This window comes from Azospirillum sp. TSO22-1, from assembly GCF_003116015.1.
GTDB lineage: Bacteria > Pseudomonadota > Alphaproteobacteria > Azospirillales > Azospirillaceae > Azospirillum.
Map to the genome: position 1 here is coordinate 1 of NZ_LGQZ01000028.1, position 102,458 is coordinate 102,458.

General features: G+C 70.3%; 98 protein-coding genes, 2 tRNA genes, 1 other RNA gene and 1 riboswitch. Of the genes, 46 read left to right on the forward strand and 55 right to left on the reverse strand.

Annotated elements, in window-relative coordinates:
• Nucleotides 1–452 (forward strand): phosphate acyltransferase (locus TSO221_RS08545; protein WP_247877962.1); only part of this gene is annotated, 452 nt, incomplete at its 5' end.
• A 14-nt stretch (nt 453–466) separates the two neighbouring features.
• Nucleotides 467–1,660, forward strand: coding sequence for an acetate/propionate family kinase (locus TSO221_RS08550; protein WP_109118066.1), 1,194 nt, complete (start codon nt 467–469; stop codon nt 1,658–1,660).
• 62 nt (nt 1,661–1,722) lie between these two features.
• Here the strand turns inward: TSO221_RS08550 and TSO221_RS08555 are convergent, their stop codons facing one another.
• Nucleotides 1,723–2,079 (reverse strand): hypothetical protein, encoded by a 357-nt coding sequence (locus TSO221_RS08555; protein WP_109118067.1) that lies wholly within the window; start codon nt 2,077–2,079, stop codon nt 1,723–1,725.
• Between the two features lie 408 nt (nt 2,080–2,487).
• On the opposite strand from TSO221_RS08555, the gene TSO221_RS08560 reads away from it, so the two are divergent.
• On the forward strand, nt 2,488–2,925 hold the full coding sequence (locus tag TSO221_RS08560) for a CBS domain-containing protein (protein ID WP_109118068.1): 438 nt from the start codon (nt 2,488–2,490) through the stop codon (nt 2,923–2,925).
• 80 nt (nt 2,926–3,005) lie between these two features.
• Here the strand turns inward: TSO221_RS08560 and TSO221_RS08565 are convergent, their stop codons facing one another.
• The 3 genes from TSO221_RS08565 to TSO221_RS08575 all read right to left on the reverse strand — a co-directional run bounded on the left by TSO221_RS08565 (nt 3,006) and on the right by TSO221_RS08575 (nt 5,090).
• Nucleotides 3,006–3,446 carry a YccF domain-containing protein gene (locus tag TSO221_RS08565; protein ID WP_109118069.1) on the reverse strand — a complete coding sequence of 147 codons (441 nt, stop codon included), beginning with the start codon at nt 3,444–3,446 and terminating at the stop codon, nt 3,006–3,008.
• Nucleotides 3,447–3,507: 61 nt separating this feature from the next.
• Nucleotides 3,508–4,152, reverse strand: coding sequence for a response regulator transcription factor (locus TSO221_RS08570; RefSeq protein ID WP_109118070.1), 645 nt, complete (start codon nt 4,150–4,152; stop codon nt 3,508–3,510).
• A gap of 251 nt (nt 4,153–4,403) precedes the next feature.
• Nucleotides 4,404–5,090 carry a response regulator transcription factor gene (locus tag TSO221_RS08575; protein WP_109118071.1) on the reverse strand — a complete coding sequence of 229 codons (687 nt, stop codon included), beginning with the start codon at nt 5,088–5,090 and terminating at the stop codon, nt 4,404–4,406.
• 475 nt (nt 5,091–5,565) lie between these two features.
• Here TSO221_RS08575 and TSO221_RS08580 point away from each other — a divergent pair, with 475 nt between their 5' ends.
• Entirely contained in the window at nt 5,566–7,872 is a 2,307-nt protein-coding gene (locus TSO221_RS08580) for a UvrD-helicase domain-containing protein (protein WP_109118072.1), read from the forward strand.
• Between the two features lie 72 nt (nt 7,873–7,944).
• Complete coding sequence (locus TSO221_RS08585) at nt 7,945–9,156, forward strand: hypothetical protein (protein ID WP_109118073.1); 1,212 nt, start codon at nt 7,945–7,947, stop codon at nt 9,154–9,156.
• Nucleotides 9,157–9,393: 237 nt separating this feature from the next.
• Here the strand turns inward: TSO221_RS08585 and TSO221_RS08590 are convergent, their stop codons facing one another.
• From TSO221_RS08590 to ligA, 3 genes are all read right to left on the reverse strand, one after another.
• Nucleotides 9,394–9,951 (reverse strand): iron transporter, encoded by a 558-nt coding sequence (locus TSO221_RS08590; protein ID WP_109118074.1) that lies wholly within the window; start codon nt 9,949–9,951, stop codon nt 9,394–9,396.
• 40 nt (nt 9,952–9,991) lie between these two features.
• Nucleotides 9,992–11,443, reverse strand: coding sequence for a 4Fe-4S binding protein (locus tag TSO221_RS08595; RefSeq protein WP_109118075.1), 1,452 nt, complete (start codon nt 11,441–11,443; stop codon nt 9,992–9,994).
• Between the two features lie 120 nt (nt 11,444–11,563).
• A complete protein-coding gene (gene ligA / locus TSO221_RS08600) occupies nt 11,564–13,948 on the reverse strand; it encodes an NAD-dependent DNA ligase LigA (protein WP_109118076.1) in 2,385 nt (794 codons plus the stop codon).
• Nucleotides 13,949–14,054: 106 nt separating this feature from the next.
• On the opposite strand from ligA, the gene TSO221_RS08605 reads away from it, so the two are divergent.
• The gene (locus tag TSO221_RS08605) at nt 14,055–14,561 is read left to right on the forward strand and encodes a hypothetical protein (RefSeq protein ID WP_109118155.1); all 507 of its coding nucleotides are present in this window, start codon (nt 14,055–14,057) and stop codon (nt 14,559–14,561) included.
• 292 nt (nt 14,562–14,853) lie between these two features.
• On the opposite strand, the gene TSO221_RS08610 is transcribed toward TSO221_RS08605, so the two are convergent.
• From TSO221_RS08610 to TSO221_RS08720, 23 genes are all read right to left on the reverse strand, one after another.
• On the reverse strand, nt 14,854–15,486 hold the full coding sequence (locus TSO221_RS08610; protein ID WP_109118077.1) for a LysE family translocator: 633 nt from the start codon (nt 15,484–15,486) through the stop codon (nt 14,854–14,856).
• A gap of 157 nt (nt 15,487–15,643) precedes the next feature.
• On the reverse strand, nt 15,644–17,353 hold the full coding sequence (gene recN, locus TSO221_RS08615) for a DNA repair protein RecN (protein WP_247877963.1): 1,710 nt from the start codon (nt 17,351–17,353) through the stop codon (nt 15,644–15,646).
• Nucleotides 17,320–18,135, reverse strand: coding sequence for an outer membrane protein assembly factor BamD (locus TSO221_RS08620; RefSeq protein ID WP_109118079.1), 816 nt, complete (start codon nt 18,133–18,135; stop codon nt 17,320–17,322). Before TSO221_RS08620 ends, recN begins: the two co-directional genes overlap by 34 nt.
• Nucleotides 18,136–18,542: 407 nt before the next feature.
• On the reverse strand, nt 18,543–19,457 hold the full coding sequence (gene lpxC, locus TSO221_RS08625; protein WP_109118080.1) for a UDP-3-O-acyl-N-acetylglucosamine deacetylase: 915 nt from the start codon (nt 19,455–19,457) through the stop codon (nt 18,543–18,545).
• A gap of 336 nt (nt 19,458–19,793) precedes the next feature.
• On the reverse strand, nt 19,794–21,548 hold the full coding sequence (gene ftsZ, locus TSO221_RS08630) for a cell division protein FtsZ (protein ID WP_109118081.1): 1,755 nt from the start codon (nt 21,546–21,548) through the stop codon (nt 19,794–19,796).
• Nucleotides 21,549–21,640: 92 nt separating this feature from the next.
• Nucleotides 21,641–22,909 carry a cell division protein FtsA gene (gene ftsA, locus TSO221_RS08635; protein ID WP_109118156.1) on the reverse strand — a complete coding sequence of 423 codons (1,269 nt, stop codon included), beginning with the start codon at nt 22,907–22,909 and terminating at the stop codon, nt 21,641–21,643.
• Nucleotides 22,910–22,937: 28 nt separating this feature from the next.
• Nucleotides 22,938–23,861 (reverse strand): cell division protein FtsQ/DivIB, encoded by a 924-nt coding sequence (locus tag TSO221_RS08640; protein WP_109118082.1) that lies wholly within the window; start codon nt 23,859–23,861, stop codon nt 22,938–22,940.
• Nucleotides 23,846–24,793 carry a D-alanine--D-alanine ligase gene (locus tag TSO221_RS08645; protein ID WP_109118083.1) on the reverse strand — a complete coding sequence of 316 codons (948 nt, stop codon included), beginning with the start codon at nt 24,791–24,793 and terminating at the stop codon, nt 23,846–23,848. The genes TSO221_RS08640 and TSO221_RS08645 overlap by 16 nt, the downstream gene beginning before the upstream one ends.
• A gap of 160 nt (nt 24,794–24,953) precedes the next feature.
• Nucleotides 24,954–25,892, reverse strand: a complete 939-nt coding sequence (gene murB, locus TSO221_RS08650; protein ID WP_109118084.1) for a UDP-N-acetylmuramate dehydrogenase — start codon at nt 25,890–25,892, stop codon at nt 24,954–24,956.
• The gene (gene murC / locus TSO221_RS08655; RefSeq protein WP_109118085.1) at nt 25,889–27,313 is read right to left on the reverse strand and encodes a UDP-N-acetylmuramate--L-alanine ligase; all 1,425 of its coding nucleotides are present in this window, start codon (nt 27,311–27,313) and stop codon (nt 25,889–25,891) included. Before murC ends, murB begins: the two co-directional genes overlap by 4 nt.
• A 21-nt stretch (nt 27,314–27,334) precedes the next feature.
• Nucleotides 27,335–27,589: a hypothetical protein gene (locus TSO221_RS08660; RefSeq protein ID WP_109118086.1), complete on the reverse strand. Its 255-nt coding sequence runs from the start codon at nt 27,587–27,589 to the stop codon at nt 27,335–27,337.
• Entirely contained in the window at nt 27,586–28,728 is a 1,143-nt protein-coding gene (gene murG, locus TSO221_RS08665; RefSeq protein ID WP_109118087.1) for an undecaprenyldiphospho-muramoylpentapeptide beta-N-acetylglucosaminyltransferase, read from the reverse strand. Before murG ends, TSO221_RS08660 begins: the two co-directional genes overlap by 4 nt.
• Nucleotides 28,729–28,733: 5 nt before the next feature.
• Entirely contained in the window at nt 28,734–29,855 is a 1,122-nt protein-coding gene (locus TSO221_RS08670) for a putative peptidoglycan glycosyltransferase FtsW (protein WP_109118088.1), read from the reverse strand.
• Nucleotides 29,852–31,237, reverse strand: a complete 1,386-nt coding sequence (gene murD / locus TSO221_RS08675; protein WP_109118089.1) for a UDP-N-acetylmuramoyl-L-alanine--D-glutamate ligase — start codon at nt 31,235–31,237, stop codon at nt 29,852–29,854. Before murD ends, TSO221_RS08670 begins: the two co-directional genes overlap by 4 nt.
• A gap of 8 nt (nt 31,238–31,245) precedes the next feature.
• Nucleotides 31,246–32,331: a phospho-N-acetylmuramoyl-pentapeptide-transferase gene (mraY, locus tag TSO221_RS08680; protein WP_109118090.1), complete on the reverse strand. Its 1,086-nt coding sequence runs from the start codon at nt 32,329–32,331 to the stop codon at nt 31,246–31,248.
• Nucleotides 32,332–32,338: 7 nt separating this feature from the next.
• A complete protein-coding gene (locus tag TSO221_RS08685) occupies nt 32,339–33,799 on the reverse strand; it encodes a UDP-N-acetylmuramoylalanyl-D-glutamyl-2,6-diaminopimelate--D-alanyl-D-alanine ligase (RefSeq protein WP_109118091.1) in 1,461 nt (486 codons plus the stop codon).
• Nucleotides 33,796–35,259: a UDP-N-acetylmuramoyl-L-alanyl-D-glutamate--2,6-diaminopimelate ligase gene (locus TSO221_RS08690; protein WP_109118092.1), complete on the reverse strand. Its 1,464-nt coding sequence runs from the start codon at nt 35,257–35,259 to the stop codon at nt 33,796–33,798. Before TSO221_RS08690 ends, TSO221_RS08685 begins: the two co-directional genes overlap by 4 nt.
• On the reverse strand, nt 35,231–36,997 hold the full coding sequence (locus TSO221_RS08695; protein WP_109118093.1) for a penicillin-binding protein 2: 1,767 nt from the start codon (nt 36,995–36,997) through the stop codon (nt 35,231–35,233). Before TSO221_RS08695 ends, TSO221_RS08690 begins: the two co-directional genes overlap by 29 nt.
• Nucleotides 36,994–37,665 (reverse strand): hypothetical protein, encoded by a 672-nt coding sequence (locus TSO221_RS08700; protein WP_109118094.1) that lies wholly within the window; start codon nt 37,663–37,665, stop codon nt 36,994–36,996. The genes TSO221_RS08695 and TSO221_RS08700 overlap by 4 nt, the downstream gene beginning before the upstream one ends.
• Nucleotides 37,662–38,639: a 16S rRNA (cytosine(1402)-N(4))-methyltransferase RsmH gene (gene rsmH / locus TSO221_RS08705; RefSeq protein WP_109118095.1), complete on the reverse strand. Its 978-nt coding sequence runs from the start codon at nt 38,637–38,639 to the stop codon at nt 37,662–37,664. The genes TSO221_RS08700 and rsmH overlap by 4 nt, the downstream gene beginning before the upstream one ends.
• Nucleotides 38,636–39,133, reverse strand: coding sequence for an MraZ family transcriptional regulator (locus tag TSO221_RS08710; protein WP_109118096.1), 498 nt, complete (start codon nt 39,131–39,133; stop codon nt 38,636–38,638). The genes rsmH and TSO221_RS08710 overlap by 4 nt, the downstream gene beginning before the upstream one ends.
• A gap of 470 nt (nt 39,134–39,603) precedes the next feature.
• Nucleotides 39,604–40,019: RNase P RNA component class A (rnpB, locus tag TSO221_RS08715), an RNA gene on the reverse strand.
• Nucleotides 40,020–40,279: 260 nt separating this feature from the next.
• Nucleotides 40,280–40,477 (reverse strand): hypothetical protein, encoded by a 198-nt coding sequence (locus TSO221_RS08720; RefSeq protein ID WP_109118097.1) that lies wholly within the window; start codon nt 40,475–40,477, stop codon nt 40,280–40,282.
• A 133-nt stretch (nt 40,478–40,610) separates the two neighbouring features.
• Between TSO221_RS08720 and TSO221_RS08725 the strand changes: the two genes are divergently transcribed.
• Nucleotides 40,611–40,853: a transcriptional regulator gene (locus TSO221_RS08725; RefSeq protein ID WP_247877964.1), complete on the forward strand. Its 243-nt coding sequence runs from the start codon at nt 40,611–40,613 to the stop codon at nt 40,851–40,853.
• 161 nt (nt 40,854–41,014) lie between these two features.
• On the opposite strand, the gene TSO221_RS08730 is transcribed toward TSO221_RS08725, so the two are convergent.
• The 6 genes from TSO221_RS08730 to TSO221_RS08755 all read right to left on the reverse strand — a co-directional run bounded on the left by TSO221_RS08730 (nt 41,015) and on the right by TSO221_RS08755 (nt 48,329).
• Nucleotides 41,015–41,698, reverse strand: coding sequence for an N-acetylmuramoyl-L-alanine amidase (locus TSO221_RS08730; protein WP_247877965.1), 684 nt, complete (start codon nt 41,696–41,698; stop codon nt 41,015–41,017).
• 11 nt (nt 41,699–41,709) lie between these two features.
• The gene (locus TSO221_RS08735; protein WP_109118099.1) at nt 41,710–42,591 is read right to left on the reverse strand and encodes an EamA family transporter; all 882 of its coding nucleotides are present in this window, start codon (nt 42,589–42,591) and stop codon (nt 41,710–41,712) included.
• 142 nt (nt 42,592–42,733) lie between these two features.
• On the reverse strand, nt 42,734–44,563 hold the full coding sequence (locus tag TSO221_RS08740; protein WP_109118100.1) for an ATP-binding cassette domain-containing protein: 1,830 nt from the start codon (nt 44,561–44,563) through the stop codon (nt 42,734–42,736).
• Nucleotides 44,564–44,695: 132 nt separating this feature from the next.
• The gene (locus TSO221_RS08745) at nt 44,696–46,081 is read right to left on the reverse strand and encodes a S8/S53 family peptidase (protein WP_109118101.1); all 1,386 of its coding nucleotides are present in this window, start codon (nt 46,079–46,081) and stop codon (nt 44,696–44,698) included.
• Nucleotides 46,082–46,226: 145 nt separating this feature from the next.
• A complete protein-coding gene (locus TSO221_RS08750) occupies nt 46,227–47,471 on the reverse strand; it encodes a hypothetical protein (RefSeq protein ID WP_109118102.1) in 1,245 nt (414 codons plus the stop codon).
• 102 nt (nt 47,472–47,573) lie between these two features.
• Nucleotides 47,574–48,329, reverse strand: a complete 756-nt coding sequence (locus tag TSO221_RS08755) for a TerB family tellurite resistance protein (protein ID WP_109118103.1) — start codon at nt 48,327–48,329, stop codon at nt 47,574–47,576.
• 229 nt (nt 48,330–48,558) lie between these two features.
• Between TSO221_RS08755 and TSO221_RS08760 the strand changes: the two genes are divergently transcribed.
• Nucleotides 48,559–49,119, forward strand: coding sequence for a GNAT family N-acetyltransferase (locus tag TSO221_RS08760; protein ID WP_109118104.1), 561 nt, complete (start codon nt 48,559–48,561; stop codon nt 49,117–49,119).
• A 128-nt stretch (nt 49,120–49,247) separates the two neighbouring features.
• Nucleotides 49,248–49,679, forward strand: a complete 432-nt coding sequence (locus tag TSO221_RS08765) for a MarR family transcriptional regulator (protein WP_109118105.1) — start codon at nt 49,248–49,250, stop codon at nt 49,677–49,679.
• A gap of 6 nt (nt 49,680–49,685) precedes the next feature.
• Here the strand turns inward: TSO221_RS08765 and TSO221_RS08770 are convergent, their stop codons facing one another.
• The gene (locus TSO221_RS08770; RefSeq protein WP_109118106.1) at nt 49,686–50,063 is read right to left on the reverse strand and encodes a response regulator; all 378 of its coding nucleotides are present in this window, start codon (nt 50,061–50,063) and stop codon (nt 49,686–49,688) included.
• A gap of 218 nt (nt 50,064–50,281) precedes the next feature.
• Between TSO221_RS08770 and TSO221_RS08775 the strand changes: the two genes are divergently transcribed.
• Nucleotides 50,282–53,905 carry a hydantoinase B/oxoprolinase family protein gene (locus TSO221_RS08775; RefSeq protein ID WP_109118107.1) on the forward strand — a complete coding sequence of 1,208 codons (3,624 nt, stop codon included), beginning with the start codon at nt 50,282–50,284 and terminating at the stop codon, nt 53,903–53,905.
• 11 nt (nt 53,906–53,916) lie between these two features.
• Here TSO221_RS08775 and TSO221_RS08780 read toward each other — a convergent pair whose 3' ends face one another.
• A complete protein-coding gene (locus tag TSO221_RS08780) occupies nt 53,917–54,324 on the reverse strand; it encodes a DUF2000 family protein (protein WP_109118108.1) in 408 nt (135 codons plus the stop codon).
• 37 nt (nt 54,325–54,361) lie between these two features.
• Nucleotides 54,362–55,240 (reverse strand): AraC family transcriptional regulator, encoded by an 879-nt coding sequence (locus TSO221_RS08785; protein WP_109118158.1) that lies wholly within the window; start codon nt 55,238–55,240, stop codon nt 54,362–54,364.
• Between the two features lie 286 nt (nt 55,241–55,526).
• Between TSO221_RS08785 and TSO221_RS08790 the strand changes: the two genes are divergently transcribed.
• Nucleotides 55,527–56,924: an FAD-linked oxidase C-terminal domain-containing protein gene (locus tag TSO221_RS08790; RefSeq protein ID WP_109118109.1), complete on the forward strand. Its 1,398-nt coding sequence runs from the start codon at nt 55,527–55,529 to the stop codon at nt 56,922–56,924.
• 131 nt (nt 56,925–57,055) lie between these two features.
• Here TSO221_RS08790 and TSO221_RS08795 read toward each other — a convergent pair whose 3' ends face one another.
• A complete protein-coding gene (locus TSO221_RS08795; protein WP_109118110.1) occupies nt 57,056–57,922 on the reverse strand; it encodes an NAD(P)-dependent oxidoreductase in 867 nt (288 codons plus the stop codon).
• 198 nt (nt 57,923–58,120) lie between these two features.
• Here TSO221_RS08795 and TSO221_RS08800 point away from each other — a divergent pair, with 198 nt between their 5' ends.
• Nucleotides 58,121–58,345 carry a hypothetical protein gene (locus TSO221_RS08800; protein ID WP_109118111.1) on the forward strand — a complete coding sequence of 75 codons (225 nt, stop codon included), beginning with the start codon at nt 58,121–58,123 and terminating at the stop codon, nt 58,343–58,345.
• A gap of 147 nt (nt 58,346–58,492) precedes the next feature.
• Here TSO221_RS08800 and TSO221_RS08805 read toward each other — a convergent pair whose 3' ends face one another.
• Nucleotides 58,493–58,813, reverse strand: a complete 321-nt coding sequence (locus TSO221_RS08805) for a hypothetical protein (protein WP_109118112.1) — start codon at nt 58,811–58,813, stop codon at nt 58,493–58,495.
• Between the two features lie 219 nt (nt 58,814–59,032).
• Here TSO221_RS08805 and TSO221_RS08810 point away from each other — a divergent pair, with 219 nt between their 5' ends.
• Nucleotides 59,033–59,275 carry a hypothetical protein gene (locus TSO221_RS08810; protein WP_109118113.1) on the forward strand — a complete coding sequence of 81 codons (243 nt, stop codon included), beginning with the start codon at nt 59,033–59,035 and terminating at the stop codon, nt 59,273–59,275.
• 49 nt (nt 59,276–59,324) lie between these two features.
• Here TSO221_RS08810 and TSO221_RS08815 read toward each other — a convergent pair whose 3' ends face one another.
• From TSO221_RS08815 to TSO221_RS08835, 5 genes are all read right to left on the reverse strand, one after another.
• The gene (locus TSO221_RS08815) at nt 59,325–59,687 is read right to left on the reverse strand and encodes a cereblon family protein (RefSeq protein ID WP_109118114.1); all 363 of its coding nucleotides are present in this window, start codon (nt 59,685–59,687) and stop codon (nt 59,325–59,327) included.
• Nucleotides 59,688–59,703: 16 nt separating this feature from the next.
• The gene (locus TSO221_RS08820; protein WP_109118115.1) at nt 59,704–60,711 is read right to left on the reverse strand and encodes an SDR family oxidoreductase; all 1,008 of its coding nucleotides are present in this window, start codon (nt 60,709–60,711) and stop codon (nt 59,704–59,706) included.
• Nucleotides 60,712–60,779: 68 nt separating this feature from the next.
• Nucleotides 60,780–62,618, reverse strand: coding sequence for a glycoside hydrolase family 15 protein (locus tag TSO221_RS08825; protein ID WP_109118116.1), 1,839 nt, complete (start codon nt 62,616–62,618; stop codon nt 60,780–60,782).
• Between the two features lie 81 nt (nt 62,619–62,699).
• Nucleotides 62,700–62,776, reverse strand: a tRNA-Pro gene (locus tag TSO221_RS08830).
• A 61-nt stretch (nt 62,777–62,837) separates the two neighbouring features.
• On the reverse strand, nt 62,838–63,854 hold the full coding sequence (locus tag TSO221_RS08835) for a polyprenyl synthetase family protein (RefSeq protein WP_109118117.1): 1,017 nt from the start codon (nt 63,852–63,854) through the stop codon (nt 62,838–62,840).
• A gap of 170 nt (nt 63,855–64,024) precedes the next feature.
• Between TSO221_RS08835 and TSO221_RS08840 the strand changes: the two genes are divergently transcribed.
• Genes TSO221_RS08840 through TSO221_RS08850 form a run of 3 tightly spaced genes read left to right on the forward strand, consistent with a single transcriptional unit; the run spans nt 64,025 to nt 66,086 of the window.
• A complete protein-coding gene (locus tag TSO221_RS08840) occupies nt 64,025–64,771 on the forward strand; it encodes a methyltransferase (RefSeq protein WP_109118118.1) in 747 nt (248 codons plus the stop codon).
• A gap of 32 nt (nt 64,772–64,803) precedes the next feature.
• Entirely contained in the window at nt 64,804–65,661 is an 858-nt protein-coding gene (locus TSO221_RS08845) for a S49 family peptidase (RefSeq protein WP_109118119.1), read from the forward strand.
• A gap of 11 nt (nt 65,662–65,672) precedes the next feature.
• Nucleotides 65,673–66,086: a cyclic nucleotide-binding domain-containing protein gene (locus TSO221_RS08850; RefSeq protein WP_109118120.1), complete on the forward strand. Its 414-nt coding sequence runs from the start codon at nt 65,673–65,675 to the stop codon at nt 66,084–66,086.
• Nucleotides 66,087–66,304: 218 nt separating this feature from the next.
• Here TSO221_RS08850 and glyS read toward each other — a convergent pair whose 3' ends face one another.
• The 3 genes from glyS to TSO221_RS08865 all read right to left on the reverse strand — a co-directional run bounded on the left by glyS (nt 66,305) and on the right by TSO221_RS08865 (nt 69,623).
• On the reverse strand, nt 66,305–68,392 hold the full coding sequence (glyS, locus tag TSO221_RS08855; RefSeq protein ID WP_109118121.1) for a glycine--tRNA ligase subunit beta: 2,088 nt from the start codon (nt 68,390–68,392) through the stop codon (nt 66,305–66,307).
• Complete coding sequence (locus TSO221_RS08860; protein ID WP_109118122.1) at nt 68,393–69,259, reverse strand: glycine--tRNA ligase subunit alpha; 867 nt, start codon at nt 69,257–69,259, stop codon at nt 68,393–68,395.
• 85 nt (nt 69,260–69,344) lie between these two features.
• Nucleotides 69,345–69,623, reverse strand: coding sequence for a hypothetical protein (locus TSO221_RS08865; RefSeq protein WP_109118123.1), 279 nt, complete (start codon nt 69,621–69,623; stop codon nt 69,345–69,347).
• Between the two features lie 216 nt (nt 69,624–69,839).
• On the opposite strand from TSO221_RS08865, the gene ppdK reads away from it, so the two are divergent.
• Nucleotides 69,840–72,530, forward strand: coding sequence for a pyruvate, phosphate dikinase (gene ppdK, locus TSO221_RS08870; protein ID WP_109118124.1), 2,691 nt, complete (start codon nt 69,840–69,842; stop codon nt 72,528–72,530).
• A 121-nt stretch (nt 72,531–72,651) separates the two neighbouring features.
• A complete protein-coding gene (locus TSO221_RS08875) occupies nt 72,652–73,080 on the forward strand; it encodes a bacteriohemerythrin (RefSeq protein ID WP_109118125.1) in 429 nt (142 codons plus the stop codon).
• Between the two features lie 4 nt (nt 73,081–73,084).
• Here TSO221_RS08875 and TSO221_RS08880 read toward each other — a convergent pair whose 3' ends face one another.
• The gene (locus tag TSO221_RS08880) at nt 73,085–73,726 is read right to left on the reverse strand and encodes a chemotaxis protein (protein ID WP_109118126.1); all 642 of its coding nucleotides are present in this window, start codon (nt 73,724–73,726) and stop codon (nt 73,085–73,087) included.
• Nucleotides 73,727–73,839: 113 nt separating this feature from the next.
• Here TSO221_RS08880 and TSO221_RS08885 point away from each other — a divergent pair, with 113 nt between their 5' ends.
• The gene (locus tag TSO221_RS08885; RefSeq protein WP_109118127.1) at nt 73,840–74,904 is read left to right on the forward strand and encodes a PLP-dependent cysteine synthase family protein; all 1,065 of its coding nucleotides are present in this window, start codon (nt 73,840–73,842) and stop codon (nt 74,902–74,904) included.
• Nucleotides 74,905–74,910: 6 nt separating this feature from the next.
• Here the strand turns inward: TSO221_RS08885 and TSO221_RS36810 are convergent, their stop codons facing one another.
• Complete coding sequence (locus tag TSO221_RS36810; protein ID WP_109118128.1) at nt 74,911–75,375, reverse strand: cold shock domain-containing protein; 465 nt, start codon at nt 75,373–75,375, stop codon at nt 74,911–74,913.
• 190 nt (nt 75,376–75,565) lie between these two features.
• On the opposite strand from TSO221_RS36810, the gene TSO221_RS08895 reads away from it, so the two are divergent.
• From TSO221_RS08895 to TSO221_RS08910, 4 genes are all read left to right on the forward strand, one after another.
• On the forward strand, nt 75,566–77,284 hold the full coding sequence (locus TSO221_RS08895; protein WP_109118129.1) for a long-chain fatty acid--CoA ligase: 1,719 nt from the start codon (nt 75,566–75,568) through the stop codon (nt 77,282–77,284).
• Nucleotides 77,277–77,525, forward strand: coding sequence for a 2TM domain-containing protein (locus TSO221_RS08900; protein ID WP_109118130.1), 249 nt, complete (start codon nt 77,277–77,279; stop codon nt 77,523–77,525). The genes TSO221_RS08895 and TSO221_RS08900 overlap by 8 nt, the downstream gene beginning before the upstream one ends.
• Nucleotides 77,522–77,806 carry an acylphosphatase gene (locus tag TSO221_RS08905; RefSeq protein WP_109118131.1) on the forward strand — a complete coding sequence of 95 codons (285 nt, stop codon included), beginning with the start codon at nt 77,522–77,524 and terminating at the stop codon, nt 77,804–77,806. Before TSO221_RS08900 ends, TSO221_RS08905 begins: the two co-directional genes overlap by 4 nt.
• Before the next feature lie 76 nt (nt 77,807–77,882).
• Nucleotides 77,883–78,350, forward strand: coding sequence for a hypothetical protein (locus TSO221_RS08910; protein WP_247877966.1), 468 nt, complete (start codon nt 77,883–77,885; stop codon nt 78,348–78,350).
• 132 nt (nt 78,351–78,482) lie between these two features.
• Here the strand turns inward: TSO221_RS08910 and lipB are convergent, their stop codons facing one another.
• The gene (lipB, locus tag TSO221_RS08915) at nt 78,483–79,151 is read right to left on the reverse strand and encodes a lipoyl(octanoyl) transferase LipB (RefSeq protein WP_109118132.1); all 669 of its coding nucleotides are present in this window, start codon (nt 79,149–79,151) and stop codon (nt 78,483–78,485) included.
• A 113-nt stretch (nt 79,152–79,264) separates the two neighbouring features.
• Between lipB and TSO221_RS08920 the strand changes: the two genes are divergently transcribed.
• A tRNA-Leu gene (locus TSO221_RS08920) sits at nt 79,265–79,351 on the forward strand.
• 80 nt (nt 79,352–79,431) lie between these two features.
• Here TSO221_RS08920 and TSO221_RS08925 read toward each other — a convergent pair.
• Nucleotides 79,432–79,734, reverse strand: coding sequence for an STAS domain-containing protein (locus TSO221_RS08925; protein WP_109118133.1), 303 nt, complete (start codon nt 79,732–79,734; stop codon nt 79,432–79,434).
• Between the two features lie 216 nt (nt 79,735–79,950).
• On the opposite strand from TSO221_RS08925, the gene mgtE reads away from it, so the two are divergent.
• From mgtE to TSO221_RS35305, 9 genes are all read left to right on the forward strand, one after another.
• A complete protein-coding gene (gene mgtE, locus TSO221_RS08930) occupies nt 79,951–81,390 on the forward strand; it encodes a magnesium transporter (RefSeq protein WP_247877967.1) in 1,440 nt (479 codons plus the stop codon).
• Nucleotides 81,391–81,428: 38 nt separating this feature from the next.
• Nucleotides 81,429–81,525, forward strand: a riboswitch (TPP riboswitch).
• A complete protein-coding gene (thiO, locus tag TSO221_RS08935; protein WP_199229416.1) occupies nt 81,517–82,680 on the forward strand; it encodes a glycine oxidase ThiO in 1,164 nt (387 codons plus the stop codon). (Overlaps the previous riboswitch by 9 nt.)
• The gene (gene thiS / locus TSO221_RS08940) at nt 82,677–82,883 is read left to right on the forward strand and encodes a sulfur carrier protein ThiS (protein WP_109118134.1); all 207 of its coding nucleotides are present in this window, start codon (nt 82,677–82,679) and stop codon (nt 82,881–82,883) included. Before thiO ends, thiS begins: the two co-directional genes overlap by 4 nt.
• A gap of 167 nt (nt 82,884–83,050) precedes the next feature.
• A complete protein-coding gene (locus TSO221_RS08950; RefSeq protein WP_109118162.1) occupies nt 83,051–83,827 on the forward strand; it encodes a thiazole synthase in 777 nt (258 codons plus the stop codon).
• Between the two features lie 49 nt (nt 83,828–83,876).
• The gene (locus TSO221_RS08955; protein WP_109118136.1) at nt 83,877–84,338 is read left to right on the forward strand and encodes a PaaI family thioesterase; all 462 of its coding nucleotides are present in this window, start codon (nt 83,877–83,879) and stop codon (nt 84,336–84,338) included.
• An 18-nt stretch (nt 84,339–84,356) separates the two neighbouring features.
• On the forward strand, nt 84,357–84,815 hold the full coding sequence (locus TSO221_RS08960) for a hypothetical protein (RefSeq protein WP_109118137.1): 459 nt from the start codon (nt 84,357–84,359) through the stop codon (nt 84,813–84,815).
• A 200-nt stretch (nt 84,816–85,015) separates the two neighbouring features.
• Nucleotides 85,016–86,188: an isovaleryl-CoA dehydrogenase gene (locus tag TSO221_RS08965; protein ID WP_109118138.1), complete on the forward strand. Its 1,173-nt coding sequence runs from the start codon at nt 85,016–85,018 to the stop codon at nt 86,186–86,188.
• Between the two features lie 18 nt (nt 86,189–86,206).
• A complete protein-coding gene (locus tag TSO221_RS08970) occupies nt 86,207–86,890 on the forward strand; it encodes an NnrU family protein (RefSeq protein ID WP_109118139.1) in 684 nt (227 codons plus the stop codon).
• Between the two features lie 108 nt (nt 86,891–86,998).
• Nucleotides 86,999–87,163, forward strand: a complete 165-nt coding sequence (locus tag TSO221_RS35305; protein ID WP_158284031.1) for a hypothetical protein — start codon at nt 86,999–87,001, stop codon at nt 87,161–87,163.
• 3 nt (nt 87,164–87,166) lie between these two features.
• Here the strand turns inward: TSO221_RS35305 and TSO221_RS08975 are convergent, their stop codons facing one another.
• A complete protein-coding gene (locus TSO221_RS08975) occupies nt 87,167–89,167 on the reverse strand; it encodes a DUF4139 domain-containing protein (protein ID WP_109118140.1) in 2,001 nt (666 codons plus the stop codon).
• 146 nt (nt 89,168–89,313) lie between these two features.
• On the opposite strand from TSO221_RS08975, the gene TSO221_RS08980 reads away from it, so the two are divergent.
• From TSO221_RS08980 to TSO221_RS08990, 3 genes are read left to right on the forward strand one after another with little or no spacing between them, the layout of a single operon-like run.
• Entirely contained in the window at nt 89,314–90,501 is a 1,188-nt protein-coding gene (locus tag TSO221_RS08980) for an acetyl-CoA C-acetyltransferase (RefSeq protein ID WP_109118141.1), read from the forward strand.
• A gap of 54 nt (nt 90,502–90,555) precedes the next feature.
• Nucleotides 90,556–90,939, forward strand: a complete 384-nt coding sequence (locus TSO221_RS08985) for a RidA family protein (protein WP_109118142.1) — start codon at nt 90,556–90,558, stop codon at nt 90,937–90,939.
• Nucleotides 90,940–90,960: 21 nt separating this feature from the next.
• Entirely contained in the window at nt 90,961–92,097 is a 1,137-nt protein-coding gene (locus tag TSO221_RS08990) for an acyl-CoA dehydrogenase family protein (protein WP_109118143.1), read from the forward strand.
• Between the two features lie 255 nt (nt 92,098–92,352).
• Here the strand turns inward: TSO221_RS08990 and TSO221_RS08995 are convergent, their stop codons facing one another.
• The gene (locus TSO221_RS08995; RefSeq protein WP_109118144.1) at nt 92,353–92,538 is read right to left on the reverse strand and encodes a hypothetical protein; all 186 of its coding nucleotides are present in this window, start codon (nt 92,536–92,538) and stop codon (nt 92,353–92,355) included.
• Nucleotides 92,539–92,770: 232 nt separating this feature from the next.
• Here TSO221_RS08995 and TSO221_RS09000 point away from each other — a divergent pair, with 232 nt between their 5' ends.
• The 10 genes from TSO221_RS09000 (at nt 92,771) to TSO221_RS09045 (ending at nt 102,357) form a co-directional block, all read left to right on the forward strand.
• The gene (locus TSO221_RS09000; RefSeq protein ID WP_109118145.1) at nt 92,771–93,484 is read left to right on the forward strand and encodes a response regulator transcription factor; all 714 of its coding nucleotides are present in this window, start codon (nt 92,771–92,773) and stop codon (nt 93,482–93,484) included.
• A 74-nt stretch (nt 93,485–93,558) separates the two neighbouring features.
• Nucleotides 93,559–94,161: a 2-hydroxychromene-2-carboxylate isomerase gene (locus TSO221_RS09005; protein WP_109118146.1), complete on the forward strand. Its 603-nt coding sequence runs from the start codon at nt 93,559–93,561 to the stop codon at nt 94,159–94,161.
• Nucleotides 94,162–94,253: 92 nt separating this feature from the next.
• Complete coding sequence (locus tag TSO221_RS34910) at nt 94,254–94,424, forward strand: antitoxin (RefSeq protein ID WP_146208745.1); 171 nt, start codon at nt 94,254–94,256, stop codon at nt 94,422–94,424.
• A gap of 370 nt (nt 94,425–94,794) precedes the next feature.
• On the forward strand, nt 94,795–96,402 hold the full coding sequence (locus tag TSO221_RS09015; protein WP_109118148.1) for a carboxyl transferase domain-containing protein: 1,608 nt from the start codon (nt 94,795–94,797) through the stop codon (nt 96,400–96,402).
• Between the two features lie 16 nt (nt 96,403–96,418).
• Nucleotides 96,419–97,204, forward strand: coding sequence for an enoyl-CoA hydratase/isomerase family protein (locus TSO221_RS09020; RefSeq protein WP_109118149.1), 786 nt, complete (start codon nt 96,419–96,421; stop codon nt 97,202–97,204).
• A gap of 158 nt (nt 97,205–97,362) precedes the next feature.
• Nucleotides 97,363–98,253: a potassium channel family protein gene (locus tag TSO221_RS09025; protein ID WP_247877968.1), complete on the forward strand. Its 891-nt coding sequence runs from the start codon at nt 97,363–97,365 to the stop codon at nt 98,251–98,253.
• A gap of 98 nt (nt 98,254–98,351) precedes the next feature.
• A complete protein-coding gene (locus TSO221_RS09030) occupies nt 98,352–100,358 on the forward strand; it encodes an acetyl/propionyl/methylcrotonyl-CoA carboxylase subunit alpha (protein ID WP_109118151.1) in 2,007 nt (668 codons plus the stop codon).
• A 201-nt stretch (nt 100,359–100,559) separates the two neighbouring features.
• Nucleotides 100,560–101,465: a hydroxymethylglutaryl-CoA lyase gene (locus TSO221_RS09035; RefSeq protein WP_109118152.1), complete on the forward strand. Its 906-nt coding sequence runs from the start codon at nt 100,560–100,562 to the stop codon at nt 101,463–101,465.
• A 66-nt stretch (nt 101,466–101,531) separates the two neighbouring features.
• On the forward strand, nt 101,532–101,870 hold the full coding sequence (locus TSO221_RS09040; protein WP_109118153.1) for an acyl carrier protein: 339 nt from the start codon (nt 101,532–101,534) through the stop codon (nt 101,868–101,870).
• A gap of 70 nt (nt 101,871–101,940) precedes the next feature.
• On the forward strand, nt 101,941–102,357 hold the full coding sequence (locus tag TSO221_RS09045) for a DUF1489 domain-containing protein (RefSeq protein ID WP_109118154.1): 417 nt from the start codon (nt 101,941–101,943) through the stop codon (nt 102,355–102,357).
• Nucleotides 102,358–102,458: the final 101 nt, after the last annotated feature.

Here is a 102,458-nt window from a genome sequence, read left to right on the forward strand (position 1 = left end):
TCGATCTGGCCAAGGTGCTGGGCGTGGAGACGCCGAAGGTCGCCATCCTCTCGGCGGTCGAGACCATCAACCCGAAGATCGAGACGACGCTGCAGGCCGCCGCGCTGTGCAAGATGGCCGACCGCGGCCAGATCAAGGGCGGCATCCTGGACGGCCCGCTGGCCTTCGACAACGCCATCAGCCTGGAGGCGGCGCGCACCAAGGGCATCACGTCCGAGGTCGCCGGCCAGCCGGACATCCTGCTGGTCCCCGATCTGGAGGCCGGCAACATGCTGGCCAAGCAGCTCTCCTTCCTGGCCAACGCGGACGCCGCCGGCATCGTGCTCGGCGCCCGGGTTCCGATCATCCTGACCAGCCGCGCCGACAACGTCCGCACCCGTCTGGCGTCCTGCGCCGTGGCCGTGCTGGTGGCCGCGGCGCGCCGCCGCGCCGCCGTGGCCGCGGCTGAGTGAGCGGGGTGTCGGGCATGAGCACCGGTAACGCGATCCTGGTCATCAACGCCGGCTCGTCGAGCCTGAAGTTCTCGGTCTTCCGCGAGAAGCCGGGCGGCGACGTGGCGGTGGCGATCAACGGCCAGATCTCCGGCATCGGCACCGAGCCGAAGTTCGAGGCGAAGGACACGTCCAGGCGTGTCCTCGCCGACAAGGCCTGGGGGGCGGGGGAGAAGAGCGACCGCACGGCGCTGCTCTCCTACCTGCTCGACTGGGTGGAGGAGCATCTGGAGGGGGCGAAGCTGATCGCCGCCGGACACCGCGTCGTGCACGGCGGGTCGAAGTACTCGCACCCCGTGCTGCTGACGCCGGAGGTGCTGGCGGAGCTCGACGCGCTGATCCCGCTGGCGCCGCTGCACCAGCCGCACAACCTCGCCGCCATCCGCGCGCTGGCCGAGGCGCATCCGGAGCTGCCGCAGGTGGCGTGTTTCGACACCGCCTTCCACCGCGGCCAGCCCTGGCAGTCGCAGACCTTCGCGCTGCCGCGGGCGATGACCGAGGAGGGTGTGCGCCGCTACGGCTTCCACGGCCTCAGCTACGAGTACATCGCCCGCCGCCTGCCCGAGGTGGCGCCGGAGCTGGCGGACGCGCACGTCGTCGTCTGCCACCTGGGCAGCGGCGCCAGCATGTGCGCCATCAAGGCCGGCAAGAGCATCGACAGCACCATGGGCTTCACCGCGGTGGACGGCCTGCCCATGGGCACGCGCACCGGCCGGCTGGACCCGGGCGTGCTGATCTACCTGATGCGCGCCAAGGGCATGGGCGCGGATGAGCTGGAGAAGCTGCTCTACAACAAGTCGGGCCTGCTCGGCGTGTCGGGCGTCTCCAACGACATGCGGGTGCTGCTGGAGTCGGCCGAGCCGCACGCCGCCGAGGCGGTCGAGCTGTTCTGCCACAGCGTCGCCAAGGAGACCGGTGCCTTGGCCGCCTCCATGGGCGGGCTGGACGCCATCGTCTTCACCGCCGGCATCGGCGAGCGCTCGGCCCCGGTGCGGGCGCGGGTGGCGAAGAAGCTGGCGTGGCTCGGTGTCCACCTGGATCCCGACGCCAACGACGCCAACGAGGCGAAGATCAGCGCGCCGGACAGCCGCATCCCCGTCTGGGTCATCCCCACCGACGAGGAGCGCATGATCGCCCAGCACACCGTCGAGGTCATGGAACAGCGTTGAATCGCGTTCCCGGAATGACGAAAGCCCTCCCCGGATCGGGGAGGGCTTTTCGTTTTCGGCGCCTACAGCCCCTTCCAGGCCTTCAGGTAGTCGATCAGCTTGCGTTCGTAGAAGGGCTGCGGCTGCGCGAAACGGGCGACGAGGCCGGCGGTGCCGTCCATCTTCACCACGATGCCGCGGCAGGCGAACTCGACCTTCTCGTCGCCCGACTGGAAAGCAATGCGGAAGTCGAACTGCTGCTTGGCGATCAGGTCGCCGTCGTAGGGGCGGATGCGGAACGAGCCCATGGCGAACTCCGCCGGCTCGTATTCGTTGCGGTCGATCAGGATGTGCGGCGGTCCGGACGGGCGCTGCTTCGATCCCGCTCCGGAGCCCTGCGGGGATTTGTCCTTGCCGGTCAACTTCGACAGCCACGACATGACGGTGAGCGCCTTATACAGTCCGGCAAAATGCCGTTAACCGAAACGTTTCGACGCAGTTTGAGTCATATTTCGTTGAACAAAGGTTAAGGCCCTCGCTGCGCCGCACGAGGTCATGGGAATTTCGTGCCAAGCGCACCCGCCGATGGCAATAGTGGGCGGTTATGTCGCATGTCGGTAAGGCATGCCTACCATGTTGTCCTATTCGTGACCGAATACTCGTGCGTGTTCTTGAAACACGTTAGTCTTCGCAGCAGTGATCCTCCCCCTCTCCGGCGATTTCATCTTCTCAACGTCTTTGTGCGTTCGCAATAAGTTTTTGTGCGAGTGCGAAGATCGCGGCGCGCCAGATCTTGCATTATGCAATCTCGTCAGGCCCTTACACCGCAAGAACAGAGGAGAGCAGCCATGATGCACCGCAATGTCGGCGACCTGGTCAGCAACCGCCGCGTGGTCTCTCTGCCCGCGGAAGCGTCGGTTCGCGATGCGGCGGCCCAGATGAAGTCGGCGCACGTCGCCTCGGTGGTCGTCACCGAGTCCGGCGACGAGCACCTGGAAGGCATCTTCACCGAGCGCGACCTGACCGAACGCGTGGTCGCCGACGGGCTCGATCCCGAGAAGACCCGGCTGTCCGACGTGATGACCCCGTGCCCGATCACCGTGGGGCTCGAGACCAGCGTGCGCGACGCGTTGCGCCAGATGTCCAACAACAGCCTGCGCCACCTGCCGATCGTCGAGGACGGCAAGGTGGTCGGCGTCATCTCGATGCGCGACTTCATGGGCAACGAGCTCGCCCTTCTCGACCGCGAGAAGGAACTCATGGAGAGCCTGACCGAGGTCCTGTGACCTTCTGACGGCTCCCCCGCGCAGCCGCCGCCCCGTCCCGGACAGGGGGCCGGGCGGGGGTGCGCATCCGTGCGCGGGGATCAGCGCATCAGCACCGCGCGGCGGCGTGTTTCGGCCTCGTCGGCGGTGACGATCTCGGTGCCGATCGGCCACAGCGCCAGCCCGGCCAGCTTCAGGTGCGCCCAGGCGAACGGAATGCCGATGATGGTCAGCGCCAGGCCGACCGCGGTGATCAGGTGGCCGAGCGCCAGCCACCAGCCGGCGAACACGAACCAGAGGATGTTGCCCAGCGTGCCAAGCAGCCCGGTGCCGATGTCCTCGCGCCCGTAGGCGTCGCGGCGCACCGCCGTCTGGCCGAAGGGCAGCAGCGCGTACCACGCCATGGTCAGCGCCGCGCGCGCCCAGGGAATGCCGATGATGGTGATGACCATGATCACCGCCGCCAGCAGCCAGGCGGCGGCCATCCACAGGCCGCCGAACACGACCCAGAGGATGTTGAGGACGAGGCTGACGACGGGCATGGGCGGATCTCCTTCCGCCCCTATGTGGGGTTGAGCGCGGTGCGCTCAAGAGCGCGGGACGCTACATCCCCTGCGCGGTCAGCGCCGCCTGGGTGCGGTTGCGCACGCCGAGCAGGCGGAGGATCGCCGTGACGTGCACCTTCACCGTGCCCTCGGTCAGGCCCAGCTCGTGGGCGATCTGCTTGTTCGACTTGCCCTCGCGCAGGCGCTCCAGCACCTCGCGCTGGCGCGGGGTCAGCTGCTCGCCGCCGCCGGGGCCGACGTTGGTCAGCGTGTCGTCGGCCAGGATGTCCGGGTTGGTCACCAGATCGCCGCGGATCGCCTCCGCCGGCACGTAGATGCCGCCGGCCAGCACCAGCTGCAGGGCGCCCAGCAGCACCTTGGCGCTGGAGGATTTCGGGATGTAGCCGGCCGCGCCGTTCTCCAGCGCCGACATCAGGTCGGCGCGCCGCTCCGACCCCGAGACCACCACCAGCAGCGCCCGCGGCAGCCGCGCGTGGATGGCCCCCAATTCGTTGAACCCGGTCCAGCCGGGCATGCCCAGGTCGAGCAGGATCAGTTCGAACTCCGTGCCGCCGTCGGTGAGCGCCCGCACCTCGTCAAAAGTACTGGCTTCGAAGAAGGTCATTTCCTCCTTGAACTGCGACAGGAGCCGTCGCAGTCCGTCCCGGAAAAGGAGGTGATCGTCGGCGATCAGCACGTTCATAGAGTGGCCCTTTGCCGGTTCCGGGCGGAGGATTGTTGCACCTTAGTGGCAGGCGCTTGAGCGAAAGCACTTGTCAATTAATGCTTGGGGAGAGTTCGGGTAAAGTGCGCTTTTGGTGCTACGACGGGGCACCTAGCCGAAAAGTTGGGGCCGAAAGGCCGGGGTCAAGACGCCGGGGTGAAAAGGAGCGGCCGGCCGCGGGGCTGCGGCCGGCCCGAGTGGGGGATCCGGTATCAAGGCGGGCGCCGGCCTCAGACCATGCCGGCGCCGACCGTCGCGTCCGCCGCCTGGTCGCCGATGCCGTTGTTGAGCGCCCAGATGGCGGCCTGCGTGCGGTTGGAGGCGTTGATCTTGCGCAGCAGGCTCTTGAGGTGGACCTTCACCGTGGCCTCGGTGATCTTCAGGTGGTTGGCGATCATCTTGTTGGAGTTGCCGTTCAGCAGGCAGCGCAGGATCTGCACCTCGCGCTGCGACAGGCCCTTGCGGCGCGCCGGCACCTCGGCGCCGACCTCCTCGGCCCGGCCGGAGACCAGCAGCTCGGCCAGATGGGTGGGGAACACCTTCTCGCCCATCATCACCAGGCGCAGCGACTGCATCAGCGCCTCGCACGCGATGTCCTTCATCAGGTAGCCGTCGGCGCCGGCGCCCAGCGCGCCCGACAGGCGGCGGGTGCACAGCTCGCTGGTCAGGATGACGACGCGGATCTGCGGATACTGGGTGCGCAGCCGTCGCATCGCCTCCACCTCGTCCTCGGCGCCGCTGACGAGGTCGATCAGGATCATCTCCGGATGGGACGCCGCCGCCTCGACCGTGGGCACGCCCTCGCGCAGGCTGCCGGCCTCGCCGATGACCTTGAACGGCGAATCCTCGAACAGCCGTTTCATGCCTTCGCGAAAGAGCTTGTTCGCATCGATCAGGTAAACGTTCACGGAATCCATCGTCGTCTGCCCGCCCTTGGCTGTGTTCACGTCGGTGGCGTGTTCCGACTTATCGGGACATGCCGCTTCGGGGGAGGACCGCAACCGCCTTCCGGCGCCGGGTGTGCCACGTTTCGTCGAGACGATACCCCAGATTCGCAGGACAGAAAATTTCTCGAAAGTACCAGCCGCGGCATGAAATCGGCATATGCCCTATGATGGGTTAAGACAAATCGTGGGTCCTATCGCCTCGTCCTTGGGTAGGCGGAGTAAACAAGGACGCGGCGGCGGTGTTGTTCGGCGGCTTTTACCGGCGTCTCGGCGATCAATGCCTGCGTCATCTGCAGCATGTCTTAAGAACCGTGCCATCATACCCTATGCACAGGAAGATGGTGCCGGCCGGACGGGCGCCCAGGGGCGTATGACCGAGGGCCGAGCGGCCCGCCTCGCCCGGGGGCTTCGTCGGGCGTGCGCGGGCGTGCTATAGGATGGCGCCATGACCGATGCCTTCGACGACGATCCCCTGAGCCAGCTCGGCTCCCATGGTGCGCCCATCGCCCCGGCCCCGCGTTTCGCCTACCTGGACGGCCTCAACCCGGTCCAGCGCGAGGCGGTGGAGGCGCTGGACGGCCCCGTCCTGGTGCTGGCCGGCGCCGGCACCGGCAAGACGCGGGTGCTGACGACGCGTCTGGCGCACCTGCTGATGACGCGGCGCGCCATGCCGTTCCAGATCCTCGCCGTCACCTTCACCAACAAGGCGGCGCGCGAGATGCGCGAGCGCGTCGCGGCGTTGGTCGGCATGGAGCCGGAGGGCTGGTGGCTCGGCACCTTCCACGCGCTGGCCGCGCGCATCCTGCGCCGCCACGCCGAGCTGGTCGGGCTGAAGTCCAACTTCACCATCCTCGACACCGACGACCAGATCCGCCTGGTCAAGCAGCTGCTGGAGGCGGAGGGCGTCGACTCCAAGAAGTGGCCGGCGCGGCAGGTGCTCGGCGCCATCGAGCGCTGGAAGGACCGCGGCCTGACGCCGGACAAGCTGACCGAGGCCGACGGCGGCGACGTGGCCGGCGGCCGGCTGGTGGCATTGTACCGCCAGTACCAGGACCGCCTGCGCACGCTGAACGCCTGCGACTTCGGCGACCTGCTGCTGCACACGCTGGTGATCTTCCAGACCCACGCCGACGTCCTGGCCGAGTATCACCGCAAGTTCCGCTACATCCTGGTGGACGAGTACCAGGACACCAACGTGGCGCAGTACCTGTGGCTGCGCATCCTCTCCCAGGCGCACAAGAACATCTGCTGCGTCGGCGACGAGGATCAGTCGATCTACGCGTGGCGCGGCGCCGAGATCGGCAACATCCTGCGCTTCGAGACCGACTTCCCCGGTGCTAAAATCATCAAGCTGGAGCAGAACTACCGCTCGACCGGGCACATCCTGGCGGCGGCGTCCGGCGTGATCGCCCACAACAAGGGCCGCCTGGGCAAGACGCTGTGGACCCAGGCCGAGGGCGGCGACCGCGTCCGCGTCCGCGGCGTCTGGGACGGCGAGGAGGAGGCGCGTTGGATCGGCGAGGAGGTGGAATCGCTGCAGCGCCTTGGCGTCTCGCTGGGCCACATGGCGGTGCTGGTGCGCGCCGGCTTCCAGACCCGCGAGTTCGAGGAGCGCTTCATCACGCTCGGCCTGCCCTACAAGGTGATCGGCGGCCCGCGCTTTTACGAGCGGCAGGAGATCCGCGACGCGCTGGCCTACCTGCGCGTGGTGAACTCGCCCGACGACGACCTCGCCTTCGAGCGCATCGTCAACGTGCCGAAGCGCGGCATCGGCCCGGCGGCGCTGCAATGCCTGTACACCGCGGCGCGCGGGCAGGGCGTCCCGCTGGCCGAGGCCGGCTGGGCGCTGACCGAGACCGACGAGCTGAAGCCCAAGGTGCGCGGCACGGTGCGCACCCTCCTGCAGGACTTCTTCCGCTGGCGCGGCCTCGCGCAGACCATGCCGCACACCGACTTGGCGCGCATGGTGCTGGACGAGTCCGGCTACACCCGCATGTGGCAGGAGGACAAGTCGCCCGAGGCGCCGGGCCGGCTGGAAAACCTCAAGGAACTGATCACCGCCATGGCGGAGTTCGAGAACCTCGGCGGCTTCCTCGAGCACGTCGCCCTGGTGATGGAGAACGCCGAGGCCGCCGGGACCGAGCAGATCACCCTGATGACCCTGCACGGCGCCAAGGGACTGGAGTTCGACGTCGTCTTCCTGCCCGGCTGGGAGGAGGGCGTGTTCCCCAACCAGCGCGCGCTGGACGAGACCGGCATCGCCGGCCTGGAGGAGGAGCGCCGCCTCGCCTACGTCGGCCTGACGCGGGCGCGCAAGCGGGCCTACGTGACGCACGCCGCCAACCGCCGCCTGTACGGCAACTGGGTCAGCGCCATCCCCTCGCGCTTCGTGGACGAGCTGCCGCCGGAGAACGTCGAGGCGGAGGCGGCCAGCGGCCTCTACGCCGGCTCCGGCGCGGCCGGGTTCGGCGGCGGGTTCCGGGATTCCGGGGCGGGCGGCTTCAGCTTCAAGGCCCCGCAGCGCCAGCCGCCGGCGCCGCGCGGCGTGACGCTGGAGGGCACCGCCTACCACGTCGAGGCGCGCCCCCGGCCGTCCTCGCCCTACGGCGAGGGGGAGCGGGTGTTCCACCAGAAGTTCGGCTACGGCACCGTGGTGGCGGTCGAGCAGGACAAGCTGGAGATCGCCTTTGACGAGGCCGGCACCAAGAAGGTGATGGACGCCTTCGTGGTGCCCGCGGACAAGGCGGGGTGAGGACCGAATCCCATTGATCCCTGCACCGCTTCGGGCTCAGGATCGGTGGAGATTTCGGAGGTTTGTGAACCCGTGTTCAAAGGCAACGCCCTCTTCGAGGTGCAGGTCCGCGTCGACGACCGCTGGCGGATGGAGGCCACCTTCACCGAGGAGCAGGCGGCGCTGTCCTGCGCCCGCGTGCAGATGACCGTGGCCGGCGTGCAGGAGGTGAAGGTCTTCAAGTCGCGCAGCCTCGCCGGGCTGGCGGTCCAGACCGCGATCTTCCACCGCAAGGTGCCGGAGCAGAAGACCAAGCCGCTGACCATCGCCGGCACCGCCGAGGGCGCGCCCTACTGCACCGAGTTGGCCGAGCTGTACGGCTTCGACAGCCGCGTCGTCATCGGCCGGCTGCTGCGCCAGTTCCTCGATAAGTTCCAGGTGACGCCGACCGAGCTGCTGCACGGCTGGACCTACGCCCGCAAGCTGGACGAGCAGGGCACGCTGATGGGCGCGGCCATCCATGCCGTCGCCCGCCACCACGGCGACACCCACAAGGTGGCGGTCGCCGCGCGGGTGAAGGAGCTGCGCGCCCTGGTCGACCGCGCGCTGGTCCGCGCCCGCGACTTCAACGCCGAGCGCAAGCGCCTGCCGGCCTTCGACGAGTCCGACCTCGCCGCCACCAGCCGCCGCATCGGGCAGGCGGTGGGGGCGGAGGAGCACGACTTCGTCTTCCTGGCCATGCTCAGCCAGTATCTGACCAGCGCCAACTCGCTGGCCGGCAAGATGGAGCTGCTGGTCAAGATGATGGCGCGAATCGACGACCCGCACCTCTCGGCGCTGCTGGAGGGCGTGGTCGCCGACGGGCTGGGCGCCGCCGACGTGGTGAAGGAACTGCTGGGCGCGCAGCCGACGCTGGCCGCCGGCCTGTGCGCGCTGGCCGACACGCTGTACGGCCGCAAGCCGGGCGAGAAGGACGTGCCGGTGCACCCGCTGCTCGCCTGCATCGGGGCGCTGACCGTCACCGGCCGGGCGCCGAGCTGCCGCGTCGTGCTGCTGGAGCGCGTGCGCTCCGCCCTCAACAGCGACCAGCCGCTCGACCGCAAGGACTCCAAGGCCGAGGCGACGCTGGTGGAGACCCTTGCGCTTCGGCTGAAGGGGGCGGACGGCACGCTGCTGGGCGGTGCGGAGACCGAGAAGGCGCTGGCCAAGCGCCTGCTGCGCCACCGCCAGGCGATCCTGCGCCAGCAGGGCATGCACGACATCGCCGACCGCTTGGCCGGCACCTTCCGGCCGGGGGAGGGGTGAGTCGGCCGGCTGGTGGTGTCCCGGCTGGAGGTGCCGTTGTGACGGCCAACAGTTCACACGGATTTCACGGATTTGAACACGGATTTCACGGATTTTTTTTGACCCTGCCCGGCAACGGCCCGCGGATAAGGCTGACGCGCTGCAAGCACCGAGAAAATCCGTGAAATCCGTGCCTCGATCCGTGAAATCCGTGTGAATGTTGTGTCCGTGGCGTCCGTCAGCGACGGGCGGGAGCCGTTAGTACCCGCCCTTCTTGCCGGTGCCGACGAACTTGAAGTCGCCCTTGAACTCGAACGGCTTCCACCAGGCCTGCACGCCGGTCTCCTTGTCGGTGTGGCGCAGGAAGACCTGGGTGTGGCCGTGCGCGTCGGTGCCCGGGGGCGCGATGCGGAAGGTCACGTCGTACTGGCCGGGGCCGCTCAGCGCCACGTTGGCGCCGTAGTGCGGGCCGTCGTTGGCGACCATCGCGTGCAGCGTGCCGCTGGTCTTCCAGTCGCTGCCGCGCTTGGCGATGGTGTAGTCCACCGTCAGGTAGGGGATCCAGGAATCCTCGCGGAAGCCGTTCGGGTTGTCCTTCAGCGCCTTGATGTCGGCTTCCAGGTGGATGTCGGTCTTCTTGGCGTCCTGGTCGGCCATGGCCGGCTGCATGACCACCGGCTGCAGGTACACGCCGATGACGTTCAGGCCGTTCTTCTCGATGGGCTGGCCGATCGGCTGCTCGCCGGCGAGGGCCGGCGCGGCGGCGAGGCCGAGCGCCAGGACGGCGGCGGCAAGGGGGCGTGCGGACAGAGTCATTGCGTGCTCTCCGGAAGTCGTGAGGAAGGTTGGGAAACGATCAGGCGCCGAACAGCGCCGGATACCAGGCGGCGCCGATGGCGAAGCTGCCGAGGGCGCCGGGTAGGAGGGGAATCCAGCGCGTCGCCGCCGGCACGCCCTGCGCCGCCAGCAGGCGGTCGCCGAGCCGCAGGCTCCACAGCGCGCCGAGCGCGAAGCACAGGCCCTTGGCGCCGAGCACCGCCGACGGCCCGAGGCCGAGCAGCGCCAGCGTGTCGAACAGCCCGCTGCCGAGGCCGAGCAGCAGCGACACCATGGCGACCGGGGCGTACTGGTAGCCGAGCTGGACGAAGCGGGCCTTCCACTCGGCACCGGGCGCCAGCCGCGCCGACAGCCAGGCGGAGGCCGCCGTGGTGGCCGACAGCGTCGCGGTCAGCGCCGCCAGCCAGCTCAGCATGTAGCCGACGATCAGGATGAAATCGAGCCAGCGGAACACCTCGCGGCGCTCCGGGTAGACCGCCATCAGCCAGCGCGGCCCCGGCTCGCCCAGCCAGTACCAGCCCTGGTCGATGCCCCAGTCGCCGACCGCCATGCGCAGGTGCTGATACGACGGCAGCACCAGCCACAGGAAGCCGCCCAGCGCCACGCCGGTGCCCATGAACAGGAACAGCACCTCGGACAGGCTGGGGTTGTGCGCCGACACCGTCTCGATCTCGGCGCCGGGGACGCGCAGCTTGAGGTACAGCCCCCCCTGCGAGGCCGGGCCGACGCAGCGGAAGCACTCGATGCAGTGGCGGGATTCGGTCTTGCGCCGGAGGTCGATCAGCGTCGGGCAGACGGTTTTCTCGGTCCAGCGGTCGCCGCCCGGCTCCGGCCGCTTCGGCGCGAACTCGACCCCGCCCAGGCGGGAGTAGACGCCGAGCAGCAGCCCGATCGGGCAGGCGTGCCGGCACCACGCGCGCTTGCCGCGCCCGAACAGGAAGCCGATGACCAGCGCCGCCGCGAAGACCGAGCCGAACAGGATGGCGGCGGCCTCCGGGTGGTCGCGCACGCCCACCGTCTGGCCCCACACGGTGACCAGGATGAAGCTGGCGACCGGCGTGCCCGGCCAGCGCAGCCACGCCGGCACCGGCCGCTTCAGCCCGACCTTGCCCGCCCATTCCGAGCCGGCCCCCATCGGGCAGAGCAGCCCGCACCAGCTGCGCCCGGTCAGCGCCACCGACAGGAAGGCCAGCGGAAACCACAGGCCCCACAGCAGCGTGTGCACCATCACCGTGAAGTGGTCGAACGGCCCGTCCTCGGCTGCCGGATCGTCGAGCAGCAGCGGCACGAACAGGATGGCGAGGAAGCCGACGAACATCACCCCGTGCACCACCGGCAGCCACGGCCGCAGCCACACGAACAACCGCTCCACCGCCGCGCCCAGCGCGATCAGGCGCCCGCCGCGGCGGAACGGAACGGCGCGCTGGGCGGCGCAGCCGTCGGTCGTGTCCGGAAGCCGATGCGTGTCCATGAGCCGCCCGCTGCGGTGCAATTGCAAATCGTTCGCGTATCAGGCTCGCATATGAGACTGAATCGCAATGCGACAGTGCGTCGCACCCCTGCATTCCCTGTGGGCAATTGGCAGGGCGAGCTACTCCCCGATCAGGTCCAGCCACTCCCGCTCGCTGAGCACCGTCACGCCCAGCTCGCGCGCCTTGGTGGCCTTGCTGCCGGCGTCGGCGCCGACCACCACGCAGTCGGTCTTCTTCGACACCGATCCCGTCACCTTGGCGCCCAGCTCGCGCGCCCGCGCCTCGGCGGCGTCGCGGGTCATGGTCTCCAGCGTGCCGGTGAAGACCACCGTCTTGCCGGCCACCGGCGTGCTCGCCGCCTTCGGCTTCTCGGCGTCCAGCACCGTCACGCCGGCCTCGCGCAGGCCCTGGATGATCTCCTTGTTGCGCTCCTCGAGGAAGAAGCCGGCGAGTTCCTCGGCGGCCACCTCGCCGACGTCGGGGACGCGGACCAGCGCCTCCCACGCCTCGCCGGGCTGAGCCGCGGCGGCGGCGGCCATGGCCTCCGTCCAGCGCTCCAGCGTCTCGTAGTGCGCGGCCAGCGCCTTGGCGGCGTTGGCCTTCACCTCCCTGATGCCGAGCATGCCGATCACCGTCTCCAGCCGCAGCGCCGGCTGGTTGGCGTAGAAGCCCACCTTGGCGGCGTTCTCCGGGTCATTGAACCACGCCAGCAGCGCCGACATGGTGGACGGCCCCACGCCTTTCAGCGCCGCCAGCTCGCGCCACGCCGCGCCCGGCATCGCGCCGATGGCGGCGTCCATGCCGGCCAGCCACGCGTCCAGCGACCCATAATGCGTGGCCAGCGAGCGCGCCGTCACCTCGCCCACATGCCGGATGCCCAGGCCGAAGATCAGCCGGTGCAGGTCGATGCCGTTGCGGCGGTCGTTGATTGCCTTGAACAGGTTCTCGACCGACTTCTCCTTCCAGCCGAACCGGCCGATCAGCGCGAACTCGCCGCGTTCGATCCGCGGTTCCAGCGTGAAGATGTCCACCGGCGAGCGGACGAGGCCGTCGTTCCAGAACTCCTCGATGATCTTCTCGCCCAGGCCCTCGATGTCGAAGGCGTTGCGGCTGACGAAGTGGCGCAGCCGCTCCTTGGCCTGCGCCGGGCAGATCAGCCCGCCGGTGCAGCGCCGCACCACCTCTCCCTCCTCGCGCACGGCGAGGCTGCCGCACTCCGGGCAGTGGTCGGGGAAGACGAAGGGCTCGGCGCCCTCCGGCCGCTGCGCCTCGACGACGCCGACCACCTGCGGGATCACGTCGCCGGCGCGCTGAACGACGACGAGGTCGCCGACGCGGACGTCCTTGCGGGCGATCTCGTCCTCGTTGTGCAGGGTGGCTCGGCTGACCACCACGCCGCCGACCGTGATGTCCTCCAGTTCCGCCACCGGGGTCAGCGCGCCGGTGCGGCCGACCTGGATGGTGATGCCCTTGAGGCGCGTCTGCGCCTGCTCCGCCGGGAACTTGTGGGCGATGGCCCAGCGCGGCGCGCGGGAGACGAAGCCCAGGCGCTCCTGCAGGTCCAGCCGGTCCACCTTGTAGACCACGCCGTCGATGTCGAAGGGCAGCGAGGAGCGGCGCTGGCCGATCTGCTCGTAAAAGCGCAGCAGCGTATCGACGCCGTCCACGTGTTCGGCCGGGCGGTTGAGCGCGAAGCCCCACGCCTTCAGCCGCTCGCGGATGCCCCACTGGGTGTCGGCGATCGGCTCCGACACCTCGCCCAGCGCGTAGCCGAAGAAGCACAGCGGGCGCGACGCGGTGACCTTCGGGTCCTTCTGGCGCAGCGAGCCGGCGGCGGCGTTGCGCGGGTTGGCGAACAGGTCCTCGCCCTTCTCGGCATAGCCCTTGTTCATCGCCAGGAACTCGTCGCGGTTCATGTAGACCTCGCCGCGCACCTCCAGCACGGCGGGGTAGGGGGTGGGCAGGGTCTTCGGCACGTCCTTGATGGTCATGACGTTGGCCGTGACGTCCTCGCCCTCCGCGCCGTCGCCGCGGGTGGCGGCCAGCACGAGGCGGCCGTTCTCGTAGCGCAGCGAGCAGGACAGGCCGTCGATCTTCGGCTCGGCCACGAAGGCGATGGGCGTGTCCTCGCCCCAGCCGAGGAAGCGGCGGATGCGCGCGACGAACTCGGCGGCGTCCTCCGGGGCGAAGGCGTTGCCCAGCGACAGCATCGGCACGGCGTGCCGCACCTTCCTGAATCCCGCCGCTGGCGCCGCGCCGACGCGCAGCGAGGGCGAATCGGCGCGCTGCAGTTCCGGGAAGCGCGCCTCGATGGCGCCGTTGCGGCGGACCAGCGCGTCGTACGCGGCATCCGGGATTTCCGGCGTGTCCTGCTGGTGGTAGAGCCGGTCGTGGTGGGCGATTTCCTTGGCCAGCGCCTCCAGTTCGGCCTGCGCCTGCTCCAGGGTCAGCGCCTCCACGGGGATGGCGCGCAGGCTGGCGGGCGTGGCGAAGAGGTCGGTCATGATACGGCTCGGCGGTTCGGGACGGGGCGTGAAACGGGAGACTGGCGGAAGGGCGCTTGTTGGCGCAAGACTGAAGCGACCGCCTATGACGAAGCACGGATCCGCGATGTCCCGCAGCCCCGTCAAGCCCCTGACCATCGACGAGCGCCTGGTGATCGCCGCCGCGCTGGACCGCATCCTCTACGACGACCCCGAGCGCTTCTCGGCCGAGGACGCGCGGCTGGTGCGCCGCCTGATCCCGCTGACCCGCACCTCCTGGCTCAGCCTCGGCTTCCGGGCCGAGACGCAGGGGCCGTCGGTGGGCGGCGAGGCGGCCGGCGTCGGCCCGGTGGAGATGGAGGGCGACCGCAAGGTCACGCAGGGCAGCGTCGGCGAGGGCGACGAGTGGCGCTGCGGCCAGTACAAGATCAGCAACTATGGCGATGGTCTGGAAATCTGGCAGGTCATGAGCAACGAGTTCGACGAGGAGCCCAAGGGCGCCCGGCTGGAGTTCGCCGACCCGATCCGCCTGCTGTTCTTCCGCCCGCGCGACGTGGCGATCACCATCCCCTTCACCAAGTACCAGGTCGGCCTGCGCCTCGGCGGCTGGGGGCCGTGGAAGGTGGCGGCGTAGGGATTCGCTGGTGCGTCCAGCCGCGTGTGTGCGCCATATCGCATGCACGCGGTGGTGTGCAATTCCCGTCCGCTGTGCTGAAATGGAAAGCCGGCCGGGAATTGGCCCGGCCGGCCATCAAGGGAGAACAAGATGGAAGCACCCATCTTCTCTCTCGAGCTTCGCTTCCGGGGCTGTCGGATCACGATCCGCATCACCCTGAAGCGGCGCTAGAGGTCGCCGGGGGTGCAGGAACACCCCCGGCTTCCTTCAAGATAGCAATTCCCCCACCCGCAGACAACCGTTGCCCGGTTCAGATCCGCTTGGCCAGCGCCAGCAGGCCGCCGGCGCCGATCATCAGGCCGCCGCTCACCCGGTTCAGGCTGCGCACGGCACGGGTGCTCGACAGGCGCGCGGCGATGGTGTGGCCGCCGGCGGCGTAGGCGAGGATCCAGCCGAACTCGATCACCGCCATCAGCGAGACCAGCGCGGTGAACTGCGGCAGCAGCGGCTGCGCCGGCTCGATGAACTGCGGGAACAGCGCGGCCATGAAGACCAGCGCCTTGGGGTTGCTGAAGGCGACCAGCACGCCGCGCACGAACAGCCGCCCGGCTGTGCCGGTGTCGTCCTCCGCCGGGGCCTCGCCCGCCCGCACCGGCTCCACCGGCGCCCGCCACGTCTGCCAGCCGAGCCACGTCAGATAGGCCACGCCCGCCCACTTCAGTGTCAGGAACGCCGCTTCCGACGCCGCCAGCAGTGCCCCCAGGCCGAGCACCGACAGGCCGGCCAGGGTGGTCAGCCCGGCCACCATGCCCAGGCCGCCCCACGCCGCCCGGCGCACGCCGAAGCGCAGGCCGAGGCTCATGGCCAGCAGCATGTTGGGGCCGGGCGTCGCCGAGATGAAGAAGAAGGTGACCAGGAACAGGCCCAGCGTCTGCCAGCTCATGCGCGCCTCCGAAAGGGGACGGCCAGGGAACCACGCCGCGCGCCCGCGGGCAAATGCCGCAGGCGCAGGGCAGACATCGGCGGCTCTCGACGGACGGTGCCGTCTTCGTGCCTTCGTGTCTTCGTGGTGAAAAACTCCGACGGCGATGACGAGGATCTTACCCGCGCCCCGCGATCAGGCTGTCGGCCGCCGCGCGCGCCTCGGCGGTGACGGTGGCGCCGGAGAGCATGCGGGCGATCTCCTCGCGCCGCTCGTCGCCGTCCAGCGCGGCGACGCCGGTGGTCACGCTCTGGCCCTTGACCGCCTTCTGCACCTTCAGATGGGTCGAGCCGCGCGCCGCCACCTGCGGGCTGTGCGTCACCACCAGCACCTGGAGCCCGTGGCCGAGCCGTTCCAGCCGCTGGCCGACCGCCGCGGCGACGGCGCCGCCGATGCCGGTGTCCACCTCGTCGAACACCAGCGTGCCGACCGTCGAGGTCTGCGCCAGCACCACCTTCAGCGCCAGCATGAAGCGCGCCAGTTCGCCGCCCGACGCGATCTTGTTCAGCGCCCCCGGCGGCGATCCCGGGTTGGTGGCGACCTGGAAGGCGACGCGGTCCATGCCGGCCGAGCCCCAGTCGGCCTCGTCCAGCGGCTCGACCAGCGTGCGGAATTTGGCCTTGTCCAGCTTCAGCGGCGGCAGCTCGGTGGCCACCGCCTTGTCCAGCAGCCCGGCGGCCTTCTGGCGCGCCCTGCTGAGGTCTTCGGCGGCCTTGCGGTAGGCCTCGCGCGCCGTCTCGGCGTCGCGGGCGAGGCGGGCGAGCAGGTCGCCCTGGTCCTCGATCATCGACAGGCGGCCGGACAGCTCGTCGCGCAGGGCGGCCAGCGCGTCCACCGCCACGCCGTGCTTGCGCGAGGCGGCGCGCAGCGCGAACAGCCGCTCCTCCAGCTTCTCCAGCGCCGCCGGGTCCATGTCGACGTCGGCCGAGGCGGCCTGCAGCGCGGCGACCGCCTCGGCGGCCTCGGCCGCGGCGCGGTCGAGCGCGGATATCGCCGGGTCCAGCTTGCCGCCGGCCTTCTCGGCGATGCGCGTCAGGATGCGCAGCGCCGAGGCGAGCGAGCGCTCGACGCCGCGGTCGCCGGACAGCTCGGCGTAGGCGGAGTTCATCGCCTCGACCACCTTCTCGCGGTGCATCAGCACGGCGCGGGTCTCGGCCAGCTGCTCCTCCTCGCCGGGCTTGGGCGTGAGGCTGTCCAGCTCGGCCACGGCGTGGCGCAGGTATTCCTCTTCCGAGCGGGCGCGGGCGATCTCGGCGGCGGCGTTGGCGCGCGCGTCCTCGACCTGCCGCCACGCGCGGTGCAGGGCGGCGACGTGCGCCGCCTTGCCGTCCAGCTGGGCGTAGGCGTCGAGCACGCTGCGATGGGTGGCGGGGTTGAGCAGGCCGTGCGTCTCGAACTGGCCGTGCACCTCGACTAGTTCCTCGCCCAGGCGCTTCAGCAGGCCGACGCCGACCGCCTGGTCGTTGACCCAGGCGCGCGAGCGGCCGTCGGCGCTGACCGTGCGGCGCACCACCAGCCGGTCATCCGCGTCCAGCCCCTGCTCGCGCAGGATGGCGAAGGCCGGGTGATCACCGGACAGCTCGAACTCGGCGGTGACCGAGGCCTGCTCGGCGCCGTGGCGGACCAGCGAGGAATCGCCGCGGGCCCCCAGGGCGAGGCCGAGGGCGTCCAGCAGGATCGACTTGCCGGCACCCGTCTCGCCGGTCAGCACGCACAGCCCGGCACGGAAGGACAGCGCCAGCCGTTCGATCAGGACGACGTCCCGGATCGTCAGCGCGGCGAGGGTGGAGCGCCCTAGAACAGGGAGCTCCAGGCTTTGCTGAGCCACGATTTGGCGTTCCGCTCCGGCTTCAGGTTGTGGTCGACCAGCATGGCGTAGCTGTCCTGATACCATTCGCTGCCCGGGAAGTTGTGGCCGAGGACGGCGGCGGCCGTCGTCGCCTCGTCGTTGACGCCGAGCGCCAGATAGCACTCCACGAGGCGGTGCAGCGCCTCCGCGGTGTGCGAGGTGGTCTGGTACTGCTCGACCACCATACGGAAGCGGTTGATCGCCGCGGTGTACTGCGCCTGGCGCATGTAGAAGCGCCCGACCTCCATCTCCTTGCCGGCGAGGTGGTCGTTGGTCAGGTCGATCTTGATCTTCGCGTCGCGGGCGTACGGCGTTTCGGGGAAGCGGCGCACCACGTCCGACAGCGCGTCGAGCGCCAGCCGCGTCATCCGCTGGTCGCGGCGCACGTCGGTGATCTGCTCGTAATAGCTCAGCGCGCGCATGTAGTAGGCGTACGACACCTCCGGGCTGCCGGGGTGCAGCTGGATGAAGCGGTCCAGCGCCAGGATGGCGTCGTCGTACTTCAGGTTCTCATAGTGCGCGTAGGCGGCGCGAAGCTGCGCCTTGGTCGCCCACTGCGAATAGGGGTGCTGGCGCTCGACCTCGTCGAACAGCTTGGCGGCGGTCTTGTAGTCCTCGCTCTTCATCTTGGCTTCCGCCTCGTCGAAGATCTGCTCGGGCGGACGCTCGACGTAGGCGAGTTCGTCCTTGGTCGAGCAGCCGGCGAGGGCGGAGGCGAGGAGGAGGGCGGCGAACGGCGCGCGGAGAAGGCGAGGGGACATCGTCGTCTTTGGACCCTGAAATGGTGCCCTTATATAGCACGCCCCGACGCGGGCGCGGCAAGTCGGATCAGGCGGGGCAGGGCGGCTTTCGCGGGGATGGCGGAAAAGGCGCGGCGAAGTCTCTAGTTATGTCTCAGGGAAATCACATAAATAATTGGAATAACTATATCTTTGTGACATTCGCTGAGTCCGGGGCACCCCATATGGTGCGCATGCCGCCGTTCCGCAACCCCGGCAGGGGAGGGGGCTTTGCGCAACTCCGCGCCGCGCGGCGGCGGCAGGGGAGGGGGATGCGCCGCGCCGCGCGCGTCGACTCCGATAGGGCAGGGGAGGCGCGCGCAAAAGAAAACGCCCTCCCCGGGAAGGGGAGGGCGGTCCAGGCCGACCCGGAGAAACGGGTGAGCGCGTCAGGCGACGGCGCGCGGCTGATACTCGCACCAGCCCGAGGGCATCAGCGCCGCCGGCGTGTCCCAGCACCACGCCGAACGGTCGGCGAACAGCGCGCGCAGCAGCTGGTTGTTCAGCGCGTGGCCGGCGCGGCTGCCGTGGTAGCGGCCGAGGATCGGACCGCCGGCCAAGTACAGGTCGCCGACCGCGTCGAGAACCTTGTGGCGGACGAACTCGTCTGGGCTGCGCAGCCCCTCGGTGTTGAGCACGCGGTCCTGCTCCTCATCGACCACCACCGCGTTGTCGAGCGAACCGCCGCGGGCGAGGCCGGCGTTGCGCATGGCCTCCACGTCGCGCAGGAAGCAGAAGGTGCGGGCGTCGCCGATCTCGTCGCCGAAGGCGCCGGCCGACAGCTCGAAGTGGAGGGCCTGCTGGCCGATCACCGTGCTGCCGTAGTCGATCTCGAAGCTGAACTCCGGGCGCTCCGACGGCATCAGGCTCGCGGTCACCAGGCCGTTGCCGACGGTGACCGGCTTCAGCACGCGGATCACGCGGCGCGGCGCATCCTGCTCGACCCGGCCGGTGCGCTCGATGGCGGCGACGAAGGAAGCGGAGCTGCCGTCCATGATCGGCACTTCCGGGCCGTCGATGGCGAGGACCGCGTTGTCGATGCCGCAGCCGGACAACGCCGCCAGGACATGCTCCACCGTGCCGACCGTCGTGCCTTCGGCGTTGCCGAGCACGGTGCACAGGCGGGTGTCCACGACGTTGGCGTAGGTCGCGGGAATGCGGGCGGCGAAGCCGCGCTTGTCGGTGCGGATGAAGGTGATGCCGGCGTCCGGCGCCGCGGGGGAGATGGTCAGAACCGCCTTCGCGCCGGAGTGCAGTCCGATGCCGGTGAGGCGAATGACAGACTTCAGCGTGTGCTGAAACATCCCGTCCGTATTACCACCGATATGAGTCACGGCAACGTCCTGATTTGATCTCGTCTGCGGGGTTCACCAACAATCCTGATCAGCCATCGGTTCGCAGCGGACGATTGATCGACTTGGCAAAACACCACGCTTGCTACCTATCACCGGGACTCGGACAGGACAAATCACTCTTTATTACGGTTTGTTGCAATCGCATAGGCGGGTCGGACAGGGCGTACCCCGGACACGCCAAGGAGACCTCCGGGGCGGATACGCCCCGGAGGCAAGTCAAGGAAGGTCTCGGATGCTGCCCGCCGGCCTTGGGGAGAGGCCGCCGCCGGCGGGGTGCCCGCGTGCTCAGTTGGCCTGGCGGCGCAGGAAGGCCGGGATGTCCAGCACGTCTTCCTCGGCCGCGTGCAGCTTCGGCTGCGGAGCGGCCTGGATGCCGAGGCTCGGCTGCTGCGGCGCCTGCTGCACCGGCTGGTGGTGGTGCACCGGCTGCTGCATGGGCTGCGGCGGCGCCATCATCGGGGCCGGCTGCTGTTGCGGCACGGGCTGCGGGGCCGGCTCGTCGCGCCGGGCGCTGCGGCCCAGGCCGGTGACGAGGCCGAACAGCGACATGCGCTTCTTCGCCTGGGCGTCCGGGGTGTCGGCCACCGGCGCCACCGGGGCGGCGGTCGGGGCGGTCAGCGGACGCGGGCCGGGATCGACGGCCTTCGGCGGGATGAAGGCGCCTTCGCGGCGCTCGGCGTGCAGCGAGCCGGCCGGCGCGGTGGCCTGGACCGGGGCGTGCGCGACCGGGGCCGGAGCGGCTTCGTACTGCACCGGCTGGGCGGCCGGCGCCTCGTAAGCGACCGGGGCCGGGGCAACCTCCTGCTGGACCGGGGCGGCCGGCTGGGCGACCGGGGCTTCCATGGCGAAGGCGGTCGCCGCGGTGGCGATCGGCTGCGCCTTCAGGGCCGAGGCGGTGGCGGCGGTCGGGACGGCCGGCATCGGGGCGGCGCTGGCGAGGCCGGCGATGCCGCTGACCGGGGCCGCGGCGGCCGGGGCGGTGGCGCCGAGGCCCGGGGCGCCCGGCTTGCGGGTGCGGTCGGAGACCACCGACAGGTTCACCGGGTGCGCCGCGGTGCGCGGGTGGGCCATGGCAGCCGCGTCGATGCCGGTGGCGACCACCGACACGCGCATCAGGCCTTCCATCGAGCTGTCGAAGGTCGAGCCGAAGATGATGTTGGCGTCCGGGTCGACCTCGTCGCGGATGCGGTTGGCCGCCTCGTCGACCTCAAACAGGGTCATGTCGTAACCGCCGGTGATGTTGATGAGGACGCCGCGCGCCCCCTTCATCGACACGTCGTCGAGCAGCGGGTTGGAGATGGCGGCCTCGGCGGCCTCGATGGCGCGGCGGTCGCCGGTGGCCTCGCCGGTGCCCATCATCGCCTTGCCCATCTCGGTCATCACCGAGCGGATGTCGGCGAAGTCCAGGTTGATCAGGCCGGGCATGACCATCAGGTCGGTCACGCCGCGCACGCCGGAGTGCAGCACGTCGTCGGCCATCTTGAAGGCGTCGGCGAACGTGGTCTTCTCGTTGGCGATGCGGAAGAGGTTCTGGTTCGGGATGATGATCAGTGTGTCGACGTACTGCTGCAGCTCGGCGATGCCGCTCTCCGCCAGGCGCATGCGGTGCGCGCCCTCGAAGTGGAACGGCTTGGTCACCACGCCGATGGTCAGGATGCCGCGCTCGCGGGCCGCGCGCGCGATGACCGGGGCGGCGCCGGTGCCGGTGCCGCCGCCCATGCCGGCGGTGATGAACACCATGTTGGAGCCGTCGAGGTACGACACGATGTCGTTGACCTGCTCCTCGGCGGCGGCGCGGCCGACGTCCGGCTTCGAGCCGGCGCCCAGGCCCCGCGTCGTGGCGGTGCCCAGCTGGAGGCGCTTCTCGCACAGCGAGCCCTTCAGCGCCTGCGCGTCGGTGTTGCCGACCACGAAGTCGACGCCTTCCAGGTTCGACTTGATCATGTTGTTGACGGCGTTGCCGCCGGCGCCGCCGACGCCGAACACGGTGATGCGCGGCTTCAGCTCGGTCTCGATGGGGGGGATGCTGACGTTGATCATGTAAGCCTCTCCTCAGCCTTCCTTGGTTTCGTTCTCGTGTGTTGCTCGCAAGTGCCGGTTGGTTCCGGCGGTTTCTTAGGCACGTCTTTCGGCTACAGGTTCTCCCGCAGCCACATCCCGACCCGGCCCCAGATGCCGCCGCCGGACACCGCCTCGTGGACGGAGACCGGCAGTTCGGTGGGGTGGCGGACGGCATGGATCAGCAGGCCGGCGGCGGTCGAGAAGGCCGGGCCGCCGTTGGCGTCGGCCAAACCGCCGATGCGCGTCGGCCGGCCGAGCCGGACCTGCTTGTCGAGGATGAGCTGGGCCAGCTCGCGGGTGCCCGGCAGCTGGCTGGCGCCGCCGGTGAGCACCACGCGGCGCCCGGCCAGCTTGGCGAAGCCCGACTGCTCCAGGCGGGAGCGGACCAGCTCGAAGATCTCTTCCAGGCGCGGCTGGATGATGCGGACCAGCAGCGATTTGGGCACGTGGTTGCCCGACGCGCGCTCCTCCTCGCCGACCTGGGGGACGTCGATCATCTCGCGCTCGTCGGCGGCGCTGGCCATGGCGCTGCCGTACAGCGTCTTCATGCGCTCGGCGTGGACGACCGGCGTGGTCAGGCCGCGGGCGATGTCGTTGGTGACGTGGCTGCCGCCGACCGGGATGCAGTCGGTCCACACCATCCGGCCCTCGAAGAAGACCGAGATCGTCGTGGTGCCGCCGCCCATGTCGATGCAGGCGACGCCCAGCTCCATCTCGTCCTCGACCAGCGTGGCCAGCGCCGAGGCGTAGGGGCTGACCACCATGCTCTCGATGTCCAGGTGGCAGCGGTTGACGCAGGTCTGCAGGTTGCGCACCGCGCCGGCGGCGGCGGTGATGACGTGGACGTGCACGGCCAGACGGTCGCCGTACATCCCCCGGGGATCGCGGATGCCGCGGTTGCCGTCCAGCGAGAAGCCCACCGGCAGCGCGTGGATCAGCGTGGACTCCGCGCCGACCTGCAGGCCGCGGGCGTGCGCCATGGCGCGGCGGACGTCGCTGTCGGTCACCTCCTGGCCGGGCACCGAGACCTCGGCGTTGAAGGTGTGCGAGACCGGGTAGCCGCCCGAGACGTTGACCACCACGTCGCGGATCGTCTCGCCGGCCATTTGCTCGGCGGCGTGGACGGCGGCGCCGATGGAGGTCTCGGCCGCTTCCATGTCGATGATGGCGCCGGCGCGCACGCCGGCGGCAAGCTGGTGGCCGACGCCGACGACCTTGACCGAGCCCTGCTCCTCGTGCCGCGCGATGAAGCAGCACACCTTGGTCGAGCCGACGTCGAGCGCGGCGACGACGCCACCGCGCGTCGGCCGCTTCGGCTTCTTCCCGCCATTGAAGCCCATCTTCAGCACCCCTTGGCCTCTTCGGTCATCAGGTCTTCTTCCCCGGCTTCTTCTTCTCGTCTTCCATGCCCGGCAGGATGACGGTCGTCTGCAGCACCATGCGGTCGGCTTGGCGCAGGTCAACCGCAACGATGTCGCGGTCGAGCACCTTGCCGGTGGCGTCCATGTCGGCGAGCTGGCGCAACGCCGTCAGCACGCCGCCCTCGGGCAGCTTGACGACGACGCCGTTGTCGAGCGTGAGGTTCCAGCGCCGGTCGCCCACCCAGGTCGCGGCCTTCAGCCGCTTGGCGACGGCGGGCACGCGCTCCAGCGCCGCCAGCAGCTTCTGCACCTGGCCCGGCGCGTTGGCGCCGACGACCTGCGGCAGCCGCTCGACGTCGCGGTTGCCGCGGCGCGCCAGCTCGGCGGCGTCGGCCAGCGGGCGGCCCTCGCGGTCGATGACGGTGAACCGGCGGTCGTTCTGCCAGATCGCCATCGGTTCGCGCTCGGACAGGCGGACGTACAGCGTGTCGGGCAGGTGCCGCTCGATGGCCGCCGACGCCACCCAGGGCAGTTGCTCCAGCCGGGCCTTGGCCTCGGCGAGGTCGAGGTCGAGGATCGGCGCGCCGCGCTCGACGCCCAGCGTCCGCAGGATGATCTCCGGCTCGGTCGCGGTGCGGCCGTGCACCGCCACGTCGTTGACCGACAGCCCGGCACCGGCGCTGGCGGTGATGAAGGCGCTGCGCGCCTCGGCGATGGCCAGGCCCAGCGTGCCGGCGCGCAGGTGCCACGCCGCGAACCCGGCCAGCGCCACCACCGGCACCAGCAGCAGCGCCACCTTCAGCGCCGGCTTGGCCCAGCGCGGGAAGGCGCGGCGGCGGTTGCCGCGCTGGGCGGCGTGCGCCATGGCGCGCGGCGGCGCCGGCGTCTCGCTTCTGGGGGTGCGGGGCGGGGCGCTCAGCCGTGCTGACATGCCGCGTTCTCCACCAGCCAGCTCACCAGCGCGCCGTAGGAGATGCCCACGTGCGCCGCCTGTTCGGGGACCAGCGACAGCGGCGTCATGCCGGGCTGGTTGTTGATCTCCAGGAAGTACAGGCCCTCGGTGCCGGGCTTCGAATCGTCCCAGCGGAAGTCGCTGCGCGACACGCCGCGGCAGCCCAGCGTCTCGTGCGCCAGGACGGCGACGCGCCTGGCCTCCTCGGCGACGGCGTCCGGAATGGCGGCGGGCAGCGTGTGCACGGCGTGGCCGGCGCTGTACTTGGCGGTGTAGTCGTAGAGCTGCGCCTCGAAGACGATCTCGGTGACGGTCAGCGCCCTGGTGTCTTTACCGCCTGCGCCCATCACCGCGACGGTCAGCTCGCGGCCGGGGATGAACTCCTCGACCAGGGCGCGCTCGCCGAAGGTCCAGGCGTCGCCGACCGGGCTGTTCTGCCCCTCGCGCACCAGCGTGACGCCGACGGTCGAGCCTTCGTCCACCGGCTTGACGATGTAGGGGGCGGGCATCGGGTGCGAACCGCCGGTCAGCTCGCCCTTGGTCAGCACGAGGCCCTTGGGCGAGCGCACGCCGACCGAGTCCAGCACGCGCTTGGTCATCACCTTGTCCATGGCGATGGCCGAGGCGCGCACGCCCGAGTGCGTGTAGGGCAGCCCGAGGAACTCCAGCACGCCCTGGATGGTGCCGTCCTCGCCGCCGCGCCCGTGCAGCGCGTTGAACACCACGTCCGGCCGCGGAGTGCCAAGCGCTGCGACGAGACCCATGAGATCGCGCTGCACGTCCACCGCGGTGACGGAGTAGCCTTCCTCCTCCAGCGCCTTGGCGACGCCGGCGCCGGAGACGAGCGACACCTCGCGCTCGGCCGACCAGCCGCCCATCAGGACCGCGACGTGCTTCTTGCGGCCAGTCATGGCGCGCCTCCAATCCCTCTCCCGTCCCGGGAGAGGGTGGCCGCGGAGCGGCCGGGTGAGGGTAGGGCGAGGATCCTTGCGCTGACCCTCACCCTCCCGCTCTTCGAGCGGGCCCCTCCCTCTCCCGGGGCGGGAGAGGGGATTCGAGCGTCCTTGCGAATCACGCCGCACCGCCTTTCGGTACACCGATCCGCTTGATCTCCCACTCCAGCTCGACGCCGGAGGTCTCGCGCACGCGGCGGCGCACCTCCTCGCCGAGGTTCTCCAGGTCGGCGGCGCTGGCCGACCCGAGGTTGAGCAGGAAGTTGCAGTGCTTCTCCGACACCTGGGCGTCGCCGACGCGCAGGCCGCGGCAGCCGGCCTCGTCGATCAGCTGCCACGCCTTCTTCTCGCCGGCCGGGTTCTTGAAGGTGGAACCGCCGGTGCGCGAGCGGACCGGCTGGGTGTCGCCGCGCTTGTCGTTGATCTCGGCCATGCGCCGCGCGATGGCGAGCGGGTCGTCCTCGCCGCCCTCCAGCACCGCGCCGGTGAAGATGAAGTCCTCGGGCACCGCGCAGTGGCGGTAGGTGAAGCCCATGGCCTCGTTGGAAATCGTGTGCAGGTTGCCCTGGCGGTCCACCGCCTGGGCGGCGGCCAGCACGTCCCGGGTCTCGCGGCCGTAGGCGCCGCCGTTCATGCGGAGCGCGCCGCCGATGGTGCCGGGGATGCCCGACAGGAACTCCAGCCCGGATATCCCGGCGTCGCGCGCCACCGTCGCCACGTGCAGGTCGAGCGCGGCGCCGCCGGCGGTGACGCGGGTGCCCGCCGTCTCGATGCCGGCGAAACCGCGGCCCAGGCGGATCACCACGCCCGGCACGCCGCCGTCGCGGATCAGCAGGTTCGACGCCACGCCGACCACCGTCACCGGCACCTCGTCCGGCAGCGCCGCCAGGAACTCGGCGAGGTCCTCGGTGTCGGCGGGGCGGAACATCACCTCGGCGTTGCCGCCGACGCGGAACCACGTGACGCCGGCCAGCGGCGCGTCGGCGGACAGCCGGCCGCGGCACTTCGGCATCAGGTCGATGAGGTGGAAATTGGTCATGGCGAGCGCGGCCGTCATCCAGTCCTCCCGGTTCCATAGAGCTTGTCGAGTTCGCCCGGCAGGGCGTTCGCCCACTGCGTGATGTTGCCGGCCCCCAGGCAGACCACGAAGTCGCCCGGGCGCGCCATGTCGCGCACCATCTGCGGCAGCTCCTCGGGGCCGTGCAGCGGGATGACGTGGCGGTGGCCGTGCATGCGCAGGCCCTCGACCAGGGCGTCGCGGTTGACGTTCGGCACGGGCTGCTCACCGGCGGCGTAGACGTCGGCGACGATCACCGCGTCGGCGTCGTTGAAGCAGGTGCAGAACTCCTCGAACAGGCTGGCGAGGCGCGAGTAGCGGTGCGGCTGCACGACGGCGATGGTGCGGCCCTTGCCGGCGGTGCGCGCGGCGCGCAGCACGGCGGCGATCTCCACCGGGTGGTGGCCGTAATCATCGATGACCGTGACGCCGTTGGCGACGCCGGTGCGGGTGAAGCGGCGCTTGACCCCCTGGAAGCTGGTGAAGCTGTCGCGCATCGCCTCGTTGGGGATGCCCATCTCGTGGCCGACGGCGAAGGCGGCCAGCGCGTTCTGCACGTTGTGCGGCCCGTACATCGGCAGCCGCACGCCGGACAGCGTCGCCGACTGGCCGGTGGTGCGGTCGGTGATGATGACGTCGAAGACGGCGCCTTCGGCACCGAGCCGCACGTTGTCGGCGCGCACGTCGGCCTGCGGCGAGAAGCCGTAGGTGATGATGCGGCGGTCGGACACGCGCGGGATCATCGCCTGCACCTCGGGGTGGTCGATGCACAGCGCCGCGAAGCCGTAGAACGGGATGTTCTGGACGAAGGTGTCGAAGGCGGCGCGCTCGTGCTCGAAGGTGCCGTAGTGGTCCAGGTGCTCCGGGTCCATGTTGGTGACGACCGCGATGCAGGCCGGCAGCTTGGTGAAGGTGCCGTCGGACTCGTCGGCCTCCACCACCATCCAGTCGCCGGAGCCGAGGCGGGTGTTGGTGCCGTAGGCGTTGATGATGCCGCCGTTGATCACGGTGGGGTCCAGCCCGGCGTGCTCCAGCATGTGGCCGACCATGGAGGTGGTCGTGGTCTTGCCGTGCGTGCCGCCGATGGCGATCGCCCACTTCAGGCGCATCAGCTCGCCCAGCATCTCGGCGCGGCGCACCACCGGGATCATGCCGGAGCGGGCGGCGACGACCTCCGGGTTGTCCTTCTTGACGGCCGAGGAGACGACGACCACGGCGGCGGAGCCGAGGTTCTCGCCCCGGTGGCCGATGGCGACGGGGATGCCGAGGTCGCGCAGGCGCTTGACGTTGGCGCTCTCCGCGATGTCCGAGCCCTGCACGGCATAGCCCAGGTTCTTCAGCACCTCGGCGATGCCGCTCATGCCGATGCCGCCGATGCCGACGAAGTGGATCGTGCCGATGGAGAGGGGGAGAGCGCGCATGGTCCGGTTACCCGTGTTCGGTCAAACGTGGCCGCGACGTAGCATCAGCCGCAGCGTCGCGTCCACCGCGTCGTCGGACAGGGCGGCCGGCAGCGGCACGGCGCCTGTGACAACGTGCAGGCGGTCGCGCAGGAAACCGTGCTCGGCGACCTCGCGCGGCAGCAGCGGGCACTCCGGCCGCAGGCCCCAGCTGCGTTCGGAGCGGGTCAGCTCGGCCGGCCACTCCTGCAGCGGGCGGGGGTTACGTCGCGTGGGTGTGCGCGCTTTGCTGATCATTCCGCTGCCTCCGTGGCGTTGGCGTGGTTTCCGTTGTTGCCCGAGCGGCCGGCCAGGGCCAGCACGGCGTCGGCGAGCTTTGACGCGGCCTCGTCCGTGCCCCAGGCGGCGCTGGCCTGCGCAGCGCGCGCCAGTTCGGCCGGGTTGGACAGCAGCGCGGTCAGGCGCTGGGCCAGCGTTTCGGCGGTGAACTGCGGCTGCGGCACGTGCCAGGCGGCGCCGGCCGAGGCGACGGCCCGGGCGTTGGCGGTCTGGTGGTCGTCGGTGGCGAAGGGGTAGGGGACCAGCACCGCCGGCCGGCCGATGCAGGTCAGCTCGGCGACGGTGGAGGCGCCGGCGCGGGTGATGGCGAGGTGGGCCGAGGCCAGCCGCTCCGGCACGTCGCGGAAGAAGCTCTCCAGCTCGACCGAGCCGAGGGACAGCGGCGCCAGCGCGGCGCGCGCGCCCTCCAGGTCCTCCGGCCGGCACTGCTGCGCCAGATGGATGCGCCCGCGCAGGTCGGCCGGCAGCAGGGCGAGCGCCGCCGGGACGACCTCGCTGAAGACGCGTGCCCCCTGGCTGCCGCCCATGACGAGGAGGCGCACCGGGCCGTTGGCCGCGGGCACGTCGTAGAAGGCATGACGCTTGGCGGCGACGGCGGGACGCACCGGGTTGCCGGTCTGCACCAGCTTGGATGGGTCGGCGATGCCGGACACCGCGGGATAGGCGACGGCGACGCGGCGGGCGGACGCGAACAACAGGCGGTTGGCGCGGCCGAGCACGGCGTTCTGCTCGTGCAGCAGCACCGGCACGCCGGCGCGGCCGGCGGCGTAGACCGTGGGCACCGACGGGTAGCCGCCGAAGCCGACGACCGCGATGGGATCGAGCTGCTTCAGGAGCGTGCGCGCGTCGAACACGCCGAGCAGCAGCTGAACGCCGCCCTTCAGCTTGCCCAGCAGCCCGCCGGACGGCGAACCGGCGCGGATGCGGTGCACCGGCACCTCGGGCAGGCTGTCGCCGAAGGCGTGGCCGCGCCCGTCGGTGACCAGCGTCACGGTGTGGCCGCGCTTCAGCAACTCGCGGGCCAGCGCCTCCGCCGGGAAGATGTGGCCGCCGGTGCCGCCGGCCGCCAGGATGATCGGCTTGTTCGCCTTGGCCATGCCCGTCAGTCCCCCGGTCCGAAGCGCTTGCGGGTCAGCGCCAGCACCATGCCCATGCCGAAGCCGAGCGCCATCAGCGACGAGCCGCCGTAGCTGATGAAGGGCAGCGTCATGCCCTTGGTCGGCATCAGGTGCAGCGACGAGCCCATGTTGATCGCCGCCTGCAGCCCGAACTGGATCAGCAGGCCGGCCGCGGCGAGCAGCGCGAAGTAGTTGTTCTCGTTGAACACCCGGGCGAAGCCGCGCAGCACGATGAAGGCGAACAGGAAGACGAGGAACAGGCAGAAGATCAGCCCCATCTCCTCGCCGGCGACGGCGAAGATGAAGTCGGCGTGGCTGTCCGGCAGCGAGAACTTGACCGTCCCCTGGCCCGGCCCGGTGCCGAGCAGGCCGCCGTTGGCGAACGCCTCCATGGAGCGGCTGACCTGGTAGTTGTCGCCGGCCGCCGGATCGAGGAAGCGGTCGATGCGGCTGGCGAAGTGCGGCAGCGTGAAGTACGCGCCGATCAGGCCGGCGACGCCCAGTCCGGCCAGGATCATCACCAGCAGGATGTTCAGGCCGGCCAGGAAGAACTGGGTGAACCACACGGCGGAGACCACGAAGGTCATGCCCATGTCCGGCTGCAGGATCAGCCCGCCGACGGTCAGCCCGTACAGCGCCATCGACACCAGCGCGCCGGGGAAGCCCGGGTTGGTGCGCGACAGCGAGAACAGCCACGCCGCCACCACCGCAAAGGCCGGCTTGACGAACTCCGAGGGCTGGATCGACAGGCCGGGCACGTGGATCCAGCGCCGCGCGCCCTTGATCTCGACGCCGATCACCAGCGTGGCGAACACCAGCGCCAGCGCCGCGATGTACATGAACAGCGCCGCGCGCTTCACGCCCTTGGGCGACAGCAGCGAGATGCCGACCATGATCGCCACGGCCGGCGCCAGCATCATCAGGTGACGCTCGACGAAGTAGAAGGTGTCCTGGATGCCGATGCGCTCCGCCACCGGCGGGCTGGCGGCGGTGATCAGCACCGTGCCCAGGGCCATCAGCACGGCCAGCGCGCCGAGCTGCACGCGGTCGATGGTCCACCACCAGCGGCCGAAGACGGACTGGTCGGTGCGGTCGAACGTGATCATGCCGCACCTCCCAGGTCGTTCACGTATTTAGCGAACGCGTCGCCGCGCGCCTCGAAGCTGGTGAACTGGTCCCACGACGCGCAGGCCGGCGACAGCAGCACGCAGGCGTTCGCCTGCTTCTCGGCCAGCGCCAGCCCGGCGGCCTTCTGCACGGCCACGTCCAGCGTGCCGCAGCGGGTGTGCGGGACGTTGCGCTCGGCCAGCCACGCGGCGAAGGTTTCGCTCGCCTCGCCGATCAGGAAGGCGTGGCGGACGCGGCCCATGTAGCCGTCCAGGCCGCTCAGGCCGGTGCTCTTGGCCTGTCCGCCGAGGATCCAGTAGATCGGATCGAAGGTGGCCAGCGCCTTCTCGGCCGCGTCGGCGTTGGTCGCCTTGCTGTCGTTGACGAAGCGGACGCCGTCGATGGTGCGGATCAGCTGCTGGCGGTGCGCCAGGCCGGGGAAGGTCTTCATGGCGGCGACGATGGCCGGCGCCGGCACGCCCGCGGCCTTGCAGGCGGCGAAGGCGGCGGCGGCGTTCTGCCAGTTGTGCTTGCCCAGCAGCGTCGGGAAGCTCGCCAGCTCGGCGACGCGCTCGGCCTCGCCCCCGGTGTCGTCGATCAGCCAGCCGGCCTCGGCGTAGACGCCGCCCGGTACACGGCCCTGGGCGGAAATCGGCCAGACGTGCTGGTCGCCGACCGCCTTCAGATCCTCGAAGATTTTCCGGCAGATCGCGTCATCGACACCGATGACGGCGGTGCGCGGTTTGGTCTGACGGTGGAAAATCAGCTTTTTCGCGGCGACGTAGCCGTCCATGCCGCCGTGGCGGTCCAGATGGTCCGGCGTGACGTTGAGCAGCACCGCCACGTCGAAGGTGATGGAGAGCGTCAGCTCCAGCTGGTAGCTCGACATCTCCAGCACGTAGGTGCCGCCGACGCCCAGCGGCTCCAGCGTCAGCACCGGCGTGCCCAGGTTGCCGCCCACCGCGACGCGGCGCCGGGCCTCGGTCATCACGTGGCCGATCAGCGACGTGGTGGTGGACTTGCCGTTGGTGCCGGTGATGCCGACGTAGGCCGCGTCGCGCTCGGAGCGGGCCAGCAGCTCGATGTCGCAGACGATTTCCAGATTCGCGGCGCGCGCACGCTCGGCCACCGGGTGCGGCTTGGGGAAGGTGTGCGGGATGCCCGGCGACCAGACGACGGTGGTCAGCTCCGACAGGTCGGCGGTGCCGAGGTCGACGACGCGGTAGCCGGCGGCCTCCGCCTCGTCGCGCTTGGCCTGGCTGTCGTCCCACACCCAGACCTCGGCGCCGGCCTTGGCGAGCGCGTCGGCGGTGGCCATGCCGGACTTGCCGAGGCCCATGACCGCCACCGGCAGACCGTCCATATAGAAGAGGTTGATCATGGCCTGCCTCACCGCAGTTTCAGGGTGGAGAGGCCGACCAGCGCCAGCACGCCGGCGATGATCCAGAAGCGGATGACAACCGTCGGCTCGGCCCAGCCCTTCTTCTCAAAGTGATGGTGCAGCGGCGCCATGCGGAAGACGCGCTTGCCCGTCAGCTTGAAGGAGGCGACCTGGACGATCACCGACACCGTCTCCAGCACGAACAGGCCGCCGATGATCGCCAGCACGATCTCGTGCTTGGTCACCACCGCGACGGCGCCGAGCGCACCGCCCAGCGACAGCGAGCCGGTGTCGCCCATGAACACCATGGCCGGCGGGGCGTTGAACCACAGGAAGCCGATGCCGGCGCCGATCAGCGCGCCGCAGAACACCGCCAGCTCGCCGGCGCCCGGCACGTGGTGGATCTGCAGGTAGTTGGAGAAGATCGCGTTGCCGGTCAGGTAGGCGATCAGGCCGAAGCAGCCCGCCGCGATGATCGAGGGCACGATGGCCAGCCCATCCAGGCCGTCGGTCAGGTTCACCGCGTTCGACGCGCCGACCATGATGAAGGCGCCGAACGGGATGAAGAACCAGCTCAGCTGGATCAGCACGTCCTTGAAGAACGGCACCGCGACGCCGCCGGCCAGCGCCGGCGGTTCCAGCAGCATGACCAGCGTCGTGGCGATCAGGCCGATGGCGATCTCCCAGCCCATGCGGAAGCGGCCGGACAGGCCCTTGGTGTTGCGCTTGGTCAGCTTCTGGTAGTCGTCGCCGAAGCCGATCAGGCCATAGCCGACGGTCACGAACAGCACGATCCAGGTGTAGGCGTTGGCGACGTCCATCCACAGGATGGTGCTGATCGTCGTGGCGATCATGATCATCAGGCCGCCCATGGTGGGCGTGCCCTTCTTCTTGAAGTGCGTCTCCGGCCCGTCGGCGCGGATCGGCTGGCCCTCGCCCTGCTTGTGCTTCAGCCAGGCGATCAGGCGCGGAAAGAAGACGAAGCTGATGACCAGCGCGGTGATCACCGCGCCGCCGGTGCGGAAGGTCAGGTAGCGGAACAGGTTGAACGGCGTGAAGACGTCCGACAGCGGGAAGAGGAGGTTGTACAGCATCCGGAACTCAGCCCCGCTGACCGTTGACGGCGGCCTGCGGCCGGGTGGAGGAGGCGTTCTGGTCGAGCGCGGACAGCGCCTCGACCACCAGCGCCATGCGGCTCCCGGCGGAGCCCTTGACCAGGACCACGTCGCCGCCGCGCACGTCGGCGGCCAGCAGCGGCGCCAGCGCCTTGCTGTCCTCGGCGTACTTGCCGCGCATGGAGGCGGGCAGGCGGTCCCACAGCGCCTTCATGTGCGGGCCGCAGCAGTAGACGGTGTCGATGTGTGCAGCCTTGAGCGGCGTGGAAAGGCCGGCGTGCAGCGGATCGGCGCGGGTGCCCAGCTCGCGCATGTCGCCCAGCACGGCGATGCGGCGGCCGCCGGCGCCGGGATCGACCGTGCCCAGCACCTCGACGCTGGCGGCGACCGACACCGGGCTGGCGTTGTAGCTCTCGTCGATCAGCGTGAAGGCGCCGTGCGCCAGCTGGACGCGCTTGCGCGTGCCGCGGCCCTTGACCGGCTGCAGGGTGGACAGCGCGCGCGCCGCGGTGGCGAGGTCGCCGCCGGCCGCGCGCACCGCCAGCAGCACGGCGAGGCTGTTCATCACCCAGTGCTTGCCGGGCAGCGACAGGCAGTACTGGATGCGCTCCCCCTTGAACGACGCGGTGACGGTCGAGCAGGTGGCGTGCAGCGAGCAGTCGAGCAGCCGCGCCTCGGCGTCCTCGTGGCTGCCGAAGCCCCAGATGCGGCCCAGCCCCTGGGTGCGGGCGGCGGCCAGCAGCCGGCCGAAGTGCGGGTTGTCGCGGTTCAGCACGGCGACGCCCTGCGGCGTCATGCCCTCGAAGATCTCGGCCTTGGCGTCGGCGATGGACTCCACCGTGGCGAAGAACTCCAGGTGCACCGCCTCGACCGTGGTGATGACGGCGACCTCCGGCTGCACGAGGCGCGACAGCGGCCCCAGCTCGCCGGCGTGGTTCATGCCCAGCTCGAAGACGGCGAACTGGCTGTCCTCGGGCATGCGCGCCAGCGACAGCGGCACGCCCCAGTGGTTGTTCAGCGACCCCTCGGTGGCGAAGGTGCGCCCTTGCGCCGACAGGCAGTGGCGCAGCGCTTCCTTGGTGCCGGTCTTGCCGACCGAGCCGGTGACGCCGATGACGCGGGCCTTGGTGCGCATCCGCGCGACGCGCCCCAGATCGGTCAGGCCGGCCAGCGTGTCCTCGACCGCCAGCAGCGGGGCGTCGGCGGCGACGCCCGCCGGCACGCGGCTGACCATCGCCGCGGCGGCGCCGCTGGCCAGCGCCTGCGCGACGAAGTCGTGCCCGTCGAAGTTCGGCCCCTGGATGGCGACGAAGAGGTCGCCGGGCTCGACCTTGCGGCTGTCGATCGACACGCCGGTGGCGCGCCAGGGGGTGCTCGCCTGGCCGCCCGTGGCGGCGGCGGCGTCCTCGGCGGTCCACAGGACCGGCTTCCGGGCGTTTTCGCTCATGCTCCGGTGATCTCCGCTACGGCGGCCCGGGCCTCGGCCGCGTCGTCGAACGGCCGCACCTCGGTGCCGACAATCTGTCCCTGCTCGTGTCCCTTGCCGGCGATGACCAGCAGGTCGTCGGGGGCCAGCCCCCGAACGGCCGCGCGGATCGCCGCGTGACGGTCGCCGATCTCCTCGGCTTCCCTGTAGCCTGCGAGCACCTCGGCCCGGACGGACGCCGGATCCTCGGTGCGCGGGTTGTCGTCGGTGACGATGACCCGGTCGGCCAGTCGGCCGGCCAGCTCGGCCATCACCGGACGCTTGCCGCGGTCGCGGTCGCCGCCGCAGCCGAACACCACGACCAGTTTCCCGGCCGCGTGCGGGCGGAGCGCCGTCAGCACCGTCTCCAGCGCGTCCGGCGTGTGGGCGAAGTCCACGAACACCGGCGCCCCGTTGGGGTGCGTCGCCACGTGCTGCATGCGCCCCTTGACGCCGTCCAGCGCCGTCAGGGCCTCGACCGCCCGATCGACCTCACTCTCCGCATCCGAGCCCGTGGCGAGCACGAGACCCAGCGCGCACAGCGCGTTCCACGCCTGGAAGCGGCCGACCAGCGGCAGTTCCACTGTGTGCTCGCGCCCGAGGACCGTCAGGTGCAGGCGCTGCCCGTGCGGCATCGGCTCCACGCTGCGGACCGTCAGCTCGCGGCCGGCGAACCCATACCCGAACAGGCGGTGACCGCGTTGGGTACAAATCTCGGCGAGCGCGGAAAATTCCGGCGAGTCCGCGTTCAGCACGGCGCCGCCGCCCGGTGACAAAACGCGGCCGAACAGCAGCGCCTTCGCTTCCGCGTAGGCTTCCATGGAGCCGTGATAGTCCAGGTGGTCGCGGGTGAGGTTCGTGAATCCCGCAGCGCTGACCCGCACCCCGTCGAGGCGGAACTGGTCCAGCCCGTGGCTCGACGCCTCCATGGCGAGGTGGTCGACGCCGGCGTCCGCCACCTCGGCGAGCGTCCGGTGCAGCAGCACCGGATCGGGGGTGGTCATGGCGCCGTACCTGTCCACGCCGGGGCCGGTGATGCCCAGCGTCCCCAGCGCCGCCGCCTTGTGGCCGAGCGCCGTCCACAGCTGGCGGGCGAACTGCACGGTGGAGGTCTTGCCGTTGGTGCCGGTCACCGCCACCACCGTCTCCGGCTGGCGGCCGTGGAACGCGGCGGCCATGCGGGCGAAGGCCAGGCGCGGCTGGTCGTCCTCGATCAGCACGGCGGTCGAGCCGGCGGGCAGGGTGGTGCCGCGCGGCGCCAGCACGGCGGCGGCGCCGCTGGCCAGCGCACCCTCGATGAAGGCGCGGCCGTCCGCCTTGGTCCCGGGCAGGGCCGCAAACACAAAACCGGGCTGGACCGCGCGGGAGTCGGCGGTCAGCCCGGTCACGTCGATGTCGCGGACCTGAGGATGGTCAGCGGGTAGGAGGCGGGACAGAAGCAACGGTGCTCCCCCGGGCTGGAATGGTGCCGTTGATGTTGATGTCGACCGCCGCACGGACGTCCGGCGAGTTCTCGTCCACCGGCTGGACGCCGAGCAGCGGGCCGATCTGCTTGACGATGCGCCCCGCCGTCGGCGCCGCCACCCAGCCGCCGGTGGCGAAGCCGTAGGTCTTGGCGGTCGCCTTCGGCTCGTCGATCAGCACATAGACAATGTATTTCGGATCGTGCATCGGGAAGGCGCCGAGGAACGACGACATGCGCGCGTTCTTGACGTAGTGGCGCCCCTTCTGCTTGTCGGCGGTACCGGTCTTGCCGCCCACGACGTAGCCCGGCGCGGCGGCGCCCTTGGCCGTGCCCTCCGTCACCACCAGCCGGAACAGCCGGCGCATGACGTCGGAGGTCTGCGCGGACAGCACCCGCTCGCCCGGGATCTCGGCGTTCGGGTCGCGCTTGACCAGGGTCGGCGGGTGCATGATGCCGCCGTTGATCACCGACGCGGCGGCCGCCACCGTGTGCATCGGGCTGACCGAGATGCCGTGGCCGAACGAGATGGTCATGGCGTTGATCTCGCGCCAGGGGTTCGGCACCAGCGGCCAGCCGTTCTCCGGCAGCTCCAGCGAGCTCGGGCGCATGAAGCCCATCTTCTGCATGAAGGCGCGCTGCGTCGGGATGCCCGCGGTCAGCGCCATGCGGACCGAGCCGATGTTGGACGAGTGCTGGAAGATCTCCGCCACCGTCAGCGCGCGGTGCATGTTGTGATAGTCGCTGATGGTGAAGCGGCCGATGGAGATCGACTTGGACGCGTCGAACAGGTCGGTCGGGCGCACCTTGCCCGATTCCAGCGACATCGCCGTGTTGAAGATCTTGAAGGTGGAGCCCATCTCGAACACGCCGAGCGTCGCCCGGTTGAACAGCGTGTCCTGGTCCAGCCCCGTGGGATCGTGCGGGTCGAAGTCGGGCAGCGACACCATCGCCAGCACTTCGCCGGTCTTGACGTCGAAGACCATGCCGGCCGCGCCCACCGCGCGGAACTCCTCCACCGCGGCCGAGACCTCCTTCTTCAGGATGTGCTGCAGGCGCAGGTCGAGCGAGAGCTGAAGCGGCGTCGGGTCGTTGCGCAGCCGGCTGTCGAAGCCGCGCTCCAGCCCCGCCAGGCCGTTGTTGTCGATGCCGGTGTAGCCGATGACGTGCGAGGCCAGCTGGGTCGCCGGGTAGAAGCGGCGCTCCTCGCGCTCGAAGTACAGGCCCGGCAGGCCCAGCCGGTGCACCTGCGCCTGCTGGCGCGGCGTCAGGTTGCGCTTGATCCAGACGAAGCGCTTCTCGCTGGCGAGCTTGTCGTAGACCTCCTTGTAGTCCAGCTCCGGCAGCACGGAGACCAGCTTGCGCGCGGCCTCCTTGGCGTCGATGACCACCTTGGGGTCGGCGTGCAGCGAGGCGGTGGCCAGCGAGGTTGCCAGCAGGTTGCCGTTGCGGTCGACGATGTCGGCGCGGCCGACCGGCGGGGCGTGCGCCTCGGCGGCCTGGATCTGCCGCGGCTCGGCGCCGCCGCGCAGCAGCGTGGCGTCCACCAGCTTGGCGCCGATGGCGGAGAAGGCGAGCGTGACCACGGCCGCGGTCACCATCAGGCGGTTGCGCGTCTGCTCCAGCGCGACGGAGAGCGAGCTGCGCGGCTTGCTCACCGTCGGCGCGGAGGCGTAGACCGCCCCGATGGGATCGTAGCCGAGCCGCGAATCGCTCATCGATTGCCTCCGAGGCGGGCGATCATCACGCCCAGCGAATCGGACTTCGGCGGGGCCGGCGGCTGCTGCCTGGCGCTGGCCGGGATCAGGTTCTTCGGCGGCGTCATGGTCTGCGGCGACGGCTGCTGCGGCTGCTTGACCACCGCCGGCTGCGCCTTGGGCGCCACCTTGGCGGCGGCCGGCTCGATGATGGCCGTGGGGGCGGCCGGGGCCTGCTGGGCGGGCGGGGCAGGGACCTTGGCCGGGGCGGCGGGCGCCGACTTCATGACGGCCGGAGTGGCGACCGGAGCCGGCGCGGCGGCGGGAGCCGACACCCTGACGATGCCGCTCTGCGTCTGCAGCGGCGACAGGCCGGCCATCGGCGGGATCTCCGGCAGCGGGGCAGGGGCCGGGCGCATCGGGATGATCTCGGCGGAGGCGACGAACTGCCGGGCGTCGGTCGGGCGCAGCGACAGGTGCGTGCGCGCCAGCGTCTCCAGCCGCGACGGGTCGTTCATGTAGCTCCACTCGGCCTTCAGGATCTGGATGGCTTCCTGTTCGGCGATGATCTTGCGGTTCAGCGTCGCGAGCTGCTCCTCGCGGTTCTGCACCGTGTAGCTGGTCTGGAAGAGGACGGCGCCGGCGGCACCGGCCAGCCCGAGCCAGACCAGAGCGGATTTGCCCTTCATGCCGCCTCCTTGGCGGACGCCGGGAAGGCCGGCGCCGCGGTGCGTTCGGCCGCGCGCAGCCGGGAGGAGCGCGCGCGGGGGTTGTTCTTCAGCTCCGCCTCGCCGGGCGCCACGGGCTTCCGGTGGATCAGGCGGAACGAGGGTTGGCGATGCTCGCCGGCCACCGCGGGGGCGTGGCGCGACGGGGCCGGGGGAGGGGAGGAGCGCTCCTTCAGGAACGCCTTGACCTCGCGGTCCTCCAGCGAATGGAAGGAGACGACGGCGAGCCGCCCGCCGGGCTTCAGGATGCGCTCGGCGGCGGCGAGGCCGCGGCGGATCTCGCCCAGCTCGTCGTTCACGTGGATGCGCAGGCCCTGGAAGGTGCGGGTCGCCGGGTCGATGCCGTCGCGCCCCGACTTCGGCACCACGCGGCGCACGATGTCGGCCAGTTGCGCCGTGCGGGTGATCGGCGCCTCCTTGCGGGCGGCGACGATGGCGCGGGCGACGCGGCGCGCCATGCGCTCCTCGCCGTAATGGAAGACGATGTCGGCCAGCTCCTCCTCCGACGCGGAATTCACCACGTCGGCGGCGCTCGGCCCATCCCGTCCCATGCGCATGTCGAGCGGGCCGTCGAAGCGGAAGGAAAAGCCGCGCTCCGCCTGGTCGAGCTGTGGAGAGGAGACGCCGAGGTCGAGCGCCACGCCGTCCACCGACTCGACGCCGCGCTCGTCCAGCAGGCTGTCCATGGTGCCGAAGCGGCCCTCGATCACTTCGATCCGGCCGGGGTGGGCGAGGGCGAGCGCCCTGCCCCGCTCCACGGCGTCGGGATCGCGGTCGATGCCCCAGACGCGGCAATCGGCCGCACCCAGGATGGCGCGGCTGTAGCCGCCGGCGCCGAAGGTGCCGTCCACGTAGACGCCGCCGTCGCGCGGCATCAGGGCCTCGACCACCTCGGCCAGCAGGACCGGGGTGTGCAGGGGAGTGGTCGGGGTCATGCGCCCTCCCCTCCCCGTGCGGCGGCGGCGCGGGATGCCTTGGCGACGATCTGGCTGAGCGAGATGTCCTTGCGCACCACTTGGTCGCGCAGCGCGTTCTCGTGCGCCTGCAAGGCCTTCGGCTCCCACACCTGGAAGGTCTTGCGGCGGCCGATGAAGGAGGCTTCCTCGGTGATGCCGGCGAATTCGGCCAGCGCGGGCGGCAGGGAGATGCGGCCCTCGTTGTCCATGGAGACGGGGATCAGCTTGCCGAAGATGAACGTCTCGATCATCTCGCGCTCGTCGGAGTCGAGGTCGGGGGACTCCAGGCTGTCGGAGAGGATGTCGAGATAGTCCTGGTCGGCGCCTTCCAGGCACTGATGGTTCAGCGACGGCCAGAGATAGACCGTTCCCGGCGCAGACGTCTTGGCAAGGGACTGGCGGAACTGCGCCGGAATCGAGACGCGTCCCTTCCTGTCGACCTTGTTGACGTATGTGGACAGGAATACGGCCATAGGCCCCTTGGTCTCCCCCGAAAACCCGTCGCGGCACCACCGCCGCGACCTATGACCCGAAAGCCCCCACCGCGCCCAAAGACGTACCCACACTGGGTAGGGTTACCCTATTCTCTGGGCGTCTATGGGATAGCATGGGACGGTATGGGCGTCAACGGGGCCTCTAGTAATCGGCCGGGGGTGTCAAGAGTTTTCGCCGGGTGTGTTGCTTCTCGGCAAATAGGTAAATGGCATTTTAGAATTCTCGCAACATTCCAGCAGTTTATCGGGCTGTGGATAACTTATCCACAGATGGTTCCGCGAATGTTCCCGGAACGCTGCGTTGCCGGACCATGAAATAACATTGCGTGCGTGCGAATCGTATCCCCCGAATGGCCTACCTGCGATGGGCAATCGGCACGGGTCGGGCATGGGATGGCATGGGAATGCGCCCCAAGATATCCACCGCCTGTGGAAAGATGTGGGGATAAAATGCCAGACGGCCTGTAAGCCGGGTTTTGTCCCCGGGGATGGACCCCGGTGGATGGTCATTCATCTGGGACGCCCGTTGCCGGACGCCTCGCGCGACCAACCCGGACGGCAGCGCGGAAACACGCTTGGCCCACGATCTCCCAAGGGGAGAACGGGCCCGGCCGTCCCTATTCGGTCTTGCTCCCGGTGGGGTTTACCCTGCCACCCCCGTCGCCGGGGGCGCGGTGCGCTCTTACCGCACCCTTTCACCCTTACCCAGGCCCCCCTGACGTATCAGGGTTGCCGTGGGCGGTTTGCTTTCTGTGGCACTTTCCCTGGGGTCGCCCCCGCCGGCCGTTAACCGGCACCGTGTTTCCGTGGAGCCCGGACTTTCCTCCCCCGGCGCGAAGCCGAAGGCGACCATCCAGCCGTCTGGCACGGGCCTATTTATAGGGACGACTCGCCGGATGCAACGGTGGTGGGGGATTTTCCCAGATCGACGTTGGCGTGGAGCAGGGCGAGGGGCTGTGCGTACCCCCACCCTGACCCTCCCCCGCTGGGCGGAGGAGGGAACTCCGCCGCGAACCCTAAAACCCCTCCCCTGCCCAGCGGGGGAGGGAGGGGACCCACGCGTCAGCGTGGGGAGGGTGGGGGCTCGTGGCCCGGAGCGCCCGAGTGCGTCATCTCGCGAAGCCGCTACCATTGGGTGCGGATGTCCCGCACGTGGTCGGCGATGGCGTTGGACAGATAGCCCACCGATTTCTGATCCTCGCCGGACAGCGTCTCGCTCACGATCAGCAGCGCCGCGGCGGCGCCCTCGGCAAGCCGGATCGGCTCCTCAAGATCGAAGATGGCTTTCGGCTCCGAGGCCTGTGCGGACGCGCACGTGGGCATCGCGCGCTCTCCTATGGTGAGGGGCGGCTGAGATGATAGACTATCTATCATCTCGAAGTGCGGAAATCAAGAATAAATGGCAAGTGATAGAAAACCTATAGGCGGTGCCCAGATCCGTGGGGCCAGAGCGCTGTTGGACATCAGGGCGGAGCAGCTCGCCGAGATGTCGCAGCTCGGCGTTGCCACCATCTGGCGCGCGGAAAAGGGGCAGGGTGTGCCGCCCATCACCAAAGCCAATCTGCAGGCCATCCGACGTGCGCTGGAAGACGCCGGCATCGAGTTCATCGACGAAAATGGCCACGGGCCGGGCGTGCGGTTCCGTGACCGGTTGCCGCCGGACGCGCCAGAGGCATCCCATAATGAGGCATCCCCATAATATTGACCGTCATCCCCGCGAAGGCGGGGATCCATAACTCCCAAAGCGTGCGGTTATGGAACGTATGGATCCCCGCCTTCGCGGGGATGACGGTCAAAAAGTGCAGATGGTGGTGAACAGGTGCCTGAGCCAGCGCCTTAGCGGGAATAACGGCCAGTCGCCTACCGCCCCGTAACCCTTACCAGCGTCCGCAACCGCCGCACCGTCTCGTCGTCCGCCATGCCGGTCATCCGCTCCGGCGCGAAATGGCGCTGGAACGACAAGAGCGCGCGCGGGGCGGCGGCATCGTACCCATAGCGTCCCAGCAACTCCGCCACCTCGTCGTCGCTGAACGGCCCCCCGTCCGCCTGGGACGGCATGGGCCACAGCCCGACGCCGGCCCGCGCCAGCCGGGGCCAGTCGAACAGCTCGCCAGGGTCCTCCTTGCGGGCCGGGGCGATGTCGCTGTGGCCGAGCACGTCCTCGGCGCGGATCCCATGGCGTCCCATCACGGCCACGCACAACGCTTCCACCGCGTCCATCTGCGCGGCCGGAAAGGGGCGGTAGCCGAACTCGTGGCCGGGGTTGACGATCTCGATGCCGATGGAGCGGCCGTTGACGTCGCCCAGGCCCCGCCACGAACTCACTCCGGCGTGCCAGGCGCGGCGGTCCTCGGGGACGTGGGCGTAGACGGTGCCATCCTCGTCCACGGTGTAGTGGGCGCTGACCTGGGCGGCCGGGTCGCACAGCCGCGACAGCGCGTGGGCCGCCGTCGGCATGCCGGTGTAATGGAGGATCAGCAGCTCGGCGCGCGCGCCGTCCGGCCGCGGCCCGTGGTTGGGGGAGGGGAGGTCGATCAGGCGCACGGCAACCCCTCCTAGGTCAGGTTCGTCACCTTGTCGTTCACCACCACGCGCGGCCGGCGCAGCACGATGATGCCGACGCCGCCCACCGTCATCAGGCCGCCGACCGCCAGCGTCCAGGTCACCGGCTCGCCCAGCAGCACCACGCCGGACAGCACGCCGAACAGCGGGATCAACAGCATGAACGGCACCGCCTGGTTGACGTCGTAGCGCCGCATCAGCCGGTACCACAGCCCGTACGCCACGATGGTTGCCAGCACCGCTATATAAAGAAGGGCGCCCCAGCCGGCCCAGGTCGCGTTCCGCACCGCCTCCCACTGGCCGCGCTCGAACAGCGCGGAGAGGACCAGCAGCTGCGGGGCGGCGAACAGCCCCATCCAGGCGTTCAGCGCGAAGCCGTCGATGTTGCCCAGCCGCTTGATCTGCACGTTGGCGGCGGCGAAGGCGAAGCTCGCCGCCACCACAAGGCCGAGCGCCCCCAGGCTGTCGCCCAGCCGCGGCTCGCCGGCGATCAGCATCACCCCGGCGAAGGCCACCAGCATGCCGGCCGCCCGCTTCCAGCCGAGCCGGTCCTTAAAGACGATGGCCGCCAGCAGCGAGGCGAACGGCACCTGCAGCTGCGCCACCACCGAGGCGGTGGCCGCGTCGATGCCCTTGATGCCGTTGAACATCATCGGGAAATGCACGGTGCCGAGGATGGTCGACAGCGCCAGCACGCCCAGCAGCTTGCCGCGCGGCATCCGCACGAAGGGCAGCAGCAGCCCGGCCACGATGATGAATCGCATGCCCATCAGGAACAGCGGCGGGAACTCCAGCAACGCGACCTTGGCGACACCGAAGTTGATGCCCCACAGCGCCACCACCAGCATCGCCACGCCGAGGTCGAGCGGACTCATGACGGGCACGCTTGTCGGGTAACGTGAGTCACCACGAAGGCACGAAGACACGAAGGTGGGAAACACGCGCCTGCCGTCTTCGTGTCTTCGTGCCTTCGTGGTGAAAAACGTGATCGGCGCTCAAAGCCGTTCCGTTCCCCCCTCATCCCCGGCCGCCTTCCAGTTCCTCGCGCAGCGCCTCCAGCTCCAGCCAGCGGTCCTCGGCCGTCGCCAGCTCGGTCTGCCTGGTGTGCAGCGCGTCCGAGGTCTTCTGGAATTTCGCCGGGTCTCGGGTGAACAGGTCCGGGTCGGCCATCGCCGCCTCCAGCTTGGCGATCTCCGCGCCCAGCTTGTCCATGCGGCCGGGCAGCTCGTCCAGCTCGCGCTGGTCCTTGTAGCTCAGCTTGCCGCGCGGCTTGGGTGCGGCCGGCGTCGTCTCGGCCGGCTTCGGCTTCGCCGCGGCGGGGGCCGCCTTCGCGGCCGGTTGGCGCTGCACCAGATAGTCGGAGTAGCCGCCGGCGTACTCGACCACCGAGCCGTCGCCCTCCAGCGCGATGGTGCTGGTGACCAGCCGGTCGAGGAAGTCGCGGTCGTGGCTGACCAGCAGCAGCGTGCCCTGGTAGTCGCCCAGCACGTCCTCCAGCAGGTCCAGCGTGTCCATGTCGAGGTCGTTGGTCGGCTCGTCGAGGATCATCATGTTGGACGGCCGGGCGAACAGCCGGGCCAGCAGCAGCCGGTTGCGCTCGCCGCCGGACAGGCTCTTGACCGGGCTGTCGAGCTGGCGCGTGTCGAACAGGAAGTCCTTCATATAGCCGGCGACGTGGCGCGGCTGGCCGTTCACCATGACCTTGTCGCCGCCGAACGGGCAGAGCACGTGGCGGATCGTCTCCTCCGGGTCCAGCCCCTCGCGGCGCTGGTCGAAATAGGCGGTCTCCAGGTTGGTGCCGAGCTTCACCGTGCCGCCGTCCGGCTCCAGCTGGCCGGTCAGGATCTTCAGCAGCGTCGACTTGCCGGCGCCGTTCGGGCCGATGACGCCGACCCGGTCGCCGCGCAGGATGCGGGTGGAGAAGTCCTTCACCACCACCTTGGGTCCCTCGGACGTCTCGAACGCCTTGGCGACGTGCTCCGCCTCGATGACCATGCGGCCGCCACGCTCGGCCTCGGCGATGGCGAGCTTGGCCTGCTGGCCGCCCTTGATGCGCTCGGCGCGGTCGGTGCGCAGCTGCATCAGCGCGCGCACGCGGCCCATGTTGCGGGTGCGGCGGGCCGAGATGCCTTCGCGCAGCCACTTCATCTCGGTGACGATCTTGCGGTCGAGCTTGTGGGCGGCGGCCTCGTCGGCCTCGAACACCTCGGCCTGCCACTCCTCGAACTGGGCGAAGCCCTTCTCCGAGAGGCGGATGCCGCCGCGGTCCAACCACAGCGTGCGCTTCGACAGGTGGGAGAGGAAGGCGCGGTCGTGGCTGATCAGCAGCAACCCGCCGCGGAACGCCTGCAACTCCTCCTCCAGCCACTCGATGGTGGGCAGGTCGAGGTGGTTGGTCGGCTCGTCCAGCAGCATCACGTCCGGCTCGCCGACCAGCGTGCGGCCCAACGCCGCGCGGCGCGCCTCGCCGCCCGACAGCGTGGCGGGGTCGAGGTGCCCGGCCAGCTGCACGTGGTCGAGGACGGCGTCGACGCGGTGCGCCTCGTCCTGCTCGGGCGTCGGCAGGCCGGCGGCCACGTAGTCGTGCACGCTGGCGAAGCCGGTGAAGTCCGGCTCCTGCGGCAGGTAGGCGACGCGCGAGCCCGGCTGCACGAACACGGTGCCGGCGTCGGCGTGCACCATGCCGGCCAGCACCTTCATCAGCGTCGACTTGCCGGAGCCGTTGCGGCCGACCAGGCACGCCTTGTCGCCGCGTCCGACGGCGAGATCGATGCCCTCGAACAGCGGGCGCCCGCCGAAGGTGACGGACACGCCCTGGAGCGCGACGATGGGAGCGGGAGGGGCCATGATGGACGGATCACACACAGAACGGGCGGGGAGGGATGTGTATACCCTCCCCGCCCGCGTCCGGCGACCCCCCAGAATCGCAGAGTCACATCGCAGAGTCACATTGCAGAACCGGTCACAGCGCAGAGCCGGTCAGAGGATTTCCTCAGCCGCCAGCCGCTTCTCGTAGACCAGCGACGACGCCGGGGGCAGCGGCTGGCGCAGCAGCGCCTCGACGTTGAGGATGCCGGCGCCGTACTCCGTGGTCGGCCAGTCCGGCAGGCGCCGGGCGCTCTGGCGGGCGCAGCTCCGGAACGCCTCGACGGTCTGCCAGCCCTCGCGGTACAGCGAGTCCAGCGCGTCCGCGTGGAACGCCCGCCACAGCGCCGCCGCCCCGGCGATCATGGCCGTGGCGTAGGAGGTGCCGTCCCCGCCGCCGCCATAGCTGTAGGCCGGCTGCGTGCCGGACTTCACCGCGTCGGCGCGGAAGATCTCGTCGGCCGGCGCCGAGAGATCGACCTTCCGCCCGCGCGACCCGCCCTGCCAGGGGGTGTCGGCGCGGGTGGAGCCGCCGGCGGTGATGGCGCGGCTGAACTTGCCGGGATAGGTCACCTCGCTGGTGACGTTGCCCGCCGCGGCCACCAGGATGACGCCGGCCTCGTACGCGTCGTCCACCGCGGCGCCGAAACCCTCGGCCGGCACGCAGGGGTCGCCCAGGCTGACGCTGACGACGTGGCAGCCGGCGTCGGACACCGCATGCCGCATCGCCTGCGCGATCCTGGTGGGGTTGCCCGCGAAGTCGATCACCACCGTGTTGGTGATGCGGTAGGGGATCACCGTGACGCCCGGGGCCACCCCGTAGAACTGGTCGGCCTTGGAACGGCCGGACAGGACGCTCGACGTGCGCGTGCCGTGGCCGGGGAAGCCTTTGTAGCCCAGCGGGTCGATGGGCAGGGAGCCGGGTTCGCGGTAGTTGATTCCGCGGTCCCAGCGGATCCAGCTCTGCCCGGTGGCGACGTCGCCGAACACCGGGTGCTGGGTGATGCCGGTGTCGATGTGGCCGACTTTCACGCCCTTCCACGCCAGCGCGTCCGGCGACGGACCGAGCAGGGTCCACGCGGCGCGCGCGCGGATGGTGTCCAGGTACCATTGCTGGCTCGCCGTGACCGCCGCGGGCGCGGCCGGCGGGGGCGGCGCGTCGCGGGACTTCAGCGCCTCGCTGACGAGGGCGCCGTCGATGACCCGGGCGTTCTTCACCCCGGGGATGATTTTCAGCGCCTTGATCGCACCGGCCGGCGTGCCGCCCTGGAGCATCATCAGCTTCTTGTAGGCGGCGCGCGCGAGCACGAGGTCCGCCCCCTTGTCCGTGCTCCGCAGCACCGTGAACAGGGATTGCCCCGGCCACGACAGCTGTGCCGCCACGGAGTGCTCCAGGTAAGTCATCCTGGAAAGGTCGTCCACCTGGACCAAGAGAAAGGACGGCGACTGGTTGCCATCGACGGTCACCGCGGTCGCTGGATCGGCTTTGATGTCGGCCATGACTGTATCCTCCCTTGCTTTCCGGTCGTGAATACCCCGGTATTCATTTCAAAGGGTTGGGATATCGATGGTATGGCCCGCAATCAGCACCTGACAAGTATTAGGCCCATCTCCTTTCGTACGGGAGGGAGGCGTGCCGCCGCCTTCACTGGCCCGCCGGCTTCGTCCCGGTCTGCGCCGGGGGCACCTGCGTCTCGTTGATCTTGAAGCCGAAGTAGGTGCCGCTGCTGATGCCCATCAGGATCAGCAGGTTGTCGTCCAGCTCGGGCATGCCCATGGTGCGCAGGGTCTTCACCAGGAACACGGCACCCAGCACCGCCGTCCACACCAGCATCTGCAGGCGGTGCACGCTCAGCCCGTTGGCGTCGGTCAGCACGTCGGTGAAGAAGTCGCGCGATGCGTTGTGGACGTCGTGCGCCAGCTCGTCGAGCTTCACCGCCTTGACCGGCTCGGGGTTGGCCGGCGCGGCTTCCCCCGCTGGCGCGCCCGGCGCCTCTGCCGGGTACGCCCCGGCCACCGCGCCGGCCGGCGCCGCGGCGATCGTCTGGTAGTCGGCGGCGAGGTCGGCGCGCTTCGCGTTCTCGTCCTTCGCCTTGCGTTGGTCCTGGGTGACGGCGAGCAGCGAGGTGCCGCTGACGATGCCCAGCAGGACCAGGGTGTCGCTGCTGATGGTGTCGGTCCGGCCGGTGAAGATGACGATCACCAGGAAGCAGACGGTGACGATGAACAGCCACCACAGGAACTGCGTGCGCGACAGGCTGTAGGCCGGCCGGCAGTCGCCCGGGCAGGGCACGTCGCCGCCGACGTACTGCGGCGGCATCGGATCGCGCGCGATGTTGGTGCGGAAGACCAGCAGGAAGAAGCCGAGGGGGCCGAGCAGCAGCGTCGCCACCGCCGCCGCGCGCTGCCACGTCGCCGTGTTGCGCACCCAGAGGGGCTGCGGCGGGCCGATCGCGGCCTCCGGCGGGCCGACGTTCACCGACATGCTTTGCCCGCCGAAGGCCTCGCCGATGTTGCTCACCGGCCGGTCGACCCGCTTCAGCACGTCGGCGGGCAGGCCCTCGTAGAGCAGCCGGACGGAGGCCCGGACGACGGTCGGGCTTTCGCAGTCCAGCCGCACCTCGCCGACGCTGCCGGCGGCGGGCTTGTCCTCCACGTACAGTTGCCAGGACTGGCTCCGCAGCGCCGCCAGCCAGTCGGTGCAGGTGCCCGTCGCCGGTTTGCCCGGCGCCGCGCCGAGGCGGAAGGTCACCATGTCGCGGGCCGCGATCACGCCGTCGGCGAGGTTGAGGACGGCCAGCGTCGGGGCGGCGGTCTGCGCCGTCGCCAGCCCGGCCGGTGCGGCGATTGCGAGAAGACAGAAAAGTGCGGGCAGCAGCCTGCGGAGCATCGGTGGTCGTCCTCGGCGTGGGGAATTACGCCGAAGAGGAGAACAGATCACCCGGATGCAGACAAGCCGTCTATGGGTGTTCGCCCGCGCAACGGCGCGGCGTCATGCCGGCTGGCGTTCCTTCTGAATACGCGAGTATGCGGCGTTGATCGCCGCCATCTTCTCGGTGGCGCGATCGACGAACTCCCCGGGCAGACCCTGGGCGATCAGGCGGTCCGGGTGGTGCTCCCGCACGAGGCGGCGGTAGGCGGTCTTGACCGCCCCGTCGTCGGCGTCGCGCGCCACGCCCAGCACCGCGTAGGGGTCGGCATCCGGCCGGCCGCACAGCGCGCAGTGCTCGGCCAGGATGCGCCGCACGCCGGGCTCGTCGAAGCCGAAGATCCCCGCCACGTCGCGCAGGTAGCCCAGTTCCGCCGCGTGCACCTCGCCGTCGGCCTCGGCGATGCGCAGCAGGCTCTCCAGCAGTTCCTCCAGCACCGGGTCGCCCGGCTTGAACAGGCCGGCGATCTGCCGGGCGTAGACCTCGAAGCCCTGCGAATCGCGGCGCGCCAGGTCGAAGACGCGGCCGACGTTCTTCAGCTCGTCCGGCGGCACCTCGAAGGTGCGCTTGAAGGCCTCGACCTCGACGCGGCGGACCAAGCCGTCCACCTTGGCCAGCTTGGCCGCCAGCACGACGACGCCGATGGTGAAGACGATGGACTTGGTGCCGTCCTTCGGTTCGGCCGGTTCGGCGCCCTCCGGCCCGCAGCGCGCGATCTGGTCGACCGCATGCCCGGCCACGGCGCCCAGCAGCGCGCCCAGCGGCCCACCGATGGCGAAGCCCGCGGCCCCGCCCAGGATCTTTCCCCAGATGCTCATGGTGTCGCTCCCTCGGCGGCGGAGCATACCGGCGCTCCGGCGCCCCGCCAACTGTGGCGCTTGCGTCACACGCGGGGCTGCATCCCACCCTTTCGATCGGAACCCCTGGCGCACCACCTATGTTGCAGTGCAATATAAAACGAGAGCCGCGGCATCGACCGTGGCCGCATCGCTGGGGACGGACGCTCCGGAACGTGTGTCATCGTGCTGACTACGTGAGCAGGAGCCCATGCCAGTCTATCGCAAGCTGCTTCCGCAGGAACGTCGCCGCTATCCCGGCCATCTGCTGCGCCTGGAGCGCAAGGACCGCTACGCCCGCTTCACCGGCACCGTGTCGGACGCGGTGATCGAGCGGCATTGCACCACCCTCGACTGGGGGCGGACGACGGTCGTCGGCGCCTTTCATCAGGGTGAACTGCGCGGCGCGGCCGAACTGTGCACCGACCGCCTGATCTGGCCGCACGAGGCCGAACTGGCGGTCAGCATCGAGACGCCGTTCCAGGGGCAGGGGGTGGGCACCGCGCTGGTCCGCCGCGCCCTCACCATCGCCCGCAACCGCGGCATCGCCAAGGTGCACATGCTGGCCTTGGCCGACAACCGCCGCATGCGGGCGCTTGCCCGCCATTTCGGCGGCACGCTGGACGTGGACGGCGGCGAACTGGCCATCGCCATCGGCCTGCCGCCGCCCAACCAGTTCTCGCTGGCGCTGGAGGCGTTCGAAGCCGGGGCCGGCGCGTTCGGCGCCGTGCTCGACCAGTGGCAGGGGGATATGGCCGAGCGGGCGGCGTGATCCGCGCTTCTCACATTATTACTTGCTGATGTGCCTATGACCGGGTTATTTGCTTTCTGATTGTTGAACAATCATGTCCGAGCCGGTATCGTCGTCTATACCCTAATAGAGGTGTGCGGATCGGCGTGATGACGGCATCTTCGGCGAGAGCGACGGCGGAACTGCTGGACGCGCTGTTCCGCCGCTACCATGTGGAAGCCTTCACCGGCGGCCTGAACCCGGCGCAGTGGGCGGCCCTGCGCTTCTTCGCCCGCGACCTGACCGACAGCAAGACGGCGGTGTCGCTCGCCCGCTTCCAGGGCGTCAGCCGGGCCAGCGCCAACGACACCGTGCGCGCCCTGGTGCGCAAGGGCCTGCTCGCCCGCATGGTGTCGGCCGAGGACGGCCGCCGGCAGGAGGTTTCCGTCACTGAACAGGGGATGGCGGCGCTGGAGGGCGACCCTCTGGCGCTGCTGTGCAACCCCATCGGCGGCCTGCCCGAGGAGGTCCGGCGCGACTTCGCCGGCGTCGTCTCGCAGCTCCTGGCGGCCATGCCGGCGCCGTCGCGGGGGAACCGCTAGGGCGTCTTACGCCGCCGCCGCCGACCGCGCCGCGCCGAACACGGCGCCGAGCAGGCGCGGGGTGTCGAACGGCTTGAACAGCACCACGTCGGCACCCAGCGCCTCGGCGCTCGCCAGCGCCTCCAGGGCGGAGCGGCCGGGGCCGCCGCCGGACATGGCGACGATGCGCGACCGCACCCCCGCCTCGCGCAGCCGGCGAATCAGCGTCGCCCCGTCGAGGTCCGGCAGGATGATGTCGATGAGCAGCGCGTCGTAGCCGCGTCCGGCCATCGCCTCGGCGGACGCCGCGTCGGCGGCGAGGTCGACGGTGTCGGCGTGCGGCAGGAGCCGGTCGCGGAGAATGTCACGCAACCCGGCGTCGTCGTCGACGATGAGGACTCGCATGGCTTGATGTCCTCCCGCAAAGTTCTCGGGTAGAAAAAAACGTTAACACAGGGCCCAAAGATCCGCCATGCGACAGAATATCCGGAGACGAAGGTAAGGACTCGTCCGCGGCGCCGGTGCGCGTCGTTTCGACGCGATACCGGTGGTTGCGCGCGCTGGCGGGTTGACCTGGGCCCGGCAATCGCCACACTCCGTGCCGCACACCGGGAGGAGCGGGTATGGACACGGGAAGCGCAGGCCGTTGGCAGTTCTGGATCGACCGCGGCGGCACCTTCACCGACATCGTGGCGCGCCGTCCGGACGGCGCGGTGCTGACGCACAAGCTGCTGTCCGAGAACCCGGAGCGCTACCGCGACGCCGCCGTGCAAGGCATCCGCGACCTCCTGGGCCTCCCCCCGGACGAGCCGATCCCGGCCGAGCGGATCGAGGCGGTGAAGATGGGCACGACCGTCGCCACCAACGCTCTCCTCGAGCGCAAGGGCGAGAAGACCCTGCTGCTGATCACCGAGGGCTTCGCCGACCAGCTGCGCATCGGCTACCAGGCGCGCCCGCACATCTTCGCCCGCCGCATCGTCCTGCCCGAGCTGCTGTACGACCGCGTCATCGAGGTGCCGGAGCGCCTGCGCGCCGACGGCCTGGTGATCCGCCCGGTCGAGCTGCGCCCGGTCCGCCTGGCGCTGGAGCAGGCCTACGCCGAGGGCTTCCGCGCCTGCGCGGTGGTGCTGATGCACGGCTACCGCTTCCCCGAGCACGAGCGGCAGGTGGCGGCGCTCGCCCGCTCGCTGGGCTTCACCCAGGTGTCGGTGAGCCATGAGGTCAGCCCGCTGATGAAGATCGTCGGGCGCGGCGACACCACGGTGGTCGACGCCTACCTGTCGCCGATCCTGCACCGCTACGTGCAGCAGGTGGCGGGCGAGCTGAACGGTGTGCGCCTGATGTTCATGCAGTCGAACGGCGGCCTGACCGACGCGCGCTTCTTCCACGGCAAGGACGCCATCCTCTCCGGCCCGGCCGGCGGCGTGGTGGGGGCGGTGCGCACCGCGCGCATGGCCGGCTTCGACAAGGTCATCGGCTTCGACATGGGCGGCACCTCCACCGACGTGACGCACTACGCCGGGGAGTACGAGCGCGCCTTCGAGACGGTGGTGGCCGGCGTGCGCATGCGCGCCCCCATGATGCACATCCACACCGTGGCGGCGGGCGGCGGCTCGATCTGCGTGTTCGACGGCACCCGCTTCCGCGTCGGGCCGGAGAGCGCCGGGGCCAACCCCGGCCCGGCCTGCTACCGCCGCGGCGGACCGCTGACGGTGACCGACTGCAACGTCATGGTCGGCAAGCTGCACCCCGACTTCTTCCCGCGCGTCTTCGGCCCGAACGCCGACCAGCCGCTCGACGCCGCGGTGGTGCGCGCCAAGTTCACCGCCCTGGCCGCCGAGATCCGCGCGAAGACCGGCCGCGACCTGACGCCGGAACAGGTGGCCGAGGGCTTCCTGACCGTCGCTGTCGACAACATGGCGAACGCCATCAAGAAGATCTCGGTCCAGCGCGGCTACGACGTCACCAAGTACACCCTCAACGGCTTCGGCGGGGCGGCCGGGCAGCACGTCTGTCTGGTGGCCGACGCGCTGGGCATGACGCGGGTCTTCCTGCACCCGCACGCCGGCGTGCTGTCCGCCTACGGCATCGGGCTGGCCGACGTGGTGGCGATCCGCGAGCGTGCGGTGGAGGCGCGCCTGGACGCCGCCCTGATCCCGGCGCTGTCCAAGGCGCTGGACGCGCTGGAGGCCGAGGGCCGCGCCGAGCTGGCCCGCCAGGGCGTCGAGGAGTCCCGCATCGCCATCCTCCGCAAGGCGCTGGTCAAGGTCGAGGGCTCCGACACCCCGCTGCCCGTCGCCTTCGGCCCGCTGGAGGCCATGCAGGCGGCGTTCGAGGCGGCGCACCGTCAGCGCTACGGCTTCATGATGGACGGCAAGCCGCTGGTGGTCGAGGCGGTCTCGGTCGAGGCGGCCGGCCGCACCGAGGCGGCGGACGACGCCGACCTGCCCCCGCCGCCCACCAGCGCGCTGCCGCGCCGGCTCGGCAACCTGACGGTGCACGCCGGCGGCCGCTCGCGCGAGGCGCCGGTCTTCGACCGCGACGCGCTGGTGCCCGGCAACCGCGTCTTCGGCCCGGCGGTGATCCGCGAGACGATCGCCACCACGGTGATCGAGCCCGGCTGGATGGCCGAGGTGACGCGCAGGAACCACCTCGTCCTCACCCGCGTCGAGGCGCCGCCGTCCCGCACCGCCATCGGCACCGCCGCCGACCCGGTGATGCTTGAGGTCTTCAACAACCTCTTCATGTCGATCGCCGAGCAGATGGGCTTCACGCTGGAGAAGACCGCCTACTCGGTGAACATCAAGGAGCGGCTGGACTTCTCCTGCGCGCTGTTCGACGCCGGCGGCGGGCTGATCGCCAACGCGCCGCACATGCCGGTGCACCTGGGATCGATGGGCGAGAGCGTGCGCGCCGTCATCGAGGCGCGCCGGGGCACGATGAAGCCCGGCGACGTCTACATGCTGAACGACCCCTATCACGGCGGCACCCACCTGCCGGACATCACCGTCATCACGCCGGTGTTCGACGGGAAGGCCCCGAATGGAGAGGGCGAAGTGCTGTTCTACGTCGCCAGCCGCGGCCACCACGCCGACATCGGCGGCGCCACCCCCGGCTCCATGCCGCCCGACAGCACGGCCATCGACCAGGAGGGTGTGCTGATCGACAACTTCCTTCTGGTGGAGGGCGGGACGTTCCGCGAGGCGGAGACGGTCGAGCTGCTGACCGCCGGCCCGCAGCCGGTGCGCAACGTCCAGCAGAACCTCGGCGACCTCAAGGCGCAGATCGCCGCCAACGAGAAGGGCGCGCAGGAGCTGCGCCGCGTCTGCGCCCAGTTCGGGCTGGAGACGGTGCGCGCCTACATGCGCCACGTCCAGGACAACGCCGAGGAGCAGGTGCGCCGCGCCATCGGCGTGCTGACCGACGGCCGCTTCGCGCTGGTGCTGGACAACGGCGCGGTGATCCGCGTGGCGATCGCCATCGACCACGCGACGCGCTCGGCCCGGGTGGACTTCACCGGCACCAGCGCGCAGCTCGCCAGCAACTTCAACGCGCCCAGCGCGGTGTGCCGGGCGGCGGTGCTCTACGTCTTCCGCACCCTGGTGGACGACGAGATCCCGATGAACGAGGGCTGCCTGAAGCCCATCGACATCGTCATCCCCAAAGGCAGCATGCTCGCCCCCGGCCACCCCGCCGCGGTGGTCGCCGGCAACGTCGAGACCTCGCAGTGCATCACCGACGCGCTGTACGGCGCGCTGGGCGTCATGGCCTCGGCGCAGGGGACGATGAACAACTTCACCTTCGGCAACGCCCGCCACCAGTACTACGAGACGGTCTGCGGCGGCTCGGGCGCCGGGCCGGGCTTCGACGGCACCTCGGCGGTGCACACGCACATGACCAACTCCCGCCTCACCGACCCGGAGGTGCTGGAGTGGCGCTTCCCGGTGCTGGTGGAGAGCTTCCGCATCCGCCCCGGCTCCGGCGGTGCCGGCAAGTGGCGCGGCGGCGACGGCGTGGTGCGCAAGGTGCGCTTCCTGGAGCCGATGACCGCCGCCATCCTCTCCAACCGCCGCCGCATCCCGCCCTTCGGCCTGAAGGGCGGCGAGCCGGCCAAGCCCGGCCGCACCTGGGTGCAGCGCACCGACCACCGGATCGAGGAACTCGGCCCCACCGACAAGGCGCTGATGGAGGCGGGCGACGTCTTCGTCATCGAGACGCCGGGCGGGGGAGGGTACGGGGCGGCGTAGGCGCCCCCCCCTCATCGGTGCAGCGCCAGCCCCTTGACCACCTTGTCCACCGCCTTGCGGTCGCCGCGCACCGCCAGCCCGACGAGGTCCATGTCGGCCGGGTCGGCCTCGCGGAAGACCGCGCGGTTGGCGGCGTCGTGGCCGGTGGCGAACATCGCCGCCACATAGGCTGCCACCGTCAGGTCACGCTCCAGGGCGCCGCGGTGCGCCGCCTGCAACTGCGCGCGGTCCGCGGCGAAGATCAGCACCGGCTGGCCGAGCATCCGGGCGTAGCGCCGGCCGGCGGCGTCCTCGTAGGACTCGCCGATGGCGTCGGGGGCGGAGACGGCGATGCCGCTCGCCAGGAAGGCGGTCACGTTCAGCTTCTGCCAGACGGCCAGATCCTCGCGCACGATCAGCGCGATCTTGGTGGTGAACATCGTCGCTCGCAGCCCTGCCGGTTGAGGAACGCCGCCATCATGGCGCGGCGGCGTCACCCCGGTCTGGAACGTTCGTGCACAGTCGGCGGTAGGCGGCCGGGGTGAGGCCGTAGGCGCGGCGGAACCAGCGCCCCAGGTGGCTCTGGTCGGCGAAGCCCACGGCGGCGGCCACGGACGCCGGCGCCTCGCCGCCGGACAGCAGGCGCCGCGCCGCGGTCAGGCGCAGCTGCACCAGATAGGCGTGCGGCGGCAGCCCGTAGACGGTGCGGAACGCGCGGGCGAGCTGGAAGCGGTCGGCCGCCCCGCACGCCCCGGCCAGCGCGTCCAGGCCCGGATCCTCGGCCATCAGCGCGTGCAGCATCTCGCGCGCCCGCCGCGCCGCCTTCGGCGCCCGTTGCGCCCCGGCCCCGGCCGGCCGGCCGTCCGCCAGCTGCGGTTCCAGCGCCGCGACCATGGCGTCCAGCGCGGCGTCGCGGGCGAGGCGCGGCATCTCCGGCGCGCGCAGCACGGCGAAGGCGCGCCCGATGGCGTCGGCCAGCCGGGCGTCGTCGGCCAGCGTCGCCGGGAAGCCGACATCCCCCGTCCCACGGTCATCGGCCGCGACCAACCGGCGCGTCTCCGCCAGCCAGCCGGTCGGCAGGTAGAGCATCACGTAGGTGAAGCCCTCGGCCGCCGGAGCGTGGCCGTCGTGCACCTCGCCGGGCTCGATCAGGATGACGCGCCCCGGCGTGCTGCGGTGCAGGCGGCGCCGGCAGGAGAACTCCTGCAAGCCCTGCTCGGTGACCCCGACCAGCGCCTCTTCGTGGTAATGCGGGTCGTAGGCGTGGCCGGAGAAGTGGGCGCGGATCGTCTCCACGCCGGTCGCGGCGTCGCGGGTCACATCGACCCAGTTGCGCGGAGGGCAGGCCGTATCCATGCCCAGCAACATAGACCCGCGCCGGAGCGCCGGGGAGTCGGCCATGTTTCCGATCTGCTCGGCCGCGCTTGCGCTCTGTGGCATGATTTGATAGGATTAAAATCCGCGCGACGCCGCGCCCCGGTGCACCGGATGAAACACACCTCCGCGCAGCGTTTCATGGTGTTTCATAGCGTTTCACCGGCGGAAGGCAGCCCCGCGCGCGTCCCGCTTGCCAGCCCCCCGCCGTGGGCCTTAGCTTGCTGGTCCTACCAAGCAACGCCGAAGAAAAGTGGAGGGAAGTCCCATGGCCGTCGTCACCGCCCCGCGCGTCGCCCCGAACGAAGAGGCGCTGGCCGAGCTGCGCGCGCTGCTGGGCGACCGGCTGAGCACCTCCGGCCCGGTGCGCGAGCACCACGGCAAGGATGAATCCTACCACCCGGTCATGCCGCCCGACGCGGTGGCCTTCGCCACCTCGACCGAGGAGGTCAGCGCCATCGTCAAGGTGTGCGCCAGGCACCGCCTGCCGATCATCCCCTTCGGCACCGGCACCTCGCTGGAGGGCGGCGTGGCGGCGCTGAAGGGCGGCGTCACCATCGATGTGTCGGGCATGAAGGAGATCCTGCGCGTCTCCCCCGAGGATCTGGACGTCACCGTCCAGGCCGGCGTGACCCGCAAGCAGCTGAACGAGCACTTGCGCGACACCGGCCTGTTCTTCCCCATCGACCCCGGCGCCGACGCCTCGCTGGGCGGCATGACGGCGACGCGGGCGAGCGGCACCAACGCCGTGCGCTACGGCACCATGCGCGAGAACGTGCTGGGCCTCACCGTGGTGCTGGCCGACGGGCGGATCATCCGGACCGGCGGGCGGGCGCGCAAGTCGGCCGCCGGCTACGATCTGACGCGGCTGTTCGTCGGCTCGGAGGGCACGCTCGGCATCATCACCGAGGTGACGCTGCGCCTCTACGGCATCCCCGAGGCGATCTCCGCCGCCGTCTGCCCGTTCGAGAGCGTGCGCGGCGCCGTGGACACGGTGATCGCCACCATCCAGTCCGGCATCCCGGTGGCCCGCGTCGAGTTCCTCGACGAGCTGCAGATGGAGGCGATCAACCGCTATTCGAAGTTCGACATGGCGGTGAAGCCGACGCTGTTCTTCGAGTTCCACGGCACCACCCGCGGCGTCGAGGAGCAGGCGGAGATGGTGGGCGCCATCGCCAAGGAGAACGGCGGCCCCGACTTCGCATGGGCGACGCGTCCGGAGGACCGCTCCAAGCTGTGGCAGGCGCGGCACGACGCCTACTACGCGGCGCTCGGCCTGCGGCCGGGAGCCAAGGGCTGGCCGACCGACGTGTGCGTGCCGATCTCGCGCCTCGCCGACGCCATCCTGGAGACCAAGGAGGACCTCGCGGCCTCGTTCTTGGTGTCGCCGGTCGTCGGCCATGTCGGCGATGGCAACTTCCACCTCGTCTTCCTGGTCGATCCCGACAGGCCCGAGGACATGGCCGAGGCCACCCGCCTCAACGACCGCCTCGTCGAGCGGGCGCTGCGCATGGGCGGCACCTGCACCGGCGAGCACGGCATCGGCTACGGCAAGATGGCCTTTCTGGAGCAGGAGGCGGGCGAGGCCTACTGCGTCATGGGCGACGTCAAGACGGCGCTCGACCCGCTGAACATCCTGAACCCGGGCAAGGTGGTGCGGGTTTAATCCGCCCTCCCTCGCCTCCGGCGGGGGAGGGAGGGGACCCACGAAGTGGGGAGGGTGGGGGCTACGGCCTGCCTCGATGGCCGCTGCCCCCACCTAACCTCCCCCAGCGGGGCTGGGGGAGGGACTGGCGATTACGTCACCAGCCGCTTGATCAGGCTCGACGTGTCCCAGCGCCCGCCGCCCATGGCCTGGACGTCGGCGTAGAACTGGTCGACCAGCGCCGTCACCGGCACGGTGGCGCCGTTGCTGCGCGCCTCGCCCAGCACGATGCCCAGGTCCTTGCGCATCCAGTCCACGGCGAAGCCGAAGTCGAACGTGCCGTCCAGCATGGTCCTGGCGCGGTTGTCCATCTGCCAGGACTGCGCGGCGCCCTTGGAGATCACGTCGACCGCCTTGCCGGCGTCGAGCCCGGCCTTCTGCGCGAAGGCCAGCGCCTCCGACAGGCCCTGCAGCAGCCCGGCGATGCAGATCTGGTTGACCATCTTGGTCAGCTGCCCGGCACCGGACTCGCCCATCAGCACGACCGAGCGGCCGTAGGCGTCCATCACCGGCTTGGCGCGCCCGAAGGCCGTGGCGTCGCCGCCGACCATGATGGTCAGCACGCCGTTCTCCGCGCCGGCCTGCCCGCCGGACACCGGCGCGTCGAGGAAGGCCAGGCCCCGTGCAGCAGCCAACGCCGCCATCTCGCGCGCCACGCCGGCCGAGGCGGTGGTGTGGTCCGCCAGCACCGCGCCCGGCGTCATGCCCTGCATCGCCTCGCCGGCGACCTGCCGGACGTCGTCGTCGTTGCCCACGCACATAAAGACGAAGTCGGCGCCCTTCGCCGCCTCGGCGGGCGTGCCGGCGCGGGCGCCGCCGTGCGTGGCGACCCAGGCCTCGGCCTTGGCGGGGGTGCGGTTGTAGACGGTGACGGCGTGGCCGGCCTTCGCCAGATGACCGGCCATCGGGAAGCCCATGACCCCCAGGCCCAGGAACGCGACGCGGTGCGTGTCGGACATGTGTTTCCTCCGTTGCGGTGCGCGCAAGGTAAGGCGGGACCGCCCATCGCGCAAAGCCCATATGCGCAGTGCGGGTGTGCCACTCCGCCCCTTGTTCCGGACGTCGGTTGTGTTAAAGGTTTGAGGGAAGGCCGGCCGCGCTGCGGCGCGGCATACCGGGCCCAGCGCCGCCAGAAACATAGGGGAAGGATAAGCCGCATGCCTACCAAGGGCTTCCAGGACGCTCCGGACGACCGCAGCGAGCTGACCGCCGAGCAGGAGAGCGCCGTCCGCATCGTCGCCAACAGCCTGCACCGCCTGAACGAGGCGGTCGTCAAGTGCGTCGAGGCCGGCATCACGGTCGAGCTGATGCGCACCGCCCGCTACCACAACGAGACGGGCAACTGGGGCGACCAGCTCACCCCGGTGATCCGCACCAAGTAAGTTTTTCGGCGCCCGAGCCGATCCGACGGCCCGCCGGCTGCACCCCGGCGGGCCGTTCGCATGTCCGGGCGTGTCCGCAAAGGCGCCAACGAAAGAAACGGCGTCCCGAGGCCGGGACGCCGTTTTTCTTCGTTGCGGATCCGATGATCAGTTCACCGCCGGGCGATAGGCGCCGGTGCAGGGGTTGGTGTAGCCGCCCAGGGTGCCGTTCGGGCCGGGCTGGTAGGTCTCCTTGCACGGTGTGCCCGACGGCGTCGTCTGCAGGCCGCCCGAGGTGCGCGGGGTGGTCACCGCGCGGCTGGTGTACGGGCCGCGGTTGTTGAAGAGGGTCATCGGGCTGGAGTCCGAGGTGATCGATGGGCTCGTCTGGTGCCGCTTTCCAAGCGTGTTGGCGGCGTGGGACGGCCCGGCGCCGAAGGAGGCGGCGGCGATGACGGCGGTGGCGGCGAGGAGGGCGAAGCGCTTCATGAGGATGCCTTTCTGCGTTTGTCTGTGAGGGAGGACCTTGCCGGTCTCGGTGGCCGCACCATGCCCGGTCGGTCTGTGCGCCTCTGTGAAGCGGCCCACAGTTGGCCGCAAAAGGCCGCGTGTGGCGCAGCTCACAGTCGCGGGGCCGGAATCGCGCAGGGTCCGGCGGCAGAGCCGGTCGGGCGACCGGATCGCAGAAACCCGCAGAAAGGTCTTGTCATGAAACGCTTCGCTTTTGCCGCGCTCCTCCTCTCCTCGGTCGCGGCGCTGGCCGGGACCGCCGAAGCCGCGGACACCCTGGGGGGCAAGTCGTCCATCATCGTGGTCGGCGGCAAACCGGGTGTCCGACAGAGCCTCAACCCCCAGCCGCTGCCTCCCCGCTGGCTTGGCGGGCTTGGCGACAGCCGGAGCCTGAACCCGCAGCCGCTGCCTCCCCGTCTCTCGGGACTGTCCATCCGCTGACGGACGTGCGCTGGACTGTAAAGGGCGGGGTCGAAGATGGCCCCGCGCTTTAGTCGGACCCGGCCGCCAGCGCCGGCTTGATCAACCCGAAGAACACGGCGCTGTCGCCTTCATAGCGCCAGCCCAGATGCGCGCCGCAGCCCCGGCACACGGCGAAGCGCCACGCGAAGCCGCGGAACCACGTGAACTCCGTCGTGGCCGGCCCGACGCCGGCCGCCCCCGGCGCCTCCTTGAAGCACAGCACGCGAAAGACCCGGCCGGCCGGGTTGAAGAACGCCCGCTCGTGCGCGCCGTCCACCGCCATCTCCCAGCGCCCGCGGGTCACCTCGTGCGCGCAGGCGGCGCAGCGGTAGACGCGCTCGGCGTCCCTGGTGGCGCCGTCGGCCACGCTGTCGGGCAGATCCTTGGGCATGGCCGCATCCTAGCTCTCAGGCGGTGCGCCGCGCCAGCGCCGCCACGCCCCAGGCCAGCCCGGCTGCCAGCATCAGCCCGCCGGCCGCCGCCAGCCCGCGCACCGTCGCCTCGCGCAGCACCAGGGCGCGCGGGCTGGCCTCGGCGTCGAAGGCGCCGTGCGTCGCGTGCGGGGCGTGCACCGGCTCGTACAGGTTGTCGCGGTAGCCCGCCGGCAGCGGCTCGGGGCGGAACTGCTGCTCGTACGCCATGCGGGCGGCGGCGCGGTCCATCAGGCCGGGCGCCACCATCTGGCCGAGGATCGTCTGCACCGTCGAGCCGCCGACCCACAGGTCGCGCGGGGCGTGCACGGCGGCGTGCAGGATGGCCACGGCGGCGCGCTCCGGCTGCATGATGGCGCCGACCGGCTGCGGCCGGCGGGCGAAGCGCACCCGCGCCCAGTCGAACTGCGGGGTGTTCATCGCCGGCAGGTGCACGGCGGTGAGGCGGACGTTGCTGCCGTCGTGGATCAGCTCGGCCCGCAGCGAGTCGGTGAAGCCGACGATGGCGTGCTTGGCGCCGCAGTAGGCGGCCTGCAAGGGGATGCCGCGGAACGCCAGCGCCGAGCCGACCTGCACGATGGTGCCGCGGTCGCGCGGCAGCATGCGGCGCAGCGCCGCCATGGTGCCGTGCACGCAGCCGAAGTAGCAGACCTGCGTCACCCGGTGCAGCTCGTGCGGCTCCAGCGCGCGGACCGGCGAGAAGACGGTGGTCATGGCGTTGTTGACCCACACGTCGATGGGGCCGAGCGTCTCCTCCACCGCCTCGGCGGCGACGTCCACCGCCTCGAAGTCCGACACGTCGGCCGGCAGCGCGACGGCCTCGCCGCCCAGCCGCTCGACCTCGCGCTCGGTGGCGTGCAGCGCCTCGCCGTCGCGGGCCAGCAGGCCGATGCGGGCTCCCCGGCGGGCGAAGGCGTGCGCGGTGGCGCGGCCGACGCCGGCCGAGGCGCCGGTGATGACGACGACGGGGGAGGGGGTAGGCATCGGGCGATCTCCGGCGGCTGGGGCTCGATTCTGTCAACGGCGCAGGCGGGTTTCGGTGCCCTGGCCGCTCAGTCCCCCGAGCGCTGCGCCTCGTGCCCGCCGGGCGCCTGGGCGCGCTTGCGGGCGGGGCCGGCGATGCGGGCGAGGTTGTGGGCGGAGTTGACCAGCGCCACGTGCGAGAACGCCTGCGGCACGTTGCCGAGCTGGCGGCGCGCCACCGGGTCGTATTCCTCGGCCAGCAGGCCGACGTCGTTGCGCAGCTCCAGCAGGCGCTCGAACAGCTCCCGCGCCTCCTCGTGGCGGCCCAGCATCACCTTGGCATCGACCAGCCAGAAGGCGCAGGCCAGGAAGCAGCCCTCGCCGGGCGGCAGGCCGTCCACCTCCGGCTCGGTCGGGTAGCGTTGCAGCAATCCGCCGTCCACCGACAGCTCGCGCTCGACCGCTTCGATGGTGCCGACGACGCGCGGGTCCTCGGGCGGCAGGAAGCCCACCTGCGGGATCAGCAGCAGCGCCGCGTCGGTGTGCTTGGCGCCGTAGTACTGGACGAAGCTGTTGCGCTTGGCGTCGAAGCCCTTCTCGCAGACCTCGGCGTGGATGCGCCGCGCCAGCTCACGCCAGCGCTCCACCGGTCCCTCCACGCCGGACTGCTCGACGGCCTGCACCGCGCGGTCGAAGGCGACCCAGGCCATCACCTTGGAGTGGGTGAACTGGCGCGCCGGGCCGCGCACCTCCCACAGGCCGTGGTCGGCGGCGTGCCAGACCGTCTCCAGGTGCTTGAGCAGCGCGCGCTGGACGCGCCAGCTGTCGTCGTCGCGGGCGAGGCCGTTGCGCCGGGCGATGTGCAGGGTGTCCAGCACCTCGCCGTAGACGTCGAGCTGGCACTGCCCGTGCGCGCCGTTGCCGATGCGCACCGGCCGGCTGCCCTCGAACCCGGCCAGCCAGGGCACCTCCCATTCGTCCAGCCGCCGCTCGCCGGCCAGGCCGTACATGATCTGCAGCTGCGCGGGCATGCCGGCCACCGCGCGCACCAGCCAGTGCCGCCACGCCTCCGCCTCCTCGCGGTAGCCGGCGGTGAGCAGGGCGTAGAGCGTGAACGCCGAATCGCGCAGCCAGCAGAAGCGGTAGTCCCAGTTCCGCTCGCCGCCGATCTTCTCCGGCAGCGAGGTGGTGGCCGCCGCGGCGATGCCGCCGGTCGGGCCGTAGGTCAGCCCCTTCAGCGTGATCAGCGAGCGCTCCACCGCCTCGCGCCACGGCCCGGCGGTGCGGCACCGGCCGCTCCAGGCCCGCCACCACGCCTCGGTCTCGGCCAGCAGGGCGTCCGGATCCTCGGCCGGCGCTGCGGGCAGGTGGGAGCGATGCCAGATCAGCGTGAACGGCGTCCGCTCGCCGGCGGCGACGGTGAAGGCGGCGCGGGTGTGGAAGTCCTCACCGCGCAGCGGCACCGGGGTGCGGAGCGCGACGGCGTCCGGGCCGGCGATGGCGCTCAGCCCGTCGTCGCAGCGGCGGACCCACGGCACGACGGCGCCGTAGCCGAAGCGCAGCACCAAGTCCATGGAGAGGTCGACGCGCCCCCGCCGCCCCTCGACGATTCGCACGAGGTCGGCGCGGTCCTCGTCGCGGTCCATCTGCGGCGGCATGAAGTCGATGAGGGCGACGGTGCCCCCGGCGGTCTCGAACTCGGTCTCCAGCACCAGCGTGCCGGGGAGGTAGCGGCGGCGGACCGCCTTGACCTCGCCATCCGGCGCGATGCGCCAGCGGCCGTTCTCGGCAGCGCCCAGCAAGGCGGCGAAGCAGGCCTCCGAATCGAACCGCGGCAGGCACAGCCAGTCCACCGCGCCGTCGCGCCCGACCAGCGCCGCGGTGTGCGTGTTGCCGATGAGCGCGTAGTCCTCGATGCGGCGTGCCATGCCCACGCGAACGGCGGCACGGGCGCGGGAGTTCCGCAAACGCGAAAAGGGCCGGCGCATCGCTGCGTCGGCCCCTTCGTATGGTCGGAGAGAGAGGATTCGAACCTCCGGCCCCTGCCTCCCGAAAGCAGTGCTCTACCAGGCTGAGCTACTCTCCGTCTGACCGGCGTCGCCGCCGGTGGAGCGGGTATATAACGGCTCCGATCCCGCCCTGCAAGCTCAATAATCGCGGTCGATCACGAAATCGATCACGTCCAGCAGGGCGCGCTTTACGGCGCTGTCCGGGAACAGGCCGAGCGCGTCGCGGGCGATGGCGCCGTAGTGGCGGGCGCGCTCCACGGTGTCCTTCAGCGCGTTGTGCCTGACCATCAGCTGCTGCGCGCGCTCCAGGTCGCCGTCCTGCTGGTCCAGCTCCTCCATGGTGCGGCGCCAGAAGGCGCGCTCCTCGTCGTTGCCGCGGCGGAAGGCGAGCACGATGGGCAGGGTGATCTTGCCCTCGCGGAAATCGTCGCCGACCGTCTTGCCCAGCTTCGCCTGCTTGGCCGAGTAGTCGAGCACGTCGTCCACCAGCTGGAAGGCGATGCCGAGGTTCATGCCGTAGTCGTAGAGCGCCATCTCCTCCGCCTGCGGGCGGGCGGCGACCACCGCGCCGACGCGGCAGGCGGCGGCGAACAGCTCCGCCGTCTTGGCCTTGATGACCTCGAGGTAGGCCTGCTCGCTGGTCTCGGTGTCGTTGGAGGTTTGCAACTGCAACACCTCGCCCTCGGCGATCACCGCCGACGCCTTGGACAGGATGCGCAGCACGTCCAGCGAGCCGACCCCGACCATCAGCTCGAAGGCGCGGGAGAACAGGAAGTCGCCGACCAGCACGCTGGCCTTGTTGCCGAACACCGCGTTGGCCGAGGCGAGGCCGCGGCGCAGGTCGCTCTCGTCCACCACGTCGTCGTGCAGCAGCGTGGCGGTGTGGATGAACTCCACCACGGCGGCCAGCATCTTGTGGTTCTCGCCCCGGTAGCCGCACAGCTGCGCGGCGGCCAGCGTCAGCACCGGGCGCAGGCGCTTGCCGCCGGCGGCGATGATGTAGCCCGCCAGCTGCGGGATCATCTCCACCGACGAATGCATGTTCGCCAGGATCAGCTCGTTGACGGAGTCCAGGTCCTGGGAGACCAGGCTGGTCAGCTCGTCCAGCGGGGTGGACTTGCGCCGTTTCGGATCGAGGTTCGTGACGACCGCCAAGGCCGGCTCCAATCGTGATTGACGTGGCGATTCCCGGCAGCGAGCATAACGGCATACCCTGTTCGGTCAAGTCCGCTTGCCCACAGCACCCGGAGCGCCATGCAGAACCGCCTGCGTACCACCGAGTTCCAGTCTTTGTCACTCGTCCAAGGGACGGAAAGAGGCGCGCCGTGACGGACGGTGAGGACAGCCTGCCGGACAGCCTGCTCGGGGGGCGCGTGCGCATCGCGCAGCCGCCCGAGGGCTACCGCGCCGCCATCGACCCCGTGCTGCTCGCCGCCGCCACGGCGGCCGAGCCGGGGGACCGCGTGCTCGACGTCGGTGCCGGCACCGGGGCGGCGTCGCTCTGCCTCGCCGTGCGCGCCCCGGCCTGCCGCATCGTCGGGCTGGAGAAGCACCCGGAGGTCGCCGCCTACGCCAGCCACAACATCGAGCTGAATGGGGTGCAGGCCCGCGCCTGGGTGGTGGTCGGCGACCTGTTGAACCCGCCGCTGATGGTGGCGCCGGGATCCTTCGACCGGGTGATGATGAACCCGCCCTACCTGAGAGCCGACGCTGCCACGCTGCCGCCCGACCCCTGGAAGGCCGCCGCCAACGTGGAGGGGGAGGCGACGCTGGCGCACTGGATCGCCTTTGCCGCGACCATGCTGAAGATGCGCGGCTGGCTGACGCTGGTGCATCGTGCCGACCGGCTGGACGAGATTTTGGCGCTGCTGCCCGGCCGCTTCGGCTCGACCGTGCTGTTCCCGCTGTGGCCGAAGGCGGGGGAGGCGGCGAAGCGCGTGCTGGTGAGCGCGCAGCGCGGCGGCAAGGGGCCGGCCACGCTGGCGGCCGGGCTGGTGCTGCACGAGGCGGACGGCCGTTTCACCGCGGCGGCGGAGGCGGTGCTGCGCGACGGCGCGGCGCTGAGCCTTTGATGAACGCGCGGGCGCACCCATCTCTTTCGGCGATGATCCGATCCCTCCTCTCCAAACTCCCCTTCGGCCCGTGGCGCGAGCGCGGGCCGGTGGTGTCCGTCGTGCGCCTGTCCGGCGCCATCGGGGCGGCCAGCCCGCTGCGTCCCGGCCTGTCCCTGGAAACCCTGGCGCCGCTGCTGGAGCGCGCCTTCGCCCGCAAGGGGCAGGCGGCGGTGGCGCTGCTGGTCAACTCGCCCGGCGGTTCGCCGGTGCAGTCGGCGCTGATCGCCAAGCGCATCCGCGACCTCGCCGAGGAGAAGACGGTGCCGGTGCTGGCCTTCTGCGAGGACGTGGCGGCGTCCGGCGGCTACTGGCTGGCCTGCGCGGCGGACGAGATCTTCGCCGACGAGAGCTCGATCGTCGGCTCGATCGGCGTGGTGTCGGCCGGCTTCGGCTTGCATGACTTCATCGAGCGGCACGGCATCGAGCGGCGCGTCTACACGTCGGGCGACAAGAAGGTGCTGCTCGACCCCTTCGCGCCGGAGCGCGAGGACGGCGTTGCCCACCTCAAGGCCATCCAGGCCGAGGTGCACGAAAGCTTCAAGGCGATGGTCCGCGCGCGGCGCGGCGCCCGCCTGGCCGGGCCGGACGAGGAGCTGTTCACCGGCGCCTTCTGGACCGGCCGGCGGGCGCTGGGCTACGGCCTGATCGACGGCATCGGCGACGCGCGCGGCGTCCTGCGGGCGCGCTTCGGCGAGAAGGTGCGTTTCGCCGTGGTGCACGAGCCCCGGCCGTGGTGGCGCCGCCTGCCGGTGCGCAGCCGGTTCTCCAGCCCCTGGGCGGCGGAATTGGCGGACGCGGCGCTGGGCGCCGTGGAGGAACGCGCGCTGTGGGCGCGCTACGGACTTTAGGAGGGCAGGGGATGAGTCAGCCCCAGGTGTTGAGCCGCCGCGTCGTCCACAAGGACCACGTGATCTTCCGCGAGGGCGAGCCCGGCAACGTCATGTTCCTGGTGCAGAGCGGCCGGGTGCAGATCTGGCGCGGCCAGCCCGACGACCGGGTGCAGTTGGGCATCGTCCCGCAGGGCGGCGTCTTCGGCGAGATGGCGATCTTCGACGGCAAGCCGCGCATGGCCAGCGCCTCGGCGCTGGAGGACACGGTGCTGGTGCAGATCCAGGGCGACCACGTGCGCGAGGCGCTGCGCAAGGCCGACCCGATCCTCACCAAGCTGATCAAGGTGATCCTGGATTCCGCCCGCGGCCTCGGCGCGCAGCTGGAGGCGGCGCACCGCGCACCGGCGCCAACGGCCGAGCCGGAAGGTGGCGAGGAGGCGTAACCTTGGGGCATTTGGCCCGCGGCGCCGAGGTTCATCTGACCGTCATCCCCGCGAAGGCGGGGATCCATAAGTCCCAAAGCAAGGGGCTGTGGAAAGCATGGATCCCCGCCTTCGCGGGGATGACGGGTTGGAAGGTGGTTGAGCGCTGAACGCGGCCTTTCGGCAGCATTTTCCAGTATTCCGGGGCGCGCCGGGGATGCCGGCGCGCCCTTCGTCGCTTACCCCTCGATCCGCGAGAAGTCCGCCACCGCGTTCAGCGTCGCACGGATCTGGCTGAGCAGCCGCAGGCGGTTGGCGCGCAGGTCGGCCTGCTCGGCGTTCACCGTCACCTTGTCGAAGAAAGCGTCCACCGGGCCGCGCAGGCGGGCCAGCACGCCCATGGTGCCGGTGAAGTCCTCCTTGTCCAGCAGCGGCTTGGCCGTCTGGGCGGCGTCGGTGAGGGCGCCGTAGAGGTCCTTCTCCTCGGTGAGCGTCAGCAACGTGGCATCGACCGGCTGGTCGTAGGCCTTGCCGTCCTTCTTCTCCTCGATGCGCACGATGTTCGAGGCGCGCTTGTAGGCCGTCAGCAGGTTGGCACCGTCCTCGGAGCCGACGAACTCCTGCAACGCCTTCACCCGTGCCAGCAGGCGGACGAGGTCGTCCTCGCCGCCCAGCGAAAACACGGCGTCCACCAGATCGTGCCGCACGCCCTGGTCGCGCAGCACCACCTTCAGGCGGTCGGCGAAGAAGGCCAGCAGGTCGCCCGCCACCGCGTCCGCCGCGGCGAAGCCGCCGACCCGGTACAGGCCGTGTGCCGCCTGGAACACCTGGGCGAGGTTCAGGCGCAGCCCGTTCTCCAGCACCAGCCGGATGATGCCCAGCGCGGCGCGGCGCAGGGCGTACGGGTCCTTGGAACCGGTGGGCTTTTCGTCGATGGCGAAGAAGCCGACCAGCGTGTCCAGCTTGTCGGCCAGCGCCACCGCCACCGACACCGGCGCCGTCGGGCAGGAATCGGTGGGGCCGAGCGGCTTGTAGTGTTCGGCGATGGCCTCGGCCACCGCGGCGCTCTCGCCTTCGCCGAGCGCGTAGTAGCGGCCCATGATGCCCTGGACCTCGGGGAACTCGCCGACCACCTCGGTGACCAGATCTGCCTTGGCGAGGAAGGCGGCGCGCGTGGCGGCGTCGGCATCCGCGCCGATGGCGCGGGCGATCTCGGCCGCCAGAACCTGCACCCGGTTCACCTTCTCGGACACCGTGCCGAGCTTGGCGTGGAAGGTGATGTTGGCGAGCTTGGGGACGCGCTCCTCGAGCTTCGTCCTGCGGTCCTGGTCCCAGAAGAACTTGGCGTCGGACAGGCGGGCGCGCAGCACGCGCTCGTTGCCGGCGACCACGGCCTTGCCGCCGTCCGCCGTCACCATGTTGGCGGCGACGATGAAGCGCGGCGCCATCTTGCCGGCCTTGTCGAGCACCGCGAAGTACTTCTGGTGCGTGCGCATGGAGGTGATCAACACCTCCGCCGGCACGTCCATGAACGCCTCGTCGATGCTGCCCATCAGCATCACCGGCCACTCGACGAGGCCGGCGACCTCCTCCAGCAGCCCGTCGTCGGGCGACAGGGTCAGGCCCTGCGACGCGGCGAGAGCCTCGGCGTCGGCCTTGACCTTCGCCTTGCGCTCCTCGCGGTCGAGGACGACGTGGGCGGCACGGAGCTTCTGCTTGTAGTCGGCGAAGCTCTCGACGGCGAACGGCTCCGGCGACAGGAAGCGGTGGCCGCGGGTGGTGTTGCCGAAGGCCAGCGAGCCCTGGCGCTCACCCAGGTTGAACGACCCGGCCAGCGTCCTGCCGCCGAACACCGCGACGATGGAATGCAGCGGGCGCACCCAGCGCACGTCGCCGCTCGACCAGCGCATGGACTTCGGCCAGGGCAGTTCGGCCATCACCGCGGGGATGATCTCGGCCAGCACTTCCGCCGTGTCGCGGCCCTTCTTCTCGGCGACGGCGAAGTAGAACACGCCCTTGCCGGTGTCGCGCTGTTCGCACTGGTCGAGGCTGGTCAGCCCGGCGGACTTCAGGAAGCCCTGCACCGCCTGCTCGGGCGAGCCGACGCGCGGGCCCTTCTTCTCTTCCTTGACGTCGGCGGTGCGCTCCGGCAGCCCGTCAACCACCAGCGCCAGCCGGCGCGGCGTCGAGTGAGCCTCAGCCTTCGTGAAGGTCAGGCCCGACGCGGTCAGGCGGTCGGTGACGAGGCGCTTGAGGTCGTCCGCCGCGCGCGCCTGCATGCGGGCGGGGATTTCCTCGGAGAAGAACTCGATCAGCAACTCGGGCATTTACTTGGCCCCCCCGGCGATCCACGCCTCGCAGCAGGCTTTCGCCAGCGCGCGCACGCGGCCGATGTAGGCGGCGCGCTCGACGACGGAGATCACGCCGCGCGCGTCCAGCAGGTTGAACAGGTGCGACGCCTTGATGCACTGGTCGTAGGCGGGCAGCGCCACGCCCTTGCCGACCAGCGCCTGGCACTCGGCCTCGGCGTCCTTGAAGTGCTGGAGCAGCATGTCGGTGTTGGCGTGCTCGAAATTGTGGGCGGAGTACTCGATCTCGGCGCGCTTGAAGACGTCGCCGTACTTCACGCCCTCGCCGTTGAAGTCGAGGTCGTAGACGTTCTCCACGCCCTGCACGTACATGGCGAGGCGCTCCAGGCCGTAGGTCAGCTCGACCGCCACCGGATCGCACTCGATGCCGCCGACCTGCTGGAAGTAGGTGTACTGCGTGACCTCCATGCCGTCGCACCACACCTCCCAGCCCAGGCCCCAGGCGCCCAGCGTCGGGCTCTCCCAGTCGTCCTCGACGAAGCGGATGTCGTGCAGTTTGGGGTCGATGCCCAGCACCTCCAGGCTCTTCAGGTACAGCTCCTGCGCGTTGGCCGGCGAGGGCTTGAGGATCACCTGGTACTGGTAATAGTGCTGCAGGCGGTTCGGGTTCTCGCCGTAGCGGCCGTCCTTGGGGCGGCGGGAGGGCTGCACGTAGGCCGCCTTCCACGGCTGCGGACCGAGCGCCCGCAGCGTCGTGGCCGGGTGGAAGGTGCCGGCCCCGACTTCCATGTCGTAGGGCTGGAGGATCACGCAGCCCTGTTCGGACCAGAACTGGTGAAGCTTCAGGATGAGGGCCTGGAACGACAGGCTCTTTGAGGACGCCATGGGCGGTCACTTGCAGGTCGGTTGAAAGCGCCGGGCACGATACGCGGGCGACTCCGGCAAATCAAGCCGCGACCGGGCTTACTCCTCAGCGCCCGTACGGGCATCCGGCCCGCCCGCACGAGGTGGCGGAGCGCGGCGCCACCCAGGCCCCGCACTCCGGACACTTCTCCATGTCCTCGGCGTCCGCCGTGCGGGTGGGGCCGGCGGATGCGGCGGGCGAGTCGGGGCGGGGAGCCGGCTGCGGCGCGGCCTGGCGGCGCAGCTGCGCGCGGCGCACGGCGTCCACGCGCTGGAACCAGCGCCAGCCGAACCACACGGCGCCGATCACCAGCGCGAGGAGAAGGAGTTTCGAGAACGACAGCATGGCCGCAGGATGCTGGGCTAGCGGCGGAGGGTCAAGCGGGGATCCTTCCCCTAAGTGGTTCATGAGCCGTGCGCGCACCGCCCATACGGCGCGGCCCTCCGGTTGGCCTTGTGTTCCGCATCCGCGGCAGACTAGAAGGGAGCGTAAGCGGTGCTACCAGTCCGCCTGCACGCAGGTGCCGGCGGGCAGACGACAACCCAGGGGATGGAACCAGCCATGGCGAGCCAAGGCGTGAATCAGTGGGTCTACAGCTTCGGTGCGGGGAAGACCGAAGGCCGTGCGGACATGAAGAATCTGCTCGGCGGCAAGGGCGCCAATCTGGCCGAGATGGCCAATCTCGGCCTGCCGGTGCCGCCGGGCTTCACGATCACCACCGAGCTCTGCACCTATTTCTATGCCAACGGCCGCGCCTATCCGGGCGAGCTGAAGGATCAGGTCGCCGCCGCGTTGGCCGCGGTCGAGCAGGCCATGGGCGCCACGTTCGGCGACGCCGTCAACCCGCTGCTGGTCTCGGTGCGCTCGGGTGCGCGCGCCTCGATGCCGGGCATGATGGACACGGTTCTCAACCTCGGCCTCAACGACGTCACGGTGCAGGGGCTGGTCAAGCGCTCGGGCGACGCGCGCTTCGCCTTCGACAGCTACCGCCGCTTCATCCAGATGTACGGCAACGTGGTGCTGGACGTTGACCACCACCACTTCGAGGACATCCTCGACAGCCACAAGCGCGACCGCAACAAGGCCTTCGACACCGACCTGACCGCCGACGACTGGGAGGCGGTGATCGCCGACTACAAGGCGATGGTCGAGCGCGAGCTGGGCCGGCCCTTCCCGCAGGACCCGCAGGAGCAGCTGTGGGGCGCCATCGGCGCGGTGTTCGGCTCGTGGATGAACGCCCGCGCCATCACCTACCGCAAGCTGCACGACATCCCGGCCGACTGGGGCACGGCGGTGAACGTGCAGTCCATGGTGTTCGGCAACATGGGGCAGGACTGCGCCACCGGCGTCGCCTTCACCCGCAACCCGTCCACCGGCGAGAACGCCTTCTACGGCGAGTACCTGGTCAACGCCCAGGGCGAGGACGTGGTGGCCGGCATCCGCACGCCGCAGCACCTGACCATCGCCGGCAAGCAGGCCAACCACTCCGATCTGCCGGCCATGGAAGAGGTGATGCCGGAGGTCTTCCGGCAGCTCAACGACGTCCGCCTGCGGCTGGAAAAGCACTACCGCGACATGCAGGACATCGAGTTCACGGTGCAGCAGAACAAGCTGTTCATGCTGCAGACGCGCAACGGCAAGCGCACCGCGCCGGCCGCGCTGAAGATCGCCGTGGACATGGCCAGCGAAGGGCTGATCGACCGGAAGGAGGCGGTGAAGCGCATCGACCCGGCCTCGCTCGACCAGCTGCTGCACCCGACCCTCGACCCGAAGGCGGAGCGCAAGGTGATCGCCAAGGGCCTGCCGGCCTCGCCGGGTGCCGCGTCGGGCAAGGTGGTGTTCACCGCCGACGAGGCGGAGAGCCAGGCCGGCCTCGGTGACGCGGTCATCCTGTGCCGCGTCGAGACCAGCCCCGAGGACATCCATGGCATGCACGCCGCCAAGGGCATCCTGACCACCCGCGGCGGCATGACCAGCCACGCCGCCGTGGTCGCCCGCGGCATGGGCCGCGCCTGCGTGTCGGGCGCCGGCGAGCTGCGCGTCGACTACAAGACCAGGACCATCACGGTCCGCGACATCGTCGTGAAGGAAGGCGACATCCTCACCATCGACGGCTCGACCGGCGAGGTGATGCTGGGCGCCGTCCCGACGATCCAGCCGGAGCTGAGCGGCGACTTCGCCACGCTGATGGGCTGGGCCGACGAGATCCGCCGCATGAAGGTCCGCACCAACGCGGAGACGCCGCTGGACGCCCGCACCGCGCGCAAGTTCGGCGCCGAGGGCATCGGCCTGTCGCGCACCGAGCACATGTTCTTCGACCCGCAGCGCATCCTGGCGGTGCGCGAGATGATCCTGGCCGACAGCGAGAAGGGCCGCCGCGCCGCGCTCGCCAAGCTGGAGCCGTACCAGAAGCAGGACTTCATCGAGCTGTTCGAGATCATGGCCGGCCTGCCGGTCACCATCCGCCTGCTCGACCCGCCGCTGCACGAGTTCCTGCCGACCACCGAGGCCGACATGGCCGAGGTCGCCAAGGCCGCCGGCACCGATCTGCTGCGCGTCCAGCAGCGCTCGGTGCAGCTGCACGAGACCAATCCGATGCTGGGCCTGCGCGGCTGCCGCCTCGGCATCGCCTTCCCGGAGATCTACGAGATGCAGGCCCGCGCCATCTTCGGCGCGGTGGCCGAGGTCGCCAAGTCGGGCCAGGCCGTCCTGCCGGAGATCATGATCCCGCTCATCAGCACCAAGAAGGAGCTGGACATCCTGAAGGCCATGGTCGACCGCGTCGCCAAGGAGACCATGGCGGCCACCGGTCAGACCTTCGAGTACATGGTCGGCACCATGATCGAGCTGCCGCGCGCGGCGCTGCTGGCCGGTGAGATCGCCGAGACGGCGGAGTTCTTCAGCTTCGGCACCAACGACCTGACGCAGACCACCTACGGCATCAGCCGCGACGACGCCGGCAGCTTCCTGCCCGACTACGAGCGCGCCGGCATCATGGAGCACGACCCGTTCGCCACCCTCGACCCCGAGGGCGTGGGCGAGCTGGTCCGCCTCGCCGCCGAGCGCGGCCGCAAGACCCGGGCGAAGATCAAGCTCGGCATCTGCGGCGAGCACGGCGGCGACCCGGCCTCCATCGCGTTCTGCGAGTCGGTCGGGCTCGACTACGTCTCCTGCTCGCCCTACCGCGTGCCGATCGCGCGTCTGGCGGCGGCGCAGGCGGCGCTCAACGCCGACACCGTCAAGCGCGACTGATCCTCGCCGTGCCAACGAAAGCCTCTTCCGGTCCGCCGGAAGAGGCTTTCTTTTTTGCATCGCAGCATGGAGGCGGTGCTGGTACGATGGTTCCATCGCTAACGATGGGATTGGAGCCGGAATGCCGGACGCGACGATGCTTGCCTGGAAGGACGCGTGGTCCATCGGCGTGCCGGAGATCGACTGCGAGCACGCGGCGCTGGTGCAGGACTTCGCGCGCCTGATCGACCCGGCGCGTCGCGGCGACCACGCCTTCCAGCGCGCCGCGCTGGACGCGCTGATCGAGCACGTCTGCCGTCACTTCGACCACGAGGAGCACCTGATGCGCGAGTACGCGTATCCGGAGTTCCGCCGGCACGCCGAGGTGCACGCGCTGCTGCTCAAGCAGCTCACCCATTTCGAGGCGCTGCTGAACGCCCAGCCGGAGGAGGGCGCCGGCCCGAGCATCCTGGACTTTCTCGGCCGCTGGCTGCTCGACCACATCCAGGAGGACGACATGCGCTTCGGCGTCTACCTGCGCGACCTCTTCCCGCAGCGCAAGGCGTCGTAGGCGGCTACCGCCGCCACAGCTCCATTGCGCCGTCCAGCGGCAGCTGCTTGAGGGTGCGCAGGTAGTCCAGCTCCTGCGACACGGTCTCGCGCTCGGTCTCCGGGCGCAGCAGGCGGCGCATCGCCTTGCCGGTGGTGGGGAAGAAGTGGACGCGCCGGCCGGTGGCGCCGCCCAGGTCGCGGCCGGCGAGCGTCAGCCCCTCGCGTTCGACGAAATCCAGGGCGAAGGCGGCGTTGGCGACGCCGACGTCCATGCTGCTCTCGATCACCCGGGCGCCGCCGAACAGCTTGACCTCCAACCGTTCCTTCTGCGCGCCGCGTGCCAGCAGGTCGTTGATCAGCCGCTCCATGGCGACGCTGCCGTAGCGGGTGGCGATGCCGATGCCGCCCTCGGCCGGGGCGCCGGGCAGCAGGAAGTGGTTCATGCCGCCGACGCGCGCCACTGGGTCGTGCAGGCAGGCGGCGATGCAGGAGCCCAGCGTCGTCACCAGCATGTCGTCGGCGCGTGACGAGATCCGATGGTGGCCCAGCACCACCGGCACGACGTAGGCCTTGAACTCGGGATCGTAATAGGAGCCGTCGGAGCGCACGCCCTCGGCCCCGGCGCTCCGCCGGTCGTGCGCCACGCTGCCCGCGTACCCTGCCATCACGGTCCTCCTGCCGGTCCGACGCTAGACAGGATCGCTTAGGAAAGTGCTAACGCTGTCCGCAGCCAGCGGCTAAATGTTATGTCCACGAACATGAAAGGGCAGCAGGGCACATGAGCGACGGCCGCGACTGGACGTACGAGGCGATCCGGAAGATCGAGGCGGACTTCAACCGCTCGGCCGACACCCACCTGATCCGCCTGGAGGTGCCGGTCCTGCCGGGCATCACGCTGTACCTCAAGGACGAGTCGACGCACGCCACCGGCAGCCTGAAGCACCGACTGGCCCGCTCGCTGTTCCTCTACGCGCTGTGCAACGGCTGGGTGGGGGAGGGGACGACGGTGATCGAGGCGTCCTCCGGCTCCACCGCGGTGTCGGAGGCGTATTTCGCGCGCCTGCTCGGCCTGCGCTTCATCGCCGTGATGCCGCGCGGCACCTCGTGCGAGAAGGTGGCGCAGATCGAGTTCTACGGCGGCCACTGCCACTTCGTGGACGACCCGACCACGGTGGTGGCCGAGAGCCGGCGGCTGGCGGCCGAGGTCGGCGGCCACTTCATGGACCAGTTCACCTACGCCGAGCGCGCCACCGACTGGCGCGGCAACAACAACATCGCCGAATCGGTCTTCCAGCAGCTGGCGCAGGAGGAGCATCCGGTGCCGGAGTGGATCGTCTGCGGTGCCGGCACCGGCGGCACCTCGGCGACCATCGGGCGCTACCTGCGCTACCGCCGGCACGCCACCCGGCTGTGCGTCGTCGATACCGAGAACTCGGTGTTCGCCGAGTCCTGGCGCACCCGCGACCGCACCGTCACCCGCAGCCGCGGCTCCGCCATCGAGGGCATCGGCCGGCCGCGCGTCGAGCCGTCCTTCGTGCCGGAGGTGATCGACCACGTGATCGACGTGCCGGACGCCGCCAGCTTCGCCGCCATGCGCGTGCTGTCGCGGATGATCGGCCGCGCGGTCGGCGGCTCCACCGGCACCAACCTGTGGGGCTGCGCCGAGCTGATGGCCGGGATGCGGCGGGCCGGGCGCGGCGGCTCGGTGGTGACGCTGCTGTGCGATTCCGGCGAGCGCTACCGCAACACCTACCACGACGACGCGTGGCTGGCGGCGCAGGGCCACGACCTGGCGCCATGGACGGCGCGGCTGGAGCGGTTCTTCAGCGCCGGGGAGTGGTGAGGCGGTTCACAGCAGGATGATCCACGTCGCCTCGCGTCCCTTCATGCCCTCGCGCACGTGCAGCAGCACGCGCTGGCCGGGCGGCAGCAGGCCGACGCTGCAGCGGCGCAGCAGGCTCTTGTGGACGAACACGTCCTTGCCGCCGTCGTCGGCGACGACGAAGCCGAAGCCCTTGTCCGGCTTGAACCACTTCACCGTGCCGGCGACCTCCGCCTCGTCGCCGGTGGGGGCGCCGGGCTGCGGCGCCGGGCCGCGCACCTCGATCAGGTCGCTGACCTGCGGCCCTTTGCCGCCGGGGACGACGCGGCAGACGATCTCCGTCCCTTCGGGGATGTCGTAGAGGCCGGCGCGGGTCAGCACCGAGACGTGCAGGAACGCGGCCGGCGAGCCGTCCAGCGGCGCCACGAAGCCGAAGCCCTTGGCCGGGTCGAACCACTTGACCACGGCGTTGACCTGGATGCCCTCGTGCAAGGTTCCATCCCCCTACCCGAAGAAGGGATTTAGCCACACTCGAATTCGTCCCGCCAGTGCCTTTCCTCGGCTATCCTGGGGTGTGCGAGGGGCGCGCGCCCGCCGGGTTGCTTTCCCGCCGGCCGCGGCCCATCTGCGGGAGTGGCAAGCCCGGCGCAGAACGGGCGACAGGAAACAGGGGAGGTCAGTCATGGGTGAAGCCGCCGAGGCTCTGTCCGGCAATCCTTGGGAGCGCGCCTATCCGGCGGACGTGGACTACCACGCGGCGCTGCCCCGCCGTCCGCTGTACGACCTGATGGACGAGGCGGCGCGCCGCTTCGCCGACCGCCCCTGCCTGGATTTCCTGGGCAAGCGCAGCACCTACCGCGAGATCGGCGCGCTGGTCGATCGCGCCGCCAAGGGCTTCCAGGAGATGGGCGTGCGCAAGGGGGTGCGCGTCGGCCTGTTCCTGCCCAACACGCCCTATTACGTCATCTGCTACTACGGCGTCCTGAAGGCCGGTGGCACGGTGGTGAACTTCAACCCGCTCTACGCCGAGCGCGAGCTGAAGCACCAGATCGACGACAGCGGCGTCGAGACCATGGTGACGCTCGACCTCGCGGTGCTCTACGACAAGATGGCGCGGATGCTGGACGAGACCGGGCTGAAGCGTGTCGTCGTCTGCCCGATGGCGGAGATTCTGCCGTTCCCCAAGAACTGGCTGTTCCCCATCGCCAGGCGCAAGGAGCTGGCGACGCTCCGCGCCGACGCTTCCACCGTGCCGTTCCGCCGGCTGACGGCCAACGACGGCCGTCCGGCGCCGGTGTCCATCGACCCGGCCGAGGACGTGGCGGTGCTGCAGTACACCGGCGGCACCACCGGCGTGCCGAAGGGCGCCATGCTGACGCACGCCAACCTCACCGCCAACGCCGAGCAGTGCTCGCTGTGGTTCGTCGGGGCCGAGCCGGGGCAGGAGCGCATGCTGGGCGTGCTGCCGTTCTTCCACGTCTTCGCCATGACCGTGGTGATGAACCTGAGCATCCGCTTCGGCGCCGAGATCATCCTGCTGCCGCGCTTCGACCTCGACCAGGTCATGCAGACCATCCACGACAAGAAGCCGACGCTGTTCCCCGCGGTGCCGACCATCTACACGGCGATCAACCACCACAAGGACCTGGGCAAGTTCGACGTCTCCTCGATCCGCTTCTGCTTCTCCGGCGGCGCGCCGCTGCCGGTCGAGGTCAAGGAGGCGTTCGAGCGCAACACCGGCTGCATCCTGGTGGAGGGCTACGGCCTGTCCGAATCCTCGCCGGTGGCCACCGGCAACCCGCTGCGCGGCGTCAACAAGCCGGGCTCCATCGGCCTGCCGATCCCCGGCACGGTGATCGAGATCGTCAGCCTGGAAGAACCGCGCCGCGTCCTTCCGCCCGGCGAGAAGGGCGAGGTGTGCATCCGCGGCCCGCAGGTGATGAAGGGCTACTGGAACAAGCCGGCCGAGACCGCCGAGACGCTGCGGGACGGCCGCCTGCACACCGGCGACGTCGGCACCATGGACGAGGACGGCTACGTCTTCATCGTCGACCGCATCAAGGACATGATCCTGTGCAGCGGCTTCAACGTCTACCCGCGCAACGTCGAGGAGGCGATCTACCTGCACCCGGCGGTGGCCGAGTGCGTGGTGGCCGGCGTGCCGGACGAGTACCGCGGCCAGACGGTGAAGGCGTACGTCCGCCTGCTCGACGGCGAGGACTTGACCAGGGAGGAACTGTGCGCCTTCCTGAAGGACAAGCTGTCGCCCATCGAGATGCCGAAGATCGTCGAGTTCCGCGGCGAGCTGCCGAAGACGATGATCGGCAAGCTGAACCGCAAGGCGCTGCTGGAGGAGGAGAAGGCGAAGCGTGCCGAAGGAGACCGTGTCGACAATGGCTGAGACGCCGCCCGAATCGGCGCCGGATCCGGTCGAGGTTGAGAAGCGCCGGCGGTTGCGCGGCTTCCTGAACCACCTCATCGCCTATTTCGCGGTGATGGTGGTGCTGGTGCCGGTCAATGCGGTGCTCGACCCGACCCGCGCGTGGTTCGTGCTGCCGCTGGTCGGCTGGGGCGCGCCGCTGGCGCTGCACGCGGCCTACGCCATGGGCCTGGTCGGCAAGAAGCCGGGAGCGGGCGCATGAGCGGGCGCAAGGCGGTTCTGGTGCGCATCTCCGGCCGCGTCCAGGGCGTGTGGTACCGCGGCTGGACGGTGGAGCGGGCGAGCGCGCTGGGCCTCAACGGCTGGGTGCGCAACCGCGCCGACGGTACGGTGGAGGCGCTGTTCGCCGGCCCGGCCGACCGGGTGGACGCCATGCTGGCCGCCTGCCGCGAAGGCCCGCCGGCCGCTGTGGTCCGTGACGTGGCGGTCGAGCCGGCGCCGGACCCCGGCGGCGGCCCCTTCGAGCAGCGGGCGACGCAATGACGCACACCTGGGGCGCACACCTGGGACGCGCGCTTGGTTAGCGACTCGTTAGCCATGCTGGGCTAAGGTGCGCCGCATGAGGATCCTGGTTCCGCTTGCCGTTCTGATGCTGGCCGCCGCGCCCGCGGGTGCCGCGTCCGTGGACCGCACCGACCCGCAGCACCTCACGCCGCCGCCGCCCGGCGGCTACGACCTGCCGCTGTCGCCGCCGGTGGTGAGGTTCCCGCTGCCGTCGCAGTGGCTGACCATCAAGGGCGACGTGGACTGGCGCAAGGCCGGGGTCTTCGACAAGAAGCTCAGCGACGCCTGCGCCACGCGGAACTTCACCGAGAAGCTGCCGATGCGCTTCCGCGCCGCCTACAAGGGGGAGATCCTGGGGGTGGCGTTCGGGCACGGGCTGAACCTGAACGACCCCGGCAAGCTGGCCGACCCCAAGATGATCTACCTGTTCCGCAACGGCGACAGCACCCAGTGCGGCGTGCTGAAGATGCCGAACGACGACCCGCGGATCTCCAGCAAGCCCGAGGCGACGCGGCAGCCGTAGACTGATGCTGCCTTCATCGTCATCCCCGCGAAGGCGGGGATCCAGTGCTCGCGTCCGCGAGCCACATGACTCATGTCGCCGCTATCGCGGCTCACGCTGGATCCCCGCCTTCGCGGGGATGACGGTCGGGGGTTACGCCGGCTGTTCCTGCGCCGCCTCCCCGAACACCTCCTCCCAACTCGCCATCAGCGCCGAATCGACGTCGTCCATGGTCAGCAGGTGGCCGAGCGCCACCATGGAGGTCACTCCGTACTGGCTGATGCCGCACGGCACGATGCCGGCGAAGTGCGACAGGTCCGGCTCGACGTTCAGCGCCACGCCGTGGAAGGTCACCCAGCGGCGCACCCGTACGCCGATGGCGGCGATCTTGTCCTCCTGGCCCTTCAGGCCGCCGTACGGCCCCTTGTCGACCCAGATGCCAACCCGGCCCTCGCGCCGCTCGCCCTTGATGTTGAAGGAGGCGAGCGTGCGGATCAGCCAGTCCTCCAGATTATGGACGTAGGCCCGCACGTCCGCCCCGCGCGCCTTCAGGTCCAGCATCACGTAGGCCACCCGCTGCCCCGGCCCGTGGTAGGTGAACTGCCCGCCGCGGCCGGTGCGGTGGACCGGGAAGCGGTCGGGATCCAGCAGGTCCTCGTCGCGGGCGCTGGTGCCGGCGGTGTAGAGCGGCGGGTGCTCCAGCAGCCAGACCAGCTCCGGCGCCGTGCCGGCGCGGATCGCCTCGACGCGCGCCTCCATCTCGGCGATGGCCTCCTCGTAGGGCACGGGCTCGTCGCTGATGCGCCATTCGATGGGGTTCATGGATGGACTGACCACTTTCTTTGCGATTGGTGAAATGCGCGGCTTGATCCCGCCATCGGGATCTGGTATTCCCCCGCCCACTCCGGTGCAAGCATCGGATGCCTACCAGGGATGCGGTCGTGGCGGAATTGGTAGACGCGCAGCGTTGAGGTCGCTGTGGCAGAAATGCCGTGGAAGTTCGAGTCTTCTCGACCGCACCATCTCCGGATTTTCCGGGGATAAACGAAAAGCCCGCAGGCCGATGGCCGAGCGGGCTTTTTCGTATCCGGAGCCTGGAGGATCAGCGGATGAACACGTACTGGTCCAGCGACACCCGGCGCATGGTCTGCACGATGTAGGGCTGGGCGTTCACCACGGTGACGCTGCCCTGCCGTTCGCGGCAGCGGTTGGCCAGCACGAACAGCATGCCGATCGCCGTCGAATCCAGGAAGGTCAGGTAGCGCAGGTCGAGCGGCACCTCCGGCTTCGCCGTGAAATCCCAGTGCGCCAGCATCTCGTGGAACTTGCGGCTGTCGTCGTAGGTGAAGCGTCCCGACAGCAGGATGCCGTCCTGCCCGTCCACTTCGGTGAAGGCGTACTCCATCGCGCAAAACCCCGACCCGCCGTTGCTGCGCCCATATTACGCAGGTATGCGGCGGATTAAACAAAGTTCACGCGCCGGCCCGCCCGACACGCTGGACAAAGGCGCCCCCCGCCTATATTCCGTGCGGGCCCCGTCGGTCGCGCCAAGCCGTGCCGCCGGGGCTCCTCGACAAGACATCAAGCGCGCACCCCGGTGCTGCCGAAACGGGAGCGGACGATGGACATGGCCGAAAACCGTGACCCGCACCAGCCGCCGCCTCAGCAGCCCCTGCCCGAGGAGCCGCGCCATGCCTTCCGCGAGGAGGACGAGGAGCCCGCCTACGGCGTCGATCCCGACTTCGTGCAGGAGATCGGCGACCTGCTGCGCGACGGCCGCACCGCCGAGGTGCGTGCCGAGGTCGAGGACCTGCACGCCGCCGACGTCGCCGACCTGATCGAGCAGATCGGCCCGGACGAGCGCGAAGCCCTCATCGACATCCTGCGTCCGGACTTCGACGGCGAGGTGCTGTCGCACCTCAACGAGGACCTGCGCGACGAGGTCATCGACCTCTTCGAGCCGAAGGAACTCGCCGCCGCCGTCGCCGAGCTGGACACCGACGACGCCGTCGACCTCATCGAGGACATGGACGAGGAGACCCGCAAGGAGATCCTCGACAACCTGCCCGCCGAGGACCGTGCCCTCGTCCAGGAGAATCTGACCTACGAGGAATACACCGCCGGCCGCCTGATGCAGCGCGACCTCGTGGCGGTGCCGCAGTTCTGGACGGTGGGCAAGACGCTGGACTTCCTGCGCGCCTCGGGCGACGACCTGCCGGAGGACTTCTACGACCTCTTCGTGGTGGACCCGCTGCACCGGGTGGTGGGCGCGGTGCCGCTGTCGCGGGTGATGCGGCAGAAGCGCTCGGTGCGCATCGCCGACATCGCCACCGAGGACCTTCACGTCATTCCCGTCACCATGGAGCAGGAAGAGGTGGCGAACCTCTTCCGCCAGTACGCCCTGGTCTCCGCCCCGGTCGTCGATCAGGCCGGGCGGTTGCGCGGCGTCATCACCGTGGACGACGTGGTGCACATCATCGACGAGGAGGCGGAGGACGACCTGCTCAAGCTCGGCGGCGCCGGCGACACCGGCGTCTACAGCCCGGTGCGCGAGATCTCCAGGTCGCGGCTGTGGTGGCTGCTGGTCAACCTGGGCACGGCGTTCGCCGCGGCCGGCGTCATCTCGCTGTTCGAAGCGACCATCGAGAAGATCGTGGCGCTCGCCGTGCTGATGCCCATCGTCGCCTCCATGGGCGGCAACGCCGGCACCCAGACGCTGACCGTGGTGGTGCGCGCGCTGGCGACGCGCGAGCTGTCGCCGTCCAACGTCTGGCGCGTCTTCGGCAAGGAGCTGGCGGTGGCGCTGATCAACGGCGTGGTCTTCGCCATGCTGGTCGGCATCATCGCCTGGGTGTGGTTCGAGCCGACCATCGGCGTCGTCATCGCCTGCGCCATGATCATCAACCTGTTCGTCGCCGGCCTGTTCGGCGTGATGATCCCGCTGGGCCTGGAGAAGCTGGGTGTCGATCCGGCGGTGGCGAGCACGGTGTTCCTCACCACCGTCACCGACGTGGTGGGTTTCTTCGCCTTTCTGGCGCTGGCGACCGTCTTTTTGTTGTAAAAATTGCTTGCGTCGGCCGCGGCGGCCCGTCAGCATGCGGGCTCGGCATGGGGTGCTGCGCGTGGTGCGCGGCTGAGATCAAACCCATCGAACCTGTCTGGGTAATGCCAGCGAAGGGAGCCGCGCATGAGCGAATCTGCGCCCGCAATCCATCCATCGTCATCCGAATCCCTGTCCGTCGCCGTGATCGGCGCCGGCGTCATCGGCCTGGGCATCGCCTGGAGGCTGGCGTCGGCCGGTGTGCGTGTCGACGTCTTCGACCAGGGCGAGGCCGGCCACGGCGCCACGTACGCTTCCGGCGGCATGCTCGCCGCCTGCATCGAGACCGAGCCGGGGGAGGAATGGATGTTCCCCCTCAACCGCGAGAGCCAGCGGCGCTGGCCCGCCTTCGCGGCCGAGCTGGAGGCCGCCACCGGCCTGTCGGTCGAGCTGCGCACCGAGGGCACGCTGTACATCGGCCACACCGCCGACGACATGGCGCGGCTGCGCTTCCTGCACGAGTTCCAGCGCGGCCTGGGGCTGCCGGTCGAGCTGCTGGGCGGCGCCGAGGCCCGCCGACGCGAGCCCTACCTGCAGCCGGGCGTGGCCGGAGCGCTGTTCAGCCCTGAGGATCATCAGGTCGAGAACCGCCAGCTCGCCCGCGCCCTGCACGCCGCTGTGCTGAAGGCCGGCGGGCGGGTGCACGAGCGCGCGGCGGTGAGCCGTGTCGAGCTGCGCGGCGGCCGGGCGGCCGGCGTGTGGGTGGGCGATGCGCTCCATCCGGCCGACGTGGTGGTGTTGGCCGCCGGGGCGTGGTCGCGCGGCATCGAGGGGCTGCCCGCCGCGGGCCGTCCGCCGGTGCGGCCGATCAAGGGGCAGATGCTGGCGCTGCGCATGGACCCGGCGGCGCCGCTGCTGCGCCACGTGGTGTGGACCCCCACCACTTACCTGATCCCGCGCCTGGACGGCCGTCTGGTGATCGGCGCCACCAGCGAGGAGCGCGGCTTCAACGGGGACCTGACGGCCGGCGGGATCTTCTCGCTGCTGGAGGGCGTGTGGCGGGCGGTGCCCGGCGTCGCCGAGCTGCCCATCGACGAGATGTGGACCGGCTTCCGCCCCGGCAGCCGCGACGACGCGCCGATCCTGGGAACCGGCGAGGTGGAGGGGCTGGTCTACGCCACCGGCCACCACCGCAACGGCATCCTGCTGGCGCCGGTCACCGCCGACGCCATCGCCCGCCTGATCCTCACCGGCGAGACCGATCCGGTGATCGCCGGCTACGGCATCGGCCGCTTCGCGGAGGCCGCATGACGACGATCCGCGTGAACGGCACGGCGGAGCCGCTGGAGGCGGCCTCCGTCGCCGACCTTCTGGCCGCGCGCGGCATCGGGCCGGACACCCCGGCCGTCGCCGTGGCCCTCAACGGCGCCGTGGTGCGCCGGGCGCAGTGGGCGGAGACGCCGCTGAACCCCGGCGATGACCTGGACATCGTCCGCCCCTTCCAGGGCGGCTGACCCAATCACACCCTCCCCCGCCTCCGGCGGGGGAGGGAGGGGCCCGCGAAGCGGGAGGGTGGGGGCTACGGCTTCTCGGGATGGGCCGCTGCCCCCACCCTCCCACGCTGCGCGCTGGTCCCTCCCTCCCCCTGCGGGGCAGGGGGAGGGCATGCATGGAGATTCCCATGACCACCGACGACGTTCTGACCATCGGTGCACGCCGCTTCCGCTCCCGCCTGTTCCTCGGCACCGGCGGCTACCCCAACCAGAAGGCCATGCTGGATTCGCTGGCCGCCTCCGGCACCGAGGTGGCGACCGCCGCCATCCGCCGCATCAGCCTGGACGGCTACGGCGAGAGCCTGATCGACGTGCTGGGCGGCCGGGTGACGCTGCTGCCCAACACCGCCGGCTGCCTCACCGCGAAGGAAGCGGTGCTGACCGCCCAACTCGCCCGTGAGGCGCTGGGCCTGGACTGGGTCAAGCTGGAGGTCATCGGCGACCGCGAGTTGCTCTACCCCGACTCCGAGGAATTGCTGAAGGCCACGGCCGAACTGGTGGCCGACGGCTTCACCGTGCTGCCCTACTGCACCGATGACTTGGTGACCTGCCGCAAGCTGGCCGACGCCGGTGCGGCGGCGGTGATGCCGCTGGGCGCGCCCATCGGCTCGGGCCTTGGCATCCGCAACCCGCACGCCATCGAGGTGATCTGCGCCCGCAGCCCGGTGCCGGTGATCCTCGACGCCGGCATCGGCACGGCGTCGGACGCGGCGCTGGCGATGGAGCTGGGCTGTGCGGCGGTTCTGCTCAACACCGCGGTGTCGAAGGCACGCGATCCGGTGCGCATGGCGGCGGCCATGCGCGACGCGGTGGCGGCCGGCTGGAACGCCCGTCAGGCCGGCCGGATCCCGCGGCGATTCGGCGCGGAGGCGTCCAGCCCGCAACTCGGCTTGATCGGTTCGTAAGTTCGCGCCAGTTTAGGCGGGTCTTTCCGCAACCGCGAGATACCCGACCGTGGCCCAGCCCAAGGAAAACACCTTCAAGCCCCGCGATCCCGACTGGAAGGCCCGCTGCCTGGCGGCGTTCGAGAAGCAGCCCATCGCCAAGACGGTGGGCATCTCGATCGCCGCGCTGGAGCCCGGCTTCTGCGAGATGCGCCTGCCGTTCCGCGAGGAGCTGACGCAGCAGCACGGCTTCTTCCAGGCGGGCATCGTGGCGATGCTGGCCGACAACGCCGGCGGCTGGGCGGCCTACACGCTGATGCCGCCGAAGTCGGAAGTGCTGGCGGTCGAGTTCAAGATCAACCTGATGTCGCCGGCCAAGGGCGAAGAGATGATCGCGCGGGCGCGCGTCGTGAAGTCCGGCCGCACGCTGACCATCACCTCCATCGAGGTCTTGATGCTCGACGGCGGGCGCGAGGTGGACGTGGCGCTGATGCAGCAGACCTGCATCGCCATCGTCGACTCCAACCAGTAAACACAGCGAGAGGGGACCATGAAGCGTTCGAGCGTTGCGGGTGTGTGTGCGGTGGCCCTGATGGCCGGGGTGGCGCTGATGGCCGGGCCCGCGCAGGCCAAGGAGCCGGCGGCCTGCCAGGCGATCTCCTTCCGTCCGATCGCGGCGGGTTCGCCCGACGGCGTGCAGGATGCCGGCCTGAAGCCCACCAAGTCCGGCAAGATCGAGATCAAGGCCGAGGTGCAGGGCGGGGCGGCCAAGAACTACTTCATGGCGATCAAGGGCAACAAGATCGACGGCACCGACAAGGGCCCGAAGGTCTCCGACGGCTGCCTGAAGTCCAAGCACGTGGCGCTGCCCTACAAGACGCAGCCGGCCGGCGCCTGCACCGGCGAGCGCTTCCGCGTCGTCATCGAGACGCAGGGCGCCAAGAAGGTCGCCCAGTTCTTCGGCCTGCACGGCAGCGCCTGGGAGCACTGCTCCAGCGCGACGATGTAGCTCACTTGCCCCTACCCCAGCCCTCCCCCGCTGCGCAGGGGAGGGTGCCTCTTTTCCCCTCCCCTGCGCAGCGGGGGAGGGGTCAGGGGTGGGGGCAAGTGTCACAGCCATTTCCACACTTCCATACGCCACCGTATCTTCCCAAGCGCCGTTCCACCCGCTATGTTAGGGCAACGAACGACATTCCCCGGGAGGAAACCATGCTGTCCAACCAGCTGCCGTCGCTGAACTTCGACCTTGGCGAGACGGCGGACATGCTGCGCCATTCGGTGCGCGGCTTCGCGGCGGACGAGATCGCGCCGCGCGCGGCGGACATCGACCGCGAGAACGACTTCCCGGCCGACCTCTGGCGCAAGATGGGCGACCTCGGCATCCTCGGCGTCACCGTCGAGGAGGAGTACGGCGGCGCCGGCATGGGCTATCTGGAGCACGTGGTGGCGATGGAGGAGATCTCCCGCGCCTCGGCCTCGGTGGGTCTCAGCTACGGCGCGCACTCCAACCTCTGCGTCAACCAGATCCGCAAGAACGGCACCGAGGAGCAGAAGCGCAAGTACCTGCCCAAGCTGGTCTCCGGCGAGCACGTCGGCGCGCTCGCCATGTCCGAGCCGGGCGCCGGCTCCGATGTGGTGTCCATGCGCCTGCGCGCCGACAAGAAGGGCGACCGGTACGTCCTCAACGGCACCAAGATGTGGATCACCAACGGCCCGGACGCCGACACCCTGGTGATCTACGCCAAGACCGACCTGAACGCCGGCCCGCGCGGCATCACCGCCTTCCTGGTGGAGAAGGGCTTCAAGGGCTTCTCGGTGGCGCAGAAGCTCGACAAGCTGGGCATGCGCGGCTCCAACACCGGCGAACTGGTGTTCGAGGACTGCGAGGTGCCGGAGGAGAACGTGCTGGGCGGCATCGGGCGCGGCGTCAACGTGCTGATGTCCGGCCTGGACTACGAGCGCGCGGTGCTGTCGGGCGGCCCGCTCGGCATCATGCAGGCCTGTATGGACATCGTGATTCCCTACATCCACGACCGCAAGCAGTTCGGCCAGCCGATCGGCGAGTTCCAGTTGATGCAGGGCAAGATTGCCGACATGTACACCATCATGAACGCCGCCAAGGCGTACGTGTACGCGGTGGCCAAGGCCTGCGACCGCGGCGAGACCACCCGCAAGGACGCCGCCGCCGCCATCCTCTATTCCGCCGAGAAGGCGACGTGGATGGCGCTGGAGGCGATCCAGGTGCTTGGCGGCAACGGCTACATCAACGAATATCCGACGGGCCGCCTGCTGCGCGACGCCAAGCTCTACGAGATCGGCGCCGGCACCAGCGAGATCCGCCGGATGCTGATCGGCCGCGAGCTGTTCAAGGAGACGGCGTAACACGGGAGGGGGTAGGGCATGGGCTCGCTGATCGCCGCCGCTGTTTTCCTGCTGGTCACGCATTTCGGCATCTCCTCGACGCCGCTGCGGGCCGTGCTGGTCGGGCGGATCGGCGAGCGGCCGTACCTCGGCCTCTACTCCCTCGTCTCCGCCGCGGCGTTCTGGTGGCTGGGCTCGGCCTACGCCGGCGCCTCCACCGCGCCGCTGTGGCCGACCTCCTCCTGGCAGGCCTGGGTGCCGCTGCTGGTGGTGCCGGTGTCGCTGCTGCTGCTGGTCGCCGGCTTCTCGACGCCGAACCCGACCGCGGTCGGACAGACCGCCGGATTGGAGCGGCCGGACGCCGTGCGCGGCATCCTGCGCGTCACCCGCAACCCGTTCCTGTGGGGCGTCGGCCTGTGGGCGCTGGCGCACATGGTGCCGAACGGCGACAGCGCGGCGCTGGTGCTGTTCGGCACGCTGGCCGCGCTGGCGCTGGCCGGATCCGTTCTGATCGACGTGAAGCTGGCCCGGCGGCTGGGGCCGGCGTGGGATCGCTACGCCGCCGGGACCTCCAACGTTCCCTTCGCCGCCATTTTGGCCGGCCGCCAGCGTTTCGTCTGGTCGGAGATCGGCTGGGTGCGGCTGGCGGCGGCGCTGGTGCTGTACGCCGCCTTCCTGCACGCCCACAAATGGGTGTTCGGCGTGTCGCCGTTGCCGGCGTGATCCCCGGTTACACTCTGTTACGCAACACCGGGCCGGCAGACATGGTGCCGTTACAGTGGGCGGCTAAGCATGGATGGCGTTCGACACCACCAACAAGGGCGGCCATCCATGTTTCTCAAGCTGGTTCGCGGAGACGCCGACTTTTCTTCGTCGCGGGAGGCGGAGCACCGTCAGGAGCTGCTGGAGAAGATCGTCAGCAACCTGGTGATCGCGCTGGCGATCTTCTTCGTGTCGTTCTTCTTCACGCTGTCCATCCTGGACTTCCTGCTGTAGCGCCTACTGGACCCTCATTCCCCGCACCGCGTCGGCCAACGTCCGCCGCGCCTCGTCCACGTCCTTGCGGGCGGCGGCGAGATCCTTGGCGAGGCGTTCCAACTGCGTCTCCGCGTCGCCCATCTTGGCGGCGGTGCGGCGGGTGAGGTCGCCGTTCGGCGGCAGCGCGCCGAGGTTCTCGCGCAGGCGCGCCTGATCCTTGATCACCTCGTCGCGTTCGCGTTCCACCGCGCCGATGCGGCGTTCGCGCTCGGCCACCGCCATGTGCAGGGCGGCCACGCGGCTCAGCGCCTCACGCAGGGCGGCCGGCAGTTCGGACGAGGCGGCGTAGGCGAGGATGCGGTCGGACGACAGGCCGGTCAGCGCGACCTTCTCCTGCCGCGGCTGCTCGGCGATCACGGTGAGCGTGACGGTGGCGCCGGCCGGCACCTCGACCGGCAGGCGGTGCGCGGTGGGCGTCGCCTCGCGCCCCCCCGCCGGCTCGACCAGCGTCCAGCCGGCGCGGCGCGGGTGCTCGACGATCACCGTGCGCGGCTCGCGGGCGGCGCCGGCCACGGTGTAGGTGGTGGTCTGCCGCTCGGTGACCGTCAGGTGCAGCACGCCATCGACGATGGAGGCGCGCGACAGCGTCTGGCTGGGTTGCTCGGCGCGGTCGATCCGGACCTTCTGGTCCACCGCGACGCTCAGCAGCCGCTGCTCGCCGGCCGGCAGAGCGGCGAGCTGGGCGTCGCCGACGTAGGACACCGTGCCGCCGTCGCGCTCGTACAGGGTCAGCACGCCGGGCGGCAGGCCGGTGCCGGAATCGTTGTCCAGCCGCACGGCGGCCAGCGGGTGGCGCGGCTGCGTCATCGGCTGATAGAGGTCGAGCCGCGCCGCCGGCACCGCGCGGGCGACGATGGGCAGCAGCAGCGAACTGCCGTTCGGCGCCGACACCGGCTGCGGGTAGCGGAACAGGACCTGCGTCGTGGCTTCCGTTCCTTCGGCCGCCGCCGGCTGGGCGGAGCGCGGCGTGGGCGCCGGAGCCGAAGCCGCCTTGGCCATCGGCGCGGCCCCGGGCGCCGGCGGTGGCGGCGCCATCTCGGCGCTGCGGACCGTCATCGGCATGGCCACCGCGCCCTCGTCCGGGCGGGGCAGCACGCGGCCCAGCACCTCGACCGGCACCTCGGGCCGGTTGACGTAGTAGGCGGTGTAGAGCGCCTGCCGGAAGGTCACCGGGTTGCCGGACACCACGGTCAGGTCGACGCCCGTCCAGTCGGTGCCGCTCATGTTCTCCAGCACCGCCCAGCCCTGCAGGTCGCCCGATTTGGCTTCTCCAGCCGGCAGGGTCAGGCGGTAGGTCGCCTTCCACAGCGGCGCCGCCACCACGTAGCCGACGCGAACGGTGCGCGGTCCCTCGCCAGTGCTGCGGATGGTCAGGCTGCGGCGGTCGCGGGCGGTGTGCTTCGCCGTCGCCGCCAGCGCCGAGTCGACCTGCGCCTGCAGGGCCGGATCGGCGAGGCGCAGCGCCTCGGCGTCCTCCAGCAGCACCTGCTGCAGCCCGTCCGCGGTCATCAGCGTGACCCGGTGTCGCACCGTGGTGCCGCCGCCGTTGGGCAGCGCCGCCGCTTCCTCGGTGACCGATAGCAGGCGGCCGGCGATCTCGCGCGATCCGGCGGTGCGCACCTCGGCGCCCTTGAGCGCGGTGAGCAGGGCCGTCGGCGACTCCAGCGCCTCGGGGCCGAAGGGCAACTCGCGGAACAGCTCGCGCAGCGGCTCCTCGCCGGGCAGGCCGATGGTGCCGACGCCGCCCTTGTCGTCGTAGACGACGATGCTCTTCAGCACGTCGTCCACCTGGTCGCGCCGCACCTCCAGCGTCAGCTCGGCGTCGCCGGTCACCGCCGCCTCGTGCTCGAAATAGCCGACGCCGCCGGTGGACAGCAGAACGCGCTTCAGCGCCAGTCCCTCGGCCCAGGCCGGGCCGGAGACAAGGGCGGCGGTCAGAACCAGGAGCGTCGGGCGGAGCATGCGGGCGCCTTTCATCGGTCGCGGGGTACCCCATGATACCGGCAAATCGGGAAACATTGCGGCCATGCGGTGGCGTATGTTGGAATGTGCGCCGCCCTGCGCTTAGATGGAGCGGGCCAACAATCAGATACCAGGAGGAAGACACCATGGCCACCGAAGATCCCGTCGTCATCGCCGGTGCGGCGCGCACGCCGATGGGCGGTTTCCAGGGCGACCTGCTGGGCCTGACCGCGCCGCAGCTGGGCGCCGCGGCGATCAGGGCCGCGGTGGAGCGCGCCCGCGTCCGACCGGAGGAGGTCGGCGAGGTGATCATGGGCTGCGTGCTGCCGGCCGGCCAGGGCCAGGCGCCCGCCCGTCAGGCGTCGCTCGGCGCCGGCATCCCGGAGGCCATCGGCTGCACCACCGTCAACAAGATGTGCGGCTCGGGCATGAAGGCGGCGATGCTGGCGCACGACCTCATCAAGGCCGGCACCGCCGACATCATCGTCGCCGGCGGCATGGAGAGCATGTCGAACGCCCCCTACCTCCTGGACCGCGCGCGCGGCGGCTACCGCATGGGGCACGGCCGGATCCTTGACCACATGTTCCTCGACGGGCTGGAGGACGCCTACGACAAGGGGCGCCTGATGGGCACCTTCGCCGAGGACTGCGCGCAGCATTATCAATTCACCCGCGAGGCGCAGGACGCCTACGCCATCGAATCCCTCGCCCGCGCCCGCCGCGCCACCGAGGACGGCAGCTTCGCGGCCGAAATCGTCCCGGTGACGGTGAAGGGCCGCAAGGGCGACACGGTGATCGGCAAGGACGAGCAGCCGCTGAAGGGCGCACCGGACAAGATCCCGACCCTCAAGCCCGCCTTCCGCCCGGACGGCACGGTGACGGCGGCCAACGCCTCGTCGATCTCCGACGGTGGCGCGGCGCTGGTGCTGCTGAGGCGGTCCGAGGCCGAGCGGCGCGGCCTGCCGATCCTCGCCGAGATCAAGGGCCACGCCACGCACGCCCAGGCGCCGGCGTGGTTCACCACGGCGCCGGTCTACGCGATGCAGAAGGTGCTGGAGAAGACCGGCTGGGCGGCCAAGGACGTCGACCTGTTCGAGGTCAACGAGGCGTTCGCGGTGGTCGCCATGGCGGCGATGCGCGACCTCGACCTGCCGCACGACAAGGTGAACGTGCACGGCGGCGCCACCGCGCTGGGCCATCCGATCGGCGCGTCGGGTGCGCGCATCCTGGTGACGCTGCTGGCGGCGCTGGAGAAGTACGGCCTGAAGCGCGGCGTCGCCTCGCTGTGCATCGGCGGCGGCGAGGCCACCGCGATGGCGGTGGAGCGGGTGTAAAGCCTCCCCTCGCCCCCGGCGGGGGAGGGACTAAAAGAAACAATGGGAGGATCCATGCCCCGCACGCTGATCTCCTCCGGCTCGGAGTTCGAGAAGGTCGCCGGCTATTCCCGCGCCGTGGTGGACGGCAAGTGGGTGTTCGTCTCCGGCACCACCGGGTTCGACTACGCCGCCGGCACCATTTCCGACGACGTCGTGGAGCAGACGCACCAGACCTTCCGCAACATCAAGGCGGCGCTGGAGAGCGCCGGGGCCGGCTTCGCCAACGTCGTGCGCATCCGCGTCTACCTGTGCGACGCCAAGGACTTCCCCCGCGTGGCGCCGGTGCTGGGCGAGTATCTGGGCGATGCGCGGCCGGCCAACACCACGGTGGTCTGCCAGCTGATCGACCCCCGCATGAAGATCGAGATCGAAGTCACCGCCAAGCGTGACGCCTGAGGACATTGGAGGAAACCGACCATGCGCCTGACCGAAGAGCAGGAGATGGTGCGCGACACGGCGCGCCGATTCGCGCAAGACCGCCTGAAGCCTGCCGCCGCGGAGCGCGACCGCACCCACGCCTTCCCCGCCGCGGAGCTGGCGGAGATGGGCGCGCTCGGCCTGATGGGCATGGTGGTGCCGGAGGAGTACGGCGGCGCCGGCACCGACTTCGTCGCCTACGCGCTCGCCATCGAGGAGATCGCGGCGGGCGACGGCGCCATCTCCACCATCATGGCCGTGCACAACTCGGTCGGCTGCGTGCCGATCCTGAAGTACGGCACGCCGGAGCAGAAGGACCGCTTCCTGCGCCCGATGGCGCAAGGCGGGATGCTGGGCTGCTTCTGCCTGACCGAGCCGCAGGCCGGCTCCGACGCCGCCGCCATCAAAACCCGCGCGGTGCGCGACGGCGATTCGTACGTGCTCAACGGCTCCAAGCAGTTCATCACGTCCGGCAGGAACGCCCAGGTCGCCATCGTCTTCACCGTCACCGACCCGGGCGCCGGCAAGAAGGGCCTGTCGGCCTTCATCGTCCCGACCGACACGCCGGGCTATACGGTTGCGCGGGTCGAGGAGAAGATGGGCCAGCACAGCTCGGACACGGCGCAGATCGTGTTCGAGGACTGCCGCGTTCCGGCCTCGCTGATGCTGGGCCGCGAGGGCGAGGGCTACAAGGTGGCGCTCGCCAACCTGGAGGGTGGGCGAATCGGCATCGGCGCCCAGGCGGTCGGCATGGCGCGTGCCGCCTATGAGGCCGCCCTGCACTACGCCAAGGAGCGCGAGAGCTTCGGCACCGCCATCATCAACCACCAGGCGGTCGCCTTCCGGTTGGCCGACATGGCCACAAGGGTCGAGGCGGCGCGGCAGATGGTTCTGCACGCGGCCAGCCTGCGCGACGCCGGGGTGCCCTGTCTGAAGGAGGCGGCGATGGCGAAGCTGTTCGCCTCGGAGGCGGCCGAGCGGGTGTGCGCCGACGCCATCCAGGTGCACGGCGGCTACGGCTATCTCAACGATTTCCCGGTGGAGCGGATCTACCGCGACGTGCGGGTGTGCGCGATCTACGAGGGCACGTCGGACATCCAGCGGCTCATCATCTCGCGCCAGATCGCGGCGGAGTGAGCCGGCGGGGTCCGCGACTCGGGTGCCGGTTCGGGAAAAGTCCCCCTCCCCCACGACAGGGGAGGGGAGGCAAGGGGAAGCGCCCGGTCACCCTCCGGCCGCTTCGCACAACGGATCCGCGCGTCGGCGCAGGAGCCGTTCCGTGCATGGGCCGGCCGGCGCACGCCCACGGACGTGCGGTGCGCGCGCTCGAACCGGCGCTCCGTCTGGTCCAGGGTTCGCAGGGTCAGCACCATGTATCGAGTTCCTGTCGCTTCAGGCGGCGCGGCAGCGCGCCTGCGCCGATTCGATGTGGCGGCGCGCCTCGCTGAGCATGGCGCGGTGCTGGGCGATCGCCTCGCGCACCGGGACCTGGTGGCTGTAGACGCGCACTTCGTTGAGGATGCGGTCGGCACGGTCCAACAGGGCCATCCGGTGCAGGGATTCTTCGAAGCCGTTCATCTCTTCCCTCGTTCGTCCAGTCGGGTCTATCCCTTTCCCCGACGTTTGGGATTAAAGCGCTTCGATATGTCTTGCCGATTTCAGGTTTCTGCGTTTTTTGTTTCGTAGGAGCTCGGTGCTGTTTCACCCCACACACCCTTTTGCGGTAGGGGGGTAATGTGTTACAAGCTTGTAACCGGGAAGCCCGTGGCGCCCGGTGGCGTCCGAAAACGGGGCGATGGGGGAAAGCGCGATGCACATTCTTGCGGTCGATGACGACGAGCCGATTCGCGAGCTGCTGGCGTCCTACCTGACGGCCGAGGGCTATCGCGTCTCCACGGCACCCGACACGGCGAGCGCCAAGCAGGTGCTGGAGGGCGACCCGATCGACCTCGTGGTGTGCGACCTGCGCCTGCCGGACGGCGACGGCCTGGGGCTGGTGCGGCAGATCCGCACCGAGTCGCAGATCCCCGTCATCATCCTGTCCTCCAAGGACCAGGACGTCGACCGCATCGTCGGGCTGGAGCTCGGTGCCGATGACTACCTGACCAAGCCGTTCAACCCGCGCGAACTGCTGGCCCGCATCAAGGCGGTGCTGCGCCGTGTCTCGGCCGAGGCGCGCCCGGCGCGCGGCGCGGACGAGTTGCGCGCCGTGGTGCAGTTCGCCAACTGGGAGCTGGACCTCACCGCGCAGCGTCTGCGCAACCAGGAGGGCCGCGAGGTCGAGCTGACCAAGGCGGAGTTCGGCCTGCTCGCCGCCTTCGTCAAGCGCCCACAGCGAGTGCTGAGCCGCGACCAGCTGCTCGACCTGACGCGCGCCGACGGGGCGGAGGTGTTCGACCGCTCCATCGACGTGCTGATCCTGCGCCTGCGCCGCAAGATCGAGGCGAATCCCAAGGAGCCGCGCATCATCAAGACCGAGCGCGGCGCCGGTTACGTCTTCGACGCCAAGGTGCGGGCGGTTTGAGCATTCGGGCGTTGCCGCGGCCGTCGCGCCGGGTTTAGCCTTTCCGGAAAAGCAATTCCGGGAGGAGACCCAGGATGGCCGCGCCCATCGACTTCTATTTCGACTTCGCGTCGCCCTACGGCTATTTCGCCAGCCTGCAGATCGACGACCTCGCGGCGAAGCACGGCCGCTCGGTGACGTGGCGCCCGGTGCTGCTGGGCGCGATCTTCAAGGTCACGGGCATGAAGCCCAACCTGCAGCAGCCGCTGCGCGGCGAATACCTGCAGCGCGACGCCACGCGCATCGCCCGCCTGCTGCGCTGCCCCTTCACCTTCCCGGCGTCGACCCCGGTGAACCCGGTGGCCGCGTCCCGCGCCTACTGGTGGCGCTTCGCCGAGGATCCGGAGGCGGCCAAAGCGATTGCCCGCGCGCTCTACCACGCCCACTGGGGCGAGGGCCGCGACATCGGCGACGCCGACACGGCGGCCGGGGTCGCCGGCACCACCGGCCTCGATCCCGCCGCGGTGTCGGCCGGCATGCAGGACCAGACGGTGAAGGACCGCCTGCGCGCGGAGACCGACGGCGCCATCGGCCGCGGCGTCTTTGGCTCGCCCTTCGTGCTGGTCGGCGACGAGCCCTTCTGGGGCTGGGATCGCCTGGACATGGTGGACCGCTGGCTGGCGACTGGAGGGTGGTGAGGAGAACCGCTGGAGGGTGGCCCCGGGCCACCCGACTGGCCGACCTCGACGCCGCGGCATCCTCTTCCAGCGAATCGTGTTATCCTCGGGACATGGCTGAATCTGCGCATCTTTTCGAAGCCGAGGACGACGACGCCAAGCGGCGCGCCGTCGCCGAGGCGCGTGCCGAGCTGGCCGCCGGCAAGGGCGTGCCACACGAGCGCGTTCGCGAATGGCTGAACGATCTGGCGGCTGGGCGCCGTACGCCGAAGCCGGGGGCGTGATGCGGTGCGGGTGATCTGGTCGCCGTCGGCTGTCGACGACGTCGAGCGCATCTACGACTACATCGCCCTGTTCAACCCCGCCGCGGCGGCGGGGATGGTCATTCGTCTGCGTGAGGCGGGCGATGCGTTTTGCGACCTGCCGGACCGCGGGTGGCCCGGATCGGTCCCGGTACACGTGAGTTGGTCGCCGTCCGCCCATACGCCCTGGTTTATGAGGTCACCGGTCCCGAGGTCCACATCTTGCGCGTTTGGCACGGCGCACAGCGTCGCGGCTAAAACCGCTTGCCCATACGGCACCGTATGGTGCAAGCTGCCCCGGTCCTGGCAGAGAAGGGTGCGCTGAAGCACCGCCGGCGGGGAGGAAATACGAATGGCCGTTTTGACGTCCGCGCTCGACACGCGCGGGGAAGAGTTCGCCCGCAACCGCGAGGCCATGCAGGCCCTGGTCGGCGACCTGCGCGACAAGGTCGCCCAGGTAAAGCTGGGCGGCGGTGCCAAGGCGCGCGACAAGCACACCGCGCGCGGCAAGCTGCTGCCGCGCGACCGCGTGCAGGCGCTGCTCGATCCCGGCTCGCCGTTCCTGGAGTTCTCGCAGCTCGCCGCTTACGGCCTCTACAACGACGAGGTGGCGTCGGCCGGCATCATCACCGGCGTTGGCCGGGTGTCCGGGCAGGAGTGCGTGATCGTCGCCAACGACGCGACGGTCAAGGGCGGCACCTACTTCCCGATGACGGTGAAGAAGCACCTGCGCGCGCAGGAGATCGCGCAGCAGAACCGGCTTCCCTGCATCTACCTGGTCGATTCCGGCGGCGCCAACCTGCCGAACCAGGACGAGGTGTTCCCCGACCGCGACCATTTCGGCCGCATCTTCTACAATCAGGCCAACATGTCGGCGCAGGGCATCGCCCAGGTCGCCGTCGTCATGGGCTCCTGCACCGCCGGCGGCGCCTACGTGCCGGCGATGTCGGACGAGGCGATCATCGTGCGCAACCAGGGCACCATCTTCCTGGGCGGCCCGCCGCTGGTGAAGGCGGCGACCGGCGAGGTGGTGTCGGCCGAGGACCTCGGCGGCGCCGACGTGCACTCGCGCATTTCCGGCGTCACCGACCACTACGCCATGAACGACCGCCACGCGCTGGCGCTGGCCCGGCGGGTCGTCGGCAACCTGAACCGCTCCAAGACGCCGCAGGCGGCGCTGCGGGCCTCGGCGGACCCGCGCTACGCCGCCGCCGACCTGTACGGCGTCATTCCCTCCGACCCGCGCAAGCCCTACGACGTGCGCGAGGTGATCGCCCGCGTCGTCGACGGCTCGGAGTTCGACGAGTTCAAGGCGCTGTACGGCACCACGCTGGTGTGCGGCTTCGCGCGGATCTTCGGCTACCCGGTGGGCATCGTCGCCAACAACGGCATCCTGTTCTCCGAATCGGCGCAGAAGGGCGCGCACTTCGTCGAGCTGTGCAGCCAGCGGGGGATTCCCCTGGTGTTCCTGCAGAACATCACCGGCTTCATGGTGGGCCGCAAGTACGAGGCCGGCGGCATCGCCAAGGACGGCGCCAAGATGGTGACCGCGGTCGCCACGACGAAGGTGCCGAAGTTCACGGTGATCATCGGCGGCAGCTACGGCGCCGGCAATTACGGCATGTGCGGCCGCGCCTATTCCCCGCGCTTCCTGTGGATGTGGCCGAACGCCCGCATCTCGGTGATGGGCGGCGAGCAGGCGGCCGGCGTGCTGTCCCAGGTCAAGCGCGACAACCTGGAGGCCCAGGGCAAGAGCTGGGACCCGGCGGAGGAGGAGGCGTTCAAGGCGCCGATCCGCGCGCAGTACGAGACGCAGGGGCATCCCTACTTCGCCTCGGCGCGGCTGTGGGACGACGGCATCATCGACCCGGCGGATACCCGCATGGTGCTGGGCCTCGGCCTGTCGGCCGCCTACAACGCGCCGGTCGAACCGACCACCTTCGGCGTCTTCCGCATGTGACGGGGAGGGCAGAAACATGAGCGACATCCTCACCGACATCCGCGCCGACGGCGTCGCCACGGTCACCATGAACCGCGGCGACGTGCACAACGCCTTCAACGAGACGGTCATCGCCGACCTCGCCGAGGCCTTCCGGCGGCTGGGCGCCGACCCGGCGGTGCGGCTGGTCCTGCTGCGCGGCACCGGCAAGAGCTTCTCGGCCGGCGCCGATCTCTCGTGGATGCAGCGCATGGCCGGCTACGGCCACGACGAGAACGTGGCCGACGCCATGGGGCTCGCGGTCATGCTGCGCACGCTCGACACCTGCCCGAAGCCGACGGTGGCGGTGGTGCAGGGGCCGGCCTACGGCGGCGGGGTGGGGCTGGTCGCCGCCTGCGACATTGCCGTCTGCGCCGACACCGCCAGCTTCGCGTTGACCGAGGTGCGGCTTGGCCTCATCCCCGCGGTGATCTCGCCCTACGTGGTGGCCGCCATGGGCGAGCGCGCCTGCCGCCGCTACTTCCTGACCGCCGAGCGCTTCTCCGCATCCGAGGCGCACCGCCTCGGCCTCGTGCACGAGGTGGTGCCGGCGGCCGAGCTGGACGCCGCGGCCGAGACCATGGTCGCCAAGCTGATGGAGGGCGCCCCCGGCGCCCAGGGGGCCGCCAAGGACCTGATCCGCGCCGTGGTCAACCACCCCCTGGACGACGCGCTGGTCCGCGACACCGCCGAGCGCATCGCCCGCCAGCGCGCCAGCGCCGAGGGTCGGGAGGGGGTGGGCGCGTTCCTCGGGAAAACCAGGCCGGGCTGGCAAAATCGCTGACTCCCCGCGACCTTGCGGCGCTATAAGAACCGGCCGTTTTTTGCTTATAGTGTCGTATGGATCAGTCGGTTCCCGAGCGTCGCGCCAAGGCGGCTTCCCTGCCTTCGGCCACCCCCGCGCCACACCCCGCCGCACGCCGGTCGTGGCTGGGTGGGGCGATGTTCACGGCGTTCCTGCTCGGCCTGATCGCGCTGTCGATCCGCTCGGTCTCCGGCGATCTGGCGTTCGTGCTGCTGGGCTCGGTCGGCATCGTGGTGGGCGTCTTCCACTACGTGTTTCCGGGCAGCCAGTTCTTCACGCTGGCGCTGGCGAACTTCATCGGCGTGTACGCCTGCATCTTCGTCTTCTTCCTGGAAAGCAACTTCCACTCCATCGGCCCGCTGTCGCAAGGAGTGGGCTTCGCCATGCCGCTGATGGCGTTCCTCGGCGGGGCGTGGTGGCGAGCGCGCGATATCCGCTCCATCGTCCAGTCGCGGCGCCTACGCGACGGCGGGCAGCTCGACCGCGTGTTCCTGTGGATGGCGCCGGTGTGGGGCATCGGCGCGCTGACCTTCCTGGTGCCCGGCCACGACATGGCGCCGGAGCTGCTGTCCGAGCTGTTCGTCGCCGCCATGGGCGCCATCGCGCTGGTGGTGCTGTTCGTCAGCCGCGACATCGCCATCTTCCTGCTCGACGCCGGGCTGTTGTTCGAAGGCTTCTTCCAGCAGGCGTCGCGCCTTGTGCTGCCGGCCTTCGCCTTCCTGACCTTCTATTCGCTGACCATCATCCTGTTCGGGTCGCTGTACACGATCATGGACCGCTTCATGGGCGAGCCGAACTTCATCATCGACGGCGTGCGGCGCGACCTGACCTTCCCCGAGGGGCTGTACTTTTCGCTGATCACCTTCGCCACTGTCGGCTATGGCGACATCTACCCGATCACCGGCGCGGTCCGCATCGTCTGCGCGGTGGAGATCGTCACCGGCGTGCTGCTGCTGCTGTTCGGCTTCAGCGCCATCATCGGCCACGCCCGGCCGCACGACCGGGCGGACCATCGGGATCCGTTGTAAGGGCGATCCGCTGTGGGCGGCACGCGGCCGCTTTACAATACGGTACCGTATAGATAAGCTGCGCCCAGAAGAAGAAGGCACCGGGGAGGACCAGGGCCGTGTTTTCCAAGATTCTCATCGCCAACCGAGGCGAGATCGCCTGCCGCGTCATCCGCACGGCGCGCCGCATGGGCCTGAAGACGGTGGCGGTCTATTCCGACGCCGACGCCGAGGCGATGCACGTGGCCATGGCCGACGAGGCCTACCGCATCGGCCCGGCGCCGGTGCGCGAGAGCTACCTGAAGATCGAGGCGATCCTCGACGTCGCCAAGCGCTCGGGTGCCGAGGCGATCCACCCCGGCTACGGCTTCCTGTCGGAGAACGAGCGCTTCGCCGAGGCGTGCGCCGCCGCGGGCGTCGTCTTCATCGGCCCTCCGCCCTCCGCCATCCGCGCCATGGGCGGCAAGTCCGAGGCCAAGGCGCTGATGGAGACGGCCGGCGTGCCGCTGGTCCCCGGCTACCACGGCGCCGACCAGGACCCGGCACTGCTGCGCGCGGAAGCCGAGCGCATCGGCTGGCCGGTGTTGATCAAGGCCTCGGCCGGCGGCGGCGGCAAGGGCATGAAGGTGGCGGCCTCCGCCGCCGAGTTCGACGCCCAGCTCGCCAGCGCCAAGCGCGAATCGGCCGCCGCCTTCGGCGACGACCGCGTGCTGATCGAGAAGTACCTGGAGCGCCCGCGCCATGTGGAGATCCAGGTCTTCGCCGACGGCCAGGGCCGCTGCGTCTACCTGTTCGAGCGCGACTGCTCGATCCAGCGCCGCCACCAGAAGGTGATCGAGGAGGCGCCGGCCCCCAACCTGCCTTCCGAGGTGCGCCGCCGCATGGGCGAGGCCGCGGTGGCCGCCGCCAAGGCCATCGGCTACGTCGGCGCCGGCACGGTGGAGTTCCTTTACGACCCGGCGCAGGGCGGCTTCTACTTCATGGAGATGAACACCCGCCTGCAGGTCGAACACCCGGTGACCGAGATGATCACCGGCCAGGACCTCGTGGAGTGGCAGCTCCGCGTCGCGTCGGGAGAACCGCTGCCGGTCGGCCAGGACGACCTGACCATCCACGGCCACGCCATCGAGGCGCGCCTGTACGCCGAGGACCCCGACCGCGACTTCCTGCCCCAGACCGGCACGCTGGAGCATCTGGGCTTCCCGCCCTGCGGCCCGCACGTGCGCGTCGACGCCGGCGTGCGCGCCGGGGATGCCATCTCGGTGCACTACGACCCGATGATCGCCAAGCTGATCGTCTGGGACGTCGACCGTGCCTCGGCGGTGCGCCGCATGCGCGCCGCGCTGGGCGCCACGCAGGTGGTCGGGCTGGCCACCAACGTGCGCTTCCTGGAGGGGCTGGCGAGCCACCCCGCCTTCCTCGGCGCCGACCTCGACACCCGCTTCATCGAGCGCCACCGCGCCGATCTGCTGCCCGAACCGGCGGCGGCCGGGCCGCGCGCCTTGGCGCTGGCGGCGCTCGGCGTGCTGCTCGACCGCGAGCGGACCGCTCGCGAGGCCGCCGCCGCGTCCGCCGACCCGTGGAGCCCGTGGGTCCGCACCGACGGCTGGCGCCTCAACGAGGAGGCGCGCGACACCCTGACCTTCCGCGAGAACGGTGAGGACCGTCTGGTCGGCGTCGTCTACCGCCGCGACGGTTACCGGTTGGAGCTGCCGGGCGGCGAGTCGGTGACGGCCGGCGGCGAGTTCAACCCCGGCGGCACGCTGGAGGCCGACCTCGACGGCGTGCGGCTGTCGTCCGTCTGGGTGCGCCAGGGCGCCGACATCACCGTCTTCCACCCTGGCGGCAGCCATCGCCTGACGCTGGTCGAGCCGCTGACCGGCGCGCTGGACCAGGACGTCCCCGGCGGCCGGGTCGCCGCTCCCATGCCGGGCAAGATCATCGCGCTGCTGGCCGAGCCCGGCTCCAGGGTCGAGAAGGGCCAGCCCCTGCTGGTGCTGGAAGCGATGAAGATGGAGCACACCCTCAAGGCCCCGAGCGCCGGGACCCTCACCGCCTACCGCTGCGCCGTCGGCGACCAGGTGGAGGAGGGCAACGATCTGGTGAGCTTCGAGGCGGAGGGGTGAGCCGCAGCGCCGCTCACAAGATCGACACGGATTGCACGGATTGAGCCACGGATTTCACGGATTTCCTTGATCGTGCCCCGGCATCGGCTGATGGGCCGGGCAGGACGCCCAAGGATCTCAAAATCCGTGTCATCCGTGCCCAAATCCGTGAAATCCGTGTGAATGTTGCTCTCCGCCTCGGGACTGAACGGAGCCCAAGAGATGCCCTATCCCACCCGCGTCAAGATCGTCGAGATGGGCCCGCGCGACGGCCTGCAGAACGAGGCGGCCATCGTCCCCCTGGACGCCAAGGTCGAGCTGATCGAACGCCTCGCCGACGCCGGCCTGCCGGCGGTCGAGGCCGGCGCCTTCGTCAGCCCGAAGTGGGTCCCCCAGATGGCCGATTCGGCCGAGGTGCTGCAGCGGATCCGCCGCAAGCCCGGCGTCTCCTACCCGGTGCTGGTGCCCAACCTGAAGGGCCTGGAGTCGGCCATCGCGGCCGGCGCGCAGGAGATCGCGGTGTTCGGCGCCGCCTCCGAAGCCTTTTCGCAGAAGAACATCAACTGCTCCATCGCCGAGAGCCTGGAGCGCTTCGCCCCGGTCTGCGCCGAGGCGCTGGCCAAGGGCCTGACGGTGCGCGGCTACGTCAGCTGCGTGCTCGGCTGCCCCTACGAGGGCGCGGTTGCCCCGGCCAAGGTAGCGGAGGTCGCGGCCAGGCTGATCGAGCTGGGCTGCTACGAGGTCTCGCTCGGCGACACCATCGGCGTCGGCACGCCCATGAAGGCCCGCGCCATGCTGGAGACGGTGGCGCACGCCGTGCCGGTCGAGCGCCTGGCGCTGCACTTCCACGACACCTGGGGGCAGGCGCTGGCCAACATCCTGGCCTGCCTGGAGCTGGGCGTGGCGGTGGTGGACTCGGCGGTGGCCGGGCTCGGCGGCTGCCCCTACGCCAAGGGGGCGTCCGGCAACGTGGCGACCGAGGACGTCGTCTACATGCTGCACGGCTTGGGGCTGGAGACCGGCGTCGACCTGGACGCGCTGGCGGCGACCGGCGCCTGGATCTCCGGCGTGCTCGGCCGGCCGACGGCGTCGAAGGCCGGGCGGGCGCTGGCTGCACGTGCGGCGTGATGGCGCAAGAATTCGGTAACCCTCGCGTGCGACACTCGCCGGCACTCTGAGTGGGAGAACGCACCGATGTCCGAGGGAGTTGTTGTCGGGGTCACCAACTGGATGCAGATGTTCCGTTGGATCGTGAAGCTGATCCGCGACGACTTCGGCATTGACGAGAAGGAACTGACCCGCACCGCCGTGCTGGATGAGATCGGCCTCGCGCCGGAGCAGCTGGAGCAGGTGCTCGATTTCATCCGCGAAGGCTTCGAGGTGGAGTTCCCCGAGGACACGCTGGACGAGGCCATCCATCTGGAAGACCTCTGCATGCTGGTTAGTTGGATGAAGGGGTTCTACAAGAAGCCCGACTTCGTGACCGACGAGTTCGAGGCGCGCTGCCGCTCGCTGAACCCCATCCCGGCCTGAGCCGGGAGGGCGGGGCAGGGGAGGGACGGCGCCGGACCCGGCGGCGCATCCCGCAGCATCGACAGCCCCCATGCCCCTGAACCTGATCAAGCTCGCCGTCGGCATCCGCGACATCGACCATCTCCGCGAGGTGCACGCGCGCCGTGCCGCCGACGGCATCGTTCCCGTCTACACCCGCATGATTCCCAAGCGCGCCGAGGAGGTCGTCGGCAGCGGTTCGCTCTACTGGGTGATCCGCGGTTCGACCTGCGTGCGCCAGCGCGTCGTCGCCATCGACACCGGGGTGGACGAGGATGGCAAGGGCTACTGCATCATCAGCGTCGCCGCCGACCTCGTGCCCACCGTTCCCACCGCGCAGCGTCCCTTCCAAGGCTGGCGCTATCTGGAGCCGGCCGCCGCGCCCGCCGACCTGTCGGAGGCCGGCGGCGCCGGCGACGAGCTGCCGCCCCACCTCGCCGCCGAACTGCGCGCGCTTGGCCTGCTCTGAGAAAAAACGTCACGAAGCGAAAAAAGCGCTTGCCAGCTGGAAGGGGTGGCGCCTATAAACCGCTCCACCGACGGGGCGGCCACTGAGGCGGCGCCGGCGGG

Excerpts from the sequence above, each read along its gene's own strand:
- TSO221_RS08550 (WP_109118066.1), top strand. The coding sequence starts at position 467 with ATGAGCACCGGTAACGCGATCCTGGTCATCAACGCCGGCTCGTCGAGC.
- TSO221_RS08555 (WP_109118067.1), bottom strand. The coding sequence starts at position 2,079 with ATGTCGTGGCTGTCGAAGTTGACCGGCAAGGACAAATCCCCGCAGGGC.
- TSO221_RS08560 (WP_109118068.1), top strand. The coding sequence starts at position 2,488 with ATGATGCACCGCAATGTCGGCGACCTGGTCAGCAACCGCCGCGTGGTC.
- TSO221_RS08565 (WP_109118069.1), bottom strand. The coding sequence starts at position 3,446 with ATGCCCGTCGTCAGCCTCGTCCTCAACATCCTCTGGGTCGTGTTCGGC.
- TSO221_RS08570 (WP_109118070.1), bottom strand. The coding sequence starts at position 4,152 with ATGAACGTGCTGATCGCCGACGATCACCTCCTTTTCCGGGACGGACTG.
- TSO221_RS08575 (WP_109118071.1), bottom strand. The coding sequence starts at position 5,090 with ATGGATTCCGTGAACGTTTACCTGATCGATGCGAACAAGCTCTTTCGC.
- TSO221_RS08580 (WP_109118072.1), top strand. The coding sequence starts at position 5,566 with ATGACCGATGCCTTCGACGACGATCCCCTGAGCCAGCTCGGCTCCCAT.
- TSO221_RS08590 (WP_109118074.1), bottom strand. The coding sequence starts at position 9,951 with ATGACTCTGTCCGCACGCCCCCTTGCCGCCGCCGTCCTGGCGCTCGGC.
- TSO221_RS08595 (WP_109118075.1), bottom strand. The coding sequence starts at position 11,443 with ATGGACACGCATCGGCTTCCGGACACGACCGACGGCTGCGCCGCCCAG.
- ligA (WP_109118076.1), bottom strand. The coding sequence starts at position 13,948 with ATGACCGACCTCTTCGCCACGCCCGCCAGCCTGCGCGCCATCCCCGTG.
- TSO221_RS08605 (WP_109118155.1), top strand. The coding sequence starts at position 14,055 with ATGTCCCGCAGCCCCGTCAAGCCCCTGACCATCGACGAGCGCCTGGTG.
- TSO221_RS08610 (WP_109118077.1), bottom strand. The coding sequence starts at position 15,486 with ATGAGCTGGCAGACGCTGGGCCTGTTCCTGGTCACCTTCTTCTTCATC.
- TSO221_RS08620 (WP_109118079.1), bottom strand. The coding sequence starts at position 18,135 with ATGTCCCCTCGCCTTCTCCGCGCGCCGTTCGCCGCCCTCCTCCTCGCC.
- lpxC (WP_109118080.1), bottom strand. The coding sequence starts at position 19,457 with ATGTTTCAGCACACGCTGAAGTCTGTCATTCGCCTCACCGGCATCGGA.
- ftsZ (WP_109118081.1), bottom strand. The coding sequence starts at position 21,548 with ATGATCAACGTCAGCATCCCCCCCATCGAGACCGAGCTGAAGCCGCGC.
- ftsA (WP_109118156.1), bottom strand. The coding sequence starts at position 22,909 with ATGGGCTTCAATGGCGGGAAGAAGCCGAAGCGGCCGACGCGCGGTGGC.
- TSO221_RS08640 (WP_109118082.1), bottom strand. The coding sequence starts at position 23,861 with ATGTCAGCACGGCTGAGCGCCCCGCCCCGCACCCCCAGAAGCGAGACG.
- TSO221_RS08645 (WP_109118083.1), bottom strand. The coding sequence starts at position 24,793 with ATGACTGGCCGCAAGAAGCACGTCGCGGTCCTGATGGGCGGCTGGTCG.
- murB (WP_109118084.1), bottom strand. The coding sequence starts at position 25,892 with ATGACGGCCGCGCTCGCCATGACCAATTTCCACCTCATCGACCTGATG.
- murC (WP_109118085.1), bottom strand. The coding sequence starts at position 27,313 with ATGCGCGCTCTCCCCCTCTCCATCGGCACGATCCACTTCGTCGGCATC.
- TSO221_RS08660 (WP_109118086.1), bottom strand. The coding sequence starts at position 27,589 with ATGATCAGCAAAGCGCGCACACCCACGCGACGTAACCCCCGCCCGCTG.
- murG (WP_109118087.1), bottom strand. The coding sequence starts at position 28,728 with ATGGCCAAGGCGAACAAGCCGATCATCCTGGCGGCCGGCGGCACCGGC.
- TSO221_RS08670 (WP_109118088.1), bottom strand. The coding sequence starts at position 29,855 with ATGATCACGTTCGACCGCACCGACCAGTCCGTCTTCGGCCGCTGGTGG.
- murD (WP_109118089.1), bottom strand. The coding sequence starts at position 31,237 with ATGATCAACCTCTTCTATATGGACGGTCTGCCGGTGGCGGTCATGGGC.
- mraY (WP_109118090.1), bottom strand. The coding sequence starts at position 32,331 with ATGCTGTACAACCTCCTCTTCCCGCTGTCGGACGTCTTCACGCCGTTC.
- TSO221_RS08685 (WP_109118091.1), bottom strand. The coding sequence starts at position 33,799 with ATGAGCGAAAACGCCCGGAAGCCGGTCCTGTGGACCGCCGAGGACGCC.
- TSO221_RS08695 (WP_109118093.1), bottom strand. The coding sequence starts at position 36,997 with ATGAGCGATTCGCGGCTCGGCTACGATCCCATCGGGGCGGTCTACGCC.
- TSO221_RS08700 (WP_109118094.1), bottom strand. The coding sequence starts at position 37,665 with ATGAAGGGCAAATCCGCTCTGGTCTGGCTCGGGCTGGCCGGTGCCGCC.
- rsmH (WP_109118095.1), bottom strand. The coding sequence starts at position 38,639 with ATGACCCCGACCACTCCCCTGCACACCCCGGTCCTGCTGGCCGAGGTG.
- TSO221_RS08710 (WP_109118096.1), bottom strand. The coding sequence starts at position 39,133 with ATGGCCGTATTCCTGTCCACATACGTCAACAAGGTCGACAGGAAGGGA.
- TSO221_RS08720 (WP_109118097.1), bottom strand. The coding sequence starts at position 40,477 with ATGCCCACGTGCGCGTCCGCACAGGCCTCGGAGCCGAAAGCCATCTTC.
- TSO221_RS08735 (WP_109118099.1), bottom strand. The coding sequence starts at position 42,591 with ATGAGTCCGCTCGACCTCGGCGTGGCGATGCTGGTGGTGGCGCTGTGG.
- TSO221_RS08740 (WP_109118100.1), bottom strand. The coding sequence starts at position 44,563 with ATGGCCCCTCCCGCTCCCATCGTCGCGCTCCAGGGCGTGTCCGTCACC.
- TSO221_RS08745 (WP_109118101.1), bottom strand. The coding sequence starts at position 46,081 with ATGGCCGACATCAAAGCCGATCCAGCGACCGCGGTGACCGTCGATGGC.
- TSO221_RS08750 (WP_109118102.1), bottom strand. The coding sequence starts at position 47,471 with ATGCTCCGCAGGCTGCTGCCCGCACTTTTCTGTCTTCTCGCAATCGCC.
- TSO221_RS08755 (WP_109118103.1), bottom strand. The coding sequence starts at position 48,329 with ATGAGCATCTGGGGAAAGATCCTGGGCGGGGCCGCGGGCTTCGCCATC.
- TSO221_RS08760 (WP_109118104.1), top strand. The coding sequence starts at position 48,559 with ATGCCAGTCTATCGCAAGCTGCTTCCGCAGGAACGTCGCCGCTATCCC.
- TSO221_RS08765 (WP_109118105.1), top strand. The coding sequence starts at position 49,248 with ATGACGGCATCTTCGGCGAGAGCGACGGCGGAACTGCTGGACGCGCTG.
- TSO221_RS08770 (WP_109118106.1), bottom strand. The coding sequence starts at position 50,063 with ATGCGAGTCCTCATCGTCGACGACGACGCCGGGTTGCGTGACATTCTC.
- TSO221_RS08775 (WP_109118107.1), top strand. The coding sequence starts at position 50,282 with ATGGACACGGGAAGCGCAGGCCGTTGGCAGTTCTGGATCGACCGCGGC.
- TSO221_RS08780 (WP_109118108.1), bottom strand. The coding sequence starts at position 54,324 with ATGTTCACCACCAAGATCGCGCTGATCGTGCGCGAGGATCTGGCCGTC.
- TSO221_RS08785 (WP_109118158.1), bottom strand. The coding sequence starts at position 55,240 with ATGGATACGGCCTGCCCTCCGCGCAACTGGGTCGATGTGACCCGCGAC.
- TSO221_RS08790 (WP_109118109.1), top strand. The coding sequence starts at position 55,527 with ATGGCCGTCGTCACCGCCCCGCGCGTCGCCCCGAACGAAGAGGCGCTG.
- TSO221_RS08795 (WP_109118110.1), bottom strand. The coding sequence starts at position 57,922 with ATGTCCGACACGCACCGCGTCGCGTTCCTGGGCCTGGGGGTCATGGGC.
- TSO221_RS08800 (WP_109118111.1), top strand. The coding sequence starts at position 58,121 with ATGCCTACCAAGGGCTTCCAGGACGCTCCGGACGACCGCAGCGAGCTG.
- TSO221_RS08805 (WP_109118112.1), bottom strand. The coding sequence starts at position 58,813 with ATGAAGCGCTTCGCCCTCCTCGCCGCCACCGCCGTCATCGCCGCCGCC.
- TSO221_RS08810 (WP_109118113.1), top strand. The coding sequence starts at position 59,033 with ATGAAACGCTTCGCTTTTGCCGCGCTCCTCCTCTCCTCGGTCGCGGCG.
- TSO221_RS08815 (WP_109118114.1), bottom strand. The coding sequence starts at position 59,687 with ATGCCCAAGGATCTGCCCGACAGCGTGGCCGACGGCGCCACCAGGGAC.
- TSO221_RS08820 (WP_109118115.1), bottom strand. The coding sequence starts at position 60,711 with ATGCCTACCCCCTCCCCCGTCGTCGTCATCACCGGCGCCTCGGCCGGC.
- TSO221_RS08825 (WP_109118116.1), bottom strand. The coding sequence starts at position 62,618 with ATGGCACGCCGCATCGAGGACTACGCGCTCATCGGCAACACGCACACC.
- TSO221_RS08845 (WP_109118119.1), top strand. The coding sequence starts at position 64,804 with ATGATCCGATCCCTCCTCTCCAAACTCCCCTTCGGCCCGTGGCGCGAG.
- TSO221_RS08850 (WP_109118120.1), top strand. The coding sequence starts at position 65,673 with ATGAGTCAGCCCCAGGTGTTGAGCCGCCGCGTCGTCCACAAGGACCAC.
- glyS (WP_109118121.1), bottom strand. The coding sequence starts at position 68,392 with ATGCCCGAGTTGCTGATCGAGTTCTTCTCCGAGGAAATCCCCGCCCGC.
- TSO221_RS08860 (WP_109118122.1), bottom strand. The coding sequence starts at position 69,259 with ATGGCGTCCTCAAAGAGCCTGTCGTTCCAGGCCCTCATCCTGAAGCTT.
- TSO221_RS08865 (WP_109118123.1), bottom strand. The coding sequence starts at position 69,623 with ATGCTGTCGTTCTCGAAACTCCTTCTCCTCGCGCTGGTGATCGGCGCC.
- ppdK (WP_109118124.1), top strand. The coding sequence starts at position 69,840 with ATGGCGAGCCAAGGCGTGAATCAGTGGGTCTACAGCTTCGGTGCGGGG.
- TSO221_RS08875 (WP_109118125.1), top strand. The coding sequence starts at position 72,652 with ATGCCGGACGCGACGATGCTTGCCTGGAAGGACGCGTGGTCCATCGGC.
- TSO221_RS08880 (WP_109118126.1), bottom strand. The coding sequence starts at position 73,726 with ATGGCAGGGTACGCGGGCAGCGTGGCGCACGACCGGCGGAGCGCCGGG.
- TSO221_RS08885 (WP_109118127.1), top strand. The coding sequence starts at position 73,840 with ATGAGCGACGGCCGCGACTGGACGTACGAGGCGATCCGGAAGATCGAG.
- TSO221_RS08895 (WP_109118129.1), top strand. The coding sequence starts at position 75,566 with ATGGGTGAAGCCGCCGAGGCTCTGTCCGGCAATCCTTGGGAGCGCGCC.
- TSO221_RS08900 (WP_109118130.1), top strand. The coding sequence starts at position 77,277 with ATGGCTGAGACGCCGCCCGAATCGGCGCCGGATCCGGTCGAGGTTGAG.
- TSO221_RS08905 (WP_109118131.1), top strand. The coding sequence starts at position 77,522 with ATGAGCGGGCGCAAGGCGGTTCTGGTGCGCATCTCCGGCCGCGTCCAG.
- TSO221_RS08910 (WP_247877966.1), top strand. The coding sequence starts at position 77,883 with ATGAGGATCCTGGTTCCGCTTGCCGTTCTGATGCTGGCCGCCGCGCCC.
- lipB (WP_109118132.1), bottom strand. The coding sequence starts at position 79,151 with ATGAACCCCATCGAATGGCGCATCAGCGACGAGCCCGTGCCCTACGAG.
- TSO221_RS08925 (WP_109118133.1), bottom strand. The coding sequence starts at position 79,734 with ATGGAGTACGCCTTCACCGAAGTGGACGGGCAGGACGGCATCCTGCTG.
- mgtE (WP_247877967.1), top strand. The coding sequence starts at position 79,951 with ATGGACATGGCCGAAAACCGTGACCCGCACCAGCCGCCGCCTCAGCAG.
- thiO (WP_199229416.1), top strand. The coding sequence starts at position 81,517 with ATGAGCGAATCTGCGCCCGCAATCCATCCATCGTCATCCGAATCCCTG.
- thiS (WP_109118134.1), top strand. The coding sequence starts at position 82,677 with ATGACGACGATCCGCGTGAACGGCACGGCGGAGCCGCTGGAGGCGGCC.
- TSO221_RS08950 (WP_109118162.1), top strand. The coding sequence starts at position 83,051 with ATGACCACCGACGACGTTCTGACCATCGGTGCACGCCGCTTCCGCTCC.
- TSO221_RS08960 (WP_109118137.1), top strand. The coding sequence starts at position 84,357 with ATGAAGCGTTCGAGCGTTGCGGGTGTGTGTGCGGTGGCCCTGATGGCC.
- TSO221_RS08965 (WP_109118138.1), top strand. The coding sequence starts at position 85,016 with ATGCTGTCCAACCAGCTGCCGTCGCTGAACTTCGACCTTGGCGAGACG.
- TSO221_RS08970 (WP_109118139.1), top strand. The coding sequence starts at position 86,207 with ATGGGCTCGCTGATCGCCGCCGCTGTTTTCCTGCTGGTCACGCATTTC.
- TSO221_RS35305 (WP_158284031.1), top strand. The coding sequence starts at position 86,999 with ATGTTTCTCAAGCTGGTTCGCGGAGACGCCGACTTTTCTTCGTCGCGG.
- TSO221_RS08975 (WP_109118140.1), bottom strand. The coding sequence starts at position 89,167 with ATGCTCCGCCCGACGCTCCTGGTTCTGACCGCCGCCCTTGTCTCCGGC.
- TSO221_RS08980 (WP_109118141.1), top strand. The coding sequence starts at position 89,314 with ATGGCCACCGAAGATCCCGTCGTCATCGCCGGTGCGGCGCGCACGCCG.
- TSO221_RS08985 (WP_109118142.1), top strand. The coding sequence starts at position 90,556 with ATGCCCCGCACGCTGATCTCCTCCGGCTCGGAGTTCGAGAAGGTCGCC.
- TSO221_RS08990 (WP_109118143.1), top strand. The coding sequence starts at position 90,961 with ATGCGCCTGACCGAAGAGCAGGAGATGGTGCGCGACACGGCGCGCCGA.
- TSO221_RS08995 (WP_109118144.1), bottom strand. The coding sequence starts at position 92,538 with ATGAACGGCTTCGAAGAATCCCTGCACCGGATGGCCCTGTTGGACCGT.
- TSO221_RS09000 (WP_109118145.1), top strand. The coding sequence starts at position 92,771 with ATGCACATTCTTGCGGTCGATGACGACGAGCCGATTCGCGAGCTGCTG.
- TSO221_RS09005 (WP_109118146.1), top strand. The coding sequence starts at position 93,559 with ATGGCCGCGCCCATCGACTTCTATTTCGACTTCGCGTCGCCCTACGGC.
- TSO221_RS34910 (WP_146208745.1), top strand. The coding sequence starts at position 94,254 with ATGGCTGAATCTGCGCATCTTTTCGAAGCCGAGGACGACGACGCCAAG.
- TSO221_RS09015 (WP_109118148.1), top strand. The coding sequence starts at position 94,795 with ATGGCCGTTTTGACGTCCGCGCTCGACACGCGCGGGGAAGAGTTCGCC.
- TSO221_RS09020 (WP_109118149.1), top strand. The coding sequence starts at position 96,419 with ATGAGCGACATCCTCACCGACATCCGCGCCGACGGCGTCGCCACGGTC.
- TSO221_RS09025 (WP_247877968.1), top strand. The coding sequence starts at position 97,363 with ATGTTCACGGCGTTCCTGCTCGGCCTGATCGCGCTGTCGATCCGCTCG.
- TSO221_RS09035 (WP_109118152.1), top strand. The coding sequence starts at position 100,560 with ATGCCCTATCCCACCCGCGTCAAGATCGTCGAGATGGGCCCGCGCGAC.
- TSO221_RS09040 (WP_109118153.1), top strand. The coding sequence starts at position 101,532 with ATGTCCGAGGGAGTTGTTGTCGGGGTCACCAACTGGATGCAGATGTTC.
- TSO221_RS09045 (WP_109118154.1), top strand. The coding sequence starts at position 101,941 with ATGCCCCTGAACCTGATCAAGCTCGCCGTCGGCATCCGCGACATCGAC.